The sequence below is a fragment of the Phytobacter sp. genome, from assembly GCF_059074235.1.
Window position 1 is genome coordinate 230,687 of the sequence record NZ_JCACPZ010000006.1, and the last position, 115,343, is coordinate 346,029.

General features: G+C 50.9%; 114 protein-coding genes, 2 pseudogenes and 1 riboswitch (2 of these 117 running past the window's edge). Of the genes and pseudogenes, 68 read left to right on the forward strand and 48 right to left on the reverse strand.

All coding sequences use genetic code 11. The features are described 5' to 3' along the window. The 18 genes from cheW to bglB all read left to right on the forward strand — a co-directional run. On the forward strand, positions 1-65 hold the 3' end of the coding sequence (cheW, locus tag AC5JPW_RS15785) for a chemotaxis protein CheW (RefSeq protein ID WP_494241785.1). The gene continues 439 nt to the left of window position 1, outside the view; 65 of the gene's 504 nt are visible here — the last part of the coding sequence; the start codon falls outside the window, past its left edge; the stop codon is at positions 63-65. Between the two features lie 395 nt (positions 66-460). Next, complete coding sequence (locus AC5JPW_RS15790) at positions 461-1,027, forward strand: spore coat protein U domain-containing protein (RefSeq protein ID WP_494241787.1); 567 nt, start codon at positions 461-463, stop codon at positions 1,025-1,027. 716 nt (positions 1,028-1,743) lie between these two features. After that, positions 1,744-2,286 (forward strand): spore coat protein U domain-containing protein, encoded by a 543-nt coding sequence (locus AC5JPW_RS15795; protein ID WP_494242377.1) that lies wholly within the window; start codon positions 1,744-1,746, stop codon positions 2,284-2,286. A 58-nt stretch (positions 2,287-2,344) separates the two neighbouring features. After that, a complete protein-coding gene (locus AC5JPW_RS15800; protein ID WP_494241788.1) occupies positions 2,345-2,854 on the forward strand; it encodes a Csu type fimbrial protein in 510 nt (169 codons plus the stop codon). A gap of 15 nt (positions 2,855-2,869) precedes the next feature. Further along, positions 2,870-3,634: a fimbrial biogenesis chaperone gene (locus AC5JPW_RS15805; RefSeq protein WP_494241790.1), complete on the forward strand. Its 765-nt coding sequence runs from the start codon at positions 2,870-2,872 to the stop codon at positions 3,632-3,634. After that, positions 3,613-6,009, forward strand: a complete 2,397-nt coding sequence (locus AC5JPW_RS15810) for a fimbria/pilus outer membrane usher protein (RefSeq protein ID WP_494241791.1) — start codon at positions 3,613-3,615, stop codon at positions 6,007-6,009. The genes AC5JPW_RS15805 and AC5JPW_RS15810 overlap by 22 nt, the downstream gene beginning before the upstream one ends. Continuing rightward, positions 6,009-6,983 carry a Csu type fimbrial protein gene (locus tag AC5JPW_RS15815; protein WP_494241793.1) on the forward strand — a complete coding sequence of 325 codons (975 nt, stop codon included), beginning with the start codon at positions 6,009-6,011 and terminating at the stop codon, positions 6,981-6,983. Before AC5JPW_RS15810 ends, AC5JPW_RS15815 begins: the two co-directional genes overlap by 1 nt. A 127-nt stretch (positions 6,984-7,110) precedes the next feature. Next, positions 7,111-8,775 carry a methyl-accepting chemotaxis protein II gene (tar, locus tag AC5JPW_RS15820; RefSeq protein ID WP_494241795.1) on the forward strand — a complete coding sequence of 555 codons (1,665 nt, stop codon included), beginning with the start codon at positions 7,111-7,113 and terminating at the stop codon, positions 8,773-8,775. 42 nt (positions 8,776-8,817) lie between these two features. After that, positions 8,818-10,416: a methyl-accepting chemotaxis protein IV gene (gene tap, locus AC5JPW_RS15825; protein WP_494241797.1), complete on the forward strand. Its 1,599-nt coding sequence runs from the start codon at positions 8,818-8,820 to the stop codon at positions 10,414-10,416. Between the two features lie 19 nt (positions 10,417-10,435). Next, the gene (gene cheR / locus AC5JPW_RS15830) at positions 10,436-11,305 is read left to right on the forward strand and encodes a protein-glutamate O-methyltransferase CheR (protein ID WP_494241798.1); all 870 of its coding nucleotides are present in this window, start codon (positions 10,436-10,438) and stop codon (positions 11,303-11,305) included. Then, entirely contained in the window at positions 11,302-12,354 is a 1,053-nt protein-coding gene (locus tag AC5JPW_RS15835) for a protein-glutamate methylesterase/protein-glutamine glutaminase (protein WP_494241800.1), read from the forward strand. The genes cheR and AC5JPW_RS15835 overlap by 4 nt, the downstream gene beginning before the upstream one ends. A 16-nt stretch (positions 12,355-12,370) precedes the next feature. Further along, the gene (gene cheY, locus AC5JPW_RS15840; protein ID WP_437431651.1) at positions 12,371-12,760 is read left to right on the forward strand and encodes a chemotaxis response regulator CheY; all 390 of its coding nucleotides are present in this window, start codon (positions 12,371-12,373) and stop codon (positions 12,758-12,760) included. Positions 12,761-12,770: 10 nt separating this feature from the next. Then, entirely contained in the window at positions 12,771-13,415 is a 645-nt protein-coding gene (cheZ, locus tag AC5JPW_RS15845) for a protein phosphatase CheZ (RefSeq protein WP_494241802.1), read from the forward strand. Positions 13,416-13,660: 245 nt separating this feature from the next. Next, positions 13,661-14,809 carry a flagellar biosynthesis protein FlhB gene (flhB, locus tag AC5JPW_RS15850; RefSeq protein WP_494241803.1) on the forward strand — a complete coding sequence of 383 codons (1,149 nt, stop codon included), beginning with the start codon at positions 13,661-13,663 and terminating at the stop codon, positions 14,807-14,809. After that, positions 14,802-16,880 carry a flagellar biosynthesis protein FlhA gene (gene flhA, locus AC5JPW_RS15855; protein ID WP_494241804.1) on the forward strand — a complete coding sequence of 693 codons (2,079 nt, stop codon included), beginning with the start codon at positions 14,802-14,804 and terminating at the stop codon, positions 16,878-16,880. Before flhB ends, flhA begins: the two co-directional genes overlap by 8 nt. Beyond that, positions 16,880-17,275, forward strand: coding sequence for a flagellar protein FlhE (flhE, locus tag AC5JPW_RS15860; protein ID WP_494241806.1), 396 nt, complete (start codon positions 16,880-16,882; stop codon positions 17,273-17,275). The genes flhA and flhE overlap by 1 nt, the downstream gene beginning before the upstream one ends. 274 nt (positions 17,276-17,549) lie before the next feature. Next, the gene (locus tag AC5JPW_RS15865; protein ID WP_494241808.1) at positions 17,550-19,127 is read left to right on the forward strand and encodes an MFS transporter; all 1,578 of its coding nucleotides are present in this window, start codon (positions 17,550-17,552) and stop codon (positions 19,125-19,127) included. A 10-nt stretch (positions 19,128-19,137) separates the two neighbouring features. Continuing rightward, positions 19,138-20,277 carry a beta-galactosidase BglB gene (bglB, locus tag AC5JPW_RS15870; protein ID WP_494241810.1) on the forward strand — a complete coding sequence of 380 codons (1,140 nt, stop codon included), beginning with the start codon at positions 19,138-19,140 and terminating at the stop codon, positions 20,275-20,277. Positions 20,278-20,349: 72 nt separating this feature from the next. Here bglB and AC5JPW_RS15875 read toward each other — a convergent pair whose 3' ends face one another. From AC5JPW_RS15875 to argS, 9 genes are all read right to left on the reverse strand, one after another. Beyond that, on the reverse strand, positions 20,350-21,579 hold the full coding sequence (locus AC5JPW_RS15875; RefSeq protein WP_494241812.1) for an EAL and HDOD domain-containing protein: 1,230 nt from the start codon (positions 21,577-21,579) through the stop codon (positions 20,350-20,352). Between the two features lie 248 nt (positions 21,580-21,827). After that, complete coding sequence (locus AC5JPW_RS15880; protein WP_494241814.1) at positions 21,828-22,331, reverse strand: hypothetical protein; 504 nt, start codon at positions 22,329-22,331, stop codon at positions 21,828-21,830. Between the two features lie 293 nt (positions 22,332-22,624). Further along, positions 22,625-25,171, reverse strand: coding sequence for an EAL domain-containing protein (locus AC5JPW_RS15885; protein ID WP_494241815.1), 2,547 nt, complete (start codon positions 25,169-25,171; stop codon positions 22,625-22,627). 478 nt (positions 25,172-25,649) lie between these two features. Beyond that, positions 25,650-26,279 carry a tetratricopeptide repeat protein gene (locus AC5JPW_RS15890; protein WP_494241817.1) on the reverse strand — a complete coding sequence of 210 codons (630 nt, stop codon included), beginning with the start codon at positions 26,277-26,279 and terminating at the stop codon, positions 25,650-25,652. Then, positions 26,276-27,082: an SDR family oxidoreductase gene (locus tag AC5JPW_RS15895; protein WP_494241819.1), complete on the reverse strand. Its 807-nt coding sequence runs from the start codon at positions 27,080-27,082 to the stop codon at positions 26,276-26,278. Before AC5JPW_RS15895 ends, AC5JPW_RS15890 begins: the two co-directional genes overlap by 4 nt. Continuing rightward, positions 27,069-27,734, reverse strand: a complete 666-nt coding sequence (locus AC5JPW_RS15900; RefSeq protein WP_494241820.1) for an iron-containing redox enzyme family protein — start codon at positions 27,732-27,734, stop codon at positions 27,069-27,071. Before AC5JPW_RS15900 ends, AC5JPW_RS15895 begins: the two co-directional genes overlap by 14 nt. Further along, positions 27,731-29,176: an AMP-binding protein gene (locus tag AC5JPW_RS15905; RefSeq protein ID WP_494241822.1), complete on the reverse strand. Its 1,446-nt coding sequence runs from the start codon at positions 29,174-29,176 to the stop codon at positions 27,731-27,733. The genes AC5JPW_RS15900 and AC5JPW_RS15905 overlap by 4 nt, the downstream gene beginning before the upstream one ends. Further along, on the reverse strand, positions 29,166-29,813 hold the full coding sequence (locus tag AC5JPW_RS15910; protein ID WP_494241824.1) for a thermostable hemolysin: 648 nt from the start codon (positions 29,811-29,813) through the stop codon (positions 29,166-29,168). The genes AC5JPW_RS15905 and AC5JPW_RS15910 overlap by 11 nt, the downstream gene beginning before the upstream one ends. A gap of 503 nt (positions 29,814-30,316) precedes the next feature. Beyond that, the gene (gene argS / locus AC5JPW_RS15915) at positions 30,317-32,050 is read right to left on the reverse strand and encodes an arginine--tRNA ligase (protein WP_494241826.1); all 1,734 of its coding nucleotides are present in this window, start codon (positions 32,048-32,050) and stop codon (positions 30,317-30,319) included. Positions 32,051-32,251: 201 nt separating this feature from the next. Between argS and AC5JPW_RS15920 the strand changes: the two genes are divergently transcribed. Further along, positions 32,252-32,812 carry a VOC family protein gene (locus AC5JPW_RS15920; protein WP_494241828.1) on the forward strand — a complete coding sequence of 187 codons (561 nt, stop codon included), beginning with the start codon at positions 32,252-32,254 and terminating at the stop codon, positions 32,810-32,812. 17 nt (positions 32,813-32,829) lie between these two features. Continuing rightward, positions 32,830-33,573 (forward strand): copper homeostasis protein CutC, encoded by a 744-nt coding sequence (gene cutC, locus AC5JPW_RS15925; RefSeq protein ID WP_494241830.1) that lies wholly within the window; start codon positions 32,830-32,832, stop codon positions 33,571-33,573. Positions 33,574-33,708: 135 nt separating this feature from the next. Here cutC and cmoB read toward each other — a convergent pair whose 3' ends face one another. From cmoB to AC5JPW_RS15950, 5 genes are read right to left on the reverse strand one after another with little or no spacing between them, the layout of a single operon-like run. Next, entirely contained in the window at positions 33,709-34,680 is a 972-nt protein-coding gene (gene cmoB, locus AC5JPW_RS15930) for a tRNA 5-methoxyuridine(34)/uridine 5-oxyacetic acid(34) synthase CmoB (protein WP_494241832.1), read from the reverse strand. Continuing rightward, complete coding sequence (gene cmoA / locus AC5JPW_RS15935; protein WP_494241834.1) at positions 34,677-35,420, reverse strand: carboxy-S-adenosyl-L-methionine synthase CmoA; 744 nt, start codon at positions 35,418-35,420, stop codon at positions 34,677-34,679. The genes cmoB and cmoA overlap by 4 nt, the downstream gene beginning before the upstream one ends. Before the next feature lie 39 nt (positions 35,421-35,459). Continuing rightward, a complete protein-coding gene (locus AC5JPW_RS15940; RefSeq protein ID WP_458046846.1) occupies positions 35,460-35,855 on the reverse strand; it encodes an MAPEG family protein in 396 nt (131 codons plus the stop codon). 48 nt (positions 35,856-35,903) lie between these two features. Next, on the reverse strand, positions 35,904-36,722 hold the full coding sequence (locus AC5JPW_RS15945; RefSeq protein WP_494241835.1) for a DUF72 domain-containing protein: 819 nt from the start codon (positions 36,720-36,722) through the stop codon (positions 35,904-35,906). Next, complete coding sequence (locus AC5JPW_RS15950; RefSeq protein WP_494241836.1) at positions 36,719-37,285, reverse strand: hydrolase; 567 nt, start codon at positions 37,283-37,285, stop codon at positions 36,719-36,721. The genes AC5JPW_RS15945 and AC5JPW_RS15950 overlap by 4 nt, the downstream gene beginning before the upstream one ends. Before the next feature lie 267 nt (positions 37,286-37,552). Here AC5JPW_RS15950 and aspS point away from each other — a divergent pair, with 267 nt between their 5' ends. The 4 genes from aspS (at position 37,553) to ruvC (ending at position 41,203) form a co-directional block, all read left to right on the forward strand. Beyond that, the gene (gene aspS, locus AC5JPW_RS15955) at positions 37,553-39,322 is read left to right on the forward strand and encodes an aspartate--tRNA ligase (protein ID WP_494241838.1); all 1,770 of its coding nucleotides are present in this window, start codon (positions 37,553-37,555) and stop codon (positions 39,320-39,322) included. 1 nt (position 39,323) lies between these two features. Beyond that, positions 39,324-39,767: a dihydroneopterin triphosphate diphosphatase gene (nudB, locus tag AC5JPW_RS15960; RefSeq protein ID WP_494241840.1), complete on the forward strand. Its 444-nt coding sequence runs from the start codon at positions 39,324-39,326 to the stop codon at positions 39,765-39,767. 139 nt (positions 39,768-39,906) lie between these two features. Further along, entirely contained in the window at positions 39,907-40,650 is a 744-nt protein-coding gene (locus AC5JPW_RS15965; protein WP_494241841.1) for a YebC/PmpR family DNA-binding transcriptional regulator, read from the forward strand. Between the two features lie 31 nt (positions 40,651-40,681). After that, positions 40,682-41,203 (forward strand): crossover junction endodeoxyribonuclease RuvC, encoded by a 522-nt coding sequence (gene ruvC / locus AC5JPW_RS15970; protein ID WP_494241843.1) that lies wholly within the window; start codon positions 40,682-40,684, stop codon positions 41,201-41,203. Here the strand turns inward: ruvC and AC5JPW_RS15975 are convergent. After that, positions 41,175-42,017, reverse strand: a complete 843-nt coding sequence (locus AC5JPW_RS15975; protein ID WP_494241845.1) for a helix-turn-helix transcriptional regulator — start codon at positions 42,015-42,017, stop codon at positions 41,175-41,177. The two genes, ruvC and AC5JPW_RS15975, sit on opposite strands and share 29 nt — an antisense overlap. Before the next feature lie 95 nt (positions 42,018-42,112). Here AC5JPW_RS15975 and AC5JPW_RS15980 point away from each other — a divergent pair, with 95 nt between their 5' ends. The 3 genes from AC5JPW_RS15980 to ruvB all read left to right on the forward strand — a co-directional run bounded on the left by AC5JPW_RS15980 (position 42,113) and on the right by ruvB (position 44,720). Then, the gene (locus AC5JPW_RS15980) at positions 42,113-42,991 is read left to right on the forward strand and encodes an SDR family oxidoreductase (protein WP_494241847.1); all 879 of its coding nucleotides are present in this window, start codon (positions 42,113-42,115) and stop codon (positions 42,989-42,991) included. Between the two features lie 98 nt (positions 42,992-43,089). Further along, positions 43,090-43,701, forward strand: a complete 612-nt coding sequence (ruvA, locus tag AC5JPW_RS15985; protein WP_494241849.1) for a Holliday junction branch migration protein RuvA — start codon at positions 43,090-43,092, stop codon at positions 43,699-43,701. A gap of 8 nt (positions 43,702-43,709) precedes the next feature. Beyond that, a complete protein-coding gene (ruvB, locus tag AC5JPW_RS15990) occupies positions 43,710-44,720 on the forward strand; it encodes a Holliday junction branch migration DNA helicase RuvB (protein WP_494241851.1) in 1,011 nt (336 codons plus the stop codon). Positions 44,721-44,783: 63 nt separating this feature from the next. Here ruvB and znuB read toward each other — a convergent pair whose 3' ends face one another. Together znuB and znuC are read right to left on the reverse strand one after the other, a co-directional pair. Continuing rightward, positions 44,784-45,569 (reverse strand): zinc ABC transporter permease subunit ZnuB, encoded by a 786-nt coding sequence (znuB, locus tag AC5JPW_RS15995; RefSeq protein WP_494241852.1) that lies wholly within the window; start codon positions 45,567-45,569, stop codon positions 44,784-44,786. Then, entirely contained in the window at positions 45,566-46,321 is a 756-nt protein-coding gene (znuC, locus tag AC5JPW_RS16000) for a zinc ABC transporter ATP-binding protein ZnuC (RefSeq protein ID WP_494241854.1), read from the reverse strand. Before znuC ends, znuB begins: the two co-directional genes overlap by 4 nt. Positions 46,322-46,399: 78 nt before the next feature. Between znuC and znuA the strand changes: the two genes are divergently transcribed. The 3 genes from znuA (at position 46,400) to lpxM (ending at position 49,784) form a co-directional block, all read left to right on the forward strand. Continuing rightward, positions 46,400-47,344, forward strand: coding sequence for a zinc ABC transporter substrate-binding protein ZnuA (znuA, locus tag AC5JPW_RS16005; RefSeq protein ID WP_494241855.1), 945 nt, complete (start codon positions 46,400-46,402; stop codon positions 47,342-47,344). Between the two features lie 15 nt (positions 47,345-47,359). Beyond that, positions 47,360-48,691 (forward strand): murein DD-endopeptidase MepM, encoded by a 1,332-nt coding sequence (gene mepM / locus AC5JPW_RS16010; protein ID WP_494241857.1) that lies wholly within the window; start codon positions 47,360-47,362, stop codon positions 48,689-48,691. Positions 48,692-48,812: 121 nt separating this feature from the next. Next, the gene (lpxM, locus tag AC5JPW_RS16015) at positions 48,813-49,784 is read left to right on the forward strand and encodes a lauroyl-Kdo(2)-lipid IV(A) myristoyltransferase (RefSeq protein WP_494241859.1); all 972 of its coding nucleotides are present in this window, start codon (positions 48,813-48,815) and stop codon (positions 49,782-49,784) included. A gap of 52 nt (positions 49,785-49,836) precedes the next feature. Here the strand turns inward: lpxM and pyk are convergent, their stop codons facing one another. Next, positions 49,837-51,279, reverse strand: a complete 1,443-nt coding sequence (gene pyk / locus AC5JPW_RS16020) for a pyruvate kinase (RefSeq protein WP_494241861.1) — start codon at positions 51,277-51,279, stop codon at positions 49,837-49,839. Between the two features lie 125 nt (positions 51,280-51,404). Continuing rightward, on the reverse strand, positions 51,405-52,274 hold the full coding sequence (locus AC5JPW_RS16025; protein ID WP_494242379.1) for a MurR/RpiR family transcriptional regulator: 870 nt from the start codon (positions 52,272-52,274) through the stop codon (positions 51,405-51,407). Positions 52,275-52,620: 346 nt separating this feature from the next. Here AC5JPW_RS16025 and zwf point away from each other — a divergent pair, with 346 nt between their 5' ends. The 5 genes from zwf (at position 52,621) to AC5JPW_RS16050 (ending at position 58,885) form a co-directional block, all read left to right on the forward strand. Beyond that, positions 52,621-54,096 carry a glucose-6-phosphate dehydrogenase gene (gene zwf / locus AC5JPW_RS16030; protein WP_494241863.1) on the forward strand — a complete coding sequence of 492 codons (1,476 nt, stop codon included), beginning with the start codon at positions 52,621-52,623 and terminating at the stop codon, positions 54,094-54,096. Between the two features lie 234 nt (positions 54,097-54,330). Further along, complete coding sequence (gene edd, locus AC5JPW_RS16035; RefSeq protein ID WP_494241865.1) at positions 54,331-56,142, forward strand: phosphogluconate dehydratase; 1,812 nt, start codon at positions 54,331-54,333, stop codon at positions 56,140-56,142. A gap of 40 nt (positions 56,143-56,182) precedes the next feature. Continuing rightward, positions 56,183-56,821, forward strand: a complete 639-nt coding sequence (gene kdgA / locus AC5JPW_RS16040) for a bifunctional 4-hydroxy-2-oxoglutarate aldolase/2-dehydro-3-deoxy-phosphogluconate aldolase (RefSeq protein WP_494241866.1) — start codon at positions 56,183-56,185, stop codon at positions 56,819-56,821. A 206-nt stretch (positions 56,822-57,027) separates the two neighbouring features. Next, positions 57,028-57,714: a fimbrial biogenesis chaperone gene (locus tag AC5JPW_RS16045; protein WP_494241868.1), complete on the forward strand. Its 687-nt coding sequence runs from the start codon at positions 57,028-57,030 to the stop codon at positions 57,712-57,714. A gap of 16 nt (positions 57,715-57,730) precedes the next feature. Next, positions 57,731-58,885, forward strand: coding sequence for a fimbrial protein (locus AC5JPW_RS16050; RefSeq protein WP_494241870.1), 1,155 nt, complete (start codon positions 57,731-57,733; stop codon positions 58,883-58,885). Positions 58,886-58,933: 48 nt separating this feature from the next. Here the strand turns inward: AC5JPW_RS16050 and purT are convergent, their stop codons facing one another. Next, the gene (gene purT / locus AC5JPW_RS16055) at positions 58,934-60,112 is read right to left on the reverse strand and encodes a formate-dependent phosphoribosylglycinamide formyltransferase (protein WP_494241872.1); all 1,179 of its coding nucleotides are present in this window, start codon (positions 60,110-60,112) and stop codon (positions 58,934-58,936) included. 130 nt (positions 60,113-60,242) lie between these two features. On the opposite strand from purT, the gene AC5JPW_RS16060 reads away from it, so the two are divergent. The 4 genes from AC5JPW_RS16060 to ptrB all read left to right on the forward strand — a co-directional run bounded on the left by AC5JPW_RS16060 (position 60,243) and on the right by ptrB (position 63,912). Beyond that, entirely contained in the window at positions 60,243-60,584 is a 342-nt protein-coding gene (locus tag AC5JPW_RS16060; RefSeq protein WP_494241874.1) for a YebG family protein, read from the forward strand. 64 nt (positions 60,585-60,648) lie between these two features. Then, on the forward strand, positions 60,649-61,020 hold the full coding sequence (yebF, locus tag AC5JPW_RS16065) for a protein YebF (protein WP_494241876.1): 372 nt from the start codon (positions 60,649-60,651) through the stop codon (positions 61,018-61,020). A 96-nt stretch (positions 61,021-61,116) separates the two neighbouring features. Then, positions 61,117-61,776 carry a tellurite resistance TerB family protein gene (locus AC5JPW_RS16070; protein WP_494241878.1) on the forward strand — a complete coding sequence of 220 codons (660 nt, stop codon included), beginning with the start codon at positions 61,117-61,119 and terminating at the stop codon, positions 61,774-61,776. A gap of 78 nt (positions 61,777-61,854) precedes the next feature. Continuing rightward, positions 61,855-63,912 (forward strand): oligopeptidase B, encoded by a 2,058-nt coding sequence (gene ptrB, locus AC5JPW_RS16075; protein ID WP_494241880.1) that lies wholly within the window; start codon positions 61,855-61,857, stop codon positions 63,910-63,912. Here the strand turns inward: ptrB and exoX are convergent. Next, positions 63,913-64,588 (reverse strand): annotated as a pseudogene (gene exoX, locus AC5JPW_RS16080) (exodeoxyribonuclease X). Next, positions 64,585-64,815: a DNA polymerase III subunit theta gene (locus AC5JPW_RS16085; RefSeq protein WP_494241882.1), complete on the reverse strand. Its 231-nt coding sequence runs from the start codon at positions 64,813-64,815 to the stop codon at positions 64,585-64,587. The pseudogene exoX and the gene AC5JPW_RS16085 overlap by 4 nt, the downstream one beginning before the upstream one ends. Before the next feature lie 137 nt (positions 64,816-64,952). Here AC5JPW_RS16085 and yobA point away from each other — a divergent pair, with 137 nt between their 5' ends. The 3 genes from yobA to AC5JPW_RS16100 are packed head-to-tail and all read left to right on the forward strand — an operon-like array spanning position 64,953 to position 66,549. Beyond that, positions 64,953-65,327 (forward strand): CopC domain-containing protein YobA, encoded by a 375-nt coding sequence (gene yobA / locus AC5JPW_RS16090; RefSeq protein WP_494242381.1) that lies wholly within the window; start codon positions 64,953-64,955, stop codon positions 65,325-65,327. Positions 65,328-65,330: 3 nt separating this feature from the next. Next, positions 65,331-66,200: a copper homeostasis membrane protein CopD gene (gene copD, locus AC5JPW_RS16095; RefSeq protein WP_494241884.1), complete on the forward strand. Its 870-nt coding sequence runs from the start codon at positions 65,331-65,333 to the stop codon at positions 66,198-66,200. Positions 66,201-66,210: 10 nt separating this feature from the next. Beyond that, a complete protein-coding gene (locus AC5JPW_RS16100) occupies positions 66,211-66,549 on the forward strand; it encodes a YebY family protein (RefSeq protein ID WP_494241885.1) in 339 nt (112 codons plus the stop codon). A gap of 344 nt (positions 66,550-66,893) precedes the next feature. On the opposite strand, the gene AC5JPW_RS16105 is transcribed toward AC5JPW_RS16100, so the two are convergent. Continuing rightward, positions 66,894-67,232, reverse strand: a complete 339-nt coding sequence (locus tag AC5JPW_RS16105) for a site-specific integrase (RefSeq protein ID WP_494241887.1) — start codon at positions 67,230-67,232, stop codon at positions 66,894-66,896. A 270-nt stretch (positions 67,233-67,502) separates the two neighbouring features. Here AC5JPW_RS16105 and AC5JPW_RS16110 point away from each other — a divergent pair, with 270 nt between their 5' ends. After that, positions 67,503-67,901, forward strand: coding sequence for a hypothetical protein (locus tag AC5JPW_RS16110; protein WP_494241888.1), 399 nt, complete (start codon positions 67,503-67,505; stop codon positions 67,899-67,901). Positions 67,902-68,577: 676 nt separating this feature from the next. Then, entirely contained in the window at positions 68,578-68,796 is a 219-nt protein-coding gene (locus AC5JPW_RS16115; protein ID WP_494241890.1) for a hypothetical protein, read from the forward strand. 448 nt (positions 68,797-69,244) lie between these two features. On the opposite strand, the gene AC5JPW_RS16120 is transcribed toward AC5JPW_RS16115, so the two are convergent. Continuing rightward, entirely contained in the window at positions 69,245-70,186 is a 942-nt protein-coding gene (locus tag AC5JPW_RS16120) for a VirK/YbjX family protein (RefSeq protein WP_494241891.1), read from the reverse strand. 171 nt (positions 70,187-70,357) lie between these two features. On the opposite strand from AC5JPW_RS16120, the gene pphA reads away from it, so the two are divergent. Next, positions 70,358-71,002 (forward strand): protein-serine/threonine phosphatase, encoded by a 645-nt coding sequence (gene pphA / locus AC5JPW_RS16125; RefSeq protein ID WP_494241892.1) that lies wholly within the window; start codon positions 70,358-70,360, stop codon positions 71,000-71,002. Here pphA and AC5JPW_RS16130 read toward each other — a convergent pair whose 3' ends face one another. From AC5JPW_RS16130 to yebS, 5 genes are all read right to left on the reverse strand, one after another. Then, positions 71,003-71,194 (reverse strand): YdfD/YebW family protein, encoded by a 192-nt coding sequence (locus AC5JPW_RS16130; protein ID WP_494241894.1) that lies wholly within the window; start codon positions 71,192-71,194, stop codon positions 71,003-71,005. It abuts the gene before it with no gap. A gap of 104 nt (positions 71,195-71,298) precedes the next feature. Beyond that, entirely contained in the window at positions 71,299-71,538 is a 240-nt protein-coding gene (locus AC5JPW_RS16135) for a YebV family protein (RefSeq protein WP_494241896.1), read from the reverse strand. 109 nt (positions 71,539-71,647) lie between these two features. Next, a complete protein-coding gene (rsmF, locus tag AC5JPW_RS16140; protein ID WP_494241898.1) occupies positions 71,648-73,090 on the reverse strand; it encodes a 16S rRNA (cytosine(1407)-C(5))-methyltransferase RsmF in 1,443 nt (480 codons plus the stop codon). Between the two features lie 79 nt (positions 73,091-73,169). Further along, complete coding sequence (locus tag AC5JPW_RS16145; RefSeq protein WP_494241900.1) at positions 73,170-75,803, reverse strand: PqiB family protein; 2,634 nt, start codon at positions 75,801-75,803, stop codon at positions 73,170-73,172. After that, positions 75,772-77,055 carry a membrane integrity lipid transport subunit YebS gene (gene yebS, locus AC5JPW_RS16150; RefSeq protein ID WP_494241902.1) on the reverse strand — a complete coding sequence of 428 codons (1,284 nt, stop codon included), beginning with the start codon at positions 77,053-77,055 and terminating at the stop codon, positions 75,772-75,774. The genes AC5JPW_RS16145 and yebS overlap by 32 nt, the downstream gene beginning before the upstream one ends. A 133-nt stretch (positions 77,056-77,188) precedes the next feature. On the opposite strand from yebS, the gene AC5JPW_RS16155 reads away from it, so the two are divergent. From AC5JPW_RS16155 to htpX, 4 genes are all read left to right on the forward strand, one after another. Next, positions 77,189-77,686: a GAF domain-containing protein gene (locus AC5JPW_RS16155; RefSeq protein WP_494241904.1), complete on the forward strand. Its 498-nt coding sequence runs from the start codon at positions 77,189-77,191 to the stop codon at positions 77,684-77,686. Between the two features lie 96 nt (positions 77,687-77,782). Then, on the forward strand, positions 77,783-78,469 hold the full coding sequence (gene proQ / locus AC5JPW_RS16160) for an RNA chaperone ProQ (protein ID WP_494241906.1): 687 nt from the start codon (positions 77,783-77,785) through the stop codon (positions 78,467-78,469). A gap of 19 nt (positions 78,470-78,488) precedes the next feature. Beyond that, positions 78,489-80,537, forward strand: a complete 2,049-nt coding sequence (gene prc, locus AC5JPW_RS16165; RefSeq protein ID WP_494241908.1) for a carboxy terminal-processing peptidase — start codon at positions 78,489-78,491, stop codon at positions 80,535-80,537. Positions 80,538-80,733: 196 nt separating this feature from the next. Further along, positions 80,734-81,615 carry a protease HtpX gene (htpX, locus tag AC5JPW_RS16170; protein ID WP_494241910.1) on the forward strand — a complete coding sequence of 294 codons (882 nt, stop codon included), beginning with the start codon at positions 80,734-80,736 and terminating at the stop codon, positions 81,613-81,615. 72 nt (positions 81,616-81,687) lie between these two features. On the opposite strand, the gene AC5JPW_RS16175 is transcribed toward htpX, so the two are convergent. After that, positions 81,688-82,536 carry a hypothetical protein gene (locus AC5JPW_RS16175; RefSeq protein WP_494241912.1) on the reverse strand — a complete coding sequence of 283 codons (849 nt, stop codon included), beginning with the start codon at positions 82,534-82,536 and terminating at the stop codon, positions 81,688-81,690. A gap of 209 nt (positions 82,537-82,745) precedes the next feature. After that, positions 82,746-84,116: an MFS transporter gene (locus tag AC5JPW_RS16180; protein ID WP_494242383.1), complete on the reverse strand. Its 1,371-nt coding sequence runs from the start codon at positions 84,114-84,116 to the stop codon at positions 82,746-82,748. A gap of 177 nt (positions 84,117-84,293) precedes the next feature. Between AC5JPW_RS16180 and kdgR the strand changes: the two genes are divergently transcribed. After that, positions 84,294-85,085: a DNA-binding transcriptional regulator KdgR gene (gene kdgR / locus AC5JPW_RS16185; protein WP_494241913.1), complete on the forward strand. Its 792-nt coding sequence runs from the start codon at positions 84,294-84,296 to the stop codon at positions 85,083-85,085. A 30-nt stretch (positions 85,086-85,115) separates the two neighbouring features. Here kdgR and AC5JPW_RS16190 read toward each other — a convergent pair whose 3' ends face one another. Then, positions 85,116-85,355, reverse strand: a complete 240-nt coding sequence (locus tag AC5JPW_RS16190; RefSeq protein ID WP_494241915.1) for a YobH family protein — start codon at positions 85,353-85,355, stop codon at positions 85,116-85,118. Positions 85,356-85,514: 159 nt separating this feature from the next. Between AC5JPW_RS16190 and mgrB the strand changes: the two genes are divergently transcribed. From mgrB to rlmA, 6 genes and pseudogenes are all read left to right on the forward strand, one after another. Further along, on the forward strand, positions 85,515-85,658 hold the full coding sequence (gene mgrB, locus AC5JPW_RS16195) for a PhoP/PhoQ regulatory lipoprotein MgrB (protein ID WP_494241917.1): 144 nt from the start codon (positions 85,515-85,517) through the stop codon (positions 85,656-85,658). 74 nt (positions 85,659-85,732) lie between these two features. Then, a complete protein-coding gene (locus AC5JPW_RS16200) occupies positions 85,733-86,020 on the forward strand; it encodes a YebO family protein (protein ID WP_494241918.1) in 288 nt (95 codons plus the stop codon). A 27-nt stretch (positions 86,021-86,047) separates the two neighbouring features. Then, positions 86,048-87,061, forward strand: a complete 1,014-nt coding sequence (locus tag AC5JPW_RS16205; protein ID WP_494241919.1) for an MBL fold metallo-hydrolase — start codon at positions 86,048-86,050, stop codon at positions 87,059-87,061. Between the two features lie 498 nt (positions 87,062-87,559). Next, positions 87,560-87,704 (forward strand): annotated as a pseudogene (locus AC5JPW_RS16210) (DUF2627 domain-containing protein). A gap of 12 nt (positions 87,705-87,716) precedes the next feature. Continuing rightward, positions 87,717-87,926, forward strand: a complete 210-nt coding sequence (gene cspE, locus AC5JPW_RS16215) for a transcription antiterminator/RNA stability regulator CspE (protein ID WP_001062678.1) — start codon at positions 87,717-87,719, stop codon at positions 87,924-87,926. A gap of 151 nt (positions 87,927-88,077) precedes the next feature. Further along, positions 88,078-88,887, forward strand: coding sequence for a 23S rRNA (guanine(745)-N(1))-methyltransferase (gene rlmA, locus AC5JPW_RS16220; protein WP_494241937.1), 810 nt, complete (start codon positions 88,078-88,080; stop codon positions 88,885-88,887). On the opposite strand, the gene mntP is transcribed toward rlmA, so the two are convergent. From mntP to manX, 5 genes are all read right to left on the reverse strand, one after another. After that, positions 88,884-89,450, reverse strand: a complete 567-nt coding sequence (mntP, locus tag AC5JPW_RS16225) for a manganese efflux pump MntP (RefSeq protein ID WP_494241939.1) — start codon at positions 89,448-89,450, stop codon at positions 88,884-88,886. The genes rlmA and mntP overlap by 4 nt on opposite strands. A gap of 6 nt (positions 89,451-89,456) precedes the next feature. After that, positions 89,457-89,632, reverse strand: a riboswitch (yybP-ykoY riboswitch). Between the two features lie 200 nt (positions 89,633-89,832). Beyond that, entirely contained in the window at positions 89,833-90,288 is a 456-nt protein-coding gene (locus AC5JPW_RS16230; RefSeq protein WP_494241941.1) for a DUF986 family protein, read from the reverse strand. Between the two features lie 55 nt (positions 90,289-90,343). Further along, complete coding sequence (manZ, locus tag AC5JPW_RS16235) at positions 90,344-91,195, reverse strand: PTS mannose transporter subunit IID (protein ID WP_494241943.1); 852 nt, start codon at positions 91,193-91,195, stop codon at positions 90,344-90,346. 12 nt (positions 91,196-91,207) lie between these two features. Beyond that, positions 91,208-92,008: a PTS mannose/fructose/sorbose transporter subunit IIC gene (locus AC5JPW_RS16240; RefSeq protein ID WP_494241945.1), complete on the reverse strand. Its 801-nt coding sequence runs from the start codon at positions 92,006-92,008 to the stop codon at positions 91,208-91,210. A gap of 58 nt (positions 92,009-92,066) precedes the next feature. Next, positions 92,067-93,026 carry a PTS mannose transporter subunit IIAB gene (manX, locus tag AC5JPW_RS16245; RefSeq protein WP_494241946.1) on the reverse strand — a complete coding sequence of 320 codons (960 nt, stop codon included), beginning with the start codon at positions 93,024-93,026 and terminating at the stop codon, positions 92,067-92,069. 440 nt (positions 93,027-93,466) lie between these two features. Between manX and yoaE the strand changes: the two genes are divergently transcribed. Then, positions 93,467-95,026: a CNNM family cation transport protein YoaE gene (yoaE, locus tag AC5JPW_RS16250; protein ID WP_494241948.1), complete on the forward strand. Its 1,560-nt coding sequence runs from the start codon at positions 93,467-93,469 to the stop codon at positions 95,024-95,026. Positions 95,027-95,028: 2 nt separating this feature from the next. On the opposite strand, the gene AC5JPW_RS16255 is transcribed toward yoaE, so the two are convergent. The 4 genes from AC5JPW_RS16255 to pabB form a co-directional block, all read right to left on the reverse strand. Next, positions 95,029-96,624: an EAL domain-containing protein gene (locus AC5JPW_RS16255; RefSeq protein ID WP_494241950.1), complete on the reverse strand. Its 1,596-nt coding sequence runs from the start codon at positions 96,622-96,624 to the stop codon at positions 95,029-95,031. 132 nt (positions 96,625-96,756) lie between these two features. Next, positions 96,757-98,121: an L-serine ammonia-lyase gene (gene sdaA, locus AC5JPW_RS16260; RefSeq protein WP_494241951.1), complete on the reverse strand. Its 1,365-nt coding sequence runs from the start codon at positions 98,119-98,121 to the stop codon at positions 96,757-96,759. Positions 98,122-98,303: 182 nt separating this feature from the next. Continuing rightward, complete coding sequence (locus tag AC5JPW_RS16265; protein WP_494241953.1) at positions 98,304-98,882, reverse strand: CoA pyrophosphatase; 579 nt, start codon at positions 98,880-98,882, stop codon at positions 98,304-98,306. A 5-nt stretch (positions 98,883-98,887) separates the two neighbouring features. Continuing rightward, the gene (gene pabB / locus AC5JPW_RS16270) at positions 98,888-100,249 is read right to left on the reverse strand and encodes an aminodeoxychorismate synthase component 1 (RefSeq protein ID WP_494241955.1); all 1,362 of its coding nucleotides are present in this window, start codon (positions 100,247-100,249) and stop codon (positions 98,888-98,890) included. 83 nt (positions 100,250-100,332) lie between these two features. On the opposite strand from pabB, the gene AC5JPW_RS16275 reads away from it, so the two are divergent. Together AC5JPW_RS16275 and AC5JPW_RS16280 are read left to right on the forward strand one after the other, a co-directional pair. Continuing rightward, positions 100,333-100,548, forward strand: coding sequence for a YoaH family protein (locus AC5JPW_RS16275; RefSeq protein ID WP_494241956.1), 216 nt, complete (start codon positions 100,333-100,335; stop codon positions 100,546-100,548). 35 nt (positions 100,549-100,583) lie between these two features. Continuing rightward, positions 100,584-101,621 (forward strand): DUF7716 domain-containing protein, encoded by a 1,038-nt coding sequence (locus AC5JPW_RS16280; RefSeq protein WP_494241958.1) that lies wholly within the window; start codon positions 100,584-100,586, stop codon positions 101,619-101,621. 35 nt (positions 101,622-101,656) lie between these two features. Here the strand turns inward: AC5JPW_RS16280 and AC5JPW_RS16285 are convergent, their stop codons facing one another. After that, on the reverse strand, positions 101,657-102,001 hold the full coding sequence (locus AC5JPW_RS16285) for a RidA family protein (protein ID WP_494241960.1): 345 nt from the start codon (positions 101,999-102,001) through the stop codon (positions 101,657-101,659). 110 nt (positions 102,002-102,111) lie between these two features. On the opposite strand from AC5JPW_RS16285, the gene yoaA reads away from it, so the two are divergent. From yoaA to rnd, 5 genes are all read left to right on the forward strand, one after another. Further along, complete coding sequence (gene yoaA / locus AC5JPW_RS16290; RefSeq protein WP_494241962.1) at positions 102,112-104,022, forward strand: DNA repair helicase YoaA; 1,911 nt, start codon at positions 102,112-102,114, stop codon at positions 104,020-104,022. A 59-nt stretch (positions 104,023-104,081) separates the two neighbouring features. Then, the gene (gene tsaB, locus AC5JPW_RS16295; protein WP_494241964.1) at positions 104,082-104,777 is read left to right on the forward strand and encodes a tRNA (adenosine(37)-N6)-threonylcarbamoyltransferase complex dimerization subunit type 1 TsaB; all 696 of its coding nucleotides are present in this window, start codon (positions 104,082-104,084) and stop codon (positions 104,775-104,777) included. Positions 104,778-104,814: 37 nt separating this feature from the next. Then, a complete protein-coding gene (locus tag AC5JPW_RS16300) occupies positions 104,815-105,396 on the forward strand; it encodes a Slp family lipoprotein (RefSeq protein ID WP_494241966.1) in 582 nt (193 codons plus the stop codon). A 205-nt stretch (positions 105,397-105,601) separates the two neighbouring features. Then, positions 105,602-107,287, forward strand: coding sequence for a long-chain-fatty-acid--CoA ligase FadD (gene fadD, locus AC5JPW_RS16305; protein ID WP_494242385.1), 1,686 nt, complete (start codon positions 105,602-105,604; stop codon positions 107,285-107,287). 71 nt (positions 107,288-107,358) lie between these two features. Next, complete coding sequence (gene rnd / locus AC5JPW_RS16310) at positions 107,359-108,486, forward strand: ribonuclease D (RefSeq protein ID WP_494241968.1); 1,128 nt, start codon at positions 107,359-107,361, stop codon at positions 108,484-108,486. 98 nt (positions 108,487-108,584) lie between these two features. Here the strand turns inward: rnd and minE are convergent, their stop codons facing one another. The 3 genes from minE to minC are packed head-to-tail and all read right to left on the reverse strand — an operon-like array spanning position 108,585 to position 110,385. Beyond that, complete coding sequence (minE, locus tag AC5JPW_RS16315; RefSeq protein ID WP_437431572.1) at positions 108,585-108,851, reverse strand: cell division topological specificity factor MinE; 267 nt, start codon at positions 108,849-108,851, stop codon at positions 108,585-108,587. Positions 108,852-108,854: 3 nt separating this feature from the next. Next, positions 108,855-109,667, reverse strand: a complete 813-nt coding sequence (gene minD, locus AC5JPW_RS16320) for a septum site-determining protein MinD (protein ID WP_494241969.1) — start codon at positions 109,665-109,667, stop codon at positions 108,855-108,857. A 22-nt stretch (positions 109,668-109,689) separates the two neighbouring features. Further along, the gene (gene minC / locus AC5JPW_RS16325) at positions 109,690-110,385 is read right to left on the reverse strand and encodes a septum site-determining protein MinC (protein ID WP_494241971.1); all 696 of its coding nucleotides are present in this window, start codon (positions 110,383-110,385) and stop codon (positions 109,690-109,692) included. Positions 110,386-110,508: 123 nt separating this feature from the next. On the opposite strand from minC, the gene AC5JPW_RS16330 reads away from it, so the two are divergent. The 3 genes from AC5JPW_RS16330 to ycgN all read left to right on the forward strand — a co-directional run bounded on the left by AC5JPW_RS16330 (position 110,509) and on the right by ycgN (position 112,130). Then, complete coding sequence (locus AC5JPW_RS16330; RefSeq protein WP_494241973.1) at positions 110,509-110,778, forward strand: YcgL domain-containing protein; 270 nt, start codon at positions 110,509-110,511, stop codon at positions 110,776-110,778. Positions 110,779-110,930: 152 nt separating this feature from the next. Next, positions 110,931-111,590: a fumarylacetoacetate hydrolase family protein gene (locus AC5JPW_RS16335; RefSeq protein WP_494241974.1), complete on the forward strand. Its 660-nt coding sequence runs from the start codon at positions 110,931-110,933 to the stop codon at positions 111,588-111,590. A 93-nt stretch (positions 111,591-111,683) separates the two neighbouring features. Further along, complete coding sequence (gene ycgN, locus AC5JPW_RS16340; protein WP_494242386.1) at positions 111,684-112,130, forward strand: cysteine cluster protein YcgN; 447 nt, start codon at positions 111,684-111,686, stop codon at positions 112,128-112,130. Positions 112,131-112,135: 5 nt separating this feature from the next. Here the strand turns inward: ycgN and AC5JPW_RS16345 are convergent, their stop codons facing one another. Together AC5JPW_RS16345 and dsbB are read right to left on the reverse strand one after the other, a co-directional pair. Beyond that, positions 112,136-112,477, reverse strand: coding sequence for a TehB family protein (locus AC5JPW_RS16345; RefSeq protein ID WP_494241975.1), 342 nt, complete (start codon positions 112,475-112,477; stop codon positions 112,136-112,138). A 92-nt stretch (positions 112,478-112,569) separates the two neighbouring features. Next, positions 112,570-113,100 carry a disulfide bond formation protein DsbB gene (gene dsbB, locus AC5JPW_RS16350; protein ID WP_494241977.1) on the reverse strand — a complete coding sequence of 177 codons (531 nt, stop codon included), beginning with the start codon at positions 113,098-113,100 and terminating at the stop codon, positions 112,570-112,572. A 354-nt stretch (positions 113,101-113,454) separates the two neighbouring features. Between dsbB and fadR the strand changes: the two genes are divergently transcribed. Beyond that, positions 113,455-114,174, forward strand: coding sequence for a fatty acid metabolism transcriptional regulator FadR (fadR, locus tag AC5JPW_RS16355; RefSeq protein WP_494241979.1), 720 nt, complete (start codon positions 113,455-113,457; stop codon positions 114,172-114,174). Between the two features lie 41 nt (positions 114,175-114,215). On the opposite strand, the gene AC5JPW_RS16360 is transcribed toward fadR, so the two are convergent. After that, positions 114,216-115,343 carry the 3' portion of a SpoVR family protein gene (locus tag AC5JPW_RS16360; protein ID WP_494241981.1) on the reverse strand. Its footprint extends 405 nt past the window's final position, so the window shows 1,128 of its 1,533 coding nt (coding positions 406-1,533); the start codon falls outside the window, past its right edge — the gene reads right to left on this strand; it ends in the stop codon at positions 114,216-114,218.

Here is a 115,343-nt window from a genome sequence, read left to right on the forward strand (position 1 = left end):
TTGAAAAACTGTTGAACAGTGAAGAAATGGCACTGCTGGATATCGCCGCGACTCAGGTTGCTTAAGTGACGATACACCCTCCTGCCTTTGGGCAGGAGGGTTTTACTTCTTCTGGTTCCTTCATTTTTATTATTCGAATCGCTTTCGTTTTGTTTTCCATTTCATTTTCATTCCAGGCCTGTTGGTTCTCCTCATTTCAGTCATTGTAAATCACATTTTCTTCCTGCTTAAATTGCTATATTATTGACCTGCTTTAGCTTGAGTTATTATCTTGTCTTAACTTAAGGTAAATTTTTATTTTAATTGTTGTAATATGCTGATTTTATTATTGATGTTTTCTCAATAGTTTCTTTTTTAATATATTAAAAGAATGACGTGCTATCAGGCAGCGATGGAAATGCGATTCTTTTAAATTTATTTATAGTGTTATGAATAACTTGCGCCTTTCCGGAACTGCAAAATGCAAAAAAAAATTATCTTGCTGAGCTGTATATCTGCTTTGATTATGCCGCCGGTCAATGCGGCGATCAGCAGTGGTACCATTGGCGTGAGCTTAACTCTTTCCAACGGTTGTTTGATTAATGGATCAGCCAGTCAAAATGGCCTCAACTTAGGCAACCTCAACTTTGGCGAAAGCCCGGCGACTTTTTCGCAACTCTCTACTCAGCTCTCGGGCTCGGGTACCGCGGGGAATGCCATTGGTGTGCAGTGCACGACGAACAGCTACAGTGTGGTTGTGACGGGCAATACCAACACAACCACTCCTGCAACCTCTGTCGGAATACCTGGCGGCACTGCGCGTTACTTGCGAAGTGCGGTCAATAGTACGCAAGGGGTGGCCTACAGCCTCTACAGTGATGGCAATTTCAGCACTGAAATTGCCAACAATTCACCCCTACCACGCGCTTCATCGGCACAAGGGGTCGATTATTACACTTTATATGGGCACATCAAAGGTGGCGGGAATAGTGTTACTGTCGCGCCCGGTGTTTATACGGACACGATCAATGTCAGCGTTATTTATTAAATGATAGCCTGGGGAGGGACATCTCAATCAACAGGCGCTTCACCAGCGAGTCCGGTAAAATTTAACCAACCTGTCAATCCCGGCAGCATAAGTCAGACAGGTTACATAACGAAAAGTTATTCTAGTGGCAGCACACCAACCACAGAGATCATCAACATGGCCGCTCGCTATATCCGCACCACAGGAACTACTTCCGCGGGCACTGCGAATTCTGCCGTGGAAATTGTGGCGAGCTACAATTAGCATTTTATGCCATCAGTAACAGTCAATGCCAATGATGGCTTTATCCATGTCAATATGATCTCCCCCTTCTCGTTGCTTTCTTATGAACATTTCAATCCAAAGATGTTGTCATTATTTCATCGTAATTAATATATTTAAAAATTGCTAAACTAATATTTACCGGTGATTAATAACGAATCTGTATTTATATAATATATTGAGAAATGCATCACAAAATTGTCGATATATCTTTTGCATGGCGACATTTATGTTCCTCATGGAAATATAACCAATTGAAAATAAATAAAAAATAACGTCAATACATCAAATGAATGAACTGCGCATATTCATTGGTTGATCCCTGATTCATCAACTAAATTTTTGTTATTACTACTTTTGAATTCTATTTTTCTTTCAAAGTCGTTCTTTTTTATTTCTCATTATTACGAGCGTCATTTCGGAGGTGCTATATGAACAAAATACGCCTTGCCCTGATGTTGGGGGTAGTCGCGATATCGGTAAATAATGCCGAGGCGGTTGTCAGTTCGGGAACAATCGGCGCGACCTTGACGCTATCTAATGGCTGTTTAATTAATGGCTCCCCCTCACAAACCGGTATTAACTTCGGTACTCTGGACTTTGGTACTCATCCTGCCACCTTCAGCCAGCTAACGACGCAATTGTCGGGCACGGGGGCAGGCGGCAGTACGTTTACCATTCAGTGCACCACCACCAGCTATACCGTTCAGATAATCAGTAACACCAACTCAGCAACGCCGACCACCACGGTGGGTACGCCAGGTGCGACGCCGCGTTACCTCAGGACAGCCGCCAATACGCAAGGGGTGGCCTACAGCGTGTTCAGTGACAGTGCATTCAGTAACGAAGTGGGTAACGGGGTCAATATTCCGCGCGCCTCAACTGCCGGAGGGGTGGATTCCTACACCCTTTATGGAAGGATCACCGGTGGGGGAGACAGCGTCACAGTGCTGCCGGGAACCTATACCGATACGCTGAACGTAAACGTAGTTTACTGATTAATAAAGCATGTGGGCAAAAGAGGATTGCGCTTCTCCTTTGAGAGGCGAGAGGCTGTTGCGCCCTTTTTTTGGGTTGCTGCTATGCACAATGGGCTTTCCGGAGAGTGCAGTTGCCCTTACGGTCTCACAGAAGACCTTCGCCGTGGGTGCGACCATTACTCCAGGTTGTTCGGTGACCAGCGGCGTGGGGGGGGGACTGGGGACGTTGAACTTCGGGACTTATACCGGTGCTCAAAGCGGACAAGTGACGACCAGTTTTGTACCGAATGCTTCGTTGTCGCTTGCCTGTACCCCGGGGGTGGCGCTCAGTATGACTATCGATAATGGGGTGAACTATTCCTCCGTGCGCAATTTACAACGCTCAGGGGGAACACAACGTGTGCCTTACCGGCTCTATAGCAGCAGTTCACTGGCGGCTAACTCGGAAATTACAACACAGTCTGTCGCCATCAGTTATACCGATGCAAATAACATTGCGCTGAGTATTTTTGCTGCCGCGCAACTTACCGCCCTCAGTACGGCGGGGACCTACACAGATCAACTGACCGTGACCTTGTCATGGTAATCAGGGAGAAGTGCTATGAGCGTTACATGGGGCGTCGCACGTGCGGCAGGTCTGTTACTGGTCGCGTCACTGAGTCTGGCGGTGGAGGAGGCAAAAGCAGCGGCCACCATTTTACTCTGGCCTATTGACCCCTGGCTGGGGCCGGAGACCAAAGCCACAGAATTGTGGATCCAGAATCAGGGCGATACGCCAGCCACGATGCAGGTGCGTATTGTGCGCTGGCAGCAGGTCGATGGCAATGAACGCTACGGGCAGCAAACCGATGTGGTGGCGAGTCCACCTATTGTAACCATACAAAAGGGCTCTAAACAGCTTATTCGTTTGATCAAACAGACCCAGGTACCCACGGGTGTTGAGCAAGCCTATCGCATTATTGTTGATGAAATTCCCCAACCGGATACCTCCAGCAAGCCGCAGATTGGCATCAAATTGCAAATGCGCTATTCCATCCCGTTGTTTGTCTATGGGCAGGGCATTACGACCTATCAGGATAGCGCCAACCATGCGCTGGTAGAACCTGGCGATCTGAGCTGGCAGGTGGTACGGGAAAACGGTAAACCGGCTCTTCAGGTGCGTAACACGGGTAAAGTACATGTCCGTTTGACCGAAGTCTCGGGTCGACAGGGTGGGCAAATGCGTCCTATTGCTGACGGATTATTAGGGTATGTATTGCCTGGAAGCAGCCGGGCCTGGCCGCTTCCGGGTAACTTACCAGCCCCCGTGGAATTGAAAGCCACTATTAATGCCCGGAATAGTGAATGGCAGTCATCCGCCAGGTAATCGTCCCGGCAATACTCCTGCTAGTTGGTTATTCAGCATCTGTAGACGCGCAAGAAGGGGATGACTCTCTACCCCCACCGCCTGATGCACAGGCGATTAACGAACAGGCCGTTTTTCAGCTGACGCTGGTGCTGAACCACTATGATACGCAGCAGGTAGTGCCGGTCACTCGTCGAGACGGCGCATATTTTGTTTCCAGTGCCGACTTGCAACGATCCGGGATCCCTGCTGAGCATTTGCCGCAGGGGGAGGTGAATGTGTCCACGTTAGTCAATGTCCGCACCGAGTACGACAGCGAAGGCCAGCGTCTACTGCTTTTTATGCCAAAAGAGTGGCTGCCAGAGCGCTTCACAGTCTTTAACAGTGGGCAGCAGCGAAGCAAGCTCTATTCAGGGCGCGGCTCGTTGTTGAATTACGATCTGTACGCCAGCAAAACGGACCAGGTTGGCGGCCAGGCCTCGATGTGGCACGAATACCGTTATTTTGCCGGTAACGCGTCGTTCTCAACCACCGGGACGTGGATATCCCGTCTGTCTGGAGAGTCCGCCCAGCAGGAAGGCTACACGCGTTACGACACCTCGCTAATGTTCACCCATGAAGACGATGCCACGCAAATTACCGTCGGCGACGTGATCTCCGATTCGTTAAGCTGGAGTAACAGCGTGCGCGTAGGAGGGATTAGCTACGGTCGCGATTTTTCTCTGCGTCCGGATCTGGTCACCTGGCCGATACCGTCATTTTCTGGTGAAGCTGCTGTACCGACTTCGGTCGACGTCTTTATTAACGGCTACCGCGCCGGATCGCGACAACTGGAACCCGGCCCGTTTACCCTGACCAATCTGCCTTATATCAACGGGGCGGGTAACGCCGTGCTGGTGACCACGGATGCGCTGGGCAGGCAGGTGAGTACCACCATGCCGTTTTACGTTGCCAGCGATCTGCTTAACGAGGGATTGAGCGATGGTGCTGTCACCGTCGGTAGCTTGAGGCGTAATTACGGTATTGATAATTTTGACTATGGTCCGCTGGTAGGCAGTGGCTCTTATCGTTACGGGCTGACGGACTACCTGACACTGGAAGCCCATGGTGAGGGGGCGAAGGCGTTGTCACTCGGTGGTGCTGGTGCCGTGGTTAAACTCTGGCGTCTGGGAGTGGCGAATAGTTCATGGACAGAGAGCCGAATGCGTGGGGTGAGTGGCAGCCAGTTTAACTGGGGCTATCAGTACAGTACCAGCGCTTTCAGTATTGCCACGCAGCACATTCGCCGCGATCGGGGGTTTGGTAACCTCGCGCTCTACGACCAGACCTACTACTACGCCAACGCGACCAGCAGCAGTACCCAGCCGATTGCCACTCTTAGTCGTAACACCGACCAGTATTCTCTCTCCTTCAGCCTGGGGGATTATGGCACCGTGGGAGCGGCCTGGATTGGCGTGCGCAGTTTCGACAATACCAAAACAGAGTTGCTGAACCTCTCGTGGAGTAAAAGTTTATGGGGGGCGAGCAGCCTCTATGTTTCCGGCAGTCACGATAAGCAGCGTGGCGACTGGACGGTGGCGATGGCGATACAGATCCCGATTGGGGAGCGTGATAACGCCACCTTCAGCCTTGAAAAATCTCCCGATTACGGTGATTCGCAGCGGGTGAATTACAGCCATGCCATGCCATCGGATGGTGGATTCAGTTGGAACCTGTCGCTAGGACGGCAGAATGAAGGGAACAGTTATCAGCAGGGAACTCTGGGCTGGCGTAACAACAATGTGGAAATGCAGGGCGGTGTATATGGCTACACAGATACGCGAACCTGGTGGGGTGAAATGATGGGATCCCTGGTGTTGATGGACAATGAACTGCTGACTGCCAACAAAATCAACGATGCCTTTGTGGTGGTCAGTACCGGCGGACAGCCCGATATTCCAGTGAATTACGAAAATCAGCCAATGGGGAAAACCAATAAAAACGGTTATCTGCTGGTGAGCGGCGTCTCGTCGTATTATCCGGCGACCTACAGCATCAATACCCTGAATTTACCTGCGGATACCAGCATTGCACAGACCGAGCAACGCGTAGCCCTGCGCCGCCGCTCAGGGTATCTGGTGGAGTTTCCGATGGAGCAAGAGCGTGTTGCCAACGTTATCCTGCACAATGAACAGGGGGAGGCCATACCTGTGACCAGTCAGGTCAGTCGGGAAGGAAAACCCACTACTGTAGTCGGTTACGACGGCATCGCCTGGATTGAAAACCTCGAAGAGTCCAGCGTGCTTAACGTCCGAATGCCAGACGGTTCACGTTGTACAGCCAGTTTCACGCTTGAACCCAACCCTGAACACAAATTACAAACCTACGGGCCGCTCACATGCAAGAGGAGTCACTGATGCGTAAGGTCTTACTCATCCTGATAGCGCTGCTCATCAGCATGCCGCAAGCCTGGTCTGCCTGCCGGGCCAGTTTTTCGAACGCAAGCCCCTCGCTGGGGTCGCAGGTGAGTTCGTTTGTCCTCAACTCCACCGAACAGTCGACTACCCTGAACTTATTGCTTGATTGTGATACCACCTTAACGCTGCTCACCAATGATTCCGCTACGCTGACGGCCATCACGCCCACAGTATTTGTCGGCGATCGGGCCGTGATGAAGCGTACGGATGATACGACGTCGACAGATACCCTTGCGTTTAAACTCTGCGGTCTTAATACCTGTAGCGCGGCCAGTGAAGTGACCCGCATTCAGGGATATACCTGGACAGGCGGGGTGTTGCTAACGTTGCTCGGTGCAAAACGTTATACCTTACCGCTCTATTTACGCACGGTGACCGGGCAAACCGTTTCGGCAGGTACTTATCAGGGCGTCATGACGTTAAACCTCTATTACAGTATTTGCGCAGAAGGTCTGATTGGCTGCTCGACTAACCAGGTGGGTAATCTGCCTCTGACGCTGACGGTGAATATGACGGTCGCCAACGACTGCACCACAATTACTGCACCTGCGGTGGCCTTTGGCAGTGCACCCGTGGCAAAAAGTTTCCCGACCATTTCGCAGTCGATTGGCGTGACCTGTACCAAAGGCTACGCCTACACCGTTGGAATAAACGATGGACTTAATGCCAGCGGAACTGTACGTAGAATGGCGAGCGGTACAACAAACAGACTGAGCTATGAAATTTATAAAGGGAGCACCACGTCGCGCTGGGGTTCAATCGGGTCTGAGCGATGGGCCAGCGCACTCTCTTCGGCTGTCAGTACTGATGGCACATTACGGACGTTTAACTACACGGCTCAGGTCTTGCCGAACCAGACAACACCGCCAGGGGGGACATACAGTGACACCTTGACCATCGATATTGGTCTTTAAGTTCGTCACTTCTGCAGCAGGCCTGCTAAAGAGATTATACAGAGTCTGTGTAATTCCTTTTCGCAAATGTAAAGTTCCGTTGACCCTTGCCGATAACAGCGTTAACAAGTTTTCAGGAAGGTGTTGTATGTTGAACCGTATTCGCGTTGTCACATTGCTGATGAGTGTGCTGGTGGTTTTTGCCTTACTCCAGTTACTTTCTGGCGGCCTCTTATTTTCCTCGCTCAAACAGAATCAGCAGAGTTTTGCGGTTTCTAACGATCTGCGCATGCAACAAACCGAACTGGGCAAAACCTGGGAACTGATGCTGCAAACGCGTATCAACCTCAGCCGCTCGTCAGCACGCATGATGATGGACCCGAATAATCAGCAGAGCAGTGCCAAAACCGATCTGCTCAACAGCGCGAAAAATAGCCTGATTGAAGCGGGTAAACATTATGAGACGTTCCGTGCACTGCCTGTCGTGCCGGAAATGGATCAGGCTCGCCAGACGCTGGATGAGAAATACAAAACCTATGCAGCTGGGCTGGCCGAACTGGTGCAGTTCCTTGAAAGCGGCAATATGGACGGCTATTTCGCACAGGCCACTCAGGGGATGCAAAATGGCCTTGGCGATGCATTAAACAAATATTCGCAACTCAGTGAGTCGCTTTACCGTCATGCCTATGACGAAAGCGTGAGCGATTATACTTTCGCTAAATGGCAGATGGCGGTCCTCGCGCTGGCGCTGTTGGTGGTATTAATGTTGGTCTGGCAGGGTATTCGTCGCATCCTGTTGGTGCCACTGGGTGCGGTCATTAAACACATTCGCGAAATTGCCAGTGGCAACCTTGCTCACCATTTGGTCGTGGAAGGTCGTAGTGAAATTACCGACCTTGCTCACAGCGTTGATCACATGCAGCGCTCGCTGATTGAGACGGTCACCAGCGTGCGTCAGGGCTCTGATGCGATTCATTCTGGTACCAGTGAAATCGCGGCAGGGAATAACGATCTCTCCTCCCGTACGGAAGAACAAGCGTCAGCGTTGGAAGAGACAGCAGCCAGCATGGAAGAGCTAACGGCGACGGTGAAACAGAATGCCGAAAACGCCCGTCAGGCCTCTCTGCTCGCGAAGAGTGCTTCGGACACCGCTGAGCGCGGGGGCAAAGTTGTCGATGGGGTGGTGAAAACCATGCATGACATTGCCGCCAGTTCACAGAAAATTTCTGATATCACCAGCGTTATTGATGGCATCGCATTCCAGACTAACATTCTGGCGCTTAATGCCGCTGTAGAAGCTGCCCGTGCCGGTGAGCAGGGCCGTGGTTTTGCGGTCGTTGCGGGCGAGGTGCGAAATCTGGCGAGCCGTAGTGCGCAGGCAGCGAAAGAAATTAAGGGCCTGATTGAAGATTCTGTTTCTCGTGTGGATACCGGCTCGGTGCTGGTGGAAAGTGCAGGGGAGACGATGAACGACATCGTGAATGCGGTCACCCGCGTGAACGACATTATGGGTGAGATAGCGTCGGCTTCTGATGAACAGAGCCGGGGTATCGATCAAGTTGCGCTGGCGGTGTCCGAAATGGATCGCGTCACGCAACAGAACGCGTCGCTGGTTCAACAATCTGCAGCCGCCGCAGCTGCACTCGAAGAACAAGCCAGCCGCCTGACCAGGACGGTCTCTGCATTCAGACTCTCTTCTGTACCTGGAAACCCGGCTCAGCGTTCGCTTAATCCGGCAGTTGTTAACGTTCCGACAGCCGCCAGACCACGCCAGCTCTCAACCGGACAAGATGATAATTGGGAAACCTTTTAGTTGATTTTCATGGCGGCTGATTGCCGCCTGATGGGAGCGTGGATGTTAAACCGTATTCGTATCTCGACAACACTTTTTCTGATTTTGATTATTTGTGGCATTTTGCAGGTAGGGAGTAACGGGCTGTCGTTTTGGGCGTTTCGTGAGAGTACCGGCCATCTGGAAGAAGTAGAAAAAAGTAACCAGCAGCGCAGCACATTAATGATGACTCGCTCTATTCTTTTGCAGGCGAGTACGTCACTGAATAAAGCGGGAACATTGACGGCGCTGGCTTATCCGCCGGAAGACGTAAAAGCGCTGATGGCGCAGGCGAAAGGGGATCTGTCCAAGGCTGATGCCAAAATGCAGGAGTTTCTGTCCATACCGGTATTGACCGAGAACGGAAAAACTTTGCAGGAGGGAACCAAAGCTGCGTACACCGCCTGGCATGGCGATCTGGAGCACCAGGCAGCCTGGCTTGAGAGCAACCAACTGTCTGACTTTATGACCGCGCCTGTGCAGCAATCTCAGGACGCCTTTGATAAGAATTTTGAAGCCTGGCAGGCTCACATTAATCACTTTGTGGACTCTGCTAAAGCAGACGGGCAGGGCAACTATCAACGTTCAGCAGTGATTTTTGTGGTGGTGGTTATTCTGGCCGCCATGCTGACTTCCGGTGCGTTGTTCTGGTCACGCAAAATGATTGTGCAGCCGCTGGCGATTATCAGCAGCCATTTTGACAGTATTGCTCAAGGGAATCTGGCGCGTCCGATTTCGGTGTTTGGCAAAAACGAAATTTCTGCCATTTTCGCCAGCCTGAAGAAGATGCAGACTTCACTGCGTTCAACGGTGACCGATGTACGTCAGGGCAGTTATGCGATGCATACCGGTATTTCGGAAATTGCCGCAGGTAATAATGACCTGTCAGCGCGCACCGAACAGCAGGCGGGATCACTGGCGCAAACCGCTGCCAGTATGGAAGAGTTAACCGCAACCGTCGGGCAAAATGCCGATAACGCCCGCCAGGCTTCAAGCCTTGCACAGGGTGCAGCAGAGACGGCGCGTAAAGGTGGGCAGCAAGCGTCAAATGTGGCAAGCACTATGCATGACATTGCCACCAGTTCGCAAAAAATTGGCGATATCATCAGCGTTATCGATGGTATTGCATTCCAGACAAACATTCTGGCACTGAACGCAGCAGTGGAAGCTGCACGTGCCGGTGAGCAGGGCCGCGGCTTCGCCGTGGTGGCCGGTGAGGTGCGTAACCTTGCCAGCCGAAGTGCACAGGCGGCAAAAGAAATAAAAGGGTTGATCGAAGACTCGGTCTCGCGTGTGCAGCAAGGGTCAGCGCTGGTGGATACGTCCGCTCAGACCATGATGGAGATTGTCCGTTCGGTTACGCAGGTGAACGACATCATGGGTGAAATTGCTTCTGCTTCGGATGAACAACGCCGCGGTATTGAGCAGGTCGCGCTGGCCGTCAGTCAGATGGATCAGGTTACTCAGCAGAATGCGTCATTAGTAGAAGAAGCCGCTGCGGCAACCGATCAACTCGCTCATCAGGCGGATCATCTGACTTCGCTGGTCGCAGTATTTAAGCTTGAAAACCCAGTTTCATCACCCGAAGTGGCACCGCCCAACGGCGTGCCTGTTGCATCATAATCCAGGTTGAGAACGCGCTATGACATCATCGCTGCCCAGTGGGCAAACGTCATCCATATTGCAACAGATGACCCAGCGCCTCGCGCTGTCTGACGCGCATTTTCGTCGAATTTGTCAGTTGATTTATCAGCGCGCCGGGATCGTGCTTGCTGACCATAAAAGGGACATGGTCTACAACCGGTTGGTACGCCGTTTACGAACGCTCGGGCTTGACGATTTCGGTCGCTACCTGAGCATGCTGGAAGCGAACCAGAACAGTGCAGAGTGGCAGGCGTTTATTAACTCCCTGACCACCAACCTCACCGCCTTTTTCCGTGAAGCTCACCACTTCCCGGTGCTGGCAGAACATGCACGTAAGCGCAGTGGTGAGTACCGTATCTGGAGCGCGGCAGCATCGACGGGTGAAGAGCCTTACTCCCTCGCCATCACCCTTGCAGATGCGCTGGGTATGGCACCGGGCCGCTTTAAGGTGATCGCCAGTGACATTGATACCGAAGTGCTGGAAAAAGCACGCAGCGGTATCTATCGCCAGGATGAGCTGAAAACGCTGTCTCCTCAACAGTTACAGCGTTATTTCATGCGCGGAACCGGGCCGCATGCCGGTTTAGTGCGCGTGCGCCAGGAACTGGCAAATTATGTCGAATTCATGCCGCTGAATCTGCTCGATAAACAGTACAACGTACCCGGGCCGTTCGACGCGATTTTTTGCCGCAACGTCATGATCTATTTCGACAAAACGACGCAACAGGACATTCTGCATCGTTTTGCACCATTGCTTAAGCCTGACGGATTACTCTTTGCCGGGCATTCGGAGAATTTCAGCAACCTCGTGCGTGAGTTTAGCCTGCGTGGGCAAACCGTATATGCGCTGAGTAAGGAAAAAGCATGAGTAAAATCAGGGTAATGTCTGTCGATGATTCGGCATTGATGCGCCAGATCATGACCGAAATTATCAATAGTCACAGTGATATGGAGATGGTCGCTACGGCGCCAGACCCATTGGTTGCACGGGATTTAATTAAAAAATTTAACCCCGATGTGTTGACGCTGGATGTGGAAATGCCCCGCATGGATGGGCTGGATTTCCTCGAAAAGCTCATGCGTTTGCGCCCGATGCCAGTGGTGATGGTGTCGTCCTTGACAGGTAAAGGTTCTGAAGTCACATTGCGTGCGCTGGAATTGGGCGCCATCGACTTTGTGACCAAGCCGCAGTTGGGGATTCGTGAAGGGATGTTGGCCTACAGTGAGATGATTGCGGAGAAGGTTCGTACTGCTTCCCGTGCTCGCCTGGCTGCCCATCATCCTACAGCGGCACCTGTTGCCCTGATGAAAGCCGGTCCATTGTTAAGTTCAGAAAAATTGCTGGCAATTGGGGCGTCAACCGGAGGAACAGAGGCAATTCGTCATGTACTCCAGCCATTGCCGCTCTCAAGTCCTGGTATTCTGATTACGCAGCATATGCCACCGGGCTTTACCCGCTCGTTCGCTGAACGTCTGAACAAGCTGTGTCAGATAAGCGTGAAAGAGGCGGAAGACGGTGAGCGTGTACTGCCGGGGCATGCTTATATAGCCCCTGGTGATAAGCACATGGAGCTCGCCCGAAGCGGTGCGAACTACCAGATTAAAATCCACGACGGTCCGCCGGTTAACCGGCATCGCCCAGCCGTGGATGTTCTTTTCCACTCGGTCGCCAAACATGCAGGGCGTAACGCCGTTGGCGTTATCCTGACAGGGATGGGCAATGATGGGGCGGCAGGGATGTTAGCGATGCACCAGGCAGGTGCCTGGACCATCGCGCAAAATGAAGCAAGTTGTGTGGTGTTCGGCATGCCGCGCGAAGCCATCAATATGGGTGGCGTGAGCGAAGTGGTCGATCTCAGTCAGGTTAGCCAGCAAATGCTGGCGAAAATCAGTGCCGGACAGGCAATACGTATTTAACGAGGAGTGAAGTTTTATGGCGGATAAAGAGCTCAAATTTCTGGTTGTGGACGACTTTTCCACGATGCGTCGTATCGTGCGCAACCTGTTAAAAGAGCTGGGGTTCAACAACGTTGAGGAAGCCGAAGACGGCGTTGACGCGCTGAATAAACTTCAGGCCGGCGGCTTTGGCTTTGTGATCTCTGACTGGAACATGCCTAACATGGATGGCCTTGAGCTGCTTAAAACCATCCGTGCTTCCGGCAACATGGCGACCTTACCGGTACTGATGGTAACGGCTGAAGCCAAGAAAGAGAACATTATCGCAGCGGCACAGGCTGGTGCGAGTGGCTATGTAGTGAAACCGTTCACTGCTGCAACCCTGGAAGAGAAACTCGGTAAGATCTTCGAGAAACTCGGCATGTGAGGACTGGACGATGATTCAACCTTCTATTAAACCTGTGGAAGAACATTCACCCACCGATATCATCGCCCGGATCGGCAGTCTGACCCGTATGCTGCGTGATAGTCTGCGTGAGTTAGGCCTGGATCAGGCGATTGCTGAAGCGGCTGAAGCGATTCCTGACGCCCGTGATCGTCTTGATTACGTGGTGCAGATGACGGCGCAGGCTGCCGAACGTGCGCTGAACAGCGTTGAAGCGTCTCAGCCGCACCAGGATGCGCTGGAAAAAGGGGCGAAAACGCTGTCAAAACGTTGGGATGAATGGTTTGAAAATCCAATCGAATTGAGTGATGCCCGTGAACTGGTAACTGATACCCGCAAATATCTGGGTGATGTTCCGGGCCACACAAGTTTCACTAACGCCCAACTGCTGGACATCATGATGGCGCAGGATTTCCAGGATCTGACCGGTCAGGTTATCAAGCGCATGATGGATGTGATTCAGGAAATCGAGCGCCAGCTGCTAATGGTACTGCTCGAGAACATTCCCGATCAGTCCGCACGTCCAAAACGCGAGAACGAAGGTCTGCTCAACGGGCCGCAGCTCGATGCGACAAAAGCGGGCGTGGTGGCAAGCCAGGATCAGGTCGACGATCTGCTGGACAGCCTCGGTTTCTGATGGCGCGTTGCTTATCCGGTCTACGGTACTCCAGGCCGGATAAGGCGCTTGCACCCCTATTCAGCAACCCATCCAGGACTCATCAATAATCTCAAAACGGGAGGCAGAAATGCTGCCCGTTTTTTTATTCAGCAAAACCTCGCTTCTCAAATCGCGAAAACCCCCTGTTTTTATGCCTTACTCTGCCCATTAGACAGACTTGACTCTGGCAATATGTCATCAAACCTCTACCCGTGGATTGAGCCGTGGCAGACGATAGCGACGACAAAACAGAAGCCCCCACATCGCACCGACTAGAAAAGGCGCGAGAAGAAGGGCAGGTTCCCCGATCGAAAGAGTTGACCTCAATACTGATTTTGATTGTCGGTGTCAGCATCATTTGGATGGGGGGCGAGGCGTTTGCGCGTCGGTTGATGATCATGCTGTCCTCGGGTTTGCGCTTCGACCACAACATCGTCAACGACCCCAATTTGATTCTTAGCCAGATTATCTTGCTGATTAAGAATGCGATGTTTGCACTGTTACCCCTGATTACGGGGGTGGTGATTATGGCTATCCTGGCTCCCTTAATGCTGGGAGGGCTGGTGTTCAGCGGCAAGTCATTACAGTTTCAGTTTTCGAAGCTTAACCCGCTCAGCGGTATCAAACGCCTGTTCTCCGCACAAGTTGGGGCTGAACTGGTTAAAGCGCTAATGAAAGCGATGCTGATGGGGAGTGTGGCCGGATTTTACTTGTACCACAAATGGCCGGACATCATGCGTCTGATGACCGAAGCCCCCGTGAGTGCAATGGCCAGTGCGATGAATATTGCCGGGATGTGTAGCATTCTGGTGGTGTTAGCCATCATTCCGATGGTTGGCTTTGACGTGTTTTTCCAGATTTACAGCCACATTAAAAAGCTTCGCATGTCACGCCAGGACATTCGCGATGAATTTAAGCAGCAGGAAGGCGACCCTCATGTGAAGGGACGTATCCGCCAGATGCAACGTGATGCGGCGCGTCGCCGTATGATGGCCGACGTACCAAAAGCGAACGTCATTGTGACCAACCCGACGCATTATGCCGTCGCATTGCAATATGACGAGAATAAGATGAGTGCGCCGAAAGTGGTGGCAAAAGGCTCGGGTCTGATTGCCTTGCGTATTCGTGAGATTGGTGAAGAGAACAAGATTCCAATGCTTGAAGCGCCGCCGCTGGCGCGTGCGCTTTATCGCCATGCTGAAATTGGCCAACAGATCCCCGGGCAGCTTTATGCTGCCGTTGCCGAAGTACTGGCGTGGGTGTGGCAGTTGAAACGCTGGCGTCTAACGGGCGGTCAACGTCCGGTTAAACCTGCAAATTTGCCAGTGCCTGAGGCGCTGGATTTTTTGAACGAGAAGGATACTGATGGCTAACCTGGTCTCCATGCTGCGCCTGCCGGCCAACATGAAATCAACGCAATGGCAAATTTTGGCAGGTCCAATTCTTATCCTGCTGATTCTGTCGATGATGGTACTGCCGTTACCGGCATTCATCCTTGATTTGCTGTTTACCTTTAACATTGCGCTGTCGATCATGGTGCTGCTGGTGGCGATGTTCACCCAGAAAACCCTGGAGTTCGCCGCGTTCCCGACAATCCTGCTGTTTACCACGTTGCTGCGCCTGGCGCTGAACGTGGCGTCGACTCGTATCATTCTGTTGGACGGCCATACCGGTGCAGCCGCGGCAGGTAAAGTGGTTGAAGCATTTGGTCACTTCCTGGTTGGCGGTAATTTCGCTATCGGTATCGTGGTGTTCATCATCCTCGTTATCATCAACTTTATGGTTATCACCAAGGGTGCCGGGCGTATTGCGGAAGTAGGTGCGCGCTTTGTCCTCGACGGGATGCCTGGCAAACAGATGGCGATTGATGCTGACCTCAACGCCGGTTTGATTGGTGAAGATGAGGCAAAACGCCGTCGTTCAGAAGTGACACAGGAAGCTGATTTCTACGGTTCGATGGACGGTGCGAGTAAATTCGTTCGTGGTGATGCCATTGCCGGTATTCTCATCATGGTCATCAACATCGTCGGTGGCCTGCTGGTAGGGGTTTTACAACATGGCATGGATGTGGGGCATGCGGCCGAGAGCTATACGCTGCTGACTATCGGTGATGGTCTGGTTGCTCAGATCCCCGCGCTGGTTATCTCTACCGCAGCGGGTGTTATTGTGACCCGCGTTGCCACCGATCAGGACGTCGGCCAGCAGATGGTTGGTCAGCTGTTCAGCAACCCACGCGTGATGCTGTTGAGTGCTGCGGTGCTGGGCCTGCTGGGCCTGGTGCCAGGCATGCCAAATTTTGTCTTCCTGCTGTTTACAGCAGGATTACTGGGGCTTGCCTGGTGGCTGAGAGGGCAGGAACAAAAAGCCCCTGCCGAGGCTGCTCCGGTCAAAATGCCGGAAAACACGCAGGCCGTTGAAGCGACCTGGAATGATGTGCAGCTGGAGGATTCACTGGGGATGGAAGTGGGCTATCGTCTAATCCCGATGGTCGATTTCCAGCAAGACGGTGAGTTGCTGGGGCGTATCCGCAGTATTCGTAAGAAATTTGCGCAGGATATGGGTTTTCTGCCACCTGTCGTACACATTCGTGACAACATGGACTTGCCGCCCGCTCGTTACCGTATCCTGATGAAAGGGGTGGAAGTGGGGAGCGGTGAGGCCTATCCGGGGCGTTGGCTGGCGATTAACCCAGGTACTGCCGCAGGTACGCTACCGGGTGAACAAACGGTTGATCCGGCATTTGGCCTGACCGCCATCTGGATTGAAAGTGCGCTGAAAGAACAGGCTCAAATTCAGGGCTTCACCGTTGTGGAAGCCAGTACTGTGGTTGCCACCCACTTAAATCATCTTATAAGCCAGTTTGCACCTGAACTCTTTGGTCGCCAGGAAGCGCAGCAACTGTTGGACCGCGTGACGCAGGAGATGCCTAAGCTAACCGAAGACCTGGTACCGGGTGTCGTCACGCTGACCACATTGCACAAAGTGCTGCAAAACCTGCTGGCGGAGAAAGTGCCGATTCGCGATATGCGTACCATTCTGGAAACGCTGGCAGAGCATGCACCGTTGCAGAGTGATCCTCATGAGCTGACGACCGTCGTGCGTGTGGCGCTGGGCCGTGCTATCACTCAGCAGTGGTTCCCTGGGTCAGGTGAAGTGCAGGTTATTGGCCTGGACACGCCGCTGGAGCGCTTGTTGCTGCAAGCCTTACAGGGTGGTGGTGGACTGGAACCGGGTCTGGCCGATCGTCTGTTGGCGCAGACGCAGGAAGCGCTGTCACGCCAGGAAATGATGGGAGCACCACCGGTGTTGCTGGTAAATCATGCGCTGCGTCCGCTGCTGTCGCGCTTCTTACGTCGTAGCCTGCCGCAACTGGTTGTGTTGTCGAACCTCGAAATGTCCGATAATCGTCATATCCGCATGACGGCGACGATTGGAGGCAAGTGATGCGTTTTCTCGCGGGACTGCTTTGGGCGCTTCCTCTGTTTGTTCAGGCTGCCGGGTCGGGTGCCTGGCAGGCCAGCAGCATGGGAATCACCTTGGTTAACCGTGGTCAGGCCGCTTCCTCGCGACCTTTAGCTCCATCCCAGCCAGTCAATGGGTTAATGACAGTGGTGGCCTGGCGTTATGAGCTTATCGGGCCGACGCCCGCGGGACTCGTAGTGCGACTCTGTTCGCAGACGCGCTGCGTGCAACTGGATGGCCAGAGCGGCACAACCGTTGGTTTTGATGGTGTGCCCGCTATCGAACCTATGCGTTTTGTCTGGGAAGTCCCCGGTGGCGGACGACTGTTCCCGGCATTGAACGTCCTCAGTAATCAGGTCATCGTTAACTACCGATAACCGCTCGTCTTTTCAGCAGTCATCATCATCTTTATAGCGATTATGATGACTCGCTCTCAATTTTTGACCCTCTCTTTTGAAGCAAAAGAAACACTGTTTTATAAATCAGTGATGCATGTAATGACACTCTTTGATTTTTTGCCAGTTCACTCATTTTGATGGCAGAAACAGAAAGGTTTCCTGTTGCACATCCTCTTACTTTAGCCGTGTAAGAATTACCTTTGGCGAAGCCGGATTGCCAGAGGTCCCTCAATAATGAACAGGGTTAACGGCAATGAAAACACGAAAAATTGGTTTAGCTAATTACCTCGCCTACGGTTCGGGCGACTTTCTTGGAGCGGGCACCACAGCGCTAACCGCTGCGTGGCTTCTGTACTTTTATACGACGTTTTGCGGTTTAACGCCGATCGAAGCGACCTTTATCTTTGCCGCCGCAAGGGTGCTTGACGCCGTTGTCAGCCCGTTGATGGGCTTTTTGACCGATAACTTTGGCTCGACCTGGCTGGGTAAACGTTTTGGTCGTCGTAAATTCTTTATCCTGCTCGGTATTCCATGTGTGTTCAGCTACTCCATCATGTGGGTAGGGGATATGAGTTTCTGGTATTACCTGGTGACCTATCTGATCTTTGATATCGTCTACACTATGATCCTGGTACCGTATGAAACACTGGTACCGGAAATGACCGATGACTTTAAACAGAAGACCAAATTCTCCGGTGCGCGTATTTCGATGGCGCAAATGTCAGCGATTCTGGCCTCCTTCCTGCCGGGCATTCTGTTGGCTCACTTTGGTAAAGACAACCCCGTCTCCTTCTTCTATGCAAGCCTGGTCTTCTCCGTGCTGTGCGCCATTATGTTGACCTTCGTCTGGTGCTTTACCTGGGAACGCCCACGTGAAGATTGGACTGAGGCAGCACTCCGCGCAGAGGAAGAGAAGAAGAGCCTGACTTTCGGTCAGAGCATGAGCCGTCTGTTTGTGGAGTTAAGCTCAACCCTGCGTATTAAGATTTTCCGTCAACATCTCGGGATGTACCTCGGTGGCTATATCGCTCAGGATGTGTTTAACGCGGTCTTTACCTACTACGTGGTCTTTGTGCTGATGCAGGAAGCCTCCATGGCCTCCAGCCTGTTGGGCACGATGGCTATTTTCCAGTTCATCGCTGTTATCGCCATGATCCCGCTGTGTATCCGCTTCGGACCGGCACCGTCTTATCGCATGGTGGTGGTGTTGTTTGGTCTGAGCGCTGTCTCTTACGCGGTGCTCTACTGGGCAGGCCTGAGTGACGTTTACTCGCTGCTGTTGCTGGTTTCCGCTGTTGCCGGTCTGGGGCGCGGGGGTATCAACTATGTGCCGTGGAACACCTACACCTACATCGCGGATATCGATGAAGTGGTCACCGGCCAGCGTCGCGAAGGGATTTTTGCAGGCATCATGACCCTGACCCGTAAAGCCTCTCAGGCTGGTGCGGTGATGTTGGTGGGCATTGTGATGCAGATGTCGGGCTTTGTCTCCGGACAGAAAACCCAGGTCCCTGAAGTCAGCCACACCATCCTGCTGATACTCAGTGTTGGTACCGTTGCGGTGTTGTGCTGCGGCTTCCTTGTTTCCCTGCGTTTCAAACTGAATCTGAAAACCCACAGCATCTTGCGGGAAGAGACCGCCAAAATGCGTACCTCCGGTCGCGCCATGCCGGAAACCGCCACGCCAGAAGCACGCGCTACCGTTGAAATGCTGGCGGGAATGCCTTTTGACTCGCTCTGGGGCAATAACAACATTGGTTATCTGAATCGTAATAAACCTGCTGCACCTTCGCTGAAAGAGCGCGCGGCACTGAAATCGACTTACAACTGAGGTTAAGAATATGAAGGTTTGGCCTGTCAAACACAGCCCGTTACTGTGCCAGCCCGAGCGTTTTATCGCCCGCGATGAGCTCAAGGCATTGATCCAGAAGGTGACGCATAACCTGGTCAATATCCACGACACCTCCGGCGAGTTTTTACTGCGGCTTGACGATGGGCGTGTTATTGACACCAAAGGATGGGCGGGTTGGGAGTGGACCCACGGTGTGGGCCTTTACGGCATGTATCAGTATTATCGTCAGACGGGTGATAAAACCATCCGCGGTATTATCGACAGTTGGTTTGCCGATCGTTTTGCGGAAGGGGCGACCACCAAAAACGTCAATACCATGGCGCCGTTCCTGACCCTGGCGTATCGCTATGAAGAGACCGGTGACGCCAGCTATCTGCCGTGGCTTGAGACCTGGGCTGAGTGGGCGATGAACGAAATGCCGCGTACCGAGTATGGCGGTATGCAGCACATCACGCTGGCGGAAGAGAATCATCAGCAGATGTGGGATGACACCCTGATGATGACCGTTCTGCCACTGGCAAAAATAGGCAAACTGCTAAATCGCCCGGATTACGTTGAAGAGGCGGTCTACCAGTTCCTGCTGCACGTGCAGAACCTGATGGATCGGGAAACTGGCTTGTGGTTCCACGGCTGGAATTACGAAGGGCACCATAACTTTGCTCACGCCCGTTGGGCGCGTGGCAACAGTTGGTTAACCATCGTAATACCGGATTTCCTCGAACTGGTGGATTTGCCGGAAAACAACGCTGTACGTCGCTATCTGGTGCAAGTGCTGACCGCGCAAATTGCGGCACTGGCTAAATGCCAGGATGAAAGTGGGCTGTGGCATACGCTGCTGGACGATCCGAAATCCTATCTTGAAGCCTCCGCTACCGCCGGGTTTGCCTATGGCATCCTTAAAGCGGTGCGTAAACGCTACGTCGGTCCGGAATATGCCGAGGTAGCGGAGAGCGCCATCAAAGCAGTGGTGAAAAACATCTCTGCTGAGGGAGAATTACTTCAGGTTTCCTTCGGCACCGGGATGGGCAGCGATCTGGAGTTTTACCGCCAGATTCCACTCACCTCCATGCCGTACGGCCAGGCGATGGCGATGCTGTGCCTGACGGAGTATCTGCGTAAGTACTTCTAATGGAAAAGTAAGGTAATAAAAGATCCGTAACCCTTTGGAGTTACGGATCTTTTGAGGGTTTTCCTGAGGTTTTCATCCGACTAACTGTTCATCAGCCCATTTCATCGATTTTTGCATGATTTCGATAACAGCGAACTCAGGTATGTTCAACATTGAACAAAGCTTAGTGGTCTGAATCCAGTCATAGCACTCATAACTTTTCACCATAGACAAAATTTCGAACAATGTGCCTTTCTTTTCGCAGAGTGCTTCAGAGACATTTTTCGGCAATATAATCTGCTCGATCAAATCTTCCATTGGCATTTCAAGTAGAGCATCCAGCAGTGAGAAAAGTCCGCAAACAAAGGCATTATACGATAAATCATACTGATTCTTTTTCAGTGCGACGAGTTCACAAAATTTGCCGCGGATCAGACTGGTGTGATAAAGCTCACCGACTCCTTTACCAGCAATATTTGCCAGAACAGCTACCGAAACAAATTTACGGATTTCGTTGCTTCCGAGATACAGCAATACTTCCCGTAATGTGAAATTATCCTGTAGTTGCATGCCGTGTATTTTGAAAAGCATGTTTTTAACATGCCGCATGATTTTGTAAGAAAGAGTGAGATCGCTTTTTAAGATATTCTCTATGGCTGTGAAATCTGTCTCTGCTTTACAGGTCTCGACCATCAATCTATTTAATATCAAGGTGTTGGGTGATAGTCTTTTGTTTTTTATAACCTCTGGGCGGCTAAAGAAATAACCCTGGAAATAGCTGAACCCAGCAGATTTGAAAAAGTTAAACTCTTCCTGGGTTTCAATTTTCTCTGCAAGGAACTTGATGTGTCCAAGAAGGTATTTTTTGCTGTTAATATAATTAATTATTTCAGTTTGACTGGTTTCAATAACATCAAATTTAATGACTGAAATATAAAAAAGAAACCGATCCCATTTATCCTCTAATGTAAAATCATCAAGTGCGAAATGGTAACCTAAAGAATGCATGTTTTTTACTGCGGAAAATAATTCATCATTAGGTTCTGCATCTTCAAGGATTTCAATCATAACATTTTCGCAAGGGAGGGTATCACTCAGGCCATTGATGATAAGTTGATGCGGTACATTGATGAAGGCAATGTTTTTGCCCACTGTGTGAACGGCTGGTATACACAAGAAGTTATCGGATATCAGCTCCGTTGTGGCAAATTCAGGGGAAACGTTAGGGAACTTGTTATTCATGCCGTTTCTGAAGAGAAGCTCATAAGCAACGGTTGACATGTCTTTGTTTAAGATTGGCTGGCGTGCGATAAACGAATACATATCATATATTCTCATGTTGGATGATGATAACAGCTTCTCACTAATCGATTTATATCATGTGGTTAATAAAGTCTTTATGACATTGTTCACATAATACTCTCTATAATGATTTGACCGCTATCAAAATTAATAGGCGTAAAGTAATTTGCTGACTAAACCCTTCTGTTTTGAGGTGATAAGAGTATTTAAAAGCAAATTATATGTTTAATTTCAATGATGCATTGGTGAAAGGAATAGGGGGGTGTTTTTCAATTGATAACTCGATAGAGACTGTAATTGTTTTTTATTATATCAGGCATGCGAGCATCTCTCTCATTTGACACGTTTACGGATTTGTACAGCAGTAAAAAATCGTTCATTTCATCTTTATGTACTTGGTTAAGTTTCTTGCTCAAGAGCAAGGCTCTGGGTTGAAGCAACCTTCTGGCGGAGTCATCAATAGTCAATAATATTGATGCGCGCTTACATATGTTTGTGAAAAGTTCGTTAGTGTATTTTTTCATAAACACAGAATCGACCTCTGCACTGGTTTCAAACTGATTGATAAGAGGTGCTTTAAACTCATTTTTTAGAATATTATAAAGCTTTAATGTTACCTGAATCGCGTCTTGCGAAAGATGGCGGGAGATAGTGTATAAATCGCCTACGTTCTCTGATTTATAGAAAATGCTGGCTTGCATATAGAGGTTTGCTGCATTGCATTCCAGTAGCATGTATTGAACTAATCTCAAAAAGAATTCATCATCAAGCATAATTTGACCTTAATATACAAGGGTGGCCCTAAACTTGCCGGGTAACTTTGTGAATAGTTAATTAACGCTACTATTTAACCTCTGAAAATTAGCCTGCTTACTATTAGTGATATGTCTTTAATATGTATTTATTTTATGTGTTTATAAATAAACATAACAAGTAAAAATAAAGTGTGATTCAAATCAAAGTTAGTGGCAAATTATTATCTTTATCAATAGGTAGTGGCTGGTGTAACTAATGCGCTTGATTATGATTATCACTTGGGTTAAGAATTTGTATTGTTTGAGGATTGCTAGTTTGATTCTTTTTGCTTGTCTTGAATTGATTGCAAATATTTCGTGGTGTCAATGGCATTAAGAGGTTTAGAAAAATAATACCCTTGCAGAATAGGGCATTTGTAATTATTTAACAGTTCTTTTTGTTCAAGTGTTTCAACTCCTTCCGCCACTACCCTCAAACTGAGGCTAGATCCGATTTTTATAATTGCCTCAATGAGTGAAAGAGTCCGCTCCTTATGACTATTCATCGTGAAACTGCGATCAATTTTAATTTCGTCTACGGGTAAATTAGATAGGTTTGCAAGGTTTGAATAACCCGTGCCAAAGTCATCGATGGATAAGCTGATGCCTAGTTTTTTTATGGCTTCAATTTGTAATTTCATTTCAGGTGTCAAAGTCATAACCGATCTTTCAGTGACTTCTATGGTTAAAATAGACCCTGGGATATTATATTTTGTTAATTGGCTGGTAATGAATTCCGGAAGGCCTGATAACTGGAAGTTTACCGGAGATAAATTTATCGATACCCCTGGGACACATATTCCTTGCCTTGTCCACTGAGACACTTGACGGCAGACTTCAGATATCGTCCAGCGACCTAAAGAGTCAATTAAACCTAAATCTTCTGCGAGTGGAATAAATCTATCAGGTGATACATGGCCTAATTTGGGGGAAAACCAACGGCAAAGAGCCTCCAGCCCATAAACGCTCTCATCGCAAGCATTGACCTGTGGTTGATAGTTTAGCGTTAACAGATTACTGGCGAGCGCTGATTTTAATTCGATGCCCATCAGGAGCCTTTCCATAATTTTATCGTTTATATCAGGATCAAAGAAAAGATATGATGTGTTGCTTTCTTTTGCCTGGAACATTGCTTTCTCTGCATTACTTAAGAGCATTTCAACGCTTTGTTCTTCTTTTATCGCATTAGTGTAGCATATGCCAATGGATGCTGATGGTGTGATAAGGTAGTTGTTAACTTCAATTGTGCGTGTTACCAATAAAGTTAAATGTTCAGCTATACCAATAATGTCTTTATGTGTGCATCCAGGAATAATAATAACAAAAACATCACCACCGGCGCGGCTCACAAAACCAGGTGGGGTGAATTCATGTTGGAAACGATGAGCAAGAATAGTCAGGATATAATCCCCTACGTTATGCCCTTGCATTTCATTAATTTCTTTGAAACGCCTCAGCCCGATCGATAAGATGGTAATGAAGCGAGTAGGAAATGACTCAAGTTGGTTCTTTAAATATTCTTTTAAACATAACCTGTTAGGCAAACCCGTCAGGGAGTCAAACTTTTCAAGTTGCTCCATGCGTTTTTGAGTTTCTTCCCGTTCAATGGCTAAAGAGCATAAGCTGGCGCATGTAGCAATAATATTTTCAGGTAATGTCTGAAGGAGTTCTGATTTGGTGGCATAAAAGGCGAAAGTCCCTGCAACGCTTCCGTTGCGTCTGATTATTGGGTATGACCAGCAAGAATGAATATTGTGTTCAAGGGCAAAGTGCTTTAAATCACTCCAGAGTGGGTCAGTTTGTATATCATTACACAGTACGGGTTCGCCTCGCCAGGCTGCTGTTCCACAACTGCCGACATTTTCTCCTGCGGCGAGGCCATCGACCATCCTACTGAAGTCAGATGGGAGTTCACCTACGGCCCATGAACGCAATTTTTTTTCAGCATCCAGCAGTAAAATCGAAGAAGTTACATCAGGCAGTATGAGTCCGACACGTGTGCATAAATAGTCGCCAAATCCACGAAATGAAAGCCCACTTGTCAGAGCATGTAAGACATCTCGTTCCAGCTGGTGGAGTTGGCGTTCGCGAGTGATATGATTGAAAACATCGATAGAGTAGCCATCAAGTTCTAACTCGCCCGAGTTATGTATAGGATGGCTGGTGACATTGAATCTACTATCCTGACCATTTTTATGTCGCAACAGGGGCTCAAAACAAATTTTGGTCATGCCCCAGGTTTTATGAGCATAATTTTCATATTCATCCACTTCCATATGATTACTGGCGAGAAGAGTACTGACTTCTTTGCCTGTCGTTTCGGAGTCTTCATAACCGAATTCGTGACTGAAAGCATGGTTGGCGAAGACAATCTTTCTTTCTTTATCAAGAATAATCACTGGTCGGTCGACATTATTTATTGCAGATTGCATTAAAAATGTTTGTCGCTGCGAGGGCAAATCTTCAGTGAGTTCACTTAAATGTGCAATGTTCAGCAAATCGCAACCATTCTGCTGGCAGGATAACTGAAAGTATCTAATTAAAGGAGGGCTATGTTTCGTTCTTAAATACAAATTAATCGGTTTTACTGGATGTTGGCCTAAATATGCTATGGATTTTCTCTCAACATCTTTTGAGAGTAAGAAACCAATGTGTTCTCCTGCCACCTCAGCAGAGGTAAATCCCGTCCAGTACTCAACTCTCTTACTGATATACTTAATAATGTTGCACTCGTCGTAAATGAGGATAGCGGGACCTGAGCCGTTATCTATCCATGAAAGTGCTCTCATGACGTGACTGAGGAAGTCATTAGTGCTCATAGTGCCCCCTTACCAATCGGTGGGATCCGGGATAGTTTCAAATTTAACTCCCCGGTCTTTTTTGTTTTTTTCATTTATTTACATGTAAATGATATCTATTACCATTTAGATTGGCGATAATGACAGTTAATAATGGCTAACTTCTTAAAGAATCATCCAGTCAGCAAAAATAATCCAGCCACTCACGGCAAATATTTAGTTTTCGCCAGAAAAAATAGAATGTTGCGTTTTATTTTATCTATGCAACTCGATGAATATACTGAAATATTTAATTATTGAAAAATTAAATTACTATGCTCTTATCTTTAAACGTAACTGACATTTTATGTCATGTCTGGAGTGTTGCGTTAATGATGCTAATTTTCGCGTGTTGCTTTTACCGTGGCATTTTTCATTAGCGGACAAATCATTTATCCGGCGGAGGTAAAAATTATCCCTGTCAAACTGAACAGAAGGGTGAATGTTGTGTATGCCAGGACTAATGAAGAGTATCAAGGTCGCGAAGTATATCCTGACGGCGACCATTATCTGCAACATCTCTCCCTGGCCGGGCTTCAGCATGCAGGGCTTTTTCCAGGTAGCGTTTTGCTTCCTTTGCTCTTTTTTCAGTCAACAGAAAATCGCCATAGAAATAATTGCTATCAATACCATTGGGATTGATGCTCAATGCTTTCGTTAGCATCTCTTCGGCTTTGGCTTTGTCACCAAAGCCTACAGGCCAACCGGGAACCTGGTAGTAGAGTGCGCCTAAACTGGTCCATGCAGAACCCTGAAGAGCGTTCGGATCAAGTTTAATGGCTTTTTCCAGGTCTTTTTTTGCCTCTTTCACCAGACCAAGCGCACTCAGGCCACCCTTCACACCCGCCAGACTGCTATCAATTATTGCTGACCAAATCAAAAGCCCTGCATCGTTATTATTGCTCGACTGGTTGGCTTCATGAGCTTGCTGACTTAGTGTATTTAAGCATTGCTCTTTGTTGGTCTGTAGTGTCTGGTACTGACAAACTGACCATTTATACTGTAGGTTTTCAAGCGGACCTGGCGAGGCTATTCCATCTGCAGGAGCGATCAACGCAGATGCTAAAAGTAGTGGGTAATAACTTTTCATTTGAACTCTCCTTTGGTCGAGTGACGGGCAAAAGATTGAATCAGAGACAGTTTCTTGTTGAGGGCCCTATCGACGATAGCGGGAAACCAGGCGTTAATTTTAACGAAAAAGCGTTCCATCTTGCCAAATCGATAACACTTTTGTTCCGTTTCGATCATGCGGACAATTTTGGCAGCCACAAAGTTAGGTGAGTCGCTTGTATTCCCCAGTTTGCGATTTAATGCATACACCTCCATGCTATTGAGCTCTGTATTCGTTGCTCGCGGCGCGGCATACAATACCGTCAGTCCACTGCCCACTAATTCGCGGCTCAGTGCTTCGGAAAAACGATGAGTTGCCGCTTTGGTCGCGCTATAAACACTCCAGGCAGGATACCCAATCTCACCGAATATAGATCCAACATTGAGTACAATTCCCTGTGGATTGAATTTTGTTAACATCGCACGTGTCAGCAAAGCAGGAATTTCAATATTTGCACGAATTTGATCACGGATGTCATCAAAAGATTGCTGTTCAAAAAGTGCAAATCGACTCGTTCCTGCATTGTTAATTAAAATATCCAGTTTCAACGTGTCATTAAAAAGAGCGCTGAGATTATTTATTTCTTCATCGCTATAATCCCTCATTAATGCAATGAAATGGCGTTCGGGATGAAGTAAAGATCCCTTTAACAGTTTCATGGCATTGGCATTTCTGCCTACAAGGCATATTCTTGCTCCTTTTTTGGCTAATTCAATCGCGAGTGCCTGGCCAATACCACCACTGGCACCCGTAAGTAAAACGACTTTATCATTGAGATTCATGTGCATTGGCCCCAAGTTGGTTAAGCATGTAACCATAAAGTTGGTACACGCGGCGGGCGGTGTGGATAATTGCGCTCTTGTCGGATTCATCCACTACGGTATTCATTAATATTGAGAAAAATTTAAGGTGGCTCTGATCAAGCTCGCCATGGGAGCGCAGATAAGTTGTCGCATGCTCAGGTAAACCGAGGGCTTTCTCAACTTGATCTGCAATAGATGACGCGATCAGAACACTCGTGCCTTCGAGCACCTGGACCATCCCAAAAATACTCATGGGATTAATATGTTCTATACGGTAATAGAGAAATGAGATCATTGCTTCGATAGGCAGGCCGGGGGTGCCATGGCGAACCTTATCGGCATCTCCACCACACACACGAATGTCATTCAATATCCATTCCTGATGGCCATACTCTTCAGCAATATATTCAGTAATGGCTCCACGCATGTTTTCATGCGTCCCCGGTAAACGGCTTCCGGCACTCATCAGAAGAGGAACCGTGTGGCTAACGTGATAATAGGCCTGGGTGAGAAATTCGATATACAACTCGCGTGATATATCGCCTGACTGGCAGCGTGCAATTACTGTCGATGAAAGCATACCTTCACGTTCAAGAGCCGTCTCATTCTGAAGATGTTGATAGAAATTCATTTTTCTTCCTTCTCAAGTAGGGTGAACATGTGTGGGTGTAGGGTTTGCCAGATAGCGTCGCGGCGTGGACGACCGTTTGGAGTGAACATACCCGGAGCAGAAATTTCAGAAGTAAAGATCAGTCGATGGGGTTGAGCATAATCAGGGAGTCGTGCAGATAGGGACAACAGCTGCTCACGTGCTGCGGCTTCCTGCCCCTCAAATGCATCGACGAGAGCAATATTGTGTTTAAGACCTTCACCAAAAATGACTATTCGGCGTACTGAAGGGCAAAGCATGGCTTCTGATTCAGGCCATTCAGGGGAAAAATTGCGCCCGTACGCGTTTATCTGAATATTTTTCAGCCTTCCCTGGATATGGATATATCCATCCTCATCCAGTCTGCCTAAGTCACCGGTGGCAACCGCATACATCGGCGTATCAGTACCCAAATATCCCAGTGCGTTGGCCGGGCTGGAAACAATAAGTTGACTTGTATCATCAATACTAATTGTAATACCCGGTAACGGAGCACCGACGCTGTTGTGCTTGACACCTCCCGGTAAATTAAGGCTAACCACTGAACCGCACTCAGACAGCCCGTACCCTTCAAAAACCGGAAGACCAGACTTCATTGCCAACTGCAGGATTTCTGGTGAAATTCTTCCGCCTCCAACAGCAATAAACTTAAGCGATTCCGTACTTGTCGGGAATTTCAGATGCAGTTGCAGCAGAACTCTGAGCAACTCGGGTACCAACATCAGGCTGTCAGGTTTACGGGTGGTCAGGTACTCCAGGAACCGCGTGGCATTGAACCGGCTCGAACCTTCAAAACCAACTTTTGATGAGGGGGAAATGACCGTACTGACGCCGAGCATAAGTGGGATGTAGATCCCACTGATATTTTCCAGAAGAATACTGAGTGGCAGTACTACTAAATGGCGTGTCAGTTTCAAAGGGGATAATTCATTTGCCAGTGTGCCGGCTGTCCAGAACATTCCGGCCTCACTCAGGCAGACCCCCTTTGGCTCACCAGTTGTGCCAGAGGTAAAAGTGATCTTTGCCGTACCCGACGGCAATGCAACCGGGTCGTTGACCTTACGTATTAGCAAAGGTCTAAGAAGGGTGTCATATTTTTGCCAGTGACCTGACGCGCTTACGTCGCCCATTTGAGCGTCGACAGAAGCCGAAGATAAAACCCAGGCCTTTTGAGCAGGAGTAAAGAAAGAGGGGACGGGAATAATGACTACACCTGCAGCAAGGCAGGCCAAATCAATGATGGCCCAATGCGGATGATTATCGGCTTCCAGCGCCAGGCGATTGACTCCCAGTGTGGCTAACTGCCCGGCTAATGCTTCTACTGCATGGTAGTACTGGCGCCAGGTCCATTGACTGTCTTCACCACAAAGTGCCAAACCTTCTGGGCAGTCAGCGGACATTTGCGCAAGTTTTTTAAGAAACATAGGAGTCTCCTGCCTGATTGATCCAGGGAGCATCGGGTAAGAGGGGAAAAAGATTCAAAAGGCGGGTTGTTCTGGACAGTGTCAACTGACCGCCAGAGAGCTCGCCAGCCATAACGATGGGATCGTGCCGGTAATACTCACCCCAGGTTTGAACACAACCGCCAATACGCTCGGGATCAGCAGGCGCAAGCGGGATTGGGCTCAGATTAAGGCGAGAAAAAGTATTACGTATTTTTTTCGTGCCGGTAAATACAATCCAGGAATAATGATAATGATTCAGTAGATGGCAAAGTGCGCCATACATAATCCGAGTGCTGGCACCATCACACGCGGCAAAATTACCAATTTCAATAATGTCCGTACGTTGTACGGGATGATTAATTCTTGATGATAATATGCGTTCGATAGGTTCATTAAGGTAATGCTCAAGAAATAGTTTTTTCAATCCGGCAAGTTGGACGCCACAGGCAGCTTTGAGTTCATCGGTATTATCATACAAACACAGCAACCATGGCATACAAAACGGCAGGGTGGCGTGATAGATTTCATTATAATTTCTACGAATTAATGTCGAGGCAGCGTTTATATCACTGCCACCCTGTAACCATTTGAGTGTGTAAGGTGTTGTTATTTTCATGACATTACCTCTTTTGGGATAATCCCAGAATGGCAATGAAATATTATGACAACCTTAAGAGAGCAAATAATATGGAAAATAATTTACTGTTTACCTAAGGCCTGCTAAAGGTTGGTGGCCGATTGTAGGTATGTATTTAACTACCTAAAAAACAAGGTGTATTAGTCATTATTCATGGGATGTATTGTATTTTTCTCTATCTTCGAAAGAAGGTAATCTCCGATGCTAAAAATAGTGACGTGCAGCACGTTTCAATAAAAGAGTATGAACTCATCACTTAAAGTGAAAAGTTATTAATGGCCTTCACAGCGCGTCAGCGATGAGAGAATCAATGTTTAAAAAAACTATACGATTGATAGCAAGTTTGGCGAATGCACAAGGAATAAGGAACCGTTGAGTTTAGGGGGCTCTGGTATAACACCCACGTTCCCGATAAATAAAAAAGCCGTAGCGCTGTGCACTACGGCTTTGCCATTTCTGTATTAACTTAAAGACAGGAACGCTTACATGCGCTCAACGGTTTCGATACCCAGAGTATCCAGACCGAGTTTCAGGGTTTTTGCAGTCAACAGTGCCAGTTTCAGACGGCTGTTACGCACTTCGGTGCTCTCTGCACTCAGAATCGGGCAGTGCTCGTAGAAACCAGAGAATAGCCCTGCCAGATCGTACAGGTAAGCACACATCACGTGCGGCGTGCCTTCACGGGCGACCACGGTCAGCGTTTCTTCAAACTGCAGCAAGCGGGCGGCCAGTTGTGCTTCTCTATCTTCGGCAATCACCACCGGGGCGCTCAGCAGGGTGCTCTCTTCGATACCGGCTTTACGGAACACGGACAGCACGCGGGTGTAAGCGTACTGCATGTAAGGCGCAGTGTTGCCTTCAAATGCCAGCATATTGTCCCAGTCGAAGACATAATCGGTGGTACGGTTTTTGGAGAGATCCGCGTACTTAACTGCACCGATGCCGACCGCATTAGCCAGTTTTTCCAGCTCATCAGCAGGCATGTCCGGGTTCTTCTCTGCGACCAGACGACGAGCGCGTTCCAGTGCTTCGTCCAGCAGGTCAGACAGTTTTACCGTACCGCCCGCGCGGGTTTTGAACGGCTTGCCATCTTTACCGAGCATCATGCCGAACATATGGTGTTCGAGCGAGAGAGAGTCCGGGATATAACCGGCTTTACGCACGATGGTCCAGGCCTGCATCAGGTGCTGATGCTGACGGGAGTCAATGTAATAAAGGACGCGGTCCGCATGCAGCGTTTCGTAACGGTACTTGGCACAGGCGATATCGGTAGTGGTGTAGAGGTAGCCGCCATCCTTTTTCTGGATGATGACACCCATAGGTTCGCCTTCTTTATTCTGGTACTCGTCGAGGAAGACCACCGTTGCGCCTTCGCTCTCGACCGCCAGACCTTTGGCTTTCAGATCGGCCACAATGCCTGGCAGCATCGGGTTATACAGGCTCTCACCCATCACGTCGTCACGGGTCAGGGTAACGTTCAGACGCTCATAGGCAATCTGGTTCTGGCCCATGGTAATGTCAACCAGCTTGCGCCACATCTGACGGCAGTATTCGTCGCCACCCTGTAATTTCACCACATAGCCACGGGCGCGCTCGGCAAAGACGGCGTCTTCGTCGTAGTGTTTTTTCGCTTCACGGTAGAAGGCTTCAAGATCCGCCAGCGCCATTTCACCTGCGTTTTCCTGCTGCTGCTTTTCTAAATAGGCAATCAGCATGCCGAACTGGGTACCCCAGTCGCCCACGTGGTTCGCGCGGATCACTTTATGACCGAGGAATTCCTGGGTGCGCACGGACGCGTCGCCAATGATGGTGGAACGCAGGTGACCGACGTGCATCTCTTTCGCCACGTTTGGCGCAGAGTAGTCGATAACGATGGTCTGCTGCTGCGGTTTTGCCACACCCAGACGGTCAGATTTCAGCGCTTCGCTAACGTGCTCGGCCAGAAAATCCGGGGCAAGGAAGATATTGATAAAGCCGGGACCGGCGATTTCTACTTTGCTGGCAATCCCGTTCAGATCGAGATGGGTCAGAACCTGCTCTGCCAGTTGTCGGGGAGCCATGCCCAGTTTTTTCGCAATCGCCATCACGCCGTTAGCCTGATAGTCGCCGAACTGGGCTTTTGCTGACTGACGAACCTGAGGTTCACAATCCGCTGCCGCACCTGCGGCAATGAGCGCCTGACTGACTTTTTCTGAGAGAAGAGTCTGAATATTCACCGGGATACCTTACATTGTCGACACAACGCGCAAAGGTGCGGGCTGCGTCCGGGTGTTGATAATGAAAGGCGGGAGTATACTGCAATTGCCCCATGGCGTCAGCAGGGGAACCGCAGTGGTTTTTGATTCCGTTTCAAGGTTGGTTAGCAGAGCAGAACAGGGTAGATTAGCCGCCTGATAAACAGCACGGATACCGAGAAAATGACCCGTTGGCAGACCCTTGAAGAACTGAGCGACATCAGCGCGGATCTCCCGCGTTTTATTGATGATTTTACCCAACTGACCGCTCGCCTCGGGTTGGATATTACGCCTCTGGACGCTGACCATATCTCATTACGCTGCCACCAGAACGCCACGGCTGAACGCTGGCGTCGTGGTTTTGAGCAGTGCGGGGAATTGCTTTCTGAAACCCTGATCAACGGTCGGCCTATCTGTCTGTTCAAACTGCATGAACCGGTGTGTGTCGCCCACTGGCAGTTTAGCGTGGTGGAACTGCCCTGGCCGGGTGAGAAGCGCTATCCGCATGAAGGCTGGGAGCACATTGAGATTGTGCTGCCCGGTGAGCCTGAGAGCTTAAATGCTCGTGCGCTGGCGTTGCTGGCAGACGACGGACTGAGCCAGGCGGGGATATTTGTTAAAACCAGCTCACCGAAAGGGGAACGCGAACGCCTTCCTAATCCCACGCTTGCAGTGACCGATGGCAAAGTGACCGTGAAATTCCACCCCTGGACCATTGAAGCGATCGTGGCCAGCGAGCAGTAGACATTCAGGGAGAAAAAATGACCTTACTGGAGATTTGTTGTTATAGCGCGGCCTGCGCATTAACGGCGCAGCGTCATGGGGCTGACCGCATTGAATTGTGTGCGGCACCGAAAGAGGGCGGGTTGACCCCGTCACTCGGGGTCCTGAAACGGGTTCGCCAGACGGTGACCATTCCGGTTCATCCCATTGTTCGCCCGCGTGGCGGTGATTTTTGTTATGACGACGAAGAGTTTGCCGCCATCCTGGAAGATATCCAGGAGATTCGTGATTTGGGTTTCCCCGGACTGGTAACGGGGATGCTCAATGAAGAAGGTCATGTCGATGTGCCACGTATGCAGCAGATTATGCAAGCCGCACAAGGCATGGCGGTCACTTTTCATCGGGCATTCGATATGTGTGTGGACCCATATCAAGCCGCTGATATTTTAGGGGAATTAGGGGTTGCGCGTATTCTGACATCCGGCCAACAGGCATCTGCAGAAAAAGGTCTCGCATTAATTACGGAACTAAATGCCCGACCCGGTACTCCAATAATAATGGCGGGTGCAGGAGTTCGGTCGAGTAACCTGGAAAACTTTCTCAATGCAGGAGTACAGGAAGTGCACAGCTCGGCAGGCCATTTAACACCATCGCCTATGCGTTATCGCAATACAGGATTATCGATGTCGGCAGACGCCTCGGCGGATGAGTACTCCCGCTACAGTGTGGATGGCGATGCCGTCGCGGTGATGAAAGCGCAAATCGCTCATCACGCGCAGTAACCGGTTTTACCGCAGCATCATGTCGCCCAATATGATGCTTATTTGTACCAGGCCCCTGCAATTTCAACAGGGGCCTTTTTTTATCCTTCTCCGGCATATTTCGCTCTGCAGCGGCGTTAGCTTTCCTCGCTGATGTTACGGCTTTCTGGCAATTAACACGGCACGAACCGGGGCAGGATAGCCTTCGATAGTTTTGCTGCTGTCATGCGGGTCGAGGAATTCGGCCAGCGATTCGGTGATCATCCAGTCGGTGCGGCGCTGCTCTTCAATCGTGGTGGTGCAGACATCCACAATGCGCACGTCGACAAATCCACACTTCTCCAGCCAGTTCTTCAGCGCAGCGGCAGACGGAATGAAATAGACGTTACGCATCTGTGCGTATCGGTCACCCGGTACCAGAACGGTATTTTCATCGCCATCAATCACCAGCGTTTCCAGTACCAGCTCGCCGTCCTGCACCAGCTGATCTTTGAGTTGCCAGAGATGTTCCAGCGGTGAACGGCGGTGGTAAAGTACGCCCATCGAAAAGACGGTATCGAACGCATTAAGAGCCGGAAGCTGTTCGATACCCAGCGGCAGCAGGTGCGCGCGACGGTCGTCACCCAGCAGCTTACGTACGGCTTCAAACTGATGCAGGAACAATTGTGTCGGGTCGATACCCACGGCAAATTTTGCCCCGGCACCGATCATCCGCCACATGTGATAGCCGCTACCACAACCCACATCGAGAATGGTACGGCCGCGTAAATCGGACAAATGTGGCAGAACGCGGTCCCATTTCCAGTCCGAGCGCCATTCGGTATTGATGTCCAGCCCGTAGAGTGAGAAGGGGCCTTTGCGCCACGGCATCAGGTTACGCAGATGCGTCTCTATGCGGGTCAATTCGCCCGCGCTTAGCGGCTCCTCGCTGGTGGCAATCACGCCATTGAGCAGATCGAGCTGATGGGGTTTCAGCTCCGGCAGATAGTTAATGGCGCTGGTCCACTGCTTAATCTGACCGTGAACGGCCTCACGCTGCCAGGTGGCGATTTGCGCGGGCAGGGTTTCCAGCCAGTGGGAGAGGGGGCTCACCGCAATCTGCTGGTAAAAACGTTCAAAGGTAATCATGCGGCATTCCCTGCTTTTACGGCGACCAGTGAGCCAAAGTTAAAACACTGGAACCAGACTTCACTGTGCTCAAAACCGGCACTGCGCAAACGTGTTTTGTGAGTAGCGACGGAGTCTGTCAGCATGACGTTCTCGAGCATGCTGCGCTTCTGGCTGATCTCCAGTTCGCTGTAACCATTGGCCCGCTTAAAATCATGATGCATGTTGAACAGCAACTCACCCACGGTTTCATCTTCAAAGCTGAATTTCTCTGACAGCACCAGTGCGCCGCCCGGTTTCAGACCCTGGTAAATTTTGTCGAGCAGCGCCTGACGCTCAGGTGGCTCAAGGAATTGCAGGGTGAAGTTCAGCACCACCAGAGACGCATTTTCGATGGTCACATCGCGGATATCCCCCTCAACCACCTGGACGGGCGTTGGGGCTTTATAGGCGTCGATATGACGTCGGCAGCGTTCAACCATCGCGGGAGAATTATCCACCGCAATGATGTGGCAACCGTCATGATGAATGTTGCGGCGCACGGAAAGCGTGGCGGCACCCAATGAACAGCCCAAGTCGTAAATCTGCGTGTGCGGCTGCACGAAGCGCTCGGCAAGCATGCCGATCATCGAAATAATATTGGAGTAACCCGGAACGGAACGCTGGATCATGTCGGGGAAGACTTCGGCCACCCGTTCGTCAAAGGTCCAGTCGCCCAGGCTGGCGATAGGCGCGGAAAAAAGCGTGTCGCGGTTAGACATAATGTAAATACCCGGGAAAACAAAGTGGCGTATTGTGCGCTAACGCAGGGAGAAAACCAACTCCCACGGCATGTACCACAGATTGGCGAGTGCCATCAGCAGCAGTGAACACCAGGTCGCACTCATCCCCGAGCGCCGCCAGCGAAACAGGCGGTGGTGAAAACCGTAATAGTGCATCAGTCGCCCGGCAATCAACAGAATGCCACACACGTGAACCATCCAGGTCTCTGCGCCGTTCATTTCCATAAACAGCAACAGGATCAACGCAATGGGGATGTATTCCACCGCGTTACCGTGAATGCGTATCGCACTTTGCAGCTCACTGAAACCCCCGTCGCCATAGCTGACGCGGTATTGCATCCGCAGGCGAACGACATCAAACGAAAACTTAATGAGCAGTAACGCACCCAGCACGGCATACAGCGCGCTAACCATACAAACTCCCTTTAGTACCTGATGGCTTTACAATAATAGGTAATCCATTCAGAAAAGAGAAGATTGCTGTGGGATGGACGGAGGAGTCCCGATGGAGGGAACGACCTGCTGCAAATCCTGCCATAAGGTGTCGACCAGCTCAGGCGCTTGCGCAATATCAGGGGTGTGCAGGAAGAGATAAGGCGTGGTGGTTTGCTCCCAGAGCGGCAGTTTTTCCAGCCAGACCGTAAACAGCTCGCGATTTTGCACCATGTTGTCACTGCCGATAAAACGCACCATCGGGTTTTGCGCAGTCACCAGTGCGTGAACCGGAACTTTGGGTTTCTTACGTTGTGCTTCAATAACGGCTTCGCTGTGGGGGATGGCGCTGTGTACCGGGCGGCTGTCGAGGATAACCCGGTTAACTTTACGCTGATACAGTCCCCGGTTAAGGTCGCGCTCATCATCACCTTTGGCAAAAAATGACGGATGGCGTACTTCCACCCCGTAGGTGAATGCTGTCGGCAAGCTATCGAGAAAAGCCCAAAGGGCAGGCATGTCGCGTGGACCAAAGGTCGCGGGTAGTTGTAGCCAGTATTGCCCGATGCGGTCATCCAGCGGTGCCATGCGGGTAAAAAATTCCAGCGTCAGATCCGCGCACTGGCGGAGTGAAGCTGTATGGGAGATGGTTGCCGGGAATTTAAAGCAGAAACGGAAATCGTCGTGCGTTTGTTCGCGCCAGCGCTGCACAATCTCTGCTTTCGGCAGGGCATAGAGCGTAGTGTTGCCCTCCACGCAATTGAAGTGACGGGCGTACTCTTCAAGACCTGTAATGCCCAGGCGCACCCATTTCGGGTGCGACCACTGGGGAAGTCCCAGATACATCATAGTGCGGTGAGGATCTCGTCTGTTGTACGTACGCGGCCAATGCGCGGGAAAATATTCGTCATGCTCCCCTGGTGCTGGTCGGCAGTGGCTGCGGCGCACGCATCTTCTACTACCACCAGATTGAAGCCCAGCTCCCAGGCATTACGGGCGGTGGATTCTACGCCAATGTTGGTTGAAATACCGCATAACACAATGGTGTCGATGCCACGACGGCGCAACTGCAGTTCGAGATCGGTGCCGTAGAAAGCCCCCCACTGGCGTTTGGTAACTTCAATATCGCTCTCTTTTTTGCCAAGTGCGATCGGATAGTCCCACCAGTTAGCAGGTAAGGCATGACCACCAGCAGCGGCATCAACCGGCTGTTTCAGTGCTTCAGCGAAATCCGCTGACCAGCCCACACGCACCAGAATTACCGGCGAGCCGTTAGCGCGGAATTTTTCCGCCAGTTTTGCAGAGCGGGTAACCACATCCGCCGCGGTATAAGGTCCGCCAGCAAAAGGCAGGATGCCTTCCTGTAAATCAATAACGACCAGTGCGGTTTTTGCAGTGTGAAGGTCCAGCATGATTACTCCTGAAATATGAATGACATCACATTTACCTTACGCGGTATATGCGCCTGCACGGTTTACAAATTTTGTTAATTTTTGTGAGAATAGACACTAAGCGTGCAGCAAACGTGCGTACAGGCGGTATCGGGCTTATCGTCAGCCATTATTTCCAGTATAATAGCCGCCTTTTTTCATCCAGTTGTGACATTCAGCTAAAGCTGCGATAACGTCGCCTGCAGGACAGGCAACAAACAGCCTGCGGCTTAAGTTAAGGGACATCTCATGCGTACAGAATATTGCGGGCAACTGCGTAAGACCCACGTCGGGCAGCAGGTGACTTTGTGTGGTTGGGTCAACCGTCGTCGTGATCTCGGCAGCCTTATTTTTATTGATATGCGTGACCGTGAAGGCATCGTTCAGGTGTTCTTCGATCCAGATGCCGAGGCATTCAAACTGGCCTCTGAACTGCGTAACGAGTTCTGCATCGTGGTGACCGGTACCGTGCGTGCGCGTGACGAGAAAAACGTCAACAGCGATATGGCGACCGGTGAAGTGGAAGTGTTTGCCTCTGAGCTGACCATCATCAACCGCTCTGAGCCGTTGCCGCTGGACTCCAACCAGGTCAACACCGAAGAAGCGCGTCTGAAATACCGCTACCTGGATCTGCGTCGCCCGGAAATGGCTCAGCGCCTGAAAACCCGTGCGAAAATCACCAGCTTTGTGCGTCGCTTCATGGATGATCACGGTTTCCTCGATATCGAAACCCCGATGCTGACCAAAGCCACGCCGGAAGGTGCTCGTGACTACCTGGTGCCGAGCCGTGTGCACAAAGGTAAGTTCTATGCGCTGCCGCAGTCCCCACAGTTGTTCAAGCAGCTGCTGATGATGTCCGGCTTCGATCGCTACTACCAGATTGTTAAATGCTTCCGTGACGAAGACCTGCGTGCTGACCGCCAGCCGGAATTCACCCAGATCGACGTCGAAACCTCCTTCATGACCGCGCCTCAGGTTCGTGAAGTGATGGAAGACCTGATTCGTAAGCTTTGGCTGGATATTAAAAACGTCGATCTGGGCCAGTTCCCGATCATGACCTTTGCCGAAGCAGAACGCCGTTATGGTTCAGATAAACCCGACCTGCGTAACCCGATGGAGCTGGTGGACGTTGCTGACCTGCTGAAATCCGTTGAATTCGCGGTATTTGCCGGCCCGGCTAACGATCCGAAAGGTCGCGTTGCAGCACTGCGCGTGCCGGGTGGTGCGGCACTGACCCGTAAGCTGATTGATGACTACGGCAACTTCGTGAAGATTTACGGCGCGAAGGGTCTGGCGTACATCAAAGTTAACGAACGTGCGAAAGGCCTCGAAGGCATCAACAGTCCGGTGGCAAAATTCCTCAACGCAGAGATCGTTGAAGCGATCCTTGAGCGCACCGGCGCACAAGATGGCGACATGATTTTCTTCGGCGCGGACAACAAAAAAGTGGTTGCCGATGCACTGGGTGCGCTGCGTCTGAAACTGGGCAAAGATCTTAGCCTCACCGACGAGAACAAATGGGCACCGTTGTGGGTTATCGACTTCCCGATGTTTGAAGAAGATGGTGAAGGCGGTCTGACGGCGATGCATCACCCGTTCACCTCGCCGAAAGACATGACCGCAGCGGAGCTTAAAGCCGCACCGGAAGATGCCGTGGCTAACGCCTACGATATGGTCATCAACGGCTATGAAGTGGGTGGCGGTTCCGTGCGTATTTACAGCGGTGAAATGCAGCAGACCGTGTTTGGTATCCTGGGCATTAACGAACAGGAACAGCGCGAGAAGTTCGGCTTCCTGCTGGATGCCCTGAAATACGGTACACCGCCGCATGCGGGTCTGGCCTTTGGTCTGGATCGCCTGACCATGCTGCTGACTGGTACCGACAACATTCGTGATGTGATTGCCTTCCCGAAAACCACCGCCGCCGCCTGTCTGATGACAGAAGCGCCGAGCTTCGCTAACCCGGCTTCCTTAACCGAGCTGGGTATTGAAGTGGTGAAAAAGGAAGAGAAGAACTGATATGGCTTATAAGCGTCCCGTTTCTGTTTTGATTGTTATCTATGCACAAGACACGAAACGGGTGCTGATGCTACAGCGACGCGATGATCCGGATTTCTGGCAGTCGGTTACCGGCAGCCTGGAAGATGATGAACTCGCGTCGCATGCTGCCGCGCGTGAAGTAAAGGAAGAGGTCACCATTGATGTCGCTCTCGAGCAACTGACCTTAGTGGACTGCCAGCGCACGGTAGAGTATGAAATTTTTAGTCATTTACGTCATCGCTACGCCCCGGGTATTGAGCGCAATACAGAATCCTGGTTCTGCCTTGCACTTCCCCATGAGCGCGCCATCGTGTTCACTGAACACCTGGCTTACCGCTGGGTTGATGCGCCAGAAGCGGCTGCATTAACCAAGTCATGGAGTAACCGGCAGGCGATTGAAGAATTTGTAATTAATGTTAATTAATTTCCGAGCATTTCAGTTTCCAGGCAGACGGTAAGGCCGCGAATCGCCAGGAACTTATATGAGTAAGTGACGGGTGTGAGTGGGTGCAGCCAACGCATCTGGACGCTGAAAGGCGCAAGATAATTTTGAGGAAATATTTATGGCAGGTCATAGTAAATGGGCCAACACCAAGCACCGCAAAGCGGCACAGGATGCCAAGCGCGGTAAAATCTTCACCAAAATCATTCGTGAACTGGTGACGGCTGCCCGTCTCGGTGGCGGTGATGCAGGGTCTAACCCGCGTCTGCGTGCAGCGATCGACAAAGCGCTGTCTAACAACATGACGCGTGACACTCTGAACCGTGCCATCGCGCGTGGTGTAGGTGGTGATGACGATGCAAACATGGAAACCATCATTTATGAAGGTTACGGTCCTGGCGGCACCGCGGTCATGGTGGAATGCCTGTCCGACAACCGTAACCGTACCGTTGCCGAAGTGCGTCATGCCTTCAGCAAAACCGGTGGTAACCTGGGTACCGATGGTTCCGTTTCTTACCTGTTCAGCAAAAAAGGCATTATCTCCTTCGAAAAAGGCGATGAAGACGTGATCATGGAAGCTGCCCTGGAAGCCGGTGCAGAAGACGTGATGACCTTTGACGATGGCGCGATTGACGTTTACACCGCGTGGGAAGAGATGGGTGCAGTGCGTGACGCGTTGGAAGCAGCAGGCCTGAAAGCCGACGCCGCTGAAGTTTCTATGATTCCGTCAACCAAAGCTGACATGGATGCAGAAACTGCGCCGAAACTGCTGCGTCTGATCGATATGCTCGAAGACTGCGACGACGTGCAGGAAGTTTACCATAACGGTGAAATCTCTGATGAGGTTGCAGCGACTCTCGAATGAGACTGCATAATCCGTTAAAAGGAGACGCGTGATGTCCATCATTCTCGGTATCGATCCGGGTTCACGCGTCACCGGTTACGGTGTGATCCGCCAGGTAGGCAGGCAACTGACCTACCTGGGCTCAGGATGCATTCGTACCAAAGTCGACGATTTGCCGTCGCGCCTGAAACTCATTTACGCGGGTGTTACGGAAATCATCACCCAATTCCAGCCTGATTATTTCGCTATCGAACAAGTCTTTATGGCCAAAAATGCTGACTCTGCGTTAAAGCTGGGGCAGGCACGTGGCGTGGCGATTGTTGCCGCTGTTAATCAGGATCTCCCGGTTTTCGAATATGCCGCTCGTCAGGTCAAACAGACGGTGGTTGGCAACGGTGGTGCGGAGAAAACCCAGGTTCAGCACATGGTGCGAACCTTACTGAAACTGCCTGCCAACCCACAGGCGGATGCCGCCGATGCGCTGGCGATTGCCATCACGCACTGTCACGTCAGTCAGAATGCCATGCAGATGAGCGAAACACGGCTTAATCTGGCGCGAGGTCGGTTGCGTTAAGTAACAGGCGAATCTTTTGGGCATCTTCTGGCGTCGTCGGGTTATAGACCACCAATGTCAGATCAGGTTGCCCTTCTACTGCAAAGCTTGAGAACTCCATCGAAAGTCTGCCGGCGTGACGGTGCATTAACACCTTCGTGCCTTCCCCCATGAGATCAATTTCTTTGTTTTTCCAGAGGCTGGCAAACAAGTCAGAGGCGGCGATAAGTTCCTCAACCAGTGGTTTTATCTCGTCAGCAGCCCCTGATCGTGTGGCATCGGCACGAAAAGCCGCCACAATAAACTGCGCCAGTCCCTCCCAATTTGTTTGTGCATCACGAACTTGCGGGTCGAGAAAAATTCTTCGCAGAATATTTCTTTGTGCCGGAGGCAATATCGCATAGTCCGTTAAGACCCGTGCGGCGGCCTGGTTCCAGGCCAGTACGTCCCAGGTGGCGTTACGTATCATCGCGGGACTGTAGGGCATAGCATCCAGAACATGTTGTAAGCGATGTGAAACGATAGTGGTCGGCGAATACAGCACGGCTGGGGCGCGACCCAGTGCAAGGTGGAAGATATGTTCGCGTTCTAAGGTGGAAAGCTGTAACGCCTGACATAATCTGTCGAGTACTTCGGCTGATGGAGTACCGCCACGACCCTGTTCAAGCCAGGTGTACCAGGTTGCACTGATACAGGCCAGATGAGCGACTTCTTCGCGCCGTAATCCCGGCGTGCACCGCCTCGCAGTATGAAATCCCAGGCTAACGGGGTCGAGCCTGGCTCGCCGCTGCTTTAAGTACTCCCCCAGCTCTGAAGATCGATCGTCACGCTGCATCCTGTTAGTCCTTATACCCCGATAATGTCACTACTTTTCACCCGTGGAGAGATTCATCACTATGACTAAATGAATCAACATAGAGAGAATATCACATGCATGTTTTTTTGACGGGAGCATCAGGTTGGGTTGGATCCGCTGTTGCGGAAGATTTAATGGCAGCAGGGCATGATGTGACCGGGTTGGTGCGCGATATGGCTAAAGCCCGGTTTCTTAATGTGATGGGCGTTAAGTGCGTACAGGGTTCGCTTGATGATCATGCGGTGTTGCAAGAGTATGCTCGTCGTGCTGATGCGGTCATCCATACGGCTTTTAATCATGATTTTTCTCGGTTTGTCGAAAACTGTGCCCAGGATAAACGGGCCATCGAAGCGCTGGGTGATGCGTTACGTGGAAGTGTCAGACCTCTGCTGGTGACATCGGGGTTGGCGATGATTGCGCCGGGGCGTCTGGCTCTGGAGAGCGACAGACCAATTTTTGACACGTCCTACCCGCGTCGCTCGGAGCCCGCAGCCCGCGAACAAGCAAAGCAGGGCGTACGTGCAGCCACTGTGAGACTCTCCCCTACGGTTCACGGAATCGGTGATCACGGATTTATCCCCATTCTGATTGCGCTGGCGAAGCGTACTGGTGTTTCTGCTTTTCTGGGGGAAGGCGATAATCGTTGGGCTGCTGTACACCGTAAAGATGCTGCGCGTATTTACCGGTTGGCGCTGGAAACTGGGGTGACGCAAGAGGTTTATCATGCAGTGGCGGAGGAGGGGGTTCTTTTTCGCGATATTGCCCGGGTCATTGGTCAATACCTGGGACTGCCTGTTGAATCCAGAGGGCGCGAGCATTTTGCCTGGTTTGCTGACTTTGCGTCGGGAGATATGGCTGCCTCCAGTGAGCAAACGCGCAAGGTGTTAGGGTGGCAACCCACCCACGACACATTGCTTTCTGACCTCACACAAGCTGCCTATTTTCGTGAATAGCCATACAGCGCGGTTTTTATGAATATCAGGCTGGATATCTATCCAGCCTTTTTTTATGATACGGCATACTTACTTCGGCCCTTACGCAGGAGCGTCACGTGATAGGCAGACTCAGAGGCATTATTCTCGAAAAACAGCCCCCTTTGGTTTTGATGGAAGTCGGAGGCGTGGGCTATGAAGTGCATATGCCAATGACCTGTTTCTACGAACTGCCTGAAGCGGGCAAAGAAGCGGTTGTCTTTACCCACTTTGTGGTGCGTGAAGATGCACATTTGTTGTTTGGTTTTAATAACAAGCAGGAGCGTACGCTGTTCCGTGAGCTGATTAAAACCAACGGTGTCGGCCCTAAACTGGCACTCGCTATTCTTTCAGGCATGAACGCGCAGCAGTTTGTGAATGCTGTGGAACGCGAAGAACCCGCTGCGCTGATTAAATTGCCGGGTATCGGCAAGAAAACCGCTGAACGCCTGATTGTCGAAATGAAAGACCGCTTCAAAGGTCTGCATGGCGATCTGTTCACGCCAGCGGCAGATCTGGTGTTAACATCCCCAGCCGGTCCGTCGACTGATGATGCAGAACAGGAAGCCGTTGCGGCGCTTGTAGCACTGGGCTATAAACCACAGGAAGCCAGCCGTATGGTAAGCAAAATCGCAAAACCGGACGCCAGCAGTGAAACGCTTATCCGCGAAGCATTACGCGCCGCGTTGTGAGGTAAAGGATGATAGAAGCAGACCGTCTGATTTCCCCCGGTAGCGTCAACGCCGAAGACGTTGCGGACCGTGCGATCCGCCCGAAAATGCTGGAGGAGTACATCGGCCAGCCGCAGGTGCGTTCGCAGATGGAAATTTTCATTCAGGCGGCGAAACAGCGTGGTGATGCGCTGGATCACTTACTGATTTTCGGACCACCGGGCTTAGGTAAAACAACCCTTGCCAATATTGTGGCGAACGAGATGGGCGTAAATCTGCGCACCACCTCTGGCCCTGTTCTGGAAAAAGCAGGGGATCTGGCGGCGATGCTCACTAACCTTGAACCGCACGACGTGCTGTTTATTGATGAAATCCATCGATTGTCACCCGTCGTCGAAGAGGTACTCTACCCGGCGATGGAAGACTACCAACTCGATATCATGATCGGCGAAGGGCCAGCAGCTCGCTCTATTAAGATTGATCTCCCGCCATTCACGCTGATTGGCGCGACAACCCGGGCCGGATCGCTGACCTCACCACTGCGTGACCGTTTTGGTATTGTGCAGCGTCTGGAGTTTTATCAGGTTGCGGATTTGCAGCATATCGTCGGACGCAGTGCGCGTTTTATGGGGCTGGAGATGAGCGACGAGGGCGCACTGGAAGTGGCCCGTCGGGCACGAGGTACTCCACGTATTGCTAACCGACTGTTGCGCAGGGTGCGTGACTTTGCGGAAGTGAAACACGATGGATCTATTTCAGTGGACATCGCCTCGCAGGCGCTGGATATGCTGAATGTGGATGCGGAAGGTTTTGACTATATGGACCGCAAGTTGCTGTTGGCGGTTATCGATAAATTCTTCGGTGGACCGGTGGGGCTGGACAACCTGGCGGCAGCCATTGGTGAAGAACGTGAAACCATCGAGGATGTGCTGGAACCTTATCTGATCCAGCAAGGCTTCCTGCAACGTACCCCACGTGGGCGTATGGCAACCGTCAGGGCATGGAACCACTTCGGCATTACACCGCCCGCCATGCCATAAGTGTTGGTAGAGACTTAACGAAAAAGGCACCCGCAGGTGCCCTGAACAAGACAAACCGGCCCACTAGTTGGCCGGTTTTTTCATCATGGTAAGAATGAACAACAGCGCTGCACACAGAACCACGGAAGGGCCTGCCGGCGTATCGTAAAACGCAGAGAAGGTTAACCCGCCGGTGACGGCAATCATGCCAACACCGACTGCCACGCCCGCCATTTGTTCTGGTGTTTTGGCAAAGCGACGTGCCGTGGCGGCAGGGATAATCAGCAGCGAAGTGATGATCAGCGCGCCGACAAACTTCATGGCGACACCAATCGTCAGGGCGGTCACCAGCATCAGCAGCAGTTTCACGCGCTGGATTTTCACGCCATCCACAAAGGCCAGTTCCGGGCTGATGGTCATGGACAGCAGGTTACGCCACTGCCAGAGCAGAATACCAATGACCACCGCAACACCCACTGCAATAGCGATTAAATCTTGCGGTGTGACGGCCAGCAAGTCGCCAAACAGATAGGCCATGAGGTCGACGCGAATATTCGACATCAGACTCACCACCACCATGCCGAGTGACAGAGCACTGTGGGCCATGATTCCCAGCAGGGTGTCCACGGCGAGGTGAGGGCGTTTTTCCAGCCAGACAAGGCCACCTGCCAGCAGCAATGTGACGGCGATAACGGCATAAAATGGATTCACATCCAGTAGCAAACCGAAGGCGACGCCAAGCAGAGAGGCGTGCGCGAGTGTATCGCCGAAGTAGGACATGCGCCGCCAGACAACGAATGAACCCAACGGACCGGCTGCACAGGCAAGTAAGACCCCGGCAAACCAGCCGGGCAGTAGTAATTCAATCATCCGCGTCCATTTCCCTGGCGTAAAACGATGCGCCCTTGTAAATCATGGCGATGGTTATGCTGGTGGCGATATATTCCCAGCTGTTCCGCACCGCGTGGGCCGAACATAGAGATAAATTCAGGGTGCATGGAGACCACTTCTGGCGCACCTGAACAGCAGATGTGGTGATTCAGACACAATACTTCATCCGTTTTTGCCATCACCAGATGGAGGTCGTGCGACACCATTAGTACTGCGCAGTTGAACTCACGACGCAGTTTATCAATCAGATCGTACAGCGCGACCTGGCCGTTAACGTCGACACCCTGGGTTGGTTCATCCAGCACCAGCAACTCAGGTTTGTTGAGAAGCGCACGCGCCAGCAGAACACGCTGGGTTTCTCCACCCGATAATTTTTGCATTGGGGCGTCAATAAGATGTGCGGCGTGAACGCGTTTGAGTGCAGGAAGAATATCGTCTTTACGAGTGCCTGGACGCAGACGCATAAAGCGACCGACAGTCAGGGGCAGAGTGGCGTCAAGATGTAGTTTCTGCGGAACATAGCCAATTTGCAGGCGATGCCCGCGCTTGATCGTACCAGAATCAGGTGCTACCAAACCCAGAACAACACGCACGAGTGTCGATTTCCCCGCCCCATTGGGGCCGAGAAGGGTAAGAATTTTACCCGGCTCTAAATTGAGCGAAATGTCAGACAGGACGCGTCTTTGGCCGAAACTGACAGACACATTTTCCAGTGTTACCAAATTAGTCATAGCGTTTAAAGGGTTGCACAAGTGATAGAATGTTATAATATCACATCCCACCTATTCATTACGATAAATAGTCGCATAATGTTACATAAAAATACGCTTCTTTGCGCAGCGCTTTCAACCGCGCTGCTGGGCGCCACATCAGGCATTGCAAACGCCGCTGTCGTCGCCTCACTCAAACCGCTGGGATTCATTGCTTCCGCCATTGCTGACGGGGTTACCACCACTGAGGTTCTGCTGCCTGATGGGGCATCTGAACATGACTATTCGTTGCGTCCGTCAGACGTAAAACGCTTAAAGAACGCGGACTTAGTCTTCTGGGTTGGACCGGAGATGGAAGCCTTCATGGAGAAGTCCGTCCAGCAGACGCCTGCAGCAAAACAAGTCCAGATATCGACGCTCGATGGTGTGAAACCGTTACTCATGAAAGGCAGTGACGACGACGAGCACGATCATGCCGGACATGACCATGGCGATGAAAATAGTGACGAGCATCATCATCATGGTGAATACAACATGCATCTGTGGCTTTCACCGGAGATTGCGCGGATGTCGGCGGTTGCAATCCACGATAAATTAGTGGAACTTATGCCGCAAAGCCGAGCCAGGTTGGATGCCAACCTGAAATCGTTTGAGGCACAATTAGCCCAAACCGATAAGCAGGTCGGTAGCGAGCTGGCACTTTTGAAAGGTAAGGGTTACTTCGTTTTTCATGACGCCTATGGCTACTTTGAAAGACACTACGGACTGACTCCATTGGGTCACTTTACCGTCAACCCTGAGATTCAACCCGGTGCGCAGCGTTTACATCAAATTAGAACACAGTTGGTTGAGCAAAGAGCAACCTGCGTTTTTGCTGAGCCACAGTTCAGGCCAGCCGTCGTTGAAGCGGTTGCCAGAGGAACGTCCGTGAGAATGGGAACGTTGGATCCGCTGGGAACCCCTGTCCAACTGGGTAAAGAGAGCTATACACAGTTCCTGACCCTGTTGTCGACCCAGTATGCGAGCTGCCTGAAAGGAGATTAACGAGGAAGTGGATACGTGCAACAGATAGCCCGCTCTGTCGCTCTGGCATTTAATAATCTGCCCCGACCCCACCGCGTTATGCTGGGGTCACTTACAGTTCTTACACTGACGGTCGCCGTCTGGCGTCCGTATGTCTACCATCCGGAACATTTGGAACCTGCACCCATCGTCAAAGCGATTACGCTAGAGAAGAATGAAATTCGTTCTTTGCTGCCTGACGCCAGTGAGCCTATCGACCAGACCATGCCTGATGAAGTTGAAGATATTCCTCAGGATGAATTAGATGACAAAACCGCTAACGAAACCGGCGTTCATGAATATGTCGTCTCCACAGGTGACACATTAAGCAGCATTCTGAACCAGTATGGCATTGAGATGGGTGATATCAGCCAGCTTGCTGCCACGGATAAAGATCTGCGCAACATGAAAATCGGCCAGCAACTCTCGTGGACGCTAACGGCGGAGGGCGATTTACAGCGCCTGACCTGGGAGATGTCCCGCCGCGAAACCCGCACGTATGACCGTGTCGATGGCGGTTTCAAGATGAGTAGCGAGCTGCAGGAAGGTGACTGGGTTAACTCAGTAATGAAAGGTACCGTTGGCGGCAGTTTTGTCAGCAGTGCCAAAGATGCCGGCCTAAGCAGTGTTGAGATTAGTTCCGTTATTAAAGCTATGCAGTGGCAAATGGACTTCCGCAAGCTGAAAAAGGGTGATGAATTCTCCGTATTAATGTCCCGTGAGATGTTACAGGGTAAGCAAGAGCAAAGCCAACTGGTGGGCGTTCGCCTGCGTTCGGATGGCAAAGACTATTTCGCCATTCGCGCTGAAGACGGTAAATACTACGATCGCAACGGTACGGGCCTGGCGAAGGGTTTTATGCGCTTCCCGACCTCCAAACAGTTCCGGGTATCGTCGAACTTTAACCCGCGTCGTCTGAACCCGGTAACCGGGCGTGTTGCTCCGCATAAAGGCGTCGACTTTGCGATGCCGCAAGGCACACCGGTTCTTTCTGTCGGTGATGGCGAAGTGGTTGTCGCCAAACGCAGTGGTGCTGCAGGTTACTACGTGGCGGTGCGTCATGGGCGTACCTACACCACGCGCTATATGCACCTGCGTAAATTGCTGGTTAAAGAAGGGCAGACCGTAAAACGTGGCGATCGCATTGCGCTTTCTGGCAATACCGGTCGTTCAACAGGGCCGCATCTGCACTATGAAGTGTGGATCAACCAGCAAGCGGTGAACCCATTAACCGCGAAACTGCCAAGAACCGAAGGTTTAACCGGCTCAGATCGTCGCGATTATCTGGCCCAGGTGAAGGAAGTGGTTCCTCAACTCCGCTTTGACTAACGTCTGCGCCCAGCAAGCCGGTGCCAGTGTGCGCCGGCTTTTTCTTTTGTAGGAAACGGTGGGCCTCGCTACACTGTTCATACTTTTCACTTTTTAATCCCTGACTGCCTGCGGAATATGCATGGAAACGAAGAAAAATAATTCTGAATACATACCCGAATTTGAAAAGGGCTTTCGCCATCCGCGCTACTGGGGCGCCTGGTTAGGCGTACTTGCATTTGCAGGTGTCGCCATGATCCCGCCATCGGTGCGGGACCCCTTACTGGGTAAACTTGGGCGTCTGGCTGGAAAACTGGGTAAAAGTGCACGCCGTCGGGCACAAATAAACCTGCTGTACTGTTTCCCGAATCAAAGCGATGCGGAACGCGAAGCATTGATCGATGAGATGTTTGCCACTGCGCCACAGGCGATGGTGCTGATGGCAGAACTGGCTATTCGCGGTCCAGAAAAAACTCTGCCACGTGTGCAGTGGCAGGGACAAGAAATCGTTGATGAGCTTCGTGCTAACAACGAGAACGTCATTTTCCTGGTGCCGCATGGCTGGGGTGTGGATATTCCGGCGATGCTGATGGCATCGCAGGGGCAAAAGATGGCCGCTATGTTTCACAACCAGGGAAACCCGGTTTTTGACTACGTATGGAATACCGTACGCCGCCGCTTTGGCGGCCGTTTACATGCGCGAAATGACGGTATTAAGCCGTTTATTCATTCTGTTCGCCAGGGCTATTGGGGTTACTACTTACCCGACCAGGATCATGGTGCTGAGCACAGCGAGTTTGTCGACTTCTTTGCGACATATAAAGCAACATTGCCAGCGATTGGCCGTCTGATGAAGGTCTGCCGGGCACGCATTGTACCTTTGTTCCCCATTTATGACGCGAAGATGCACCGCCTGACCATTCAGGTTCGCCCGCCGATGGACGATCTGAATACGGCTGATGACAACACCATTGCCCGCCGCATGAATGAAGAAGTGGAATTGCTGGTGGGGCCGCATCCTGAGCAGTACACATGGATTCTAAAATTGCTGAAAACGCGCAAACCCGGAGATAAAGAGCCTTATAAACGTAAAGAGCTCTTCCCGAAGAAATAGCCGATATAAAAAAGCCCCGCACGAATGCGGGGCTTATCTTTTTCATGCTGACTTATTCTACGGTCATAATTCGTGTGGTATTGGTGGTGCCGATAGTGCTCATCACATCACCCTGAGTCACAATGACCAGGTCACCAGAGAGCAAGTAGCCTTTGTCACGCAGCAGATTGACGGCGTCATTCGCTGCGGCAACACCTTCATTAACACTGTCGAAATAGACTGGCGTCACGCCGCGATACAGGGCGGTGAGATTCAACGTACGCTCATGACGAGACAATGCGAAAATTGGCAGCCCGGAGCTAATACGTGACGTCATCAGTGCGGTACGGCCAGATTCGGTCATGGAGATAATCGCCGTCACGCCTTTCAGGTGGTTAGCTGCATACATAGCTGACATCGCAATGGCTTCTTCAACGTTGTCGAACTGGATGTCCAGACGGTGTTTAGAGACATTGATGCTTGGGATTTTTTCCGCACCCAGGCAGACGCGAGCCATCGCCGCAACGGTTTCCGCCGGATACTGGCCAGCAGCCGTCTCTGCTGAGAGCATCACTGCATCTGTGCCATCCAGAACGGCGTTAGCGACGTCCATGACTTCAGCACGAGTCGGCATCGGATTAGTGATCATCGATTCCATCATCTGGGTGGCAGTGATGACGGAACGGTTAAGCTGACGCGCACGGCGAATTAATGCCTTCTGAATACCGACCAGTTCGGGATCGCCAATTTCAACGCCAAGGTCGCCACGCGCAACCATCACGACGTCTGAGGCAAGAATGACATCATCCATGGCATCCTGGCTGCAGACCGCTTCTGCACGTTCCACTTTGGCCACAATTTTTGCGTCACAGCCTGCATCGCGTGCCAGACGACGTGCGTAATTAAGATCTTCGCCGCAGCGCGGGAAGGAAACGGCGAGGTAATCTACACCGATCAAGGCAGCGGTCAGGATGTCTGCTTTGTCTTTTTCAGTCAGCGCTTCAGCGGAGAGACCGCCACCGAGCTTGTTAATGCCTTTATTGTTGGACAGCGGGCCGCCAACGGTGACTTCGGTGAAGACCTTCATGCCCTGGACTTCCAGCACTTTTAGCTGAACACGACCATCGTCAAGCAACAGGATATCGCCAGGTACTACGTCAGCAGGCAGACCTTTGTAGTCGATACCGACCTTCTCTTTGTCGCCTTCGCCTTTGCCAAGGTTGGCGTCGAGGAGGAATTTATCACCAATGTTCAGGAAGACTTTGCCTTCCTTAAAGGTAGAAACACGGATTTTTGGCCCTTGCAGGTCGCCAAGGATAGCCACATGACGTCCCAGTTTTGCCGCAATCTCACGCACTTTATCCGCACGTAATTTATGATCTTCCGCGGTGCCGTGAGAGAAGTTCATTCGTACCACGTTGGCACCTGCGGCGATAACCTTCTCGAGGTTATTATCACGATCGGTAGCCGGGCCCAAGGTGGTAACGATTTTGGTTCTGCGAAGCCTTCTGGACATGTAATACTCCGTTGTCTAAAACAACCAGGTGTTGCGTGAACATGAATTCGGATAAGGTCTGCGCCGTTGCGGCGAACAGTAAATTTACCCGAATGGCGTAAGATGTTACAACTTTGTTATTGCTATTAGTGTTTATCACTCCTGAACAGGAGTTCCTTATCAAAGCGCGATTCTTTGAGTGCTTCTTTGACACGCTTCAAGTTATCCCTGAATTTTGCTCCGCGACGCAGTGTGAAGCCGGTTGCCAGAACGTCGATGACCGTGAGCTGTGCAAGTCGTGAGACCATAGGCATATAGATGTCAGTATCCTCAGGCACGTCCAGTGTGATAGCAAGTGTCGCTTCGCGGGAGAGCGGGGTATCGGCTGAGGTTAATGCAATGACCATGGCATCGTTTTCACGAGCCAGCTGTGCAAGTTCAACCAGACTTTTTGTGCGTCCGGTGTGGGAAATCAGCACAACGACGTCGTCATCACTACAATTCATACAGCTCATGCGTTGCAACACGATGTCGTCGGAGTAAACAACCGGGACATTGAAACGGAAAAATTTGTTCATCGCATCATGAGCAACAGCAGCTGAGGAGCCCAGGCCAAAAAACGCAATCTTCTTGGCCTGGGTGAGCAAATCCACAGCGCGATTAACGGCTGTCATGTCGAGTGACTGGCGGACATGATCAAGACTGGCCATTGCCGATTCAAAAATTTTGCCTGTATAGGCTTCAACGCTGTCGTCTTCGTCGACATTACGGTTGACATAGGGTGTACCATTGGCGAGGCTTTGCGCCAGATGTAATTTGAAGTCGGGAAAACCTCGGGTATCGAGGCTGCGGCAAAAGCGGTTAACGGTGGGTTCACTGACACCCGCTTCTTGAGCAAGCGTGGCGATACTGGAGTGAATAGCTTTATCAGGGGTGGCCAGGATCACTTCCGCCACTTTGCGCTCGGATTTGCTAAGGTGTTCCAGTTGAGACTGGATTTTTTCCAGCATATTCATTATTAGCGGTGTGCTCATCAGTAAAACGGTTCCACAAAAGTGTAAAACCGTGAAGCGTTTTAGCAAGAATATACCTTTCTGCGCGGCGGAAAAGTAAGTCACAACGTAAAATGTTGTTGTTTTTTTTCATTACATGATCACAGTCGGATTTTATCCTCTGTGCGTGTGGCAAACATCCAGCACTTTCAGGGCGAAAAGCCAGATTTTCGCCAAACGGGCGAAGAACGCACGGCTGGACAAGTGTTAGCGGTTTCGGGAATTACGTAAAAGCAGTACAGTGCAGTGTAATAAAATTACAACTAAGGCCTGGCATAAGCACCAGGAAAAGCCAACTGAGGAGAATGACATGGCGGTAACGCAAACAGCCCAGGCATGTGACCTGGTCATTTTCGGCGCGAAAGGCGATCTCGCACGCCGAAAATTGCTGCCTTCCCTGTATCAGCTAGAAAAAGCCGGGCAGATTCATCCTGATACGCGCATCCTGGGTGTAGGGCGCGCAGACTGGGATAAAGATGCCTACACCAAAGTCGTACGCGAAGCGCTCGAAACCTTCATGAAGGAAAAAATTGATGAAAGTTTGTGGGACACGCTGAGCAGTCGTCTGGATTTCTGCAATCTGGATGTAAACGATGTCAAAGCGTTTAGTCGTCTGGGTAAAATGCTTGACCAGAAAGAACGCACAACCATCAACTACTTCGCCATGCCGCCAAGCACCTTTGGCGCCATCTGCAAAGGCCTGGGTGAAGCTAAGCTGAATGCTAAGCCAGCTCGCGTCGTCATGGAAAAACCTTTGGGTACGTCACTGGCTACCTCGCGTGAAATCAACGATCAGGTGGGTGAGTACTTTGAAGAGTGCCAGGTCTATCGTATTGACCACTATCTGGGTAAAGAGACGGTACTGAACCTGCTGGCGCTGCGCTTTGCGAACTCCCTGTTCGTCAATAACTGGGACAACCGCACGATTGATCATGTGGAAATCACTGTGGCGGAGGAAGTCGGTATTGAAGGTCGTTGGGGTTACTTCGACCAGGCTGGCCAGATGCGCGACATGATCCAGAACCACTTACTGCAAATTCTGTGCATGATCGCCATGTCTCCGCCGTCCGACCTGACCGCTGACGCCATTCGTGACGAAAAAGTCAAAGTGCTGAAATCCCTGCGCCGTATTGACCGTACCAATGTACGTGAGAAAACCGTGCGTGGTCAGTACTCCGCCGGTTTCGCTCAGGGCAAAAAAGTGCCGGGCTATCTGGAAGAAGAGGGGGCGAATAAGTCCAGTAACACCGAGACGTTCGTGGCTATTCGTGTGGATATTGATAACTGGCGCTGGGCAGGCGTACCTTTCTACCTGCGTACCGGTAAACGTCTGCCGACCAAATGTTCTGAAGTGGTTGTGTACTTCAAAACGCCTGAGCTGAACCTCTTCAAAGAGTCCTGGCAGGATTTGCCGCAGAACAAACTGACCATTCGTCTGCAGCCGGATGAAGGTGTGGATATTCAGGTGCTCAACAAAGTACCTGGTCTGGATCACAAGCACAATCTGCAGATCACCAAGCTGGACCTGAGTTACTCCGAAACCTTCAATGAAACGCATCTGGCTGATGCTTACGAGCGCCTGCTGCTGGAAACTATGCGTGGTATCCAGGCGTTGTTTGTGCGCCGTGATGAAGTTGAAGAAGCCTGGAAGTGGGTTGATTCCATCACCGAAGCATGGGCGATGGATAATGACTCGCCGAAACCTTACCAGGCGGGGACCTGGGGACCGGTTGCCTCAGTGGCAATGATCACCCGAGATGGTCGTTCCTGGAACGAATTTGAGTGATTGTTGAACAGAGAGTGTTGCGCTGTTTTACCGGTAACATGATCTAACACAGAAATCAGGACAATTTTTCATCTTTCAAGCCCCGACTGGATTCACCAGCGGGGCTTTTTTTATTACACTGGCTGAAGCGATTTTGCCTTTGGGGCGCGTGACTGCGGTAATTCCGGCGAATTTATTCATCGGTTAAATAGTCAGCTGAACGCTACCCCGAACAGATAAATTTCAGGAGCCTCTATGAATTCAGTATTGTTACGCGTAACAAATCGTATTGCGGAACGCTCGCGCGAAAGCCGGACGGCCTACCTTAAACGTATTGAACAAGCAAAGAGCGAAACGGTCCATCGCTCATCGCTGGCTTGCGGAAATCTGGCACACGGCTTTGCTGCCTGCCAGCCGGAAGACAAAGCCGGGCTGAAAAGCATGCTGCGTAACAATATTGCGATCATCACTTCCTATAACGACATGCTCTCCGCACACCAGCCTTACGAAACTTACCCGAACATCATCCGCAAAGCGCTGCATTCGGTGAATGCGATCGGTCAGGTGGCGGGTGGGGTTCCTGCCATGTGTGATGGTGTGACGCAGGGCCAGGACGGTATGGAGCTGTCGCTGCTCAGTCGGGAAGTGATTGCCATGTCGGCGGCGGTTGGCTTGTCTCATAACATGTTCGATGGTGCGCTGTACCTCGGCGTGTGCGACAAAATCGTACCAGGCCTGGCGATGGCTGCCCTCTCGTTCGGTCATCTGCCCGCGGTATTCGTTCCTTCAGGACCGATGGCCAGCGGCCTGCCGAATAAAGAGAAAGTACGTATTCGCCAGCTTTATGCGGAAGGTAAAGTTGATCGTATGGCTTTACTGGAATCTGAAGCGGCCTCTTATCACGCACCAGGTACATGTACGTTTTACGGCACCGCGAATACTAACCAGATGGTAATTGAGTTCATGGGCATGCAACTGCCTGGCTCTTCATTTGTGCACCCGGATGCTCCCCTGCGTGAAGCATTGACCTCTGCCGCGGCGCGCCAGGTGACACGTCTGACCGGCAACGGCAGCGAATGGATGCCGCTGGGTAAAATGATCGACGAGAAAGCAGTGGTGAACGGCATTGTGTCACTGCTGGCGACCGGCGGCTCCACGAACCACACCATGCACCTGGTGGCGATGGCGAGAGCGGCAGGCATCATCATTAACTGGGATGATTTCTCTGAGTTGTCAGAAGTGGTGCCGTTAATGGCGAAACTGTACCCAAATGGTCCGGCAGACATTAACCACTTCCAGGCGGCAGGTGGCGTACCTGTTCTGATGCGCGAACTGCTAAAAGGCGGTCTGCTGCATGAAGACGTCAATACCGTTGCCGGTTTTGGCCTCTCACGTTATACCCTGGAACCGTGGCTGGATAACGGTGAGCTGGCCTGGCGTGAAGGCGCTGCTGCACCACTTGATACCAACGTCATTGCGACCGTCGATGCGCCGTTCTCTCGCCACGGTGGCACCAAAGTGCTCAGTGGCAATCTGGGGCGTGCTGTAATGAAAACTTCAGCCGTACCGGTTGAATATCAGGTTATCGAAGCGCCTGCGGTAATTTTTGAAAGCCAGCATGACGTGTTACCGGCCTTTGAAGCCGGGTTGCTGGACAAAGATTGTGTCGTGGTTGTGCGCCATCAAGGGCCAAAAGCGAACGGCATGCCAGAATTACATAAACTTATGCCGCCACTTGGTGTATTATTGGACCGCTGTTTCAAAATTGCGTTAGTTACCGATGGACGCCTCTCGGGCGCTTCGGGTAAAGTGCCTTCCGCCATCCACGTCACACCTGAGGCTTACGACGGCGGCTTGCTGGCGAAAGTGCGCGACGGTGACATGATTCGTGTGAACGGGCAGACGGGTGAATTAACGCTGCTGGTTGATGAAGCAGAACTGGCTGCACGCAAGCCACATATTCCTGACCTGAGCGCAATGCGCGTGGGCACGGGGCGTGAAATGTTCGGCGCTTTGCGAGAAAAACTCTCCGGTGCGGAACAGGGCGCAACCTGTATCGATTTTTAAAAACGACAAGATTATTCGTTCTGGCGAGAGAAAAACTCTGATGAAAAATTGGAAAACGAGTGCAGAAGCAATCCTGAAAACTGGTCCGGTTGTGCCGGTTATCGTTATCAATAAACTGGAGCACGCCGTCCCGATGGCGAAAGCGCTGGTTGCAGGTGGCGTTCGCGTGCTGGAAGTGACGCTGCGTACCCCCTGTGCAATGGACGCGATTCGCGCCATTGCAAAAGAGGTGCCGGATGCCATCATCGGTGCAGGTACCGTTCTGAATCCGGAACAGCTGAAAGAAGTGACCGAAGCCGGTGCACAGTTCGCAATCAGCCCGGGTCTGACCGAGCCGCTGCTGAAAGCGGCAACCGAAGGCACCATCCCGTTGATCCCGGGTATCAGCACCGTTTCTGAACTGATGCTGGGTATGGACTACGGTCTGAAAGAGTTCAAATTCTTCCCGGCTGAAGCTAACGGCGGCACCAAAGCGCTGCAGGCGATTGCAGGTCCATTCTCTCAGGTCCGTTTCTGCCCGACTGGCGGTATCTCTCCGGCGAACTACCGTGACTACCTGGCGCTGAAAAGTGTGCTGTGCATCGGTGGTTCCTGGCTGGTTCCGGCCGATGCGCTGGAAGCTGGCGACTACGATCGCATTACCAAACTGGCTCGCGAAGCCGTCGAAGGTGCGAAGTAAGTTGGTTGTCCGGGGCAGAGAGTCCCGGCTGAAATGACAAACCGGTGCGCAAATGCGTGCCGGTTTTTTTTATGTGGGTTTACCGATTATATCCGTCCCTTCAATAAGATTATTTCTTCCCGTCTCAGTGTTTTTATCATTGATCTCTACGCACTGTCCGTCTTTTGACGTCCAAAGAACGTCGCGGATATTACGGGAGCAAAGGAATGTTTCGGAATATTTTTTGTATCAGTCTGTTGTCGGGCCTGTTATGTGCTCAGGCTGAAGCCAGCATCGTGATGAATAATACCCGGGTGATTTATAACGCCGCAGCACGTGAAGTTACCGTACCCATCAAAAATCGCAGCAGCAGGCCAGTGCTGGTAAAAAGCTGGCTGGACAACGGCGATGTGAATGCTGATCCGACAACCCATCACACTCCGTTTGTGATTTTACCGCCGATAACCCGTGTGGATGGCGACAGCGCAAAAACGCTGCGACTACGTGCGGTCAATGCTGCGGCACTGCCTGCCGATCGTGAATCCGTATTCTGGCTCAACGTACTGGACGTGCCGGTAAAACTCTCCGCAAGTGAGAAAAACCGCCTACAGGTGGCGCTGCAGTCGCGGGTTAAGGTCTTTTATCGCCCGGCGGGGTTGCGTGGAAGCCCGGGCAAAGCGGTAGAGGAGCTGATCTGGCGCAGTCATGGTAAAGGGGTAACGGTGACGAACCCCACGGCCTGGCAAGTTTCACTGGTGTCGGTGAGTTCTCAAGAGGGGGAGTGGCCGGTAGACATTGTTGCACCGGGCAAGACTCGGGATTTTCCGTTACCGCTGAAAGCATCGACCCCGATTGGGGTGACATGGATAGATGATAACGGCGGGACACAAATTTATAGTGCGGTTACACAATAAAGCAAAGGAGTGTGAGGTGGTCATAAAATCGAAAATTTCATTAATGCTTTTTAGCGCACTGGCTTTTTCATTTACGACGCAGGCTGCGTGTAAATTAGAGCAATATGGAAATACTTCCAATCAGGCTCCCGGCGTGATTGTCACTCGAGCGTTGAATGCTATTCCTGCGACCATTCGCGTACCGAAAGACATTATTGTTGGCACTGAACTTTACCGAATGACGGCACGAAATAATAAATACTATTATTACCGTATTAATTGCAATAATAGCCTTGACCCCCAAAACTTTTACGTAATGGGACAATTTGTCGGAAGTGTTGCTCCTGCACTGGCATCCTGGCAGGGAAGCAATCTGGGACAGGTTTATCAAACGGGGACTGAGGGTATTGGAGTGGTCATTTTGACGAGTACGGCAAATATTGCTCCGGGGGAAAAAAAGCGTTATGGCAAATGCGATTCTGCATATAATCGATCTTGCGTAGCCTTTGTTGGTGATGGCGATATTACTTTTGTGCTTATTAAAACAGGTGATATCACCGCCAGCTCTCTTGATCTGGCTTCTCTGCCTAGGCTGGAAACGGTCGTGGGAGGCGATAACTCACCGGGTAGCGATATTACGGTGTTTCGCCCCACGCTTGTTGGTTCAATTACTTTCACTCAGCCCACGTGCACTCTGGCGGAAACCAGTAAAACCGTTAATCTGGGTGAACATTCGGCTTCAGGTTTTACTGCGTCAAATTCGACAACCCCCTGGATTAAAGCATCCATCGAACTCATCAATTGCAATTATGGCGGTAAGCAAAGTTACCAGTACAATATCCGACAATCTGAGTGGAACAAAACTGACGTGACTACCGTCGCTCCCCCCATTACCACCGACGCCCTCTGGAGCCTGAGCCTCACTCCCGCGACCAGCGTCATTGATGACACCAACGGTATTATGGCGATTGCCAGTGGGGAGGACAGCGCCACAGGTATAGGCATCCAGCTTTCAAGTTCTAATACCACGCTTAATCCAATGAAATTCACGCAACCGACAACAGGGATAATGGTATCCGGCACCAATGCCACTATGACCATTCCACTCTATGCCCGTTATATCAAGACCGGATCGGCGGTAACTGCCGGGAAAGCAAACGGAAAACTCACCTACCTGGTGGAATACAAATAAAACCCGTAGCCCCGGTAAGCGAAGCGCCACCGGGGATGCTTACCAGATTTAACCTTGAACTTTCACCGCAGCCGCCGCGGCTTTCGCACGCTCAACTGCCTCTTCAACAGTATCAGCCGTGGCGAGTGCCACGCCTAAACGACGCGTGCCGTCAATCTCGGGTTTGCCAAACAGACGCACCTGTAGGCCCGCACCAACGGCATTTTGTACATTATCAAAAGTGACGTTCTGGCTTTTCAGTTCAGGCAGAATGACCGCTGAAGCTGACGGTCCGTACTGGCGAATCTGACCCACGGGCAAACCGAGGAAGGCGCGAACGTGCAGCGCGAATTCAGAGACATCCTGCGAAATCAGCGTCACCATGCCGGTGTCATGTGGGCGAGGGGAGACTTCGCTGAATACCACTTCATCGCCACACACAAACAGCTCAACGCCAAATAAACCGTGTCCACCCAAAGCGAGTACCACTTTACGCGCGACATCCTGGGCGCGCTCCAGCGCCAGGTCCGTCATGTACTGCGGTTGCCAGGACTCGCGGTAATCGCCATCTTCCTGGCGATGGCCTACTGGTGCGCAGAAGTGGACTCCGTCTACGGCACTGACTGTCAGTAGCGTAATTTCAAAATCGAAATTCACCACACCTTCAACGATCACACGACCAGCACCTGCACGACCGCCTTGTTGCGCGTATTCCCAGGCTTTGGCTAATTGATCAGCACTACGAATAAAGCTCTGACCTTTGCCGGAAGAGCTCATGACCGGTTTAACAATGCAGGGAAAGCCGATCTCATCAACGGCCTCACGGAACGCTGATTCACTGTCGGCGAAGCGATAGCTGGAGGTGGGCAGGGCAAGCTCTTCCGCTGCCAGACGACGAATACCTTCGCGGTTCATCGTTAATTTCGCGGCACGTGCGCAGGGAACAACATGCTGACCCTGGGATTCGAGTTCAATCAGCGTATCTGTAGCGATAGCTTCGATTTCGGGCACGATAAAATGCGGTCTTTCGAGCGCGACCAGTGCCTTCAGGGCTTCACAATCAAGCATATTGATGACGTGGGAGCGGTGGGCGACATGCATGGCGGGAGCATCCGCATAGCGATCGACGGCAATGACTTCGATGCCCAGACGCTGGCACTCGATAGCCACTTCTTTTCCCAGTTCACCTGAGCCCAATAACATCACACGAGTTGCTGCCGGACGCAGCGCAGTACCTAAAAGAGTCATAGCTGTTTGACCTTAAAAAAAACCTGGCCGCAGTATATACGAAAACGTTTGCGTGTGTCTTTTCCAACTTGCCAAGTGTAAAATAGAGCAGTAACATACTGGATATATAAACAGGTATAGGGGCTGTATCATGGCGGTTGAAGTCAAATATGTTGTGATTCGTAACGGTGAGGAAAAAATGTCTTTTGCCAGCAAAAAGGAAGCTGATGCTTACGATAAAATGCTCGATCTGGCCGAGGTGCTTGAAACCTGGTTGGGTGAAGCCCCTGTAACGCTGGAAGGTGAGCAGCGTGACCAGATGGCAATGTGGCTTGCTGAACAGAAAGACGTCCTCAGCCATATCTTCAAATCAGGCAAATTGCCTTCTGCGGAAGCCGAAGAGGCGAGCGCGCCCGCGTCATCAGACGATGCTGCGGACGAAACGGCTGATGCCGTTGATATCAAACGCGCGGCAAAACGCTCTGCTGCCTGATTGAGCTTGCACTGCCAGTAATTTGTACCATGCTTTTAATGGGCTAAATGCGCAGGAGAAAAGCATGAAAATAGCAGGCGTGTTATTCGGTACATTATTACTGGCAGGAAGCGTCGCGGCTTTTGCTGCTGATGACAAAACGGTCACCATTGATAATCAAAAAACGGTGAAATTTCCGGCCTGCGAAGGGATGAATGCGGAAGGCATTGCCGCCAGCGTCAAACGTGATTACTTGCAAAACCGTATTCCGCGTTGGGCAGATGACCAGAAAAAATTAGGTCAGGCCGATCCCGTTGCCTGGATCAGTCCAAAAGATATTCAGGGTAAAGACGATGAATGGCAGGTGCCATTGACCGTTCGAGGTAAAAGCACTGACGTCCACTACCTCGTCAAGATTGATTGTAAAGCCGGGAAAGCGGAGTATCAGCACCGGTAGGTCATTAGAATTTTCTCATCTTTTGCTGTTTTAGACATTTCCTGACGCTCCCTCGCTTACGCTGAACCTTTACGGCTTTAGACACGCGAGGGAATCATGTCAAACTGGTTAAATCAACTACAGTCACTTCTTGGTCAAAAAGGCTCGTCAGGTTCTTCATCTGCGGACCAGGGGTTGGGCAAACTGCTTGTACCCGGTGCGCTCGGCGGACTTGCCGGGCTGCTTGTTGCGAGTAAATCTTCGCGCAAATTACTGACCAAATATGGCACCAGCGCCTTATTAGTGGGTGGTGGCGCTGTCGCTGGCTCCGTTCTCTGGAATAAATACAAAGACAAAGTACGTACGGCCCATCAGGGTGAACCGCAGTTCGGGCAAGCCAGTTCGCCGTTGGATGTCCGTACTGAGCGGCTGATCCTTGCCCTGGTGTTCGCCGCCAAAAGCGACGGGCATATTGATGATAAAGAACGTGCGGCAATCGAACAGCAACTGCGTGAAGCGGGTGTGGAAGAGCAGGGACGTGTGCTGGTGGCACAAGCCATCGAACAACCGCTCGATCCACAAAGACTGGCACGCGATATTAAAAATGAAGAAGAAGCGCTGGAAGTCTACTTCCTTAGCTGCGCGGCGATTGATATCGACCACTTTATGGAACGCAGTTATCTTAGCGCGTTAGGTGATGCTTTAAAAATTCCGCAGGACGTTAGGGAAGGTATCGAAGCCGATCTCAAGGCACAAAAACAGGCGTTACCGCAGTAACCGGAATGTCATGTTTCGCTTGCATCGGCGGCGACTTTTGCCACCCTTATAGGGTGTAGAACAAATAAGACAAAAGATATGCCGCCGAAAGCTAAGCAAATTCCCCATGTCATGACTGTTCATGGCGATACTCGTCAGGATAACTACTACTGGCTGCGGGACGATTCACGTTCCCAGCCAGAAGTCCTGGAATACCTTCAGCAGGAAAATGAGTATGGCCGCCGTATTATGGCCTCTCAACAAACGCTACAGGAAACACTCCTTGCTGAGATTATCTCCCGTATCCCACCGCATGACATTTCAGCCCCCTACGTAAAAAATGGTTATCGCTACAGGCACGTCTACGAGCCAGGCAGCGAATACGCCATCTATCAGCGCCAGTCAGCGCAGGCGGAAGAGTGGGATGAGTGGCAGGTTTTGATCGACGGCAATAAGCGAGCAGCACATAGCGAGTTTTATACGCTGGGCGGCTTTTCCGTCACACCAGACAATAAACTGATGGCGATCGCGGAGGATTACCTCTCACGCCGTCAGTATGGCCTGCGTTTTCGGCATCTGGAGACCGGAAACTGGTATCCGGAAATGCTGGATAACGTCGAGCCTGAATTTGTATGGGTCAACGACTCAGAGACGATTTATTACGTCCGCAAACATGAGACAACCCTGCTTCCCTATCAGGTCTGGAGACATACGGTGGGGACGCCATCAACACAGGACGAGCTGATTTACGAGGAGCTTGACGATACGTTCTATGTCGGCTTGAGCAAAACAACGTCGCAGCATTACATTGTCATTTATCTTTCAAGCGCCACCACCAGTGAGGTGTTGCTGCTGGATGCTGAGTTGCCAGATGCCCAACCGATCTGTTTTTTACCTCGCCGCAAGGATCATGAGTACAGTCTCGATCATTTCCAGCATACGTTCTATTTGCGCTCTAACCGGGAAGGTAAAAATTTTGGTCTCTATCGTACCAAAGTGCGCGATGAAAAGCGTTGGGAAGTACTTATCCCTGCACGTGAGCATGTCATGCTGGAAGGGTTCACCCTCTTCACTGACTGGCTGGTGGTCGAAGAGCGGCAGCGCGGACTAACCAGCTTGCGCCAGATCAATCGTAATACACATGAAGTAACTGGTATCGCCTTCGATGATCCGGCATATGTCACCTGGGTTGCGTACAACCCCGAACCTGAAACATCACGATTGCGCTATGGTTATTCGTCGATGACAACCCCGGACACGCTATTTGAGCTTGATATGGATACGGGGGAGCGGAAGGTCATCAAGCAGTCAGACGTGGCAGGATTTGATGCTACTCAGTACCGTAGTGAGCATTTATGGATTCACGCACGAGATGGCGTCGAAATCCCCGTGTCCCTGGTCTATAACCAGAAATATTTCCGCAAAGGTGAGAACCCAATTCTGGTCTATGGGTACGGCTCATACGGTGCCAGCATGGATGCAGATTTCAGCAGCAGTCGGTTGAGTTTACTCGATCGTGGTTTTGTCTTTGCCATCGCACATGTGCGCGGCGGAGGGGAACTGGGTCAGCAATGGTACGAAGACGGTAAATTTCTAAGCAAGAAAAACACTTTTCATGACTACATTGACGTCACGGACTCACTGCTCGCACTGGGATATGGCTCGCCACTCTTTTGCTACGGCATGGGGGGGAGTGCGGGAGGCTTGCTGTTAGGTGCCGTTGTGAACGAGCGTCCATCACTGTTCCATGGCGTTGTGGCTCAGGTTCCTTTTGTCGATACATTGACCACCATGCTCGATGAATCTATTCCACTGACGACCGGGGAGTTTGAGGAGTGGGGTAATCCCCAGGACGAAACATATTATCAGTATATGAAAAGCTACAGCCCCTACGACAACGTGAGTGCCCACGGCTATCCTCACATGCTGGTAACCACCGGATTACATGATTCACAGGTGCAATACTGGGAACCAGCAAAGTGGGTGGCAAAACTGCGGGAATATAAGACTGACAGCAATCTGTTGTTGCTCTGTACTGACATGGATTCAGGACACGGAGGAAAATCGGGGCGTTTTAAATCTTATGAAGGCGTGGCGCTGGAATATGCATTTCTGATCGGACTGGCGCAGGGAACCCTGACAGGTTCCCGAGTCTGATTAGTCGCCAAGATAATGCTTCAGGGTCATTCGCAGTTCAGGGCTCATTCTGTCGAGATTATTAAACAGCCAGCGTAAATATCCGGGGTCGCGTTCAGCGACTTCGGACACCGCTTTTCCCCGATATTTACCAAAAGTGAAGGTGGTGACCAGTGCATGGTCGTCCGGTGACTGTCGCCATTTGGTCGGGTGTCCAGCCAGACGTATTCATGATATCAATTAACAGCGCGGCAGTGATGTAGCAGTCATATAGCGCGCGGTGATGATGCAAGCCCGGCGGGGTCTGTACATTGAGCTTCCGGGATTTGTAGAGCGCCATATTGCTGTACTTGATACCTGGCCACAATCTGCGCGCCAGCTTCATGGTGCAAATCCACTCGCCAGGCATTTCAGGCAGTACACGCCGGTCGAAGCTGGCGTTATGGGCAACATACCATTCACTGCCGTAATAATGCGGGATAACGTCTTCAATCCATGGCTGGTTAACAACCATCGCTTCAGTAATGCGGTGGATTGCCATTGCCTGTGGGCTGATTGGCCTGTCCGGGCGTACCAGGTGGCTCATTGGATTGATGATCTGCCCATCCACCACGTCCACGGAGGCCACTTCAACAATACCGCCCTGCAGGTCGCAGGTTTCGGTATCGATAACCCTGAGTACGGCTCCCGCTGTCATTTGGCTTTCGGCTCATACGGAAGGCGGGAAAGATTCACCGATGCCAGTCGGTGGCTGATGAGTCGTTCACGAAACCAGTCGCGCAGGTGCTCAGGCTGTTCGCGCTCCACGACCTCGGCAATCACCGGCATGTTGTAACGCTCTTTAAATGCCACGCCTGCTGCCGCCAGATCGACGTTAACTTTATCCATTTCCTCCTGGGGGAGGTGAGCCAGATTGGTATTCATGCGTTTCTCCTGGGTTTACGCCGCAAAAGGTACTAAGCCTGTCGCAGAAAGACAAGTCTGCCAACGATCATACTCGACGCAAACATTATACAGCGTTATTCTCGTCGCTAATTTCATAACGAAAAGGAATGACTGATATGGTTTTCACTGCATCTGGCGCGAGTCGGGCACTGATCCTGGTTGGTGCTGTTATGGCCTCTCCGTTGGCATTCGCACACGCACATTTAAAAGCACAGGCGCCTGCAGCAAATTCTCAATTGACGACCGCGCCGTCGGTATTAACGTTGAATTTCTCTGAAGGTATTGAACCGAAATTCAGTGGGTTGATCCTAACAGATGCCCAAAAGCACCCCGTTAAAACCGGTACAGCAACACGCAGTGAAGACGATAAAACGCAACTGGTTGTTCCTGTAGAGCAAACATTGTCAGCCGGCAATTATACCGTCGACTGGCACGTTGTCTCCGTTGATGGCCACAAAACGCGCGGTACGTATACCTTCATCGTGAAGTAATTCATGCTTACAGCAAGTTATGTGGGGCTGCGATTCAGCCATTTCAGCACATTGATGCTGATTTTTGGCTGTTCATTCTTTATTAGCCGTCTGGCTCCTTTGCATTTACAACGCCTGATGACCCGGCAATTTTTGTCGTTTCAACGAGGATGCATATTGCTGTCGGCCATCAGTGCTGCTCTGATTTATCTGTTGCAGGGCGGCATGATGGGGGATGGCTGGCAGGATGTCTGGCAACCGCAGACCTGGCTTGCGTTGGCTGGTACTCAGTTTGGCGGTGTGTGGATTTGGCAAATGAGTGTTGCGGTTGCAGCACTTGGTGTGGTGTTTTTACAGCCCCAGTATCAGAATCGATTAATGCTGCTTTGTGGTGCACAGTTACTGCTGATGGCCGGTGTCGGTCATGCGGCGATGCTTGACGGAATAACAGGGCTCGTGCAACGCGCAAATCATGCGCTGCATTTACTTTGTGCATCGGCCTGGTTTGGAGGACTCTTGCCTGTTATCTATTGCATGAGACTTACGCGTCGGCACTGGCAGCTGCAGACTGGGCTGGCGATGATGCGTTTCTCTCGCTATGGCCATGCGGCAGTGGCAGGGGTGCTGATAACTGGCATCATCAACACACTTTTTATTCAAGGCGTCGTCTGGCCGTGGTATACCGCGTGGGGCCGCCTGTTGTTGTTCAAAAGTGCGCTGGTTTTGCTAATGGTGGCAATTGCAGTGGTGAACAGGTATGTTCTGGTGCCACGCTTGAGCCTGAAACAATCACGGGCGCGATACACGTTAATTCTTATGACATGGACCGAAGTGGTGCTGGGCGCATTAGCGTTGGCGGCGGTGAGTTTGTTCGCCACCTGGGAACCCTTCTGAGCCGGGTGAAATGATGAAAAAAAAACTGATGCTGTTATTACTGTCTTTCTCTACCGTGGCAACGGCAGCACCGACGGTGATAACCGTAAGTCGTTTTGAAATAGGTAAAGACAATTGGGCATTCAACCGCGAAGAGGTGATGCTTACCTGCCGTCCCGGACATGCACTCTATGCTATTAACCCCAGTACATTGGTGCAATATCCGCTGAATGATGTTGCTGAACAGGAAGTAAAAAGCGGCAAAACCACAGCTCAGCCCATTGCAATCATTCAGGTCGACGATCCGTCTCGTCCTGGTGAAAAGAAGAGTCTGGAACCATTCATTACTCGTGCTGAGAAGCTCTGTTAAAAATCTTTGTAACTGATTGACTAAAAATAAAAAACCGCAAGCTTTGTCCAATAAGTCTTGCGGTTTTTAACATTTTAAGCGTGACGATAACCTAATTTTTCAGAGCGCTTTAGAAGCAAACTGGAAAACCTGACGCCGTCATCTATTCTTAAAGTGCAAGGCGACTTAGCCTGCATTAATGCCAACTTTTAGCGCACGGCTCTCTCCCAAGAGCCATTTCCCTGGACCGAATACAGGAATCGTATTCGGTCTTTTTTTGTATCCCTTTCGAGACAAGGACTTACAGGGTTTCGTCCGAAAATGTCCGAAAATTGTCCGAATTCCCATATCCGGCAATAGAACCGTTATACCAGAATAAATTCCTTTTTGCGCGTGTCTAAAGACTTTTCGGTTGTCTTCTCTGAGGTGTGTCCGGGCAATCGCTGGCCAAATGCCATTCCCTCTTTTTCTTCAAATTTTGCACCATGCTCCTTTTCGTGGAGCCTTCCTGCGAGACTTCTGATCCCGTTAAACGTTGGTGGATTGGCTGTAAACTCCAGCCCGGAAAGACTTCTGGCATTCACGAAACGCTTTGTCAGAACGTCCGGATGGATTGAGCCGTCCGGACTATTTTTTCGAATCCCTGACGAAACCAAAAATTCTGACTTATTCCCTGCACTACAGCGCTCATCAGAGGATCGCATTCTGACGATATCCTCCCGCCTCGTGCCAGGGCCACCCTGTGAGATAACCAACAGCGTATTCTAGCCTGTCAAATATCTTTAATCATTGAAATTGCTTGATTGTGCTTCGTGAGAGCCCCATGCTCAATCCGTAAGCATGAGACTCTTGTCTGAACAGATTGCAGATCTTAAGGGTCTGCGCCAAAAGATCGTGACAGCCGGGTTTATAAAAGAATTCGCTTCGTGCACGTTTCTGCTCAGGACAATTTTCGTCAACAAATGGAGGTAGTCATGGGTTGGGAACTTCACATAGTAAGAACAGAAAATTGGTTTGATAGCGCAAGTAATCCAATAAGAAGTGAAGAATGGATGAAGCTTATTAATGATGATGAAGAATTATCATTAGATAAAATTAATGGTGGCTATATTGCTATTTGGAGTGGTCATAGCCAACCTGGAGAAGCTTGGCTTGATTGGGAGGATGGACGGATTTATACAAAGCACCCCAATGAGGACCTATATTGTAAAATGTTACAGATAGCGAACAAGCTGGATGCTGTTGTTGTCGATGATGATGACCATAAATATTTATTACCGAGTGATCTTAACAACCCATCATGGGCGAACTCATCGACTGCCGCTATAAAAATTTCCTTGTGGCGTAGATTAATTTCAAAATTATACCCATGATATTTCAATCCCTGGCGGGATAAATCCAAGACTACTGCAGCGATAAGTTGCCCTGCGCGTATCTATGCCTCATCTTAACGTTTATGGGATATTCAGAAGCGTTGTATACATGATGGAAGTGGGATGGATATTGCTCGATTGAGTGAAGATGAGTGTGCGACGTGTTTGACAAATTAGCGACATTACTCCACCAGGAATGGTCGGAATTTGAACATCAGTAAAAAAAGAGACGATTATCGTGCGTCAATATCAGAGGTTCCTGGGAAAAGTGAAGGAATTATGCTTTTGGTAACGAAATCTACTGATATTAGGACAGTGGGAAGTATTATTCTCTGGGAATTGAACGGCAGCCTGGCGTGAAAAGATGGAGTAGGGGAGGTCATTACGGCCCCTCAAAACCTGTAAAAAGGGGATTGCTGGAACATTGGTACGAACATTAGTCGATACAGCGCTATCTACTAGCTACTCTGCGCTATGGCTCTATACAGCTGACCAGTAGGCTCTTGATCACTATTAAGGTTAGAGAGCCGATTTGCTGAAAACGAGTGGGTTAGCGTGATGGTGTATGAGCTTTGTTCATATAACAGCTCCGATGAGTCAGAAACATAACAAGAGACGATGACCAAAAGGCTGTGCTAATGTCGTATGCAATTTAAACAAAACTGAGGATAACGACATGAGCAAAGATGTTGTGGTGATACTCCCCGGTGGTAAGGTCGAACACGTTTCAGTGGAAGATGACCTGAAAAAAGTCAGCTATAGAAACGATCAGCGTTCCTTCCTGGACCTGCCGATTGAAACCTATGTGCTGGATGGGGAGGAATTTCTGATCGCGAAGTTTTCAGACCTTGTCAGTGCACGTGAGACTGAACAGGCAATTCGGCAGTTCTATTAATGTTGTAGCTGTTGCATTCGCGAAGAATGTGGCTCTCAATAGAAATCTTCTCCAGTGTGGATATTCTTCCCTCTGACTCTACGAATGAAAATGTGGTGAGGCCTCAGGAGAGGCCCCGCATTTATGATGCCTTCTTAATCCATCTCCGTCTTCTCGGGATGCATGTCTGAATGGTTAGCCGGGCGCCACAGACCGAACACAATGCCCCATGTGGATGTCTTTTTTCAGGGCAAAATTGCGTAAAAAAGAATTTATTTCCGTTGCAAACCGGGCAAATAAATTTAAGGTTTGGGATAGCCCCCTCCGGGCTGTCAAATGGTAAATTCACACTAACACGAAAAAAAGTGCTTTTAGGATATATCGTTACATATTTTGGAATTAATGTTGAGTGTATAAGGAATGATCTAGATGGCTATGGGCAGAATATGGCATCTGCCCTGAGAAGAGCCTAGAAATAAGCATGCAGGCTGGATTGCACTTCATCGAGAAGCTGGAAACGGCGACGATATTCCGCTCTCTTTTTACTCGCTATTTCCTCGAGAGGTTTCCGTGCTAATTGCATAGGTAGCCGCCAGCGGAATTTATCAGATCTTTCACCTTCAATCGAAGACCAAAATTCGTCGTAGCTGGCGTGGAAATGGCGGCCCTTACTGAAGCGATAACGCAATGCACGGAAAACATGCCCGTTATCGCTAACACCATATATTTCACTGATACCTGTACTAATACACATCTGCCACAATGTCTCCAGCAACATACGTTTGGGGAATATGCCAAAACAGGCTTTGGTCGCGACTTTAATAACGTCGTGAGACACGTTTTTACGCGGTCCCTGTAAGCCACCAATAACAAGTGCGCGTTTACCCTTTTCAGAGGTCACGCTGAACGTGACACTGGCCAGCAGTGCATTATTACCGTCATAAAACCACAGCGTGCTTTCTCCCTCACGCTCGGCTTTATGTGCACCTGAGGCATAGACATAAAAATCTGCGTCGTCTTTGCCTTTGAAATGCAAAATTTGCTGAGGGGTTGTGGCGGTCAGCGCGATGGCTGCAGGTTTGGATAGCTGGCTATCAAGCCAGTCATAATGGCTCACAATCGCATTGCTGCGGTTTGCCGCATTAAGGCCAAGCGTCAGATACTGTCGATGGCATTTGCTGGGTAAGGTGACCTGAGAGCTGAGTTGGTTCTCAAAATCAGCACGATGAGAGAGCGCGTCCAGCATTTTTACTGTTGGAGACCAGAACAGCAGTGAGCGCAATAAGAACTTAAGGCGATAGTTACGCTTCTGCCAGATAGGACCAGGGATCAAACGGCCGCTGACCAGTTCGCTAATTATATGTCTATGGGATGATTGCAGGTTTTTGCTTTGCAGACTGATATTCGACACGATATGTACCTCTGTATGTTCACATATCATTTTAAAGAGTACCTGTTTATAAATTAACGTTAGCCAGGGCTTTATTTCCGGTTCGTTTAGGTGAGATTGAAGTTTGCAACAACATTCGCTTCGCTCGCGCAGAGTCAAGTCTTCTCTCTATACTAAAAATAAGGGGGAGCTATGTATCAGCGTATTGAAGGTGATAAATGGCGTCATATCTGGGTCGTGGGCGATCTTCATGGTTGTTATCATTTACTGCTAGATCAGTTACGTGATAACCGTTTCGATCCCTGGCGTGATTTGCTCATTTGCGTGGGCGATCTTATAGATCGTGGGCCTGATAGCCTGGCCTGTTTGCAATTGCTGGAAAAAAAATGGTTCAAAAGCGTGGTGGGTAATCATGAACAAATGGCGATGGATGCGCTGAGTTTTGATGACAGGATGCTATGGGAATTCAACGGGGGAGATTGGTTTCGCAGATTACCAGCAGACCAGCGTCAACAAGCTGAAAGGGCGTTAATAGCCTGTCAGCATTTGCCCTATATTCTGGAAGTGCATTGTCATAACGGCGTAAATATTATCGCCCACGCAGACTATCCTGCATCGAAGTATACGTGGTTAAATCCAGTGGATAAGGAAGCAGTATTGTGGCGCAGAGATCGCATTAATGCGCACCTGTCCGGAAAAGGAAAAATAATTTCAGGTGCCGATCATTTCTGGTTTGGCCATACGCCGCTTAAACAACGTTTAGATGTTAAGAACCAGCATTATATCGACACGGGTGCCGTCTTTGGAGGCACACTGACGATGGTAAAAATACAATAATCAGAAATCACTGTATTCCTGAGCAGGGCGCCAGAAACCATCAATGAAATCCTCCACTGGATAACATCCCCCGTAGCGTAAACGTTGAACGTCCATCGCAACCAGGCACTGTTTCTCAGTATTAAACACATCAACGACAATGTCGTCACAACCACCATCCAGGTAGCAAACAAACAAGACCAGTGCGAACATCCCATCCTCGGATCACGACAACGAATCATAATTGTAGGGGATGATTGGGGGCAGGGGAAATACTGGGGGTAAATAACCCGTCTTACGGACGGGTTCCCATTGGATCAGGCAAGACGCATAACCCAGGTATCAGACTTTTGATCGTAATGTTCGCGGTACAAAACTGAATGTTCGCCGTCAAGGATCGCAGGAATGCTGGTGTCTGCGTCCCAGGCATCAAGTTGCATACATAAATCCGGGTCAGATGAGCAGGGAATGCGTAATGTTCGCTCGCCCTGATTCTCGCCCTGTAATTCGGCATCATCGATTTCGAAGGCGCCGATACGCACGCTGGTTTTCGTCATAATGCTCTCCGTTGATGGATAAGTGTGGTACGACCAGTACAGCCGTCCATCTTCAGCCTGGTACAACAAATTACAAGACGCCAGTCAGATTGTGCGTTTTTTTTAACCGTTAGTCGGGGGTGGAGGCAAACAAGCGACCGTCACGGACTAACTCCCGGGGATAACTGTTTTTCAGGCGCGAGCCTATTTTTCTGGCCAGTCCCAGCGGCTGGTTTTGATGCGTAACAATGACATCATCCTTTGCTGGCACTGCTTGTGGATAAACATCACGCCCGCGATACCACTCTTCGGCTTCAAGATGAGACAGCTCAAATGCCAGAGGGTTTTGGGTTCCTGCAAGCGCAATCACGGCCTCGTGCTGCCAGCGATAACCTTTGTTGTGGCTTTCCGCAAGTTTGAGTCCGATACGTGAAAAGCGGACCTTTCCGATAAGCGGTTCGATAGCGTCGGGGAATAACCAGACTTCTTTATCGCGCTGCCAAAGATGCAGCTCATCGGGCCAGGAGAGGCCAACGTTAGCTGCGGCAGTGGCAAGGAGAGCGGCTTCGCGCGGTTTTACGCGAGCAAACGGGAAGTTCCCCACTTTGTACTGCGGGGCAGGTAGCGAAGGAATAGAGGCGCGTTTATGCAGTCGGGCAACAAAGAAGCCCTCGCAGTCGTAAATCTGCGGGAAAACATGCAGAAAACCCTCCTTGGTCAGGGCCTGCTCTGCTCCGGGAAAGAGGTCGCCCAGTGGCAGAAACTCAACTGCATCAGGGTACTGCTGTAACAGCCAATCACACACCGCTTCGTTTTCTTCCCGGTTAAGTGTGCAGGTCGAATAAACCAACGTTCCACCTGGGCGAAGCGCATGAAAAGCACTGTCAATCAGCTCGCGCTGTGTCGCGGCAATCTCCAGGTTGCTGGCGTGCGACCAGTTTTTTAAGGCATCGGGATCTTTACGCACCACGCCTTCACCCGAGCAGGGGGCATCGAGCAGAATAGCATCGAACATCTCTGGCAATGCCGGACCAAAGACGCGACCGTCAAAGTGAGTCAGGGCGACATTGGAAATACCGCAGCGGCTGATATTGGCATGCAGTACTTTTACGCGGCTGGCAGAGTATTCATTGGCAAGAATGGCCCCCTTGTTTCCCATGCGGGCGGCGATCTGAGTCGTTTTCGAACCTGGAGCGGCAGCGACATCCATCACGCGCGTAGGTTGGTTGCCGTCGGCGAAGAGGGCGCTTACAGGCAGCATAGAGCTCGCTTCCTGAATATAAAACAGGCCACTGAGGTGTTCGGCGGTACTACCTAATGGCAGTGCGTTTTCATCTTCCCGTTCAATCCAGAATCCCTCTTCACACCAGGGGATAGGTGTGAGTTGCCAGCGGTACGGCGAAACGAGCGTCAGAAAATCGGGAACCGAGATTTTCAGTGTGTTGACGCGCAGACTTCGGCGCAAAGGACGCTGGCAGGCTGCAATAAAATCATCGAAGGAGAGGGCGGCTGGCATAGCGTCACGCATTTGTGCCAGGAATTCATCAGGAAGATATACAGCGTTTTGAGCCACAAGGAACACCACAGGAGTCGAACAAGCGCGCAGTGTAACATAACTGCTCCGGCGCAGGCACGCCGGAGCAGTCAGGACGTTAGCGCGGCAGGGCCGTGCCCCATTGCCGCCACTCTTTAGGTTCACTCTCCTGGAGCAGGAAATGTTTATCCGGCTGTGCTTTCGGTGCCAACGGCACACCCGGAGGGGTCGCAAAAGCAACACCGCCGCGAATGAACTGATTAAAGGTGCCGGTTTTTACTACGCCACCAGTAAGGCCAAAGTCCAGAGAGTAACCTGATGCAAGCCAGAAGACCGAGTTGTTCCGCACCAGGTGTTGATAGCGCTTACTGATGCGTAAGCCGACCATCACACGGTCGGACAGTGAACCCAACATCAGGCCAGTCACTGTACCCACTTCGATGCCTCGGAACAGTACCGGGGTGCCGATATTCAACGAGCCTGCTTCCGGGGCTTCCACGACGATATTCAGACCATCAAGATAACGGGAGTCCGTGATGGTCGTCTCCTGAATCTCGAAATCACGACGGGCTTCACCGTGCCCCGGTTCAACATTGATGTAAGGCTGCAAAATGGTATCAAGATGCTCAACACCTGCAGCTGAGATCTGTGGGGTGACAACAGAGAATCGCGTGCCACCTCGTGCAAAAGTCTGCACGTATTCCGGATATAAGACGGCGGTGGCCTGAACTTCACTACGATCAGCGATGAGCTGCAAATTAGAAATCTGGCCAATATCGATGCCGAGGTAGCGAATCGGCATACCCGTAGAGAGTTTACCGGCATCATAGGCGTGCAAAGTAATCTGGCTTCCGACGGCGCGGGCGGCGGTTTCAGAGGCATACAGAATGCGTTTGTCCCCTTTTCGGGCGTTGGCCCCGGCACCGCTGAGATTATCGAAGCTGATTGCACCTTTAATTGCGCGTGACAACGGTGAGGCCTGGACGGTCAATCCGCTGCCATTCAGTTGCACTTTTGCGCCACCTTCAGCCCAGAACACACTGTTGCTGGTCAGCAATGAGCGGAATTCAGGTTTGATATGCACTTCGATGTCAAACGCGTTTGCGCGTGGGCGGACGGTAATGATCTCGCCGACCTGGAATTTACGGTACAGCACCACGGAGCCTGCCTGCACGTCTGGCAGGGTGTCGGCGGTGAGCGTCAGGGTTGTGGTGGGCAGGTCGCTGAGGCTGTTTTCTAGCGCTTTGTCGAGATTTGCATAAAGCGGGTAGTCAGGTTTCATTTCGCCTTTGGTGCCAGGCAAAATGCGAATGCCACCGGAAAGCCACTCGCTGGCACTGGCGGCGAGGAATTCCACGCCGTCGAGACCCACTTTGACATCCACACGGCTATTGACGACGAATTTACTGTCGCCTTTCACTAAATCCCGGTACTGAGGATCGATAGCAATGGCGAAGGATACACCTTTGTTTGTGAGGTCCCGCTCCAGCACCTGGCCGACTTGCACACCATGCAGAACCAACGGCTGCCCGGCATCTATGCCATAGCTCTCCGGCGCTTTCAGGGTCAGCGTTACAACACCGGGTTCCTGCAACAGCGTTTTATCGGCCGGGAGAACGACAAAATGGTTACGCGGCTGGCCTTCACCGGGCACCAGTTCAAGCGTCGTACCGGTCAACAATGAGCTGACGCTGGCATTGTTCAACGAGAGTTTAGGGCTGCGCATTTCCACACGGGTATTATCGCGGAGAAGGTTAACCACGCTCGGATCGACAGTCATCTCGCCAGTTACTGCACCACCAGGATCAAGATTAATTTTGGTCAGTTCACCTACTTCCAGCCCCTGATACATCAGAGGCGTTGACCCTGCTTTCAACCCCTGTCCGTCAGGTAGATCAAGCTTAACGAGGACGCCTCGCTGGCTGTGAGCCAGGTCTTCGTACAGACCAAACTCATCGTCCTGCGTCGCGTGGGCGGAATCTTCCGGAGAGTCGAACGCAATCGCACCATTAACCAGCGCGGCAAGGCTTTCAAGCTTCACTTTTGCCCCGCTCAGGCTCACATCGGCATCCACGCCTGACACATTCCAGAAGCGGCTGCCTTTTTTGATGAGGTTAGTGAAGCGTCGTTCGATTAATACATCGATCGTCACGCCCTGTTTATTAGCGTTGATAGCGTAGTCATACACACGACCAACAGGAATTTTACGGAAGTAAACCAGTGAACCGCTGTTCAGCGATCCCAGGTCAGGGGCGTGCAGATGGATCATCAGCTCGCCGTTGTTAAGACGATACTTTGGCTGCGTATCCAGGGCGGTGAAATGCTCCTGGGGATCGCCTTTACCGGGCATCATGCCAATGTAGTTACCGCCGACCAGCGCGTCGAGCCCGGATACCCCTGCCAGTGAGGCTTTGGGCGTTACCAGCCAGAACTGGGTATCGCTGCGCAGCGCATCTTTCATATTGGCTTTGATACTGGCGCGAACTTCAATTTTCTTCAGATCTTCGCTCAGACGAATGTCCTGCACCGTTCCCACTTCCACGCCCTGATAGCGCACGGGGGTACGGCCTACGACGATGCCATCCGCAGACATAAAATCAATGGTGACGGTGTTCCCGCGGTCTTCATAACTGTTCCAGACAAGCCAGCCTGCAATCAATAATGCGATGACTGGCAAAATCCAGAAAGGTGAAATGCGACGTTTAGTTTTTATGCGCGCTTCAGTCGGCGAAGCGGGGGTTTCCTGACTCATGTGCATCCCAAAGTAAGCGGCTGTCCAGCCATTCCACAGCAAGAATAGTCAATATTACCGCTGCGCCGAAGTAAAACGCAGCCGGTCCCATAGTAAATGCGAGTAATTGGTCGCGATTAATCAATGACATCGTCAATGAGATGACAAACAGGTCAAGCATGGACCAGCGACCAACCCATGTGACAACACGTAGTAAAATGAGGCGTGCTCGCAACCCCTGCTCAAACTTGAAGTGGATGCTAAGAAGAAGTGTAAGCATCACAATCACTTTGGTAAATGGCACCAGAATACTGGCAATAAATACCACGGCGGCAACGGCAACGTTGCTGTTAGCAAGAGAGATAATCCCTGACATGATTGTATCTTGCTGACGCGCACCATTGACATAGATTACCGAGATGGGCAATAGATTGGCCGGAAACAGAAAAATGATGGAGGCGATAAGTGCAGCCCAGCATTTTTGTACGCTCTGACGTCGACGAAGTCGCAAGGGAATATGGCAGCGTGGGCATCGGCCTCGGGGATCGGGGAAGCCGGTAAAATGGCATCCCAGACAGACACGGAGTTTTTCATCGGGACGTTTTGCCGGGCGCTGAGGGTAAAAGCGTTCCCAGAGCTGCTCAACATTCAGATGTGTGATAGTCATAATGCTGAGCAACACCAATGCGATAAACGCGACAAGCCCAATGCCAGGGCGTAAAAATGCGTAATCCTGGACTTTGATAGACGCCACACCAATGCCGACAAGATAGATATCCAGCATCACCCACTCTTTGAGCTTCTCCAGCATCAACAGAATGGGGCGAAGATTCATCCCAAGAATGTTACCCAGCCACAAGTAAGCAATGGCAATAACCAGAATGAGTGGCGCACCGACGGAGCAGAACAGCACCATTGCCGCCGTGATGGGATCGCCCTGAGCCACAATTTGCCAGATACCCTGTAATAAATCGGCATCAATGCGCACTCCAAGTAAATACAGGTGAAGCAGTGGCTCACTCCAGGCAAATGGCATTAGGAGTAACATGGTGATTGCCATGGCCGCCAGGCGAGCTAATGACCAATCACGCCCGTCGCGGATCCTGGCGTCACAGCACGGACAAAAGGCACTTTGGTGCGATTTCATGGCAGGCAGTGCAAAAAGCGTATCGCATTGCGGGCATCGCTGATAGTGTGCGCGTGGCAATGCATCGCCGATGGCGTGAACAGCCATTTTTTTAGCAGGCGTTATCTGTCGGTTTTTTAGGGCCATTGCATGCAAATGAGTAATTCGGGAATGCTTCTATCTTAACTCATGAATGGAACTTCTTGAGCATCAACGCATTTAATGCTTATTTTAATAGGCTATGCAGTATGACCAAAGTAAGACTTAAAGTGATTGGAAAATGAACAAAACAGAATTTTACGCGGATTTAAACCGTGATTTTCAGGCGTTAATGGCAGGCGAAACCAGTTTTTTAGCCACTCTGGCGAATACCAGTGCGTTGCTGTTTGAGCGCTTAAGTGGTGTGAACTGGGCAGGCTTTTATCTTCTTGAAGGCGATACGCTGGTCCTGGGGCCGTTCCAGGGCAAACTGGCTTGCGTGCGGATCCCGGTAGGGCGCGGCGTGTGCGGTACGGCAGTGGCGCAGAATAGCGTGCAGCGAGTGGAAGATGTGCATCAATTTGATGGGCATATTGCCTGCGATGCCGCCAGTAATTCTGAGATCGTATTGCCGATTACGCTGAATAATAAAATTATTGGGGTACTGGATATCGATAGCGTTGAGTTTTCACGCTTTACGATTGACGACGAGGGTGGCCTGCGTGAGCTTGTTTCTCACCTGCAAAACGTTCTCGAGCACACCGATTATAAAAAATTCTTTGCGGACGTCGCAGGATAATCAACGGATAACGTAGCAATTATGAATAGCGTCATTATAATGACGCCTGTTCATGCCTGCGCTTGTTGGCAACGTCCGTTGTAATCAGGAAATTTCATGGAAAATCAACCTAAGTTGAATAGCAGTAAAGAAGTTATCGCGTTTCTGGCCGAACGTTTTCCTCACTGTTTCAGTGCTGAAGGCGAAGCGCGTCCCCTGAAAATTGGTATTTTTCAGGATTTAGTTGAGCGTGTTGAAGGTGAGATGAGCCTCAGCAAAACTCAGCTTCGTTCAGCCTTACGTCTTTATACATCGAGCTGGCGTTACCTGTACGGTATCAAAGCTGGCGCGATCCGTGTCGATCTCGACGGCAACGCATGTGGCGTGCTGGATGAGCAACACGTTGAGCATGCACGTAAACAGCTTGAAGAAGCTAAAGCACGCGTTCAGGCGCAACGTGCTGAGCAGCAAGCGAAAAAACGTGAAGCAGCCGCTGCCGCCGGAGAGACTGAAGAGACGCCCCGCCGTGAGCGTAAACCGCGTCCTGCTCCGCGTCGCAAAGAAGGCGGTGAGCAAAAAGTGCGTGCTGATAAACCTGCCGCTAAACCCCAACGTGCACCGAAAGAAGAGCACCACACTCCAGTTTCAGACTTATCTGTACTGAGCGTGGGACAGAGTCTTAAGGTAAAAGCGGGTAATAATGCGATGGATGCCACCATTTTGGAAATCACCAAAGATGGCGTTCGCGTACAGCTTACTTCGGGTATGTCGATGATTGTACGCGCAGAACATTTGATGTTCTGAAACGGAGGCCTGGCCTGGCATGAACACTTTGTTTAAGCGCACCGCGTTGGCTGGCCTGTTGTTAATAACAGGTCAGGTATTCGCTGCTGAAGAGATTACGCGTGCTGATCAGATTCCGGTGTTAAAGGAAGAGACGCAGCATGCCACGGTAAGTGAACGCGTCACATCGCGTTTTACGCGTTCACATTATCGTCAATTCGATCTGGATCAGGCCTTCTCGGCAAAGATTTTTGATCGATACCTGAATTTACTGGATTACAGCCATAACGTGCTGTTAGCCAGTGACGTCGAGCAGTTTGCACAGAAGAAAACGATACTGGGCGATGAGCTACGTAGCGGCAAACTGGACGTCTTTTACGATCTGTATAACCTTGCACAAAAACGTCGTTTTGAACGCTATCAGTACGCGCTCAAGGTGCTTGAGCGTCCGATGGATTTCTCCGGCAATGACACGTTCAATCTGGATCGCAGCAAAGCACCATGGCCAAAAGATCAGGCTGAGCTTAATGCGCTCTGGGACAGCAAGGTCAAGTATGACGAGTTGAGCCTTAAACTGACCGGTAAAAACGATCAGGAAGTGCGAGAGACTCTGACCCGTCGCTACAAATTCGCGATTCGCCGTCTGGCACAAACCAACAGCGAAGATGTCTTCTCACTGGCGATGACGTCCTTTGCGCGTGAAATCGACCCGCATACTAACTACCTGTCTCCGCGTAACACCGAGCAGTTCAATACTGAGATGAGCTTGTCTCTTGAAGGTATTGGGGCTGTGCTGCAAATGGATGATGACTACACCGTCATTAACTCTATGGTTGCGGGTGGTCCGGCAGCCAAGAGCAAAGCCATTAGCGTTGGCGACCGCATTGTGGGCGTAGGTCAGACCGGGCAGAACATGGTCGATGTCATTGGCTGGCGTCTGGACGACGTAGTGGCGCTGATCAAAGGGCCGAAAGGCAGCAAAGTACGTCTGGATATTTTACCTGCGGGTAAAGGCACCAAGACGCGTACCGTTACGTTGACGCGTGAACGAATCCGCCTTGAAGACCGTGCAGTGAAAATGTCGGTGAAAACCGTCGGCAAAGAAAAAGTGGGCGTACTTGATATCCCTGGTTTCTACGTCGGTCTGACTGATGACGTGAAGGTTCAGTTGCAGAAACTGGAAAAACAGAACGTCAGCAGTGTGGTTATCGATCTGCGTACCAACGGTGGCGGTGCGCTGACTGAAGCGGTTTCACTTTCTGGTCTCTTTATCCCGTCTGGTCCGGTTGTACAGGTGCGTGATAACAACGGTAAGGTCCGTGAAGATAGCGACACCGATGGAGTGGTCTACTACAAAGGACCGCTGGTTGTTCTGGTTGATCGCTTCAGTGCTTCTGCGTCAGAAATCTTTGCTGCGGCAATGCAGGATTATGGCCGTGCGCTGATTGTGGGCGAACCGACCTTTGGTAAAGGTACGGTCCAGCAGTATCGCTCGCTGAACCGCATTTACGATCAGATGTTGCGCCCTGAATGGCCTGCGCTGGGCTCAGTCCAGTACACCATTCAGAAGTTCTATCGTGTGAACGGCGGTAGTACTCAGCGTAAAGGTGTCACCCCGGACATCATCATGCCAACCGGTACGCAAGTGACTGAAACGGGTGAGAAATTCGAAGACAACGCATTGCCGTGGGACAGCATCAACGCTGCCACCTATACGAAGTCTGGCGACATGAAACCGTTTGGTCCCGAGTTACTGAAGAAGCATGATGAGCGCATCGCGCAGGATCCTGAGTTCCAGTACATCATCAAGGATATCGCGCGTTTTGATGCCCTGAAAGATAAACGTAACCAGGTCTCTCTCAACTTCGCACAGCGTGAGAAAGAGAATGCTGAAGATGATGCAATTCGTCTGAGCCGTCTCAACGATCGCTTCAAGCGAGAAGGGAAGCCCGCGTTGAAAAAACTGGACGATCTGCCGAAGGATTATAAAGAGCCCGATCCATACCTGGATGAAACGGTTCATATCGCGCTTGATCTTGCCGCACTGGATAAAGACAAGCCGGCGGTTCAACCGGCTCCCGCAAAATAAAATCCCCCTGACAGGCACAAGAAATTGTGCCTGTTTTTTTAACAAGTTCATTTTGGCGTCAGCATTATGCTACAAAATGTAAAGTTGTGTCTTTCTGGTCACTTACAGCATCCTGATGCTTGAAAATAGCGCCATTACCCATACGATGTGGGTAATCGCATAGTGCGTGTTGTTAAATAGAGGTTAAAAGAAAATTATGATGCGTATCGCGCTCTTCCTGCTGACGAACCTGGCCGTGATGTTAGTATTCGGCCTTGTGCTCAGCCTGACGGGTATCCGGTCGAGCAGCGTCCAGGGGCTGTTAATCATGGCGCTGTTGTTCGGTTTTGGCGGCTCCTTCATTTCGTTGCTGATGTCAAAATGGATGGCGCTGAAGTCGGTTGGCGGTGAAGTTATCGAGCAACCACGTAATGACATGGAACGCTGGTTAATGGACACGGTTGCAAATCAGTCGCGCCAGGCAGGGATCGCCATGCCACAGGTTGCTATCTATCACGCGCCTGATATCAACGCGTTTGCAACAGGCGCACGTCGTGATGCATCTTTGGTTGCCGTGAGCACCGGGCTTTTACAGAACATGAGCCGTGATGAAGCGGAAGCGGTAATCGCGCACGAGATAAGCCATATTGCCAATGGTGATATGGTTACCATGACGCTGATTCAGGGCGTAGTGAACACCTTTGTAATTTTCATCTCGCGTATTTTGGCACAGATTGCGGCCGGCTTTATGGGCGGCAACCGAGATGAGGGTGAAGAGAGCAACGGTAACCCGATGATCTATTTCGTTGTGGCAACGGTTCTGGAGTTAGTGTTCGGTATTCTGGCCAGCATCATCACCATGTGGTTCTCACGTCACCGTGAATTCCATGCAGATGCTGGTTCAGCCAAACTCGTAGGGCGTGAGAAAATGATTGCTGCGCTCCAGCGTTTGAAAACCAGCTACGAGCCGCAGGAAGCCAGCACCATGATGGCCTTCTGTATTAACGGAAAATCTAAATCCCTGAGTGAGCTGTTTATGACTCACCCACCGCTGGATAAACGTATCGAAGCACTGCGTAGCGGAGCTTATCTGAAGTAACCTGTAATCGAATAAAAAAGCGCGTCTTGGACGCGCTTTTTTTATGCATAAAAACGGAAATAACGTTTGGTTCTATCTTCGAATATCAAACGAGAAATCGGCGATAAATTGGTCCCCTGCGTCAGCGATAGCGCGAGACATTTCCTGATAGTAGCGTTCGACACCGAAGGCTTCAATTTGTTGAATTTGCTCACGAATAGGGGCACAGAAGAGCTCGGCATTACCGGCATCCACACGTTTGTTATTGGGGGGCAATTCATTTGTAATACATTTGAACCAGGTTCGAACCGCCCCTTTAAGCGAGACGGGTACCCGGGAGACATCGTCACTGTCCGTCAAAATTTGCAGCGTCGGGAATTCATCAGCCGACACCGCTTTTTTCAGTCGGGCAAAGAATTGTTGGAAAATCTCGACAGAGCCAATGTCGTTGATTTTGGGTTTTGTAGTGATGCGATTCTTGTTCCCCGATTTGCTCGCAAACGACGTTTCTGAAGAGGTCGTTTTTTTCTGGAGTCCGAGGTCAAACAGCAGATCACAATGCTCTCTACGCTCCTTGAGCGGCCAGGTCATAAGTTCTTCAATAAATTCAGGTGCACTTACACTGGCAAGATTGTGGTTGATGAGCCACTGGGAGCGGGAGAACTCGCCTGGCGAAATAAACCAGTCTGGTATATCCGCAAAGCAGCGTGACTTCCCGTTGCTATCAAATTCAATAAATTCTCTTCCTTCATTAAACGCGAAACGACAATTCTTAAAACTGGTAATAGTGGTATTGACGATTAAGGCATCTCTGACAAATTTCACAACATCCGCGCTGATAACAAAGGCCGTCTGTTCTTCTGAACGAATAACGTTCATTAAGGCTTGTACGTCTGGCACACCGGGCTTTAAGGCGGGGAATTCCAGAAATAAATGGTGCATCTTTTTCACTTCCTCTTTTTCTATCCCGCTAAGAATAACACAGCACTCTACACCAAATCATTCAGGGTAAGTGCGTAGAAAGTCTCCTTATTGCATCATTGTCTGAGAGTTTCTCAGTTTTTCACCCACTGCTGAGTCAGGTTATAGTCAGTTTCAAATCATCTTTTGTATTAGATAGGGTGATTTTTACCAGTGATAAGGGAGATGACTTATACCGCTCTTGGCTGAGTAATGCGCAATCCACTGACAATTGCCGCTATCGCCGCCAGAGCACCAGCAAGCAGCAAAGAAGTGTGTGTTCCACTATCACTGAACATGTTAAACATCAGCGCGACTAGCGCCGCACCTGTGCTCTGGCCCAGTAATCGTGCCGTGCCCAGCATGCCACTTGCCCCGCCACTACGCTGACGAGGTGCCGAGCTGATAATGGTATGGTTGTTGGGCGATTGAAAGAGGCCAAACCCGGCACCACAAAGTGCCATACGCCAGATGATATCCATATCCGCAGGTTCGGTTGGCAACATGGCGAGTGCAAAGAGTCCTGCCGCCATCATCATAAGGCCTAATGCCCCAAGGAGACCTGCATGCACGCGTTCGATCAGGTAACCGGCCAGGGGGGCCATTACCATCGTCGCCAGCGGCCAGGGGGTCAGCAATAAACCAGTCTCAACCTCGCTACGTCCCACGACGCTCTGCAGAAAGAAGGGCAACGAGACCAGCGCCAGCATCTGTGCGCAGAAAGAGCAAATTGAGGTACAAATGGAGAGCGAAAAGAGAGGTATGCGCAGCAGGTCGACCGGCAACAACGGAATTGGCAAACTCAACTGCCGCCGCACGAAAACGGTACCGATCGCCAGCATGACGGCGATTTCAGAAAGGATAAGTATTGTGGATTGCCCTTGGGCAAATCCACTTAATGCGGTGATCAACAAACCAAATGTCAGCGCATTCATCACCGCGCTTGGCAGATCAAATTTCGGCATGACGCAGCGTGGACCATTGGCCGGGAGATAACGAATCGCCAGTAAAAGGGCGATAATGCCAAGCGGAACGTTGATCAAAAAAAGCCACTGCCACGAGGCGACGGAGAGAATGGCTGCGGCAATGGTAGGGCCAGCCGCGGAAGAAACTGCGACCACAAATGAGTTAATACCCATACCACGCCCAAGCTGGCGTTGAGGGTAAATCAAACGTATTAGCGCAGTATTAACACTCATTAATGCGGCCCCACCCAATCCCTGGGCGATGCGTGCAAACGTTAAGGTGAGCAGTGAGTCTGACAATGCACATAAAAGGGAGGTGAGGGTAAAGAGAACCAGACCATATTGATAAACCCGCCGATAGCCGAACATATCGCCGAGGAAAGAGAGTGTCAGTAATGAGACAACAATAGCGATTTGATACGCATTAACGATCCAGATAGAACTGGCAGGGGAGGCGTGCAGATCACGGGCGATCGTCGGGAGCGCGACATTGGCAATCGCGCCATCCAGAACCGCCATGGTAATCCCAATGACAATGGTCAAAATAGCGCCATAGCGCTGAGGTAACGCTAAGCCGTCAGAGGTGGATTTTTGCATAAGGTGGATTGGCATCAGGCTGAAAAGTCATTTGTATAATGATTCTATCATTGCGTTTTTGGTTTTATATCGCAGATTTGTAACGAAGTTGCCACACGTGCATTGCGGCAGAGTGGCGAGAAATTTATAATAAAAAACTATTCTAATTTTTATAAAACACTGGCGATGAGGTGATTAATGGCAATCGCAGATTTGGATAAACAGCCAGATTCTGTTTCTTCCGTACTGAAAGTATTTGGCATTCTGCAGGCGCTTGGCGAAGAGCGTGAAATCGGCATCACTGAATTGTCACAGCGTGTCATGATGTCAAAGAGTACCGTCTACCGCTTTTTGCAAACCATGAAGTCGTTAGGTTATGTTGCTCAGGAAGGCGAGTCCGAGAAGTACTCTTTGACGCTCAAACTGTTTGAATTGGGTGCTCGCGCCTTGCAAAACGTGGATCTGATCCGTAGCGCAGATATTCAGATGCGTGAGTTGTCTCGCCTGACCAAAGAGACGATTCACTTGGGTGCACTGGATGAAGACAGTATTGTCTACATCCATAAAATCGACTCAATGTACAACCTGCGCATGTACTCGCGCATTGGACGTCGTAATCCGCTTTATAGTACGGCGATTGGTAAAGTGCTGCTGGCCTGGCGCGAACGTGATGACGTGCTGCAAATTCTCGACGGTGTTGAGTATAAACGCAGTACAGAACGCACCATTACCAGTACAGAAGAACTCCTTACCATGCTGGATGTGGTACGCCAGCAGGGCTATGGCGAAGATAACGAGGAGCAGGAAGAAGGGTTGCGCTGCATCGGTGTGCCCGTATTCGACCGCTTTGGCGTGGTGATTGCTGGGTTGAGTATTTCTTTCCCGACGCTGCGTTTCTCTGAAGAACGTTTGCATGAGTATGTTGAAATGCTGCATCAGGCCGCCCGTAAGATCTCCGAGCAGATGGGCTATAACGCTTATCCGTTCTGATGAAAAATGCCGCCTGCTGGCGGCATTTTTTTACCCGTTGTCGACCACGTTATCACTCTTACGCAGAATCGGGCATTGGGTCAGACCGATAATGCCACTACTGGAATGGACATATTGCGCGGTACTGATACCTCTCGCGGTCAGGTATTTGCATTGCAGCCCTAACCCCGCAGCATTTTCGGTGCTGCCAATAAGCACACCATACCCGCTCAACAAAATCCCGACCCATACTAACGCTAAGAGGACAATTGTCCGAATGAGCATACGCATATCTCTTCCTTGTAGGTAAACTTTGAATATCAGGCTAATCCAATCCTGAGCAACCACAAGATGAGCATTCCTAAAAAACGCCGAAAGCAAATACGGTTAGTCGCGGTTTAAGATAAGCGTGCTAACTTATTTGCATTCAGTGAAGTTTCGGAGAGTGGAGTGAGAAAATATAGATGGCTGTTGCTGGTTGCCGTGTTGGCAATTTGCCTGCTGCTCTGGACTCAAATGCTAAACGTGATGTGTGACGAGGATGTACAGTTTTTCAGCGGTATTTGTGTTGTGAATAAATTCATCCCCTGGTAGTCGCTTTTTTACCACAGGCGATGCCCTTCCTCACCGCCAGTGATAGAATACTGCGTTTTGGGAGAGGTGGTGTAATGAACGAAGTCATAAATTCTGGCGCGCTTAGTTTTGCGTCATTGATTGTTTCAGTGGTGGTGTTACTGGTAGGGCTGGCGCTGTGGTTCTTCATCAATCGCGCGAGTTCTCGTACAAACGAACAGATCGAATTGCTTGAGGCGATGCTCGATCAACAAAAACGTCAAAATGTGTTGTTACGTCGCTTATGTGAAGCCAATGAGCCTGAAAAAGAGGCACCGGCTGAGCAGCAAGTTGAGAGTAAAGGCAAAGACGATGAATTTATTCGTTTAGTGGCTGAGCGCTAATATCCTTAGTGTGCAGGGGAGTGTGGCATGACACGGAAAAATCCATGGTTTGATGCTTCGCTTCCCCACCATTCTGCCGAAGGTTTTACGAATCTCACTCCAGGTGGCCATCAGCCTGGTGATGTTCAACGTTGGCGAAAAGAGAGAAAAGCAGCCGGACTTCCTCGTCCTCCTTCGGAGGGGTATAACCATTTTATTGGGCGCTGGTGGCAACCGGCTGAGGTGGAGCAGCAGGGCACAGAAAATAAACTCTGGTGGCTCGGGCATTCTTCCATTCTTCTCCGTATACAGCAGCAGTATATTCTGACCGATCCGGTATTCTCCCACCGTGCTTCACCGGTCTCATTTGCCGGACCGAAGCGACGTACGTCGCTATCCCTGCAGATTGACGAGCTGCCTGCACTCGATGCACTCGTTATTTCACACAATCATTATGATCATCTTGATGACAAAACTATCCGGCGGCTGCTGACACGTTTTCCGAACGTCACGGTTTTTGTTCCTCTGGGGTTAGGACCATGGTTTCATCGTCGGGGCGCGAAGAATGTTGTTGAGCTTGACTGGTGGCAGCGTTTTATTTTCCAGGGGCTGGTTTACACCGCAGTACCGGCGCAACACTGGAGTATGCGGACATTTTGGGATCGGAATGCATCATTATGGTGCGGATGGGTGATTGAAAGCGCCGAATGTCGGTTCTGGTTTCCGGGAGATACAGGCTATACCAACGATCTGCTGCAAATACCGGAACGGCTGGGACCTATTGATGTAGTCGCACTTCCTGTGGGAGCCTATGCGCCCCGGTGGTTTATGGCTCCAAATCATATGGATCCGCAGCAGGCAGTTCGATTATGGCAGCAGTTGGGTAAACCACTCGCTTTCCCTATCCACTGGGGGGTATTTGAACTTGCAGATGAATCTATCGACGAACCAGTGCGTGAGTTACAGGAAACGTTAAACGAAACGGTGACTGAGTTCGCAAATTTCGCAATCCTCAAAATTGGTCAATATTTAATGTTGCCAGAAAAAAAGAAAGACGATTGATACTATTTTATTATTTCTCATAATTAAAACAGTTTTAATTTTATCGAAACGTTTTTATTGCCTGTTAATGAGGCACTGTCATCAAGGTTTCATTATTTTGGTGCATATGGGCGATTATTTGCACAACAATTATCCGATAGTCAACTAGCGCAATTGCTTTGCCATCTCTTATGTTAAGAACAGACTTAACTCATCACTTGTTAATAGTAAAGCTACGCTTAAATGGCAGCGATGATATACGCTATATCTGAATAAATTTAAGCGCTTACGTAGACTAACGAAGCCGTGTGGGCTAAAGTAAATGCGTGTGTTTGTTATGCACATCATGCTTGTATCCGTTGCTTCATTTAAGGTTAACCACATTGCTGAAATGTGCATTACTTGTGTTGATAACCCTGTAATTTGTGCGACGGATCCAGACATGTTTAAAAATGGCTTGCCATATTTAACGTTGTGTGTGATAACACGTTTTGGGTCAAACGAGGTACAGTTCTGTTTATGTGTGGCATTTTCAGTATAGAAGTTCTGAGTAAACACGTTTTCGTTGAATACCGCTTCTCTGCCGAACCTTATATTAGTGCCTCAAGCAGTAATGTCTCAGTTTTATCTCAGTTAATGCCTGCGGGCGAAGTATATACATTAAGGAATATTGCAAATGGCAAAGATTAAAGGTCAAGTTAAGTGGTTCAACGAGTCTAAAGGCTTCGGTTTCATTACTCCTGCTGACGGCAGCAAAGATGTGTTCGTACACTTCTCTGCAATCCAGGGTAACGGCTTCAAAACCCTGGCTGAAGGTCAGAACGTTGAGTTTGAAATTCAGGACGGCCAGAAAGGCCCGGCTGCTGTAAACGTAACAGCCATCTAATTTCAAAACCACTGATGCTTGAAGCGCCTTTGGCGTATCAATGTCAGCGGAAAGCCTCGCACTTGTGCGGGGCTTTTTAATTTCTGCTGCGCATTCCCCGGCGCGAAGAATGGCGGTACACTTTCGCCCTTTGTAGAGTTCCGGAGTCGTTATGCCCTTCAGTTGCCCGCTTTGTCACACGCCGTTGAGTCGCTCAGAACGCAGTTTTTCCTGCGCTAATCGCCACCAGTTTGATATAGCGAAAGAAGGGTATGTTAATTTACTGCCCGTGCAACATAAGCGTTCCCGTGACCCGGGAGACAGCGCTGAAATGATGCAGGCCCGCCGTGCGTTTCTTGATGCCGGGCATTATCAGCCACTGCGTGATGCTATCAGCGAAAAGCTGAAGGTCTCATTGCCAGCAGAGGCGAGCGCGATCCTCGATATCGGATGCGGGGAAGGGTACTACACAAACGCGTTTGCTGAGTCCCGTCAGGACGTTCAAACCTTCGGTCTGGACGTGTCAAAGGCCGCTATTCGTGCAGCAGCAAAGCGCTATCCGCAGGTCATGTTCTGCGTTGCATCGAGCCATCGGTTGCCGTTCCAGGACAGTAGCATTGACGCTGTTGTGCGCATCTATGCTCCCTGTAAGGCGGAAGAGCTGTCACGCGTGGTAAAGCCAGGGGGAATGGTCATCACTGCCGCACCGGGGCCACGTCATCTTCTGGAACTAAAGGGATTGATCTACAAAGAGGCACAACTGCATGCGCCTGACACCGGTGAAATTGACGGCTTTGAGGTGATTGAGCAGCAGTCAATTGCCTATGAGATGAACCTGACGGGGACGCAAGCCGTTGCATTACTGCAAATGACGCCTTTCGCCTGGCGGGCAAAACCTGAAGTGTGGGAAACCTTAGCCAAAGAAGAGCACTTCCGCTGTCAGACTGATTTTACGCTGCACTGCCTGCGCCGCAGGGATTAAGGGGCGAAATGGCCCCACAGGATCTGTATACCAATGCCGATCAGCACGACGCCGCCCAAAATCTCAGCGCGTTTACCCAGCAGTGGGCCGATAAAGCGACCGATCATCATACCCAAAGTTGACATAATAAGCGTCGCGCATCCAATCGCCAGGGCGGTAGTGAGAATGTTGACTTGCAGGAAGGCGAGGCCGACACCGACGGCCATGGCGTCCAGGCTGGTGGCTATCGCTGTCGTGACCAGTAACCAGAACCCATGGCGGCGTAGTGCCTCACCCGATTCCTCACTCTCACCACGAAAACCTTCCAGTACCATTCGCCCACCGAGAAAAACGAGTAAAACGAAGGCAATCCAGTGGTTCCACTCGAGCACAAACTGACTGGCGAGCATACCCATCCCCCAGCCGATAAGCGGGGTCAGCGTTTCTATCACGCCAAAAATGAGGCCAGTACGCAGAGCTTCAGAGAACTTAGGTTTGTGCAGTGTCGCACCTTTGCCAATTGAAGCGGCAAATGCATCCATCGACATGCCAAAAGCGAGAAGAATTGTTGCGGATAGGTTCATGCGAGCGTCCTGACCGGGAATTCCATATAACACACCACTGCCCCCAGTAAACAGCAGTTAGTGTGTCAATGGTCTCGCCTGACTGAATGATTTCAGTCCGTACGTGCCACGTTTTGCAACGAGTATGTTGACACGTACATTTCTAAATAAGAAGAAATCGGCTACTCCCCAACGACGGGCGCAACCTTAACATATTTTTAGAATATAAAACAACAACAGAAAATTATAACCCCGTCTACTTATTGATAACGATTTTCATTTAGATTTGTTGGTAAAAATAACGTTAATAAAGTTAGGTACTTTTGAGCGAAATAATATAGCAATGGCTATAAGTATGCTCAATTAATATACGGATATTATTGGTGTGGTCATTGTTATCTGATTAATTTTTAACGAGAAATTTATATATCTTCTCAAGGTCGTCAATATTTTTTACCCGGATAAGTAGGCGTCGTTGCTCTAATTGCACGACCAGGACGCCATCTTCAGATAAATTCATCTCTTTAATACGGGTATATTCAATCCATACGCTGGAATAGTAAAAGCCCTGCGCTTTAAAGATGATTTTGGGGACACGGATCCAGAAAAGGTATATTGCGAGCAACGAGAGCGCACATAATAACCATGTGGTTAAAGATGTCCCTCCGTTTACGGCATTGTTATAAATCAGGATGATCAGCAGACCAACAAAAATGGTGGCATCTACCCGGCTGCGGCGAAGCAGGGGAAGCGTCAGCAGCGCTTTGCCGTTGCGGCGAGGGATGACCAGTTCGTCATAAATGGCGTAAGCCAGAAGGGCGGCAATAAACAATACCAGTATGCTGTCCGTGAGCGTCATTGTGTCTCCTGAGAATAAAAAAACCGGGGCCAGGCCCCGGTTATAGCACAACAGATTACAGGCCTAACAGGCCAACGGCGTAGCCTGCGATACCGATGACAAAGAAGCCAACGATGATCCACAGTGCGTTCACTTTCTTACGCAGTAACCACATGCAGGCGAAGGTCAGCAGCAATGGCACCAGGCCTGGCATTAACTGATCGAGAATGGTTTGTACAGTGGTGACGTTTTCTTTACCTGTCTGGTCAGTGATGCGTGAGACGACCAGCGGGATATTCACATGCGTCCACTTGTTAACCAATGCCCCCATGACAAACAGGCCAAGAATTGACGCCCCCTCAGTCAGTTTTTGCAGGAAGCCGCCACCCATATCTTTAACGATATCGATCCCTTTGCGGTAGCCATAGGCCACCCCGTAGTAACGGGTTGCAAGACGAACCAGGTTAAACAGCACAAAGAACAGTAAAGGCCCCAGCAGGCTGCCGCTCATGGCGATCCCTGCACCTAATGCGGCAAATACAGGACGAACCGTACCCCAGAAGATCGGGTCACCTACGCCTGCCAGCGGCCCCATCAGACCGACTTTGATACCGTTAATGGCGCCGTCGTCAATTTCAGCTCCGTTTGCACGTTGCTCTTCCATCGCCAGCGTGACACCCAGTACCGGTGCTGCAACGTAGGGGTGGGTGTTAAAGAACTCAAGGTGGCGTTTAATGGCCTGGCGACGTGCTTCATTATTTTCCGGATACAGGCGTTTAATTGCCGGTACCATGGAGAAACAGAAGCCCAGCGCCTGCATACGTTCGAAGTTCCATGAACCCTGGAACAGGTTAGAACGAATGAACACGCCACGAATGTCACTCTGAGTGAGTTTTTTCTCGGGGGTCGTTTTAGTCATATCAACCATTTCGCTCACCTGCTAGTCCAGTTCGTTATCGAGATCGTTGTGACCAGCAGCCTGAGCTGGTGCACCTGCTACGCGGTTATATTTCGGGCTTAATTGAATGTAGAGGATAGCCATAACGGTCCCAATCACACCCAACGCAACCAGATTGAAGTTGGTGAAAGCCGCTGTCACAAAACCGAGGTAGAAGAAAGGCATCAGGTAGCCAGCACGCATCATGTTGATGACCATTGCGTAACCCACAACGACGATCATACCACCCGCAATATTCAGACCACCGGTAACCACCTCGGGAATAGCATTAAGCATGCCCTGGACTTCACTGGTACCGACTGAAATTGCCACGATAACTGCCGGGATAGCGATACGCATTGCCTGCAGGAACAGTGAAGATACATGCAGCCAGGAGAGCGCAGTAAGATTGCCGCTTTCCGCTGCCTTATCCGCTGCGTGCTGGAATGCCACGGTGATGGTACGAACGATGATGGTCAGAACCTGGCCTGCTGCTGCGAGAGGAATCGCCAGTGCGATACCTGCACCGATACTTTGGTGACCCGCAATAACCAGGACGGTAGAGATAATGGAAGCCAGCGCAGCATCGGGTGCTACGGCGGCACCGATGTTCATCCAGCCCAGAGCAATCATTTCCAGGGTACCACCGATGATAATACCGGTTTTCATATCCCCGAGAACGGCGCCGATCAGCGTACAGGCCACCAGCGGACGGTGGAACTGAAATTCATCGAGTACCGATTCCATACCTGCGATACATGCGACGATGAACACCAGCACAATCTGAAGAGTGGTAATCTCCATTGTACTTCTCCTATTGCTATACAGACTTATGTGTGAAAACTAAGTAAATGCCGGGTGGTTATTTCGCCACTTTGGCAATCAAATCCATCATTTTCAGTTTCTGGTCGGTAGACACTTTGCGGGCTTCAAGCTCAATACCGCGTGCATTGAGCTTTTTGAAAGCGTCAATATCTTTCTCATCAACAGAGATAGCGTTGTTTACCTGTGTTTTCCCTTGACGGAATGCCATACCGCCAATGTTCACGGAAGTAATTTTCACGCCACCTTCAACCACGCGTTCAACATCGGTCGGGTTGGTGAACAGCAGCATGACCCTCTCACCGGCATATTTCGGGTTGTTGTAGACGCGGATCATTTTGGCGACATCCACCACATGCGCCGTTACCCCGGGAGGGGCGACCTGAGTGAGGAGTGTTTTACGCACGGTATCGGCAGCCACTTCATCACTGACCACGATAATGCGCGTGACGTTGGTTTCTTTGGTCCAACGGGTGGCGACCTGACCATGAATAAGACGGTCATCAATCCGCGCCAGACCGAGGATCATATAATCATTCGGGCCCATTGGCTTAGCTGGGATGTTAGCTTTAGGTGTTGCCACAGGTGCGGCTTTTTGGACAGGTGCGGCTTTCAGTGCTTTGACGCCTTCGCGACCGGTTTCAACTGCCACTGCAACCAGTTCGTCAAAAGTGGGATTATCATCGCGAGCCATCAATGTTTCGACCAGCATCGGAATGTTAACTCCGGCGACCACCTCATAATGCTCTTTGTCGACGACAATGCGGCTGGCTGCGTTGAATGGGCTTCCACCCCATGTATCGACGAGAAACAGCACGCCTTGATGGACATCGAGCTTCGCCAGTTGTGCGTTGTACTTCTCGATTAACGTTTCGGCATTTTCGCCGGGAACGAAATCAATCCAGCCGACGTTCTCCTGTTCGCCTAATAACATTTCAGCGGTTTTGAGTAACTGTTCCGCAGCCCAACCATGTGTGCCTATCACAATAGCAATGGTCACTTGCTACCTCCTTCGTTTTTATCGTTAACACATCAGTAAACTATGTGTTGTGAACCTCTCAGGAGACCGAATCGATTCAGATAAGGGGCAGAGAGGAAAAACTAAGACTTCCGGGATTTATTTTAGATAGCGAAAAAATAATTTATGTGATGAAGATCCGTAATTTACGTTAAGCATTTAAGAAAATTCGAATCGAAAAATATCTTTAAAATGCAAATTCAGGTAAATCTTTGCCAAAGGTAAAGCCTCTCTGATATGTTTACATTCTGTTTAACATTTCAGGAGTACAGGGCATCAGCCCACTGTATGGACCGTCACCGACGTCAGTTCACCCTCTGGCAATTTTTTGCCAACCATTTCCGTATTTCACACCCCCTTAATGTCATCATGCCTGTGCGCTCGTGCGCGCTGTCTGGCCTTATTTTGAGCAGGAGTTTGCCATGGAATTCTTAATGGACCCCTCAATCTGGGCGGGCCTGTTGACGCTTGTCGTCCTTGAAATTGTTCTCGGTATCGACAACCTGGTCTTTATTGCCATCCTTGCCGACAAATTGCCGCCGAAACAGCGCGACAAGGCACGATTGATTGGCCTTTCTCTTGCGCTGATCATGCGCCTGGGACTGCTTTCGCTGATCTCCTGGATGGTTACGCTGACCCAACCGCTGTTTTCCGTCTGGGATTTCACCTTCTCCGGTCGAGACTTAATCATGCTGTTCGGGGGGATATTCCTGTTGTTCAAGGCCACGACGGAGCTGCATGAGCGGTTAGAGAACCGCCAGCTCGAAGGTGGACAAGGAAAAGGTTATGCCAGTTTCTGGGTGGTTGTCGTACAGATAGTCATTCTTGATGCGGTGTTCTCACTTGACGCGGTGATTACCGCAGTCGGTATGGTGAACCACCTGCCGGTGATGATGGCAGCGGTCGTGATTGCCATGGCGGTGATGTTACTGGCTTCAAAACCGTTAACCCGCTTTGTTAACCAACATCCGACAGTGGTCGTGCTCTGCCTGAGCTTCTTGCTGATGATCGGTTTGAGTCTGGTAGCGGAAGGTTTTGGCTTCCATATTCCGAAAGGTTACTTATACGCGGCTATTGGCTTCTCAATCATCATTGAGCTGTTTAACCAGATTGCCCGTCGTAACTTTATCCGACATCAATCTACGGTCCCGCTGCGTGCCCGAACAGCAGATGCCATCCTGCGTTTGATGGGGGGTAAACGTCAGACCAACCAACCGCAGGATGCGGAAAGTCCGGCGGCAGTGCCAGTACCGGAAGGCGCCTTTGCAGAAGAAGAACGCTATATGATTAACGGCGTGCTGACTTTGGCCTCGCGTTCGCTGCGCAGTATCATGACGCCACGCGGTGAAATCAGTTGGGTAGATGCGAATCTGGGCGTGGACGAAATCCGCCAGCAGTTGCTCTCGTCACCGCATAGTCTGTTCCCGGTCTGTCGGGGTGAACTGGACGAAGTGATTGGTATCGTGCGTGCTAAAGAGATGCTGGTGGCACTGGAAGAGGGGGGGGATGTTGCGGCTATTGCAGCAATGTCTCCTGCCATCGTGGTGCCAGAAACCCTGGACCCGATTAAGCTTCTCGCCGTTCTGCGTCGTGCCCGTGGCAGTTTTGTTATCGTGACCAACGAATTTGGCGTGGTGCAGGGGCTGGTTACGCCGCTGGATGTACTTGAAGCCATCGCGGGTGAATTCCCGGATGCGGACGAAACGCCAGAAATTGTTGCCGATGGTGATGGTTGGTTAGTCAAAGGTGCGACGGACCTGCACGCACTACAACATACCCTGCAACTGGATACGCTGGTCAATGATGCGGAAGACATCGCCACGGTTGCTGGTCTGGTCATCGCTATTAATGGTCAGATCCCGCGTCCTGGTGATGTCCTGGAGCTTAAACCACTGCAGATAACCGTAGTGGAAGCCAATGACTACCGTGTCGATCTGGTGCGGGTTGTTAAAGAGCGACCGCTATACGATGAAGAAGAGTAATTTCATAGCGGCATAAACGGCATCATCAGTTTATTGCGGCGGGCGGGGGGAGATGTCCACCCCGCCAGCCAGCGCGGAAATTCTTTAATTGGCATTGGCTTCGCATATAAAAAACCCTGTAGTACATGAACTCCCCGCTGGCGCAAATGCTGTGCCTGCCGGGGATTCTCAACCCCCTCCGCCACCAGTTCAATGTGCAAACGCTGCCCCAGTGAAATAATCATATCCGTCACTGTGGAATTCACCGCATCAGTGCCAATTGCGGTGGTAAACGACTTGTCTATTTTCAGCACATCCGGATGTAAACGCTCAAGCCATGAGAGTGAACTATTGCCGGTACCAAAATCATCAATTGCAATTTTAACCCCTTTACGACGCAACTCACGGACCATCCGGTAATCCACGTCCTGCAAGGCATCGCGTTCGGTCAGTTCGATGGTGAGCTGTTGAACCGGGTGGGTATTAAACCAATACTGGTTTAAATCCTTAAGGAGCACGCCATGGCGTAAATGACTGGGCGCAACGTTGATACCTATCTCAAATTTACTGTCGGCAGGGAATAAACCAAGCTGACGTTGAGTTTCCGCCATCACATAACGTGTGAGGGGCGCGATGAGGTTATGCTCCTCCGCAATCGGGATAAACACCTCTGGTGAGATCCACCCCTGCCGTGGGTTATTCCAGCGCAGCAGTATCTCAACGCCAATGCATTTGTTGCTGTCTGCATCTAGAAGCGGTTGACAGAATAGCTCAAATTCCCGCGCGGCAAGGCCAAGGTTAATTTCCCATGAAAAACTCATTCGGTTGGCCGTCGCCAGCCAGGCGACATACCCGACCAGTAAACTCAACATCAGCGCCAGCGGCAGTTGAGAAGGCAGGTAATGCAGCGCCAGTTGGGCTGCTCCCGGGCTGGTAACGGTAATGGTAAACGGGAAATGATCAGAAGACTGATGATAGCGTTCCTCATCATCCGCTTCGGGCAGGATGTCCGTGACGCTTTTCCCGTAGATAAGATTCTGTTGCCCAACGCTCAGGCTGGCGCCGGTAATGAGAGGGGAAACAGGCTCAAGGGTGAAATTCGTTAACAACCCAATATTGATGATCTCTATGATTCCACTTTGACCATCGGTGGTGGTGGGGTACCAGAAAATCATCACCGGCGTATTTTTTAGCAAAGACTGATCGGTAGAGAGCAGGAGTAAGGGTTTGGTGCTGGGGAGGGCTGGCTGTAGTTGGTTGATCGGCACATCCCGATAACCAAAAATACTGGAGCAATACAAAATACCGTCTTTGATAAGGCCAATAGAACGAACAGTCTGCAGACTGGCAGCTTGTTTTCGCAGCAAGAAATGGGCGCTGGCGCATGGCTGCCCGACCAGCGGAATGACATCGCTGCGCTTAAGTTCGAGCGGTAAGAGTAATTTATCAAGAGATTGCACGGCATGCGCGGTGAACGCGGCAATTTTATCCTGATTTAAATTGCGCTCCAAAATAAATCGAACTGCCAGCGTACCCATCAGCACTGCCATAGCCATTAGCGCGCAGACCAGAATGCGTTTTCGTCGGTAACCTGAAATGATCCGCTGTGCTGTTTGCATGCCGTGACCGCCTGTATAGCCACTGGCCTGGAATAACCGCCAGAACACAGAAAGTGTAGTGGGGAAATGAGGAAAGCGAGATGAAAGCGAAATAAATTAGCCCTTCCGTTGCAGAAGGGCTTTAAAGGGGTATTAGTCGCACTGAACCTTGATCGCGAGTCCGCCACGTGAAGTTTCGCGGTATTTGGCATTCATATCTTTGCCCGTCTCGTACATGGTCTCAATAACCTTATCCAGAGAGACACGCGGTGCACTGGTACGGCGCATCGCCATGCGTGAGGCGTTAATCGCCTTCACTGATGCGATAGCATTTCGTTCAATACAAGGCACCTGTACCTGGCCGGCAACCGGGTCACATGTTAGCCCCAGGTTGTGTTCCATACCAATTTCAGCGGCCACACAGACTTGCTCCGGGCTTGCACCCAGTAGTTCGGCAAGACCCGCAGCGGCCATGGAGCAGGCTACACCCACTTCTCCCTGGCAACCCACTTCAGCACCGGAAATGGAGGCATTCATTTTGTACAACGCGCCAATGGCGCCGGCTGCAAGGAAGTAGCGGATATAGATATCTGGACTAACGGATTCGATAAAGTGATCGTAATAGGCCAGTACGGCAGGAACAATACCGCAAGCGCCGTTCGTTGGTGCGGTGACAACGCGGCCACCAGCGGCGTTTTCTTCGTTAACGGCCAGCGCAAACATGTTAACCCAGTCGATCACGTTCATCGGGTCACTGGATAATTTGTCGCTGGCAACCAGCATACGGCGCAAAGCAGAGGCGCGACGCGGAACACGCAGTGGGCCTGGCAGCACACCTTCCGTATTCATTCCGCGATCGATACAGGCACGCATTGTGGCCCAGACGTGTCCAAAATAGGCTTCAATCTCTTGCTTACTGTGCAGTGCCAGTTCGTTCTGCATCACCATGCCGGAGAGGGACAACCCGGTCTGCTGGCAATAGCCCAGCATTTCGCTCGCTGATTTGAAAGGATACGGGACGCTGACGCTGCTAACGGTTTCTTTGCCGAAATGTTCCTCATCGACAATAAAACCACCACCAATCGAATAGTAAGTTTTGCTGTAAATCTGTTTTTCGCCGCTCCAGGCATGAATGCTCATGGCATTTTCGTGCAGGGGCAGGTTGTCACTATGGAAGCGCATGCCATCATTTGGCGGGAAATCCACTTCCTGGCGACCGGACGCCAACAGCAGGCGGCCACGGGTTTCAACATCACGGATAAAAGCCGGAATAGTGTCAATATCCACGGTTGCGGGCTCATTGCCGGCCAGACCCATAATGATGGCGATATCGGTGTGGTGGCCTTTACCCGTTAACGACAGTGAACCATAAACGTCCACTGCAACGCGGGTAACGCGCTCCAGCAATCCCTTTTCGACCAGGTCATCGACGAACTGTTTTCCGGCCTTCATCGGGCCAACAGTGTGGGAGGAAGAAGGACCAATTCCCACTTTAAACATGTCGAATATACTAATCACATTAACACTCCTGACAGGGTTACCGGGGCTCCGGTAACGATGTAATAACTGCGCATAGTGTAAGAGGGAAGTAATTTCACGGTTGAACTATTCACATGAATTAAACTAATGCCTGGCAGCGATTTTTCTCATGTCGGGCAGCTGAAAGCATTCACCTACTGATTGCTTTGCTTAAAGTATAGTCAAGGGCGGTCGCCAATCTGTAGGGAAAGCTCGCGAATAATTCCTGCCGTCATGCCCCAGACAAAGTAATGCTGATACCACGACAGCCATACCCGGTGAGCATTACCGTGGCGATGAACATCGAGCGGGTGGTAGCGACCCAAACGCAAGGCTTCTGCCAGCGGCATTTCAAAGACCGATGCCACTTCATCTTCGCTGGCGTGGTAATGCAAGTCGGGCGGAATAATGCCGACAACCGGCGTGACGCGAAATCCGGTGACGCTGTCGACCGGAGGCAAGACCCCAATCACTTCAACCGCCTCAGGGGGAATCGCGACTTCTTCCTGCGCCTCACGCAACGCGGCGGCAATCAGTGACGCATCCGTGTCATCTACCGCGCCACCGGGGAAGGCAACCTGACCTGCGTGCTTACGCAAAAAAGGCGAACGCTGGGTTAAGAGAAGACCTGGCTGCTCGCGACGCACAACCGGCACCAGCACGGCTGCCTGACGCGTATTGGTGACACTGGGCTTTAACTGTGGGCGCAAAAGTTGAAATCGGGATAAAAAATCATCCAGCGTCAGAACAGGATGCGTCATGTTTTTTACTTCTCCAGTTGCTGCAAGATACGGTTAACCTTATCAAAAGTTTCCTGATATTCCGCATCTTCGTTGCTGTCAGCGACAATTCCGCCACCGGCTGAACAGTACAGTTGACCTTGCCATGCTGTCAGTGTGCGGATGGTGATACTGGTATCCATGTTGCCGCAAAAGCTGAGGTACCCGATGCTGCCACACCAGGCATTACGCCGCTGGGGTTCCAGCGTATCGATGATTTCCATCGCCCGTATTTTGGGGGCCCCGGTAATCGAACCGCCGGGAAACGCAGCACGGAGCACATCACTGGCATGTTGAGACGGTGGTAATTTCGCCGTCACGGTGCTGACAAGATGGTGAACGGCAGGGAAAGGCTCAACCACAAAAAGTTCAGGTACCCGCACGCTCCCCGGCACCGCTACGCGACCAATATCATTACGCATTAAATCGACAATCATCAGGTTCTCTGCGCGATCTTTGGGAGAGGCTGCCAGTTTTCCAGCCTGCAGGGCGTCAGCCTGCGGATCGGCAAGGCGCGGCAGGGTGCCTTTGATCGGCCGAGTCTGGATAGTGTCAGCGGAAATCTGAATAAACCGCTCGGGTGACAGACTCAACACCGCCCCCTCTTCGAGACGGATAAACGCGCTGAACGGAGCGCGGTTCGAACGGTTAAGATGCACAAATGCCTGCCATTCATCGCCCGCATAATGTGCCTGAAAACGCTGGGCCAGATTGACCTGATAACAGTCCCCACTATGCAGCCACGCTTGCACCTGGCGGAACTTTTCCCCGTAGGTTTCGCGGGTCATATTGGACTGCCACTCTGAAGTCAAACGAAACGGCGGGACGGGCAAAGGCATTTGCTGAGAAAGCCAGATGAAGCGTGCGTCAATATCCCCGTGGCTGATTAACGTCACCTGCCGGAGGTGGTGATCGACAATTATTGCCCAATCGTAGATACCCACTGCCATATCGGGCAAAGCAATATCAGCATCAGCCGTTGCTGGGAGCACCTCAAACCGACGGCCTAAATCGTAACCGAAGAGCCCGAGTGCTCCCCCCTGGAAGGGCAGCGCATCGTTGGTTTGGGGGTGAATATTTGCCTTATCAATACGTTGCTGAAGTAAAGTCAGTGGATCTTCCGTTGAAAGTTGCTCTCCGGAGGTATCGCGAATCCGCGTGTTATGCCCGTGAGTCACCAGGGTTTCTAAGGGATCCGCGACCAGAATATCAAACCGGTTGTAGGCATGAACTGCATGACCGGAGTGGAGCAACATGGCCCATGGCAGATGTTGAACGGCGGAAAAATAGTTTTCAGCGGCATCGGATTGCCAGGGCAATGGCATTATAGCGGGGGTAGATTTCTTCATTATTACTGGCTCTGAACGCGAACGCTGGCGCATGGCCACGGCGCATGAAATAATTAGCGCCAATAATTTAGCAGGAGTTACCCATGTTTGCAGGTTTACCTTCCCTCAGTCACGAACAGCAGCAGAAAGCCGTCGAGCGTATTCAGGAATTGATGTCGCAGGGCATGAGCAGCGGAGAGGCGATTACTCTTGTGGCCAATGAACTGCGCGCCAGCCATACGGGCGAACGTATCGTGGCGCTTTTTGAAGACGAAGACGAAGACGAAGACGAGACCGAAGACGAAAACGAAGACGAGTGACATCCTGAATGTGGAGGTGGTAATTGAAAAACACGATGTCTGAACCGATACCTGATGCAATCCGCGTATTTATCACCGCGGCAGTCATCCCGGGTGACATCATGCTTCCCTTCCACTATCCGCAACCAGAACAATGGCACGAGTGGCATAGCGGTTTTCGCTGGCATGGCATCACCGGGGAAAACCTGATGGCAGACACGCCCGATGCGTGGCAACCCAACTGGTATCTGATAGCCCTTAATGGATTAGACGATCCTTTTTTTATCGATCTGACTGAAGAGACGGACGGCTACCCGGTCTATTCTGCGGCACATGGCGCGGGTAGGTGGCAAGCAGAACGTATTGCGGCCGATTTACAATCATTTCTTGCTCTTTTAACTCAACTGCGCGATGCAGATGAGGCGGATGCGCTGGTGATACTTGATGCGCATACAGAACCGGACAGTCCTTTCTGGCTCGAACTGCGGCAAGCTTGGCAGGAACGCGACAACGAGGGAGATAATGCGCCGGATGTGGCCCCGGAGGACTGGCAGGCGGGGCGTCTGCTCATTACCGATATCGGTGCGCAGAAACTCAAGGTCGTTCAGGTCCTCAGAAAAACATTGAATTTACCGCTTGCCGATGCCCTGAGCTTTGTCACCAACCTGCCAGTTTGTGTGGGCGAGGATTTTCGCTTGCGGCTGCGTTCTCTGGAACGAGAGTTACAGGCCACCGGTGCCACTCTCACTTTTCAGACAACTGGACCCGCGCTTGAAACCCTGCGACTTAATATGCCGATCGGCATCGAAGCGCTGATGGCCTGCGTGAAAGCCGGGCAGGGAACGACGCTTTACTACAGTCTCTATTCAACACACGACGGTGTTTTTCAGGCAGGGGATGAGCTCTACGTGGTCGACAGCAATGACGAAGCAGCAGCGTCAACGGAGCGTTACCCTCACTTCGCCTGTATGAGTGAGCATTTTCAGTCGGTCATTGAATTGGCATATCAGCAAAAGCCGCACGCCAGCGACGACGAAATCATCCGCGCACTTAATCACTACCTCGAGCACGACGATTTTCTGGACATGGAATAACATCCGGCGCGGGGCACGCGCGGGATGTTGTGATGTCAGACCGCAGCAACAATCTTGATTTCGACTTTATACTTCGGATTCATCAGCTCCGCCTGAACGGTGCAACGTACGGGTGCTTGCCCGGCGACAACCCATGCATCCCAGGCTTTATTCATCGCCGCGAAATCACTTTTCTCTACCAGGAAAATGGTCACATCCAGAATGCGGGTCTTATCGCTACCCTGTTTAGCCAGTACGGCGTCAATCTGCGCCAGGGTATTAGCGGTTTGCTCAAACGCATCTGCATCAAGATTTTCGGGGACGCCGGTGTAGTACAGCGTTTGATTATGAATAATCACGTCAGACATGCGGGCGCCAGCGTCAATGCGGGTAACAGTCATACTTTCTTCCTCAGGGTTTTCCTTATGAATGCGGGCAAGACTGCCACAGACTGGCGAAAAACCCAATGCCCTGACATAATCGCTGGCGATTTATCCAGTGTGGGGGCAGTGTGACAGACGATTTTGCAACAGACGGTCAGTTGGCCAAAGCGATACCGGGGTTTAAGCCGCGCGAGCCGCAGCGCCAGATGGCGCACGCTGTGAGTGAGGCGATTGCGCGGACGCAACCGCTGGTGGTCGAGGCGGGAACCGGTACCGGGAAAACCTATGCTTACCTGGCTCCAGCATTGCGATCCGGGAAAAAAGTGATCATTTCCACGGGCTCCAAAGCGTTGCAGGATCAGCTCTATAGCCGCGATCTTCCTACCGTTGCAAAAGCGCTGGCGTTTAGTGGCCGTACGGCGCTGCTAAAAGGGCGTTCCAACTACCTGTGTATCGAACGCCTTGAGCAACAGGTTCTGGCGGGCGGCGATCTGCCGGTACAGACGCTGAGCGACGTGGTAATGCTGCGCTCCTGGTCCAACAACACGGCAGACGGAGATATCAGCACCTGTGCAAGTGTCGCTGAGGATTCTGCTGCCTGGCCGCTGGTCACCAGCACCAACGACAACTGTCTGGGCAGCGACTGCCCGATGTACAAAGACTGCTTTGTGGTAAAGGCGCGTAAAAAGGCGATGGATGCTGACGTGGTGGTGGTGAACCATCATCTTTTCCTCGCTGACATGGTGGTGAAAGAGAGCGGTTTTGGTGAATTAATTCCCGAAGCCGACGTGATGATTTTCGATGAAGCGCACCAGCTCCCGGACATTGCCAGCCAGTACTTTGGACAGTCACTTTCCAGTCGTCAGTTGCTGGACCTGGCGAAAGATTTCACCATCTCCTACCGCACGGAGCTTAAAGACACCCAGCAGTTACAGAAATGTGCCGACAGACTGGCGCAAAGCACCCAGGATTTCCGCCTGCAACTGGGCGAGCCGGGTTATCGCGGAAACCTGCGTGAACTGCTGGCGGATGCCCATATTCAGCGCGCGCTGCTGCTACTCGATGACGCCCTTGAGCTTTGCTATGACGTAGCAAAATTATCCCTTGGACGATCGGCCCTGTTGGATGCAGCCTTCGAACGGGCGACGCTTTACCGGGCAAGACTCAAACGCCTGAAAGATTACAACCAGCCGGGTTACAGCTACTGGTATGAATGCACTTCGCGGCATTTCACCCTCGCGCTGACGCCGCTGTCGGTCTCCGATAAATTTAAAGAGGTCATGGCGACCAAAAAAGGGAGCTGGATTTTCACCTCCGCCACCCTGTCGGTGAATGACGATTTGCACCATTTCACCGCGCGTCTGGGCATTGACGACGCGGAATCACTGTTGCTCCCCAGCCCCTTTGATTATGCCAGTCAGGCACTGCTCTGCGTTCCCCGCAACTTACCGCAGGCTAACCAGCCCGGTGCGGCGCGCCATCTGGCGGCAATGCTTAAGCCCATTATCGAAGCCAACAACGGGCGCTGTTTTATGTTGTGTACCTCTCATGCCATGATGCGCGGTCTGGCCGAAGAGTTTCGCGCCAGTATGACCTTGCCGGTGTTGTTGCAGGGCGAAACGAGCAAGGGGCAACTTTTGCAGCAGTTCGTCAGCGCTGGGAATGCCTTGCTGGTGGCAACCAGTAGTTTCTGGGAAGGGGTGGATGTACGTGGTGATGCACTCTCGCTGGTGATCATCGATAAGCTGCCGTTTACCTCACCTGACGATCCATTGCTGAAAGCGCGCATGGAAGATTGCCGTCTGCGCGGTGGCGATCCGTTTGATGAAGTTCAGCTTCCGGATGCTGTGATTACCCTCAAGCAAGGGGTGGGGCGTTTGATTCGTGACGTCGACGACCGGGGAGTGTTGGTTATCTGTGACAACCGGCTGGTCATGCGCCCCTACGGTGCGGTGTTTCTCTCCAGCCTGCCGCCTGCGCCCCGTACCCGGGATATTCAGCGCGCGGTTGCATTCCTGGCGGCGGGCGAAGCGGAGTAATTTGCCGCAGACTGTGTTAATATGCGCGCCATTTTGTTTTACCGGGACGTTTACTACCCATGCGAATTCTGGCTATTGATACCGCCACTGAAGCCTGCTCCGTTGCACTGCATGACAACGGAGCAACCTTTGCTCACTTCGAATTTTGCCCTCGCGAACACACGCAACGCATTCTGCCACTGGTCAACGACGTCCTCACCGAAGGTGGTGTGGCGCTGTCTGAACTGGATGCGCTGGCATTTGGACGCGGTCCCGGCAGCTTTACCGGCGTTCGTATCGGCATTGGTATTGCACAAGGGCTGGCACTGGGCGCTGAGTTGCCGATGATTGGCGTCTCAACCCTGGTCACTATGGCGCAGGGCGCATGGCGTCAAACCGGTGCCACGCGCGTGCTGGCCGCGATCGACGCACGTATGGGTGAAGTCTACTGGGCTGAGTATCAGCGTGATGAAAACGGCATCTGGCAGGGTGAAGATACTGAAGCCGTTCTCAAACCTGAAGCTGTCGAAGCGCGCCTGGCACAACTGGATGGTGCCTGGGCGACCGTCGGTACCGGCTGGAAAGCCTGGCCGGAAATGGGGGCCTCTTCAGGCCTCACGCTGACCGATGGTAGCGTAGAACTTCCCGCCGCACAGGATATGCTGCCCATCGCCCTGCAGATGCTTGCTGAGGGGCGCACCGTTGCTGTTGAGCAATCCGAACCTGTTTATTTGCGAAACGAAGTGGCATGGAAGAAACTTCCGGGCCGTGAATGAATCTCAGTAGTACAAGCTGAGTTTAAGGAGTCGCATCATGGCGAATCAAAGAAGGGTTTTGCGCTGGCTGTCAGCCGGTCTCGTTGCTGCGGCGCTGAGTGGTTGTGTCACCGTGCCTGACGCGATTAAAGGAAACAGTCCAACACCGCAGGAAGATTTGGTGCGCGTGATGAATGCGCCGCAACTTTATGTGGGGCAGGAATCTCGTTTTGGCGGCAAAGTGGTGAAGGTTGACAACCAGAAAGGTAAAACACGTCTGGAAATCGCCGCTGTACCGCTGGACAGTGGTGCTCGCCCCATTTTGGGTGAAGCTTCAATCGGGCGTATTTTTGCTGAAGTGAATGGATTTATCGATCCGGTTGATTTCCAGGATCAACTGGTGACGGTTGTTGGACCGATTACCGGCACCTACGATGGTCAGGTGGGCGGTGCGCCCTATAAATTCCTCGTAGTGAATGCTGAAGGTTACAAACGCTGGCATATCGCGAAACAAGTGGTGCTGCCGCCCGCCCCGATGGATCCCTGGATGATGGGGCCTCACCCGTGGCGTTATGGCTACGGCGGATGGGGCTGGTATAACCCCGGCCCGGCACAGGTGCAAAGTGTTGTAACAGAGTAACGCTCTGTTCCACAAAGCAAATGAAACAGCGGCTGGTCCGCTGTTTCTTTATTTGAAAGACGATAAGAAAAATAATTAGTGACGTGCTTCGCAACCTTCAGTTTGCACAATTAATAAACTGGTACGCTGAGTTAATATTATGTTAACGACCTGTTTATTAACAGGGGTTGTGATGACGTCGAATATCCATTTTAGAGGTGATGCATTGAAGAAGGTTTGGCTTAACCGTTATCCCGCCGATGTGCCTGCGGAAATCAATCCCGATCGTTATCAATCCCTGGTTGAACTCTTTGAACACTCAACGGCGCGCTACGCCGATCAACCTGCGTTCGTTAACATGGGGGAGGTGATGACCTTCCGCAAACTTGAAGAACGTAGCCGGGCGTTTGCCGCTTACCTTCAGCAGGGGCTGGGGTTGAAGAAGGGCGATCGTGTGGCACTAATGATGCCAAACCTCCTGCAATACCCGGTTGCCCTGTTCGGTATTTTGCGTGCCGGGATGATTGTGGTGAACGTTAATCCACTCTATACGCCGCGTGAGCTTGAACACCAGTTAAACGACAGTGGCGCGGCGGCTATCGTTATCGTTTCCAACTTTGCCCATACGCTGGAAAAAGTGGTCGATAAAACCCAGGTGCGTCACGTGATTCTGACCCGCATGGGCGACCAACTCTCCCCTGCAAAAGGCACCCTGGTCAACTTTGTCGTCAAATACGTTAAACGCCTGGTACCGAAGTACCACCTGCCGGATGCGATCTCTTTCCGTCGTGCGTTGCAAGCGGGCTACCGGCAGCAGTACGTAAAACCAGAAGTAACCACTGACGACCTGGCCTTCCTGCAATACACCGGTGGTACAACCGGTGTGGCGAAAGGAGCAATGCTGACTCACCGAAACATGCTGGCAAACCTCGAGCAGGTCAATGCGACTTACGGTCCCTTGCTGCATCGCGGTACTGAGTTGGTGGTGACCGCGCTACCGCTCTACCACATTTTTGCCCTGACCATGAACTGCCTGCTGTTTATCGAACTGGGTGGGCAAAACCTGCTGATCACCAATCCGCGTGACATTCCGGGTCTGGTCAAAGAGCTGGCAAAGTATCCGTTCACCGCCATGACCGGTGTGAACACGCTCTTCAATGCGTTACTGAATAACGAAGATTTCCGCAAACTGGATTTCTCGTCACTGCATCTGTCCGCAGGTGGCGGCATGCCGGTGCAACAAGCCGTTGCTGAGCGATGGGTTAAACTCACCGGGCAGTACCTGCTGGAAGGTTATGGTCTGACGGAGTGCTCGCCGCTGGTGAGTGTGAATCCGCATGATATCGACTACCACAGCGGCAGCATTGGCCTGCCGGTGCCTTCAACCGATGTAAAACTGGTGGATGACGAGGGCAATGAAGTCGCGCACGGTGAACCCGGCGAGCTTTGCGTGAAAGGGCCACAGGTGATGCTGGGGTACTGGCAACGCCCTGACGCCACTGACGAAATCATCAAGGATGGTTGGTTGTACACTGGCGATATTGCCGTGATGGATGATGAAGGTTTTATGCGCATTGTCGATCGCAAAAAAGACATGATTCTGGTCTCCGGCTTCAACGTTTATCCAAATGAGATTGAAGATGTCGTGATGCAACACACGGGCGTCCAGGAAGTGGCGGCTGTAGGTGTCCCCTCGGAAATTAGCGGTGAATTGGTCAAAATTTTCGTGGTGAAAAAAGATGCCTCTTTAACGGAAGAGGCGTTGATTGCGTTCTGTCGCCGTCAACTTACCGGCTACAAGGTGCCGAAAAAGGTGGAGTTTCGCACGGAACTGCCGAAATCTAACGTTGGCAAAATTTTACGACGAGAATTGCGTGACGAAGCCCGTGCCAAAGTGGACAATAAAGTCTGAGCTATGCGTTAGTCGCCTGAACGCCGGTTAATCCGGCGTTTTTTATGGGCGCAAACTGAAGAGAAAATGATTTGAATTACCAGATGATCACCACCAACGAAGCACTCGCCGCGCTATGTGAAGTCGCGGGTGCGAAAGATGCCGTTGCGCTGGATACCGAATTTGTCCGCACTCGTACCTATTACCCTCAACTCGGTTTAATCCAGTTGTTCGATGGTGAGCAGCTCGCCTTAATCGACCCGCTGGCCATAACCGACTGGGCACCGTTTCGCGCACTGCTGAGCGACACCAGTGTGACCAAATTCCTGCATGCCGGCAGTGAAGATCTTGAAGTGTTCCTCAATGCGTTTGGCATGCAGCCGCAGCCGATGATTGATACCCAGATCCTCGCGGCGTTTTGTGGGCGCGCGCTGTCCTGGGGCTTTGCCTCAATGGTGGAAGAGTTCACTGGCCTCGCGATTGATAAAAGTGAATCCCGCACTGACTGGTTAGCGCGTCCACTGACAGAACGGCAGTGCGATTACGCGGCGGCGGACGTCTGGTATCTGTTACCGATTGCCCAAAAGTTAATGGCCGAAACCGCGCAGGCGGGTTGGCTGGATGCCGCGCTGGATGAATGTCGTCTGATGATGCAGCGTCGTCAGGAAGTACTGGCCCCGGAAGAGGCCTGGCGTGAAATCAGCAACGCCTGGCAACTGCGTACTCGCCAGCTAGGTTGCCTGCGCCTGCTTGCCGATTGGCGTCTGCGTAAAGCGCGTGAGCGTGATCTGGCGGTTAACTTTGTGGTGCGTGAAGAGAACCTATGGGCCGTGGCGCGTTATATGCCAGGCAGTATGGGTGAGCTGGATAGCATTGGTCTGTCAGGCAGCGAGATCCGTTTCCACGGTAAAACCTTGCTGGCACTGGTCGCGCAGGCACAGGCTTTGCCTGAAGAATCCCTGCCGGAGCCGCTGCTGAATCTGATTGATATGCCAGGTTATCGCAAAGCATTCAAAGATATTAAAGCGCTTGTACAGAGTGTGAGTGAAGCCAGAGGATTGAGCGCTGAATTGCTGGCGTCACGTCGGCAGATTAATCAGTTGCTTAACTGGCACTGGCAATTGAAAACGCTGTCGACTCTGCCTGAGTTAATTAATGGCTGGCGTGCAGAATTGATGGCCGATCAACTGAAAACTTTATTAGCGCAGTACCCGCGATAATACCTGTAAATAAATACAGCTTTTCGGTTTGATAAATAAAAAAAGGCAGAAAATATCTGCCTTTTTTATTACGCCTTGCAACCCGAGTTGCCGGCGACTTATTTTGTCTCTTCCGGTTCTGGAAGGGTGACGTTAAGTTCCAGAATAGAAATATCATCACCTTTTTGCTCAAGCTGAACTGTGACCATTTCCGGATCGATTTGCACGTACTTACAAATCACTTCCAGAATATCGCGCTTCAGCTGCGGCAAATAATGTGGCTCTGCATCACTGCGGCGGCGTTCCGCGACAATAATCTGCAGTCGTTCTTTCGCAATGTTGGCGGTGTTCTTTTTTCTGGAGAGAAAAAAGTCGAGTAATGCCATAACTTATCCTCCGAACAGGCGTTTGAGGAAACCTTTCTTCTCTTCTTCGATGAAGCGAAAAGGGCGTTCTTCTCCCAGAAGGCGGTCAACGGTGTCGGCATACGCTTTACCCGCGTCAGCCGCGGCGTCCAGAATCACCGGCTCGCCCTGGTTAGAGGCGCGGAGCACGGATTGATCTTCCGGAATGACGCCGACCAGCTTGATGCGCAGGATTTCCAGCACATCTTCCATGCTCAGCATGTCGCCTTTGTTGACGCGCCCTGGGTTGTAACGGGTCAACAATAAATGTTCTTTTATTGGATCCTGGCCGTTTTCAGCACGGCGAGATTTCGACGCCAGAATACCGAGAATGCGGTCAGAATCGCGCACTGACGAGACTTCCGGGTTAGTGGTAATAATGGCTTCGTCAGCGAAATAGAGGGCCATCAGGGCACCGGTTTCAATACCGGCCGGGGAGTCACAAATGATGAACGCAAAGTCCATTTTGTGAAGCTCATCCAGCACTTTTTCTACCCCTTCACGGGTCAGCGCGTCTTTATCACGCGTCTGAGAAGCGGGGAGAATGTAGAGGTTCTCGGTGCGTTTATCTTTGATAAGCGCCTGATTCAGCGTTGCATCGCCCTGAATGACGTTAACGAAATCATAAACCACGCGGCGCTCACAACCCATAATCAGGTCGAGGTTACGCAGGCCTATATCGAAATCGATAACGACGGTCTTGTTTCCCTTCTGGGCCAAACCAGTGGCGATGGCCGCGCTGGAGGTTGTCTTACCAACGCCCCCTTTACCCGAAGTAACAACAATAATGCGTGCCATAGGAGTTCCTTGTTAAAAGGGCTTAATCTAACGGTTGAATAGTCAAAGCGTTGTTTACTAATCGTAATCTTGCCGCTTTGCCATAATAATCGGCCGGGATTCTGTCGCTCAGCCAGTATTCCCCTGCGATGGAAACCAGTTCCGCCGTGAGGTGAGTACAAAAAATTTGTGAATCTTGCGCACCACTTGCACCCGCGAGTGCGCGGCCACGCATCATGCCGTACACATGAATATTCCCGTCGGCGATTAACTCCGCCCCCGCGCTAACATGACTGGTGACAATCAGATCACAGTCTGGTGCATAAATTCGCTGACCGGAACGAACGGGCATATCAATCAATCGCGTTTTTGTGACGGGGGTAACAATCGGTGCCGCCGAGACGGGCGCAGGTGCAGAGCGAGGAGCTTTTTCTTTTCCCTCACTTAACAGCGGGAGACCGGCACGCTCTATTTCTGCTTTCAGCTCGCTGTCCTGACAGCCACTGATACCGACGATACGTAACCCGGTGGCCACAATCACTTTTTGCATTTGTGGCCAGTTCACCGGGCTATTAAGACCGGAAACATTAATAACAATGGGGGCATGTTTTAAAAAAGCGGGAGCCTGAGCGATTTTGTCTTCTAACGCCTGGCGAATAACCTCGGGCTTTGCATCATGCAAATGAACCACTGATAAGGTAAAACTACTGCCTTTTAGCTCGATGGGCGTGTTTGACATCCTGACCTTACTCATTTTGCTATTATCACTGACAACCGAGTGATATTCCGAAGACTATCAAGCATGTTATAGTCACTATTATATTCAGGCAAGTAACCACCCATTAATTCAGAGTAATTATGTATGTTTTGTGTGATCTACCGAAGTCCCCTGCGTGATGAGACATATCTGTACGTCGAAAAAAAAGACGATTTTAGCCGTGTGCCGGAAGAATTAATGAAAAGTTTCGGTCGCCCACAACTGGCAATGATCCTCCCGCTCGATGGACGAAAAAAACTGGCCAATGCCGATCTCGAAAAAGTGAAAGCGGCACTGACCAATCAGGGATTTTATTTGCAGTTGCCTCCGCCGCCGGAAGATTTGTTAAAACAACATATTTCCCTGGGCAACTAAACCTGCCAGATATCAATGTGGTGGATCGATTCCGCCACATATCTGTACTCCCTTCCCGACATTCACTGTAAGACTTTGGTATTTGACAAACTTCCAGGTGGCGCGGATAGTCGTTTTTCTCTCATGTTCAATGTGTTACTTAGGGGAAAACCATGTATCAGCATCATAACTGGCAGGGCGCACTGCTGGATTACCCGGTGAGTAAGGTCGTCTGCGTGGGCAGCAACTACGCAAAGCATATTAAAGAAATGGGTAGCGCCACGCCGGAAGAGCCTGTGCTCTTTATTAAGCCTGAAACCGCACTTTGCGATCTGCGTCAGCCTTTGGCGCTGCCACAGGATTTTGGCTCCGTTCACCATGAAGTTGAACTGGCGGTACTGATTGGTTCGACACTGCGTCAGGCCACTGAAGAACATGTGCTGAAAGCGATTGCGGGCTACGGTGTCGCGCTGGACCTGACCCTGCGTGACCTGCAAGGGAAAATGAAAAAAGCTGGGCAACCCTGGGAAAAAGCGAAAGGCTTTGATAATTCCTGCCCGATTTCCGGTTTTATCCCGGCAGGAGAATTTACCAGCGATCCGCAGAACACCCCACTTGGCCTTAAAATCAATGGCGAAGTGCGCCAGCAGGGCACGACTGCTGACATGATCCACAAAATCGTTCCGCTGATTGCTTATATGAGTCGCTACTTCACCCTTAAAGCCGGTGACGTGGTGCTGACCGGCACGCCGGACGGCGTCGGGCCATTGCACAGTGGTGATGAGCTGGAAGTGAGTTTTAACGGCCTTTCCCTGACTACCCGCGTACTTTGAATGCCTTTGCCGCCGGAAATGGGCGGCAAAACTTGCATCCCCCTGCCAGACTGGTTATAAGGTGCACCCCGGTTTTAAATGGCGAACAGACTTATGAACGACACACCTTTCTGGCAAAGCAAAACCCTCGAACAAATGACGGACGCGGAGTGGGAATCGCTGTGTGACGGCTGCGGTCAGTGCTGCCTGCATAAACTCATGGATGAAGATTCAGATGAAATCTACTTCACCAACGTCGCCTGTCGCCAGCTGAATATCAAAACCTGCCAGTGTAAGAACTATGAGCGCCGTTTTGAATACGAGCCGGACTGCATCAAGCTGACCCGTGACAACCTGCCTACTTTCGAATGGCTGCCGCCAACCTGCGCGTATCGCCTGCTGGCGGAAGGGAATGCATTACCCATCTGGCACCCGTTGCGTACCGGTTCGAAAGAGATGATGCACAAGCAGCGTATCACCGTGCGTCATATTGCGGTCAAAGAGTCGGAAGTGCGCGACTGGCAGGACCACATTTTAAACAAGCCTGATTGGGCGCAATAAAACCGTTACGCTTTTTTCGCGTGGAACAGTTCGTCGCTGCCGTTATCTTCTGCAACCCAGAAGTTAATATTAAACTGCGCGTCATCGCTTAACTCAATGCGATGCCAGTACTGCGGCGGGCTGGTGGCGAATTGACCAGCGTTAATCTCTACCTTCACCTCATGCTCGGTTGCCTGTTCGTTGGCAAAGCCAAAATAGGTCACCGTGCCTTCCATTACCACCAGTTGCCCGAAGACACCCGCGGCGGTGTTGTGGTGTGACAGCAGAGCAGCCGGCACGTTTTCTTTCGTGAAGAACGGTGTAGAGCGTTTGACTTTCCAGTTGGCAGGAATACGTAAATGCGACATAAAAAATCTCCTCTATAAGATGCATTTAAAATACATCATTATGAGAATGAATCGCAATTAGAGGATAAAAAAAGCGCCCGAAGGCGCTTTTCTTAGCGACCGAAAAGGTCGCGTTTTTTTGGTTTGAAGGGCTGGGCAATAAGCACCAGTACTGCAATAACCAGGTACGCAGCAAAGATGCCCAGCAGCCATTGCGGCATTTCCAGGGACAGGAACTGCCACTGTTTTTCAGCGCAATCACCCGAAGCAACAAAGATTTGCGGCAGCCATTTATCGAGTGGCAACCACGTCGGAAAACGGGCTGCGAAATCGCAGGTCATAAATGGAGACGGGTGCAGCTGAATCATCGTATGTTCGTAGGCCAGCTGAAGCCCGCGCCAGGCGCTGTAAAGCCAAATCAGAATAGCGACATAGCGCAACGGTGATTTCGGTGCAATAGCCCCGACAATTCCCGCACCCATGACACCAAAAAGAGCGGAACGCTCATAAATGCACAACACGCAGGGTTTCAACAGCATGACATGCTGGAACCACAGCGCTACGAGTTCAAGCGCCAGCGCAGTGAACGCCATTAACAACCAGGCGCCGCGCCCGCGAGAGCACTTGTTTAAGTATCGCAACATAATCATTTCCCTGGGACACGCGTAGACAAAGCAGTGTAAACGAATTCACAACGCAAGCCACTATCGCGAAAGAAAATAATACGTAATTGGATGTATATCCTGCGTTAGGTTAAACGGTTTCGCGAAGTATGTAATTAAAGCGCTAAAGCAAATCTCTTTTTTGATTACAGAGCTAAATGAAACCTCAATGAATGCGGGATTACAGTACGATACTGACAGATGAACAGTTGAGTCTGGCGAATCTTTTAAAATGGGTAGCCGATCCCCTTTTTCTTCATTCCGTATGCTATCTGCCCCTGAATGGGTCTGGTATGATGAGTGATCTTTGCTTAGTTGTTTAATGGAAATCTCATTATGGTCATAAAGGCGCAGAGCCCGGCGGGTTTCGCGGAAGAGTACATCATTGAAAGTATCTGGAATAACCGTTTTCCTCCGGGGTCGATTCTTCCAGCAGAACGCGAACTTTCCGAACTGATTGGCGTCACCCGGACCACTCTGCGTGAAGTGTTACAGCGTTTAGCCCGCGATGGCTGGCTGACGATTCAGCATGGTAAGCCGACAAAAGTAAATAACTTCTGGGAAACCTCAGGGCTAAATATTCTTGAGACGCTGGCACGTCTGGACCATGAGAGCGTCCCGCAATTGATCGACAATCTCCTGTCCGTTCGCACCAATATCGCGACGATCTTCATTCGCACTGCATTCCGTCAGCATCCTGACCAGGCGCTGGAAGTGCTGGCCAAAACACGCGAAGTGGAAGATCACGGCGATGCATTTGCTGAACTGGATTACAGCATTTTCCGCGGTCTGGCGTTTGCCTCCGGTAACCCGATTTACGGTTTGATTCTGAACGGGATGAAAGGGCTCTACACCCGTATCGGACGTCACTATTTCGCCAGCCCGGAAGCACGCAGCCTGGCGCTGGGCTTCTACCATCGGCTGGTGGAGTTGTGCGAACAGAAGCTGCATGACCAGGTGTATGAAACCGTACGTAAATACGGGCATGACAGTGGCGAGATTTGGCAGCGTATGCACAAGAATCTGCCGGGTGATCTAGTGATGCACGGGCGCTAAGCAAAGAAAAACCCCTCTTAAAAGAGGGGTTTGATTTTTGGTTACAGCACATTGTTTCGGGCCGGGCAGCGGTCCAGTAATTCTACACTCCCATCCTCGTTTTGTTGTTCCAGCATCACATCGAAACCCCATAAACGGTGCACATGTTTGAGAACTTCCCGACGGCCTTTATCCAGTGGCGCACGGTTATGCGGAATGTAACGCAGCGTCAGTGAACGATCGCCACGCAAATCCACGTTCCACACCTGAATGTTCGGCTCAAGATTGCTCAGGTTGTACTGTGACGACAGCTTGTTACGGATCTCGCGATAACCTTCTTCATTATGGATGGCCGCAATTTCCAGGTAGTTATTGCGATCGTCATCCAGAACGCTAAAGAGACGGAAGTCGCGCATCACTTTCGGCGACAGGAACTGGCTAATAAAGCTCTCGTCCTTAAAGTCACGCATGGCAAAGTGCAGCGTCTCCAGCCAGTCGGAACCAGCGATATCCGGGAACCAGTAGCGGTCTTCGTCCGTTGGCGACTGGCAAATGCGCTTGATGTCCTGGAACATCGCAAAGCCGAGTGCATAGGGGTTAATCCCGCTGTACCACGGACTGTTGTAGGGCGGCTGGAACACTACGTTGGTGTGGCTATGTAAGAATTCCAGCATAAAGCGATCTGTGACTTTTCCTTCGTCATACAGGTGGTTAAGGATGGTGTAGTGCCAGAAAGTGGCCCAGCCTTCGTTCATCACCTGCGTCTGTTTCTGCGGATAAAAATACTGGCTGACCTTACGCACAATGCGCAAAATTTCACGCTGCCAGGACTCCAGCAGCGGGGCATTTTTTTCCATGAAATAGAGTAAGTTTTCCTGCGGTTCGGACGGGTAGCGCCGGGCTTCAACTACCGCTTTCTCTTCCTCACGCTTCGGCAGGGTACGCCACAAGGTATTCACCTGACTTTGCAGGTATTCTTCACGGCTTTTCTGCCGTGCGGTCTCCTCTTGCAAAGAAATTTTTTGCGGACGTTTGTAGCGATCCACACCGTAATTCATCAGCGCATGGCAGGAGTCGAGCAGCTTTTCAACTTCTTCCACGCCATAACGCTCTTCGCACTCGGTGATGTATTTGCGGGCGAAAATCAGGTAATCGACAATCGAGCTGGCATCCGTCCAGCTACGGAATAA

Coding starts and splice junctions, on each gene's coding strand:
- AC5JPW_RS15790 (WP_494241787.1), top strand. CDS start 461: ATGCAAAAAAAAATTATCTTGCTGAGCTGTATATCTGCTTTGATTATG.
- AC5JPW_RS15795 (WP_494242377.1), top strand. CDS start 1,744: ATGTTGGGGGTAGTCGCGATATCGGTAAATAATGCCGAGGCGGTTGTC.
- AC5JPW_RS15805 (WP_494241790.1), top strand. CDS start 2,870: ATGAGCGTTACATGGGGCGTCGCACGTGCGGCAGGTCTGTTACTGGTC.
- AC5JPW_RS15810 (WP_494241791.1), top strand. CDS start 3,613: ATGGCAGTCATCCGCCAGGTAATCGTCCCGGCAATACTCCTGCTAGTT.
- AC5JPW_RS15815 (WP_494241793.1), top strand. CDS start 6,009: ATGCGTAAGGTCTTACTCATCCTGATAGCGCTGCTCATCAGCATGCCG.
- tar (WP_494241795.1), top strand. CDS start 7,111: ATGTTGAACCGTATTCGCGTTGTCACATTGCTGATGAGTGTGCTGGTG.
- tap (WP_494241797.1), top strand. CDS start 8,818: ATGTTAAACCGTATTCGTATCTCGACAACACTTTTTCTGATTTTGATT.
- cheR (WP_494241798.1), top strand. CDS start 10,436: ATGACATCATCGCTGCCCAGTGGGCAAACGTCATCCATATTGCAACAG.
- AC5JPW_RS15835 (WP_494241800.1), top strand. CDS start 11,302: ATGAGTAAAATCAGGGTAATGTCTGTCGATGATTCGGCATTGATGCGC.
- cheY (WP_437431651.1), top strand. CDS start 12,371: ATGGCGGATAAAGAGCTCAAATTTCTGGTTGTGGACGACTTTTCCACG.
- cheZ (WP_494241802.1), top strand. CDS start 12,771: ATGATTCAACCTTCTATTAAACCTGTGGAAGAACATTCACCCACCGAT.
- flhA (WP_494241804.1), top strand. CDS start 14,802: ATGGCTAACCTGGTCTCCATGCTGCGCCTGCCGGCCAACATGAAATCA.
- flhE (WP_494241806.1), top strand. CDS start 16,880: ATGCGTTTTCTCGCGGGACTGCTTTGGGCGCTTCCTCTGTTTGTTCAG.
- AC5JPW_RS15865 (WP_494241808.1), top strand. CDS start 17,550: ATGAAAACACGAAAAATTGGTTTAGCTAATTACCTCGCCTACGGTTCG.
- bglB (WP_494241810.1), top strand. CDS start 19,138: ATGAAGGTTTGGCCTGTCAAACACAGCCCGTTACTGTGCCAGCCCGAG.
- AC5JPW_RS15875 (WP_494241812.1), bottom strand. CDS start 21,579: ATGTATTCGTTTATCGCACGCCAGCCAATCTTAAACAAAGACATGTCA.
- AC5JPW_RS15880 (WP_494241814.1), bottom strand. CDS start 22,331: ATGCTTGATGATGAATTCTTTTTGAGATTAGTTCAATACATGCTACTG.
- AC5JPW_RS15885 (WP_494241815.1), bottom strand. CDS start 25,171: ATGAGCACTAATGACTTCCTCAGTCACGTCATGAGAGCACTTTCATGG.
- AC5JPW_RS15890 (WP_494241817.1), bottom strand. CDS start 26,279: ATGAAAAGTTATTACCCACTACTTTTAGCATCTGCGTTGATCGCTCCT.
- AC5JPW_RS15895 (WP_494241819.1), bottom strand. CDS start 27,082: ATGAATCTCAATGATAAAGTCGTTTTACTTACGGGTGCCAGTGGTGGT.
- AC5JPW_RS15900 (WP_494241820.1), bottom strand. CDS start 27,734: ATGAATTTCTATCAACATCTTCAGAATGAGACGGCTCTTGAACGTGAA.
- AC5JPW_RS15905 (WP_494241822.1), bottom strand. CDS start 29,176: ATGTTTCTTAAAAAACTTGCGCAAATGTCCGCTGACTGCCCAGAAGGT.
- AC5JPW_RS15910 (WP_494241824.1), bottom strand. CDS start 29,813: ATGAAAATAACAACACCTTACACACTCAAATGGTTACAGGGTGGCAGT.
- AC5JPW_RS15920 (WP_494241828.1), top strand. CDS start 32,252: ATGACCCGTTGGCAGACCCTTGAAGAACTGAGCGACATCAGCGCGGAT.
- cutC (WP_494241830.1), top strand. CDS start 32,830: ATGACCTTACTGGAGATTTGTTGTTATAGCGCGGCCTGCGCATTAACG.
- cmoB (WP_494241832.1), bottom strand. CDS start 34,680: ATGATTACCTTTGAACGTTTTTACCAGCAGATTGCGGTGAGCCCCCTC.
- cmoA (WP_494241834.1), bottom strand. CDS start 35,420: ATGTCTAACCGCGACACGCTTTTTTCCGCGCCTATCGCCAGCCTGGGC.
- AC5JPW_RS15940 (WP_458046846.1), bottom strand. CDS start 35,855: ATGGTTAGCGCGCTGTATGCCGTGCTGGGTGCGTTACTGCTCATTAAG.
- AC5JPW_RS15945 (WP_494241835.1), bottom strand. CDS start 36,722: ATGATGTATCTGGGACTTCCCCAGTGGTCGCACCCGAAATGGGTGCGC.
- AC5JPW_RS15950 (WP_494241836.1), bottom strand. CDS start 37,285: ATGCTGGACCTTCACACTGCAAAAACCGCACTGGTCGTTATTGATTTA.
- aspS (WP_494241838.1), top strand. CDS start 37,553: ATGCGTACAGAATATTGCGGGCAACTGCGTAAGACCCACGTCGGGCAG.
- nudB (WP_494241840.1), top strand. CDS start 39,324: ATGGCTTATAAGCGTCCCGTTTCTGTTTTGATTGTTATCTATGCACAA.
- AC5JPW_RS15965 (WP_494241841.1), top strand. CDS start 39,907: ATGGCAGGTCATAGTAAATGGGCCAACACCAAGCACCGCAAAGCGGCA.
- ruvC (WP_494241843.1), top strand. CDS start 40,682: ATGTCCATCATTCTCGGTATCGATCCGGGTTCACGCGTCACCGGTTAC.
- AC5JPW_RS15975 (WP_494241845.1), bottom strand. CDS start 42,017: ATGCAGCGTGACGATCGATCTTCAGAGCTGGGGGAGTACTTAAAGCAG.
- AC5JPW_RS15980 (WP_494241847.1), top strand. CDS start 42,113: ATGCATGTTTTTTTGACGGGAGCATCAGGTTGGGTTGGATCCGCTGTT.
- ruvB (WP_494241851.1), top strand. CDS start 43,710: ATGATAGAAGCAGACCGTCTGATTTCCCCCGGTAGCGTCAACGCCGAA.
- znuB (WP_494241852.1), bottom strand. CDS start 45,569: ATGATTGAATTACTACTGCCCGGCTGGTTTGCCGGGGTCTTACTTGCC.
- znuC (WP_494241854.1), bottom strand. CDS start 46,321: ATGACTAATTTGGTAACACTGGAAAATGTGTCTGTCAGTTTCGGCCAA.
- znuA (WP_494241855.1), top strand. CDS start 46,400: ATGTTACATAAAAATACGCTTCTTTGCGCAGCGCTTTCAACCGCGCTG.
- lpxM (WP_494241859.1), top strand. CDS start 48,813: ATGGAAACGAAGAAAAATAATTCTGAATACATACCCGAATTTGAAAAG.
- pyk (WP_494241861.1), bottom strand. CDS start 51,279: ATGTCCAGAAGGCTTCGCAGAACCAAAATCGTTACCACCTTGGGCCCG.
- AC5JPW_RS16025 (WP_494242379.1), bottom strand. CDS start 52,274: ATGAATATGCTGGAAAAAATCCAGTCTCAACTGGAACACCTTAGCAAA.
- zwf (WP_494241863.1), top strand. CDS start 52,621: ATGGCGGTAACGCAAACAGCCCAGGCATGTGACCTGGTCATTTTCGGC.
- edd (WP_494241865.1), top strand. CDS start 54,331: ATGAATTCAGTATTGTTACGCGTAACAAATCGTATTGCGGAACGCTCG.
- kdgA (WP_494241866.1), top strand. CDS start 56,183: ATGAAAAATTGGAAAACGAGTGCAGAAGCAATCCTGAAAACTGGTCCG.
- AC5JPW_RS16045 (WP_494241868.1), top strand. CDS start 57,028: ATGTTTCGGAATATTTTTTGTATCAGTCTGTTGTCGGGCCTGTTATGT.
- purT (WP_494241872.1), bottom strand. CDS start 60,112: ATGACTCTTTTAGGTACTGCGCTGCGTCCGGCAGCAACTCGTGTGATG.
- AC5JPW_RS16060 (WP_494241874.1), top strand. CDS start 60,243: ATGGCGGTTGAAGTCAAATATGTTGTGATTCGTAACGGTGAGGAAAAA.
- yebF (WP_494241876.1), top strand. CDS start 60,649: ATGAAAATAGCAGGCGTGTTATTCGGTACATTATTACTGGCAGGAAGC.
- AC5JPW_RS16070 (WP_494241878.1), top strand. CDS start 61,117: ATGTCAAACTGGTTAAATCAACTACAGTCACTTCTTGGTCAAAAAGGC.
- ptrB (WP_494241880.1), top strand. CDS start 61,855: ATGCCGCCGAAAGCTAAGCAAATTCCCCATGTCATGACTGTTCATGGC.
- AC5JPW_RS16085 (WP_494241882.1), bottom strand. CDS start 64,815: ATGAATACCAATCTGGCTCACCTCCCCCAGGAGGAAATGGATAAAGTT.
- yobA (WP_494242381.1), top strand. CDS start 64,953: ATGGTTTTCACTGCATCTGGCGCGAGTCGGGCACTGATCCTGGTTGGT.
- copD (WP_494241884.1), top strand. CDS start 65,331: ATGCTTACAGCAAGTTATGTGGGGCTGCGATTCAGCCATTTCAGCACA.
- AC5JPW_RS16100 (WP_494241885.1), top strand. CDS start 66,211: ATGATGAAAAAAAAACTGATGCTGTTATTACTGTCTTTCTCTACCGTG.
- AC5JPW_RS16105 (WP_494241887.1), bottom strand. CDS start 67,232: ATGCGATCCTCTGATGAGCGCTGTAGTGCAGGGAATAAGTCAGAATTT.
- AC5JPW_RS16110 (WP_494241888.1), top strand. CDS start 67,503: ATGGGTTGGGAACTTCACATAGTAAGAACAGAAAATTGGTTTGATAGC.
- AC5JPW_RS16115 (WP_494241890.1), top strand. CDS start 68,578: ATGAGCAAAGATGTTGTGGTGATACTCCCCGGTGGTAAGGTCGAACAC.
- pphA (WP_494241892.1), top strand. CDS start 70,358: ATGTATCAGCGTATTGAAGGTGATAAATGGCGTCATATCTGGGTCGTG.
- AC5JPW_RS16130 (WP_494241894.1), bottom strand. CDS start 71,194: ATGTTCGCACTGGTCTTGTTTGTTTGCTACCTGGATGGTGGTTGTGAC.
- AC5JPW_RS16135 (WP_494241896.1), bottom strand. CDS start 71,538: ATGACGAAAACCAGCGTGCGTATCGGCGCCTTCGAAATCGATGATGCC.
- AC5JPW_RS16145 (WP_494241900.1), bottom strand. CDS start 75,803: ATGAGTCAGGAAACCCCCGCTTCGCCGACTGAAGCGCGCATAAAAACT.
- yebS (WP_494241902.1), bottom strand. CDS start 77,055: ATGGCCCTAAAAAACCGACAGATAACGCCTGCTAAAAAAATGGCTGTT.
- AC5JPW_RS16155 (WP_494241904.1), top strand. CDS start 77,189: ATGAACAAAACAGAATTTTACGCGGATTTAAACCGTGATTTTCAGGCG.
- proQ (WP_494241906.1), top strand. CDS start 77,783: ATGGAAAATCAACCTAAGTTGAATAGCAGTAAAGAAGTTATCGCGTTT.
- prc (WP_494241908.1), top strand. CDS start 78,489: ATGAACACTTTGTTTAAGCGCACCGCGTTGGCTGGCCTGTTGTTAATA.
- htpX (WP_494241910.1), top strand. CDS start 80,734: ATGATGCGTATCGCGCTCTTCCTGCTGACGAACCTGGCCGTGATGTTA.
- AC5JPW_RS16175 (WP_494241912.1), bottom strand. CDS start 82,536: ATGCACCATTTATTTCTGGAATTCCCCGCCTTAAAGCCCGGTGTGCCA.
- AC5JPW_RS16180 (WP_494242383.1), bottom strand. CDS start 84,116: ATGCAAAAATCCACCTCTGACGGCTTAGCGTTACCTCAGCGCTATGGC.
- kdgR (WP_494241913.1), top strand. CDS start 84,294: ATGGCAATCGCAGATTTGGATAAACAGCCAGATTCTGTTTCTTCCGTA.
- AC5JPW_RS16190 (WP_494241915.1), bottom strand. CDS start 85,355: ATGCGTATGCTCATTCGGACAATTGTCCTCTTAGCGTTAGTATGGGTC.
- AC5JPW_RS16200 (WP_494241918.1), top strand. CDS start 85,733: ATGAACGAAGTCATAAATTCTGGCGCGCTTAGTTTTGCGTCATTGATT.
- AC5JPW_RS16205 (WP_494241919.1), top strand. CDS start 86,048: ATGACACGGAAAAATCCATGGTTTGATGCTTCGCTTCCCCACCATTCT.
- cspE (WP_001062678.1), top strand. CDS start 87,717: ATGGCAAAGATTAAAGGTCAAGTTAAGTGGTTCAACGAGTCTAAAGGC.
- rlmA (WP_494241937.1), top strand. CDS start 88,078: ATGCCCTTCAGTTGCCCGCTTTGTCACACGCCGTTGAGTCGCTCAGAA.
- mntP (WP_494241939.1), bottom strand. CDS start 89,450: ATGAACCTATCCGCAACAATTCTTCTCGCTTTTGGCATGTCGATGGAT.
- AC5JPW_RS16230 (WP_494241941.1), bottom strand. CDS start 90,288: ATGACGCTCACGGACAGCATACTGGTATTGTTTATTGCCGCCCTTCTG.
- manZ (WP_494241943.1), bottom strand. CDS start 91,195: ATGGTTGATATGACTAAAACGACCCCCGAGAAAAAACTCACTCAGAGT.
- AC5JPW_RS16240 (WP_494241945.1), bottom strand. CDS start 92,008: ATGGAGATTACCACTCTTCAGATTGTGCTGGTGTTCATCGTCGCATGT.
- yoaE (WP_494241948.1), top strand. CDS start 93,467: ATGGAATTCTTAATGGACCCCTCAATCTGGGCGGGCCTGTTGACGCTT.
- AC5JPW_RS16255 (WP_494241950.1), bottom strand. CDS start 96,624: ATGCAAACAGCACAGCGGATCATTTCAGGTTACCGACGAAAACGCATT.
- AC5JPW_RS16265 (WP_494241953.1), bottom strand. CDS start 98,882: ATGACGCATCCTGTTCTGACGCTGGATGATTTTTTATCCCGATTTCAA.
- pabB (WP_494241955.1), bottom strand. CDS start 100,249: ATGAAGAAATCTACCCCCGCTATAATGCCATTGCCCTGGCAATCCGAT.
- AC5JPW_RS16275 (WP_494241956.1), top strand. CDS start 100,333: ATGTTTGCAGGTTTACCTTCCCTCAGTCACGAACAGCAGCAGAAAGCC.
- AC5JPW_RS16280 (WP_494241958.1), top strand. CDS start 100,584: ATGTCTGAACCGATACCTGATGCAATCCGCGTATTTATCACCGCGGCA.
- AC5JPW_RS16285 (WP_494241960.1), bottom strand. CDS start 102,001: ATGACTGTTACCCGCATTGACGCTGGCGCCCGCATGTCTGACGTGATT.
- tsaB (WP_494241964.1), top strand. CDS start 104,082: ATGCGAATTCTGGCTATTGATACCGCCACTGAAGCCTGCTCCGTTGCA.
- AC5JPW_RS16300 (WP_494241966.1), top strand. CDS start 104,815: ATGGCGAATCAAAGAAGGGTTTTGCGCTGGCTGTCAGCCGGTCTCGTT.
- minE (WP_437431572.1), bottom strand. CDS start 108,851: ATGGCATTACTCGACTTTTTTCTCTCCAGAAAAAAGAACACCGCCAAC.
- minD (WP_494241969.1), bottom strand. CDS start 109,667: ATGGCACGCATTATTGTTGTTACTTCGGGTAAAGGGGGCGTTGGTAAG.
- minC (WP_494241971.1), bottom strand. CDS start 110,385: ATGTCAAACACGCCCATCGAGCTAAAAGGCAGTAGTTTTACCTTATCA.
- AC5JPW_RS16330 (WP_494241973.1), top strand. CDS start 110,509: ATGTTTTGTGTGATCTACCGAAGTCCCCTGCGTGATGAGACATATCTG.
- AC5JPW_RS16335 (WP_494241974.1), top strand. CDS start 110,931: ATGTATCAGCATCATAACTGGCAGGGCGCACTGCTGGATTACCCGGTG.
- ycgN (WP_494242386.1), top strand. CDS start 111,684: ATGAACGACACACCTTTCTGGCAAAGCAAAACCCTCGAACAAATGACG.
- AC5JPW_RS16345 (WP_494241975.1), bottom strand. CDS start 112,477: ATGTCGCATTTACGTATTCCTGCCAACTGGAAAGTCAAACGCTCTACA.
- dsbB (WP_494241977.1), bottom strand. CDS start 113,100: ATGTTGCGATACTTAAACAAGTGCTCTCGCGGGCGCGGCGCCTGGTTG.
- fadR (WP_494241979.1), top strand. CDS start 113,455: ATGGTCATAAAGGCGCAGAGCCCGGCGGGTTTCGCGGAAGAGTACATC.